Source organism: Methylobacterium oryzisoli, assembly GCF_046557895.1.
Taxonomy (GTDB): domain Bacteria; phylum Pseudomonadota; class Alphaproteobacteria; order Rhizobiales; family Beijerinckiaceae; genus Methylobacterium; species Methylobacterium oryzisoli.
This window is the reverse complement of the sequence record NZ_JBKIBX010000006.1, coordinates 82,139-193,239: the sequence shown is the minus strand read 5'-3', so window position 1 is coordinate 193,239 and position 111,101 is coordinate 82,139. Positions and strand designations below refer to the sequence as shown.

General features: G+C 72.1%; 101 protein-coding genes, 1 pseudogene and 1 riboswitch (2 of these 103 running past the window's edge). Of the genes and pseudogenes, 38 read left to right on the top strand and 64 right to left on the bottom strand.

Features of this window, described 5'->3' with window-relative positions; translation table 11 throughout:
* Positions 1-724, top strand: partial view of a GMC family oxidoreductase gene (locus tag ACKUB9_RS08760; protein ID WP_407520539.1) — the end only. It extends 929 nt beyond the left edge of the window; only the last 724 of its 1,653 coding nucleotides appear in the window; its start codon lies off the left edge, out of view; the stop codon is at positions 722-724.
* A 474-nt stretch (positions 725-1,198) separates the two neighbouring features.
* Here ACKUB9_RS08760 and ACKUB9_RS08755 read toward each other — a convergent pair whose 3' ends face one another.
* From ACKUB9_RS08755 to ACKUB9_RS08705, 11 genes are all read right to left on the bottom strand, one after another.
* The gene (locus ACKUB9_RS08755) at positions 1,199-1,852 is read right to left on the bottom strand and encodes a thiamine phosphate synthase (RefSeq protein WP_407520541.1); all 654 of its coding nucleotides are present in this window, start codon (positions 1,850-1,852) and stop codon (positions 1,199-1,201) included.
* Positions 1,853-1,890: 38 nt separating this feature from the next.
* Positions 1,891-2,691: a thiazole synthase gene (locus tag ACKUB9_RS08750; protein ID WP_407520543.1), complete on the bottom strand. Its 801-nt coding sequence runs from the start codon at positions 2,689-2,691 to the stop codon at positions 1,891-1,893.
* A 58-nt stretch (positions 2,692-2,749) separates the two neighbouring features.
* Positions 2,750-2,962 carry a sulfur carrier protein ThiS gene (thiS, locus tag ACKUB9_RS08745; RefSeq protein ID WP_407520545.1) on the bottom strand — a complete coding sequence of 71 codons (213 nt, stop codon included), beginning with the start codon at positions 2,960-2,962 and terminating at the stop codon, positions 2,750-2,752.
* A complete protein-coding gene (thiO, locus tag ACKUB9_RS08740) occupies positions 2,959-4,170 on the bottom strand; it encodes a glycine oxidase ThiO (protein ID WP_407520547.1) in 1,212 nt (403 codons plus the stop codon). Before thiO ends, thiS begins: the two co-directional genes overlap by 4 nt.
* Before the next feature lie 64 nt (positions 4,171-4,234).
* Positions 4,235-4,363, bottom strand: a riboswitch (TPP riboswitch).
* Positions 4,364-4,390: 27 nt separating this feature from the next.
* Positions 4,391-5,641, bottom strand: a complete 1,251-nt coding sequence (locus ACKUB9_RS08735) for an adenylate/guanylate cyclase domain-containing protein (RefSeq protein ID WP_407520877.1) — start codon at positions 5,639-5,641, stop codon at positions 4,391-4,393.
* Between the two features lie 100 nt (positions 5,642-5,741).
* Positions 5,742-6,263, bottom strand: coding sequence for a SitI3 family protein (locus ACKUB9_RS08730; protein ID WP_407520549.1), 522 nt, complete (start codon positions 6,261-6,263; stop codon positions 5,742-5,744).
* A gap of 4 nt (positions 6,264-6,267) precedes the next feature.
* Complete coding sequence (locus ACKUB9_RS08725; RefSeq protein WP_407520551.1) at positions 6,268-6,753, bottom strand: hypothetical protein; 486 nt, start codon at positions 6,751-6,753, stop codon at positions 6,268-6,270.
* Between the two features lie 37 nt (positions 6,754-6,790).
* Entirely contained in the window at positions 6,791-8,788 is a 1,998-nt protein-coding gene (gene rpoD / locus ACKUB9_RS08720) for an RNA polymerase sigma factor RpoD (protein ID WP_407520552.1), read from the bottom strand.
* 191 nt (positions 8,789-8,979) lie between these two features.
* Positions 8,980-10,881 (bottom strand): DNA primase, encoded by a 1,902-nt coding sequence (dnaG, locus tag ACKUB9_RS08715; protein WP_407520554.1) that lies wholly within the window; start codon positions 10,879-10,881, stop codon positions 8,980-8,982.
* Positions 10,882-10,938: 57 nt separating this feature from the next.
* Complete coding sequence (locus ACKUB9_RS08710) at positions 10,939-11,790, bottom strand: glutamine amidotransferase-related protein (protein WP_407520556.1); 852 nt, start codon at positions 11,788-11,790, stop codon at positions 10,939-10,941.
* Between the two features lie 101 nt (positions 11,791-11,891).
* A complete protein-coding gene (locus ACKUB9_RS08705; RefSeq protein ID WP_407520558.1) occupies positions 11,892-12,272 on the bottom strand; it encodes a VOC family protein in 381 nt (126 codons plus the stop codon).
* A gap of 210 nt (positions 12,273-12,482) precedes the next feature.
* Between ACKUB9_RS08705 and ACKUB9_RS08700 the strand changes: the two genes are divergently transcribed.
* A complete protein-coding gene (locus ACKUB9_RS08700) occupies positions 12,483-14,651 on the top strand; it encodes a transglycosylase domain-containing protein (protein WP_407520560.1) in 2,169 nt (722 codons plus the stop codon).
* 162 nt (positions 14,652-14,813) lie between these two features.
* Here ACKUB9_RS08700 and ACKUB9_RS08695 read toward each other — a convergent pair whose 3' ends face one another.
* The gene (locus ACKUB9_RS08695; protein WP_407520562.1) at positions 14,814-16,781 is read right to left on the bottom strand and encodes a methyl-accepting chemotaxis protein; all 1,968 of its coding nucleotides are present in this window, start codon (positions 16,779-16,781) and stop codon (positions 14,814-14,816) included.
* Positions 16,782-17,512: 731 nt separating this feature from the next.
* On the opposite strand from ACKUB9_RS08695, the gene ACKUB9_RS08690 reads away from it, so the two are divergent.
* From ACKUB9_RS08690 to ACKUB9_RS08680, 3 genes are all read left to right on the top strand, one after another.
* The gene (locus ACKUB9_RS08690) at positions 17,513-19,999 is read left to right on the top strand and encodes a TonB-dependent receptor (protein WP_407520564.1); all 2,487 of its coding nucleotides are present in this window, start codon (positions 17,513-17,515) and stop codon (positions 19,997-19,999) included.
* 95 nt (positions 20,000-20,094) lie between these two features.
* Entirely contained in the window at positions 20,095-21,534 is a 1,440-nt protein-coding gene (locus tag ACKUB9_RS08685) for an ATP-binding protein (RefSeq protein WP_407520566.1), read from the top strand.
* Entirely contained in the window at positions 21,531-22,163 is a 633-nt protein-coding gene (locus tag ACKUB9_RS08680) for a response regulator (RefSeq protein WP_407520568.1), read from the top strand. The genes ACKUB9_RS08685 and ACKUB9_RS08680 overlap by 4 nt, the downstream gene beginning before the upstream one ends.
* Before the next feature lie 274 nt (positions 22,164-22,437).
* Here ACKUB9_RS08680 and ACKUB9_RS08675 read toward each other — a convergent pair whose 3' ends face one another.
* A complete protein-coding gene (locus ACKUB9_RS08675; RefSeq protein ID WP_407520570.1) occupies positions 22,438-23,658 on the bottom strand; it encodes a PQQ-dependent sugar dehydrogenase in 1,221 nt (406 codons plus the stop codon).
* A gap of 95 nt (positions 23,659-23,753) precedes the next feature.
* Here ACKUB9_RS08675 and ACKUB9_RS08670 point away from each other — a divergent pair, with 95 nt between their 5' ends.
* The 6 genes from ACKUB9_RS08670 (at position 23,754) to kdsA (ending at position 30,188) form a co-directional block, all read left to right on the top strand.
* A complete protein-coding gene (locus ACKUB9_RS08670; RefSeq protein WP_407520572.1) occupies positions 23,754-24,449 on the top strand; it encodes an alpha/beta hydrolase in 696 nt (231 codons plus the stop codon).
* A gap of 243 nt (positions 24,450-24,692) precedes the next feature.
* A complete protein-coding gene (locus tag ACKUB9_RS08665) occupies positions 24,693-24,944 on the top strand; it encodes a hypothetical protein (protein ID WP_407520574.1) in 252 nt (83 codons plus the stop codon).
* Between the two features lie 9 nt (positions 24,945-24,953).
* Complete coding sequence (locus ACKUB9_RS08660) at positions 24,954-25,205, top strand: hypothetical protein (RefSeq protein WP_407520576.1); 252 nt, start codon at positions 24,954-24,956, stop codon at positions 25,203-25,205.
* Positions 25,206-25,257: 52 nt separating this feature from the next.
* Complete coding sequence (locus ACKUB9_RS08655) at positions 25,258-27,627, top strand: ATP-binding protein (protein ID WP_407520578.1); 2,370 nt, start codon at positions 25,258-25,260, stop codon at positions 27,625-27,627.
* Positions 27,624-29,219, top strand: coding sequence for an ABC transporter substrate-binding protein (locus tag ACKUB9_RS08650; RefSeq protein ID WP_407520580.1), 1,596 nt, complete (start codon positions 27,624-27,626; stop codon positions 29,217-29,219). The genes ACKUB9_RS08655 and ACKUB9_RS08650 overlap by 4 nt, the downstream gene beginning before the upstream one ends.
* 108 nt (positions 29,220-29,327) lie before the next feature.
* Positions 29,328-30,188 carry a 3-deoxy-8-phosphooctulonate synthase gene (gene kdsA / locus ACKUB9_RS08645; protein WP_407520582.1) on the top strand — a complete coding sequence of 287 codons (861 nt, stop codon included), beginning with the start codon at positions 29,328-29,330 and terminating at the stop codon, positions 30,186-30,188.
* Between the two features lie 15 nt (positions 30,189-30,203).
* Here the strand turns inward: kdsA and ACKUB9_RS08640 are convergent, their stop codons facing one another.
* Both ACKUB9_RS08640 and ACKUB9_RS08635 read right to left on the bottom strand, forming a co-directional pair.
* Positions 30,204-30,395: a DUF2256 domain-containing protein gene (locus ACKUB9_RS08640; RefSeq protein WP_407520584.1), complete on the bottom strand. Its 192-nt coding sequence runs from the start codon at positions 30,393-30,395 to the stop codon at positions 30,204-30,206.
* A 10-nt stretch (positions 30,396-30,405) separates the two neighbouring features.
* Positions 30,406-31,272, bottom strand: a complete 867-nt coding sequence (locus ACKUB9_RS08635; RefSeq protein WP_407520586.1) for a formyltransferase family protein — start codon at positions 31,270-31,272, stop codon at positions 30,406-30,408.
* 161 nt (positions 31,273-31,433) lie between these two features.
* Between ACKUB9_RS08635 and ACKUB9_RS08630 the strand changes: the two genes are divergently transcribed.
* A complete protein-coding gene (locus ACKUB9_RS08630; protein WP_407520588.1) occupies positions 31,434-32,168 on the top strand; it encodes an SDR family NAD(P)-dependent oxidoreductase in 735 nt (244 codons plus the stop codon).
* 13 nt (positions 32,169-32,181) lie between these two features.
* Positions 32,182-33,777 (top strand): cryptochrome/photolyase family protein, encoded by a 1,596-nt coding sequence (locus ACKUB9_RS08625; RefSeq protein ID WP_407520590.1) that lies wholly within the window; start codon positions 32,182-32,184, stop codon positions 33,775-33,777.
* Here ACKUB9_RS08625 and bcsS read toward each other — a convergent pair.
* Positions 33,700-34,446: a cellulose biosynthesis protein BcsS gene (gene bcsS, locus ACKUB9_RS08620; RefSeq protein WP_407520592.1), complete on the bottom strand. Its 747-nt coding sequence runs from the start codon at positions 34,444-34,446 to the stop codon at positions 33,700-33,702. The two genes, ACKUB9_RS08625 and bcsS, sit on opposite strands and share 78 nt — an antisense overlap.
* Positions 34,447-34,775: 329 nt before the next feature.
* Here bcsS and ACKUB9_RS08615 point away from each other — a divergent pair, with 329 nt between their 5' ends.
* The gene (locus ACKUB9_RS08615) at positions 34,776-35,045 is read left to right on the top strand and encodes an usg protein (RefSeq protein ID WP_407520594.1); all 270 of its coding nucleotides are present in this window, start codon (positions 34,776-34,778) and stop codon (positions 35,043-35,045) included.
* A gap of 242 nt (positions 35,046-35,287) precedes the next feature.
* On the top strand, positions 35,288-35,914 hold the full coding sequence (locus ACKUB9_RS08610) for an exopolysaccharide biosynthesis protein (protein ID WP_407520596.1): 627 nt from the start codon (positions 35,288-35,290) through the stop codon (positions 35,912-35,914).
* A 182-nt stretch (positions 35,915-36,096) separates the two neighbouring features.
* Here the strand turns inward: ACKUB9_RS08610 and ACKUB9_RS08605 are convergent, their stop codons facing one another.
* The 12 genes from ACKUB9_RS08605 to ACKUB9_RS08550 form a co-directional block, all read right to left on the bottom strand.
* Positions 36,097-36,702 (bottom strand): nucleotidyltransferase family protein, encoded by a 606-nt coding sequence (locus ACKUB9_RS08605; RefSeq protein ID WP_407520598.1) that lies wholly within the window; start codon positions 36,700-36,702, stop codon positions 36,097-36,099.
* Positions 36,699-37,721: a molybdopterin-binding protein gene (locus tag ACKUB9_RS08600; protein ID WP_407520600.1), complete on the bottom strand. Its 1,023-nt coding sequence runs from the start codon at positions 37,719-37,721 to the stop codon at positions 36,699-36,701. Before ACKUB9_RS08600 ends, ACKUB9_RS08605 begins: the two co-directional genes overlap by 4 nt.
* Positions 37,718-38,413, bottom strand: coding sequence for an XdhC family protein (locus ACKUB9_RS08595; RefSeq protein ID WP_407520602.1), 696 nt, complete (start codon positions 38,411-38,413; stop codon positions 37,718-37,720). The genes ACKUB9_RS08600 and ACKUB9_RS08595 overlap by 4 nt, the downstream gene beginning before the upstream one ends.
* 28 nt (positions 38,414-38,441) lie before the next feature.
* Entirely contained in the window at positions 38,442-38,765 is a 324-nt protein-coding gene (locus ACKUB9_RS08590) for an XdhC family protein (protein WP_407520605.1), read from the bottom strand.
* 47 nt (positions 38,766-38,812) lie between these two features.
* Entirely contained in the window at positions 38,813-40,000 is a 1,188-nt protein-coding gene (locus ACKUB9_RS08585) for a vWA domain-containing protein (protein ID WP_407520607.1), read from the bottom strand.
* The gene (locus ACKUB9_RS08580) at positions 39,997-40,899 is read right to left on the bottom strand and encodes an AAA family ATPase (protein ID WP_407520609.1); all 903 of its coding nucleotides are present in this window, start codon (positions 40,897-40,899) and stop codon (positions 39,997-39,999) included. The genes ACKUB9_RS08585 and ACKUB9_RS08580 overlap by 4 nt, the downstream gene beginning before the upstream one ends.
* Positions 40,896-41,237 (bottom strand): HigA family addiction module antitoxin, encoded by a 342-nt coding sequence (locus tag ACKUB9_RS08575; protein ID WP_407520611.1) that lies wholly within the window; start codon positions 41,235-41,237, stop codon positions 40,896-40,898. The genes ACKUB9_RS08580 and ACKUB9_RS08575 overlap by 4 nt, the downstream gene beginning before the upstream one ends.
* Positions 41,237-41,521, bottom strand: a complete 285-nt coding sequence (locus tag ACKUB9_RS08570) for a type II toxin-antitoxin system RelE/ParE family toxin (protein ID WP_407520613.1) — start codon at positions 41,519-41,521, stop codon at positions 41,237-41,239. Before ACKUB9_RS08570 ends, ACKUB9_RS08575 begins: the two co-directional genes overlap by 1 nt.
* A 103-nt stretch (positions 41,522-41,624) precedes the next feature.
* Positions 41,625-42,425, bottom strand: coding sequence for an FAD binding domain-containing protein (locus tag ACKUB9_RS08565; protein ID WP_407520615.1), 801 nt, complete (start codon positions 42,423-42,425; stop codon positions 41,625-41,627).
* A 16-nt stretch (positions 42,426-42,441) separates the two neighbouring features.
* Positions 42,442-44,811, bottom strand: coding sequence for a xanthine dehydrogenase family protein molybdopterin-binding subunit (locus ACKUB9_RS08560; RefSeq protein ID WP_407520617.1), 2,370 nt, complete (start codon positions 44,809-44,811; stop codon positions 42,442-42,444).
* 68 nt (positions 44,812-44,879) lie between these two features.
* Positions 44,880-45,374 carry a (2Fe-2S)-binding protein gene (locus tag ACKUB9_RS08555; protein WP_407520619.1) on the bottom strand — a complete coding sequence of 165 codons (495 nt, stop codon included), beginning with the start codon at positions 45,372-45,374 and terminating at the stop codon, positions 44,880-44,882.
* A gap of 294 nt (positions 45,375-45,668) precedes the next feature.
* Positions 45,669-47,069 (bottom strand): S1 family serine peptidase, encoded by a 1,401-nt coding sequence (locus tag ACKUB9_RS08550; protein WP_407520621.1) that lies wholly within the window; start codon positions 47,067-47,069, stop codon positions 45,669-45,671.
* A 147-nt stretch (positions 47,070-47,216) separates the two neighbouring features.
* Between ACKUB9_RS08550 and ACKUB9_RS08545 the strand changes: the two genes are divergently transcribed.
* Both ACKUB9_RS08545 and pbpC read left to right on the top strand, forming a co-directional pair.
* A complete protein-coding gene (locus tag ACKUB9_RS08545; protein ID WP_407520879.1) occupies positions 47,217-52,499 on the top strand; it encodes an alpha-2-macroglobulin family protein in 5,283 nt (1,760 codons plus the stop codon).
* Positions 52,500-52,802: 303 nt separating this feature from the next.
* On the top strand, positions 52,803-54,869 hold the full coding sequence (gene pbpC / locus ACKUB9_RS08540) for a penicillin-binding protein 1C (protein ID WP_407520624.1): 2,067 nt from the start codon (positions 52,803-52,805) through the stop codon (positions 54,867-54,869).
* Between the two features lie 79 nt (positions 54,870-54,948).
* Here the strand turns inward: pbpC and ACKUB9_RS08535 are convergent, their stop codons facing one another.
* From ACKUB9_RS08535 to ACKUB9_RS08520, 4 genes are all read right to left on the bottom strand, one after another.
* Positions 54,949-55,173: a hypothetical protein gene (locus ACKUB9_RS08535; protein WP_407520626.1), complete on the bottom strand. Its 225-nt coding sequence runs from the start codon at positions 55,171-55,173 to the stop codon at positions 54,949-54,951.
* 27 nt (positions 55,174-55,200) lie between these two features.
* A complete protein-coding gene (gene hemC, locus ACKUB9_RS08530) occupies positions 55,201-56,136 on the bottom strand; it encodes a hydroxymethylbilane synthase (RefSeq protein ID WP_407520628.1) in 936 nt (311 codons plus the stop codon).
* 77 nt (positions 56,137-56,213) lie between these two features.
* A complete protein-coding gene (locus ACKUB9_RS08525) occupies positions 56,214-56,393 on the bottom strand; it encodes a hypothetical protein (protein WP_407520630.1) in 180 nt (59 codons plus the stop codon).
* Between the two features lie 43 nt (positions 56,394-56,436).
* Positions 56,437-56,736, bottom strand: a complete 300-nt coding sequence (locus tag ACKUB9_RS08520) for an antibiotic biosynthesis monooxygenase family protein (RefSeq protein WP_407520632.1) — start codon at positions 56,734-56,736, stop codon at positions 56,437-56,439.
* 230 nt (positions 56,737-56,966) lie between these two features.
* Between ACKUB9_RS08520 and ACKUB9_RS08515 the strand changes: the two genes are divergently transcribed.
* Entirely contained in the window at positions 56,967-57,398 is a 432-nt protein-coding gene (locus tag ACKUB9_RS08515) for an RNA polymerase subunit sigma-70 (RefSeq protein ID WP_407520634.1), read from the top strand.
* 172 nt (positions 57,399-57,570) lie between these two features.
* Here ACKUB9_RS08515 and ACKUB9_RS08510 read toward each other — a convergent pair whose 3' ends face one another.
* Entirely contained in the window at positions 57,571-58,038 is a 468-nt protein-coding gene (locus ACKUB9_RS08510) for an Hsp20 family protein (RefSeq protein WP_407520636.1), read from the bottom strand.
* Between the two features lie 244 nt (positions 58,039-58,282).
* On the opposite strand from ACKUB9_RS08510, the gene ACKUB9_RS08505 reads away from it, so the two are divergent.
* Positions 58,283-59,278, top strand: coding sequence for an alpha/beta fold hydrolase (locus ACKUB9_RS08505; RefSeq protein WP_407520638.1), 996 nt, complete (start codon positions 58,283-58,285; stop codon positions 59,276-59,278).
* A gap of 30 nt (positions 59,279-59,308) precedes the next feature.
* Here ACKUB9_RS08505 and hisN read toward each other — a convergent pair whose 3' ends face one another.
* The gene (gene hisN / locus ACKUB9_RS08500) at positions 59,309-60,097 is read right to left on the bottom strand and encodes a histidinol-phosphatase (protein ID WP_407520640.1); all 789 of its coding nucleotides are present in this window, start codon (positions 60,095-60,097) and stop codon (positions 59,309-59,311) included.
* Between the two features lie 173 nt (positions 60,098-60,270).
* Here hisN and ACKUB9_RS08495 point away from each other — a divergent pair, with 173 nt between their 5' ends.
* Both ACKUB9_RS08495 and ACKUB9_RS08490 read left to right on the top strand, forming a co-directional pair.
* The gene (locus ACKUB9_RS08495) at positions 60,271-60,714 is read left to right on the top strand and encodes a DMT family transporter (RefSeq protein ID WP_407520642.1); all 444 of its coding nucleotides are present in this window, start codon (positions 60,271-60,273) and stop codon (positions 60,712-60,714) included.
* A 181-nt stretch (positions 60,715-60,895) separates the two neighbouring features.
* A complete protein-coding gene (locus tag ACKUB9_RS08490) occupies positions 60,896-61,174 on the top strand; it encodes a hypothetical protein (RefSeq protein ID WP_407520881.1) in 279 nt (92 codons plus the stop codon).
* 224 nt (positions 61,175-61,398) lie between these two features.
* Here the strand turns inward: ACKUB9_RS08490 and ACKUB9_RS08485 are convergent, their stop codons facing one another.
* Together ACKUB9_RS08485 and ACKUB9_RS08480 are read right to left on the bottom strand one after the other, a co-directional pair.
* Positions 61,399-61,719, bottom strand: coding sequence for a hypothetical protein (locus ACKUB9_RS08485; RefSeq protein WP_407520644.1), 321 nt, complete (start codon positions 61,717-61,719; stop codon positions 61,399-61,401).
* A gap of 89 nt (positions 61,720-61,808) precedes the next feature.
* Entirely contained in the window at positions 61,809-62,201 is a 393-nt protein-coding gene (locus tag ACKUB9_RS08480) for a hypothetical protein (protein WP_407520646.1), read from the bottom strand.
* A gap of 199 nt (positions 62,202-62,400) precedes the next feature.
* Between ACKUB9_RS08480 and pyk the strand changes: the two genes are divergently transcribed.
* Positions 62,401-63,825, top strand: a complete 1,425-nt coding sequence (gene pyk / locus ACKUB9_RS08475; RefSeq protein WP_407520648.1) for a pyruvate kinase — start codon at positions 62,401-62,403, stop codon at positions 63,823-63,825.
* Positions 63,826-63,951: 126 nt separating this feature from the next.
* Here pyk and ACKUB9_RS08470 read toward each other — a convergent pair whose 3' ends face one another.
* Positions 63,952-64,701, bottom strand: a complete 750-nt coding sequence (locus ACKUB9_RS08470; protein WP_407520650.1) for a cell wall hydrolase — start codon at positions 64,699-64,701, stop codon at positions 63,952-63,954.
* A 247-nt stretch (positions 64,702-64,948) separates the two neighbouring features.
* Entirely contained in the window at positions 64,949-65,839 is an 891-nt protein-coding gene (locus ACKUB9_RS08465) for a dihydrodipicolinate synthase family protein (protein ID WP_407520652.1), read from the bottom strand.
* A 396-nt stretch (positions 65,840-66,235) separates the two neighbouring features.
* Between ACKUB9_RS08465 and ACKUB9_RS08460 the strand changes: the two genes are divergently transcribed.
* Positions 66,236-67,573, top strand: coding sequence for an N-acetylmuramoyl-L-alanine amidase (locus ACKUB9_RS08460; RefSeq protein ID WP_407520654.1), 1,338 nt, complete (start codon positions 66,236-66,238; stop codon positions 67,571-67,573).
* A 468-nt stretch (positions 67,574-68,041) separates the two neighbouring features.
* On the opposite strand, the gene ACKUB9_RS08455 is transcribed toward ACKUB9_RS08460, so the two are convergent.
* The 4 genes from ACKUB9_RS08455 to apaG form a co-directional block, all read right to left on the bottom strand.
* Entirely contained in the window at positions 68,042-68,554 is a 513-nt protein-coding gene (locus tag ACKUB9_RS08455; protein WP_407520656.1) for a hypothetical protein, read from the bottom strand.
* 131 nt (positions 68,555-68,685) lie between these two features.
* The gene (locus ACKUB9_RS08450; protein ID WP_407520658.1) at positions 68,686-69,957 is read right to left on the bottom strand and encodes a glycosyltransferase family 4 protein; all 1,272 of its coding nucleotides are present in this window, start codon (positions 69,955-69,957) and stop codon (positions 68,686-68,688) included.
* 94 nt (positions 69,958-70,051) lie between these two features.
* Complete coding sequence (gene argE / locus ACKUB9_RS08445) at positions 70,052-71,236, bottom strand: acetylornithine deacetylase (RefSeq protein WP_407520660.1); 1,185 nt, start codon at positions 71,234-71,236, stop codon at positions 70,052-70,054.
* Positions 71,237-71,297: 61 nt separating this feature from the next.
* Positions 71,298-71,690, bottom strand: a complete 393-nt coding sequence (gene apaG / locus ACKUB9_RS08440) for a Co2+/Mg2+ efflux protein ApaG (protein WP_238234483.1) — start codon at positions 71,688-71,690, stop codon at positions 71,298-71,300.
* A gap of 176 nt (positions 71,691-71,866) precedes the next feature.
* On the opposite strand from apaG, the gene ACKUB9_RS08435 reads away from it, so the two are divergent.
* The 3 genes from ACKUB9_RS08435 to chrA all read left to right on the top strand — a co-directional run bounded on the left by ACKUB9_RS08435 (position 71,867) and on the right by chrA (position 75,308).
* Positions 71,867-72,952: a 2'-deoxycytidine 5'-triphosphate deaminase gene (locus ACKUB9_RS08435; protein ID WP_407520662.1), complete on the top strand. Its 1,086-nt coding sequence runs from the start codon at positions 71,867-71,869 to the stop codon at positions 72,950-72,952.
* Positions 72,953-73,077: 125 nt separating this feature from the next.
* Positions 73,078-73,902 carry a chromate resistance protein ChrB domain-containing protein gene (locus ACKUB9_RS08430; protein WP_407520664.1) on the top strand — a complete coding sequence of 275 codons (825 nt, stop codon included), beginning with the start codon at positions 73,078-73,080 and terminating at the stop codon, positions 73,900-73,902.
* Positions 73,903-73,904: 2 nt separating this feature from the next.
* The gene (gene chrA / locus ACKUB9_RS08425; protein WP_407520666.1) at positions 73,905-75,308 is read left to right on the top strand and encodes a chromate efflux transporter; all 1,404 of its coding nucleotides are present in this window, start codon (positions 73,905-73,907) and stop codon (positions 75,306-75,308) included.
* Positions 75,309-75,373: 65 nt separating this feature from the next.
* Here the strand turns inward: chrA and ACKUB9_RS08420 are convergent.
* The 6 genes and pseudogenes from ACKUB9_RS08420 to ACKUB9_RS08395 form a co-directional block, all read right to left on the bottom strand.
* Positions 75,374-76,490, bottom strand: a pseudogene (locus tag ACKUB9_RS08420) (ISAs1 family transposase).
* A gap of 345 nt (positions 76,491-76,835) precedes the next feature.
* Positions 76,836-77,558 carry a superoxide dismutase gene (locus ACKUB9_RS08415; protein ID WP_407520668.1) on the bottom strand — a complete coding sequence of 241 codons (723 nt, stop codon included), beginning with the start codon at positions 77,556-77,558 and terminating at the stop codon, positions 76,836-76,838.
* 64 nt (positions 77,559-77,622) lie between these two features.
* Entirely contained in the window at positions 77,623-78,345 is a 723-nt protein-coding gene (gene pgl, locus ACKUB9_RS08410; RefSeq protein ID WP_407520670.1) for a 6-phosphogluconolactonase, read from the bottom strand.
* 1 nt (position 78,346) lies between these two features.
* Positions 78,347-79,861, bottom strand: a complete 1,515-nt coding sequence (zwf, locus tag ACKUB9_RS08405; protein ID WP_407520672.1) for a glucose-6-phosphate dehydrogenase — start codon at positions 79,859-79,861, stop codon at positions 78,347-78,349.
* Between the two features lie 9 nt (positions 79,862-79,870).
* A complete protein-coding gene (gene gnd, locus ACKUB9_RS08400; RefSeq protein ID WP_407520674.1) occupies positions 79,871-80,845 on the bottom strand; it encodes a phosphogluconate dehydrogenase (NAD(+)-dependent, decarboxylating) in 975 nt (324 codons plus the stop codon).
* Between the two features lie 138 nt (positions 80,846-80,983).
* Positions 80,984-83,812 (bottom strand): bifunctional transaldolase/phosoglucose isomerase, encoded by a 2,829-nt coding sequence (locus ACKUB9_RS08395; protein ID WP_407520676.1) that lies wholly within the window; start codon positions 83,810-83,812, stop codon positions 80,984-80,986.
* 298 nt (positions 83,813-84,110) lie between these two features.
* Here ACKUB9_RS08395 and ACKUB9_RS08390 point away from each other — a divergent pair, with 298 nt between their 5' ends.
* From ACKUB9_RS08390 to ACKUB9_RS08380, 3 genes are all read left to right on the top strand, one after another.
* Positions 84,111-84,314, top strand: a complete 204-nt coding sequence (locus ACKUB9_RS08390) for a hypothetical protein (protein ID WP_407520678.1) — start codon at positions 84,111-84,113, stop codon at positions 84,312-84,314.
* Between the two features lie 686 nt (positions 84,315-85,000).
* On the top strand, positions 85,001-85,135 hold the full coding sequence (locus ACKUB9_RS08385; protein ID WP_407520680.1) for a hypothetical protein: 135 nt from the start codon (positions 85,001-85,003) through the stop codon (positions 85,133-85,135).
* A gap of 198 nt (positions 85,136-85,333) precedes the next feature.
* Positions 85,334-85,768 (top strand): GlcG/HbpS family heme-binding protein, encoded by a 435-nt coding sequence (locus tag ACKUB9_RS08380; RefSeq protein ID WP_407520682.1) that lies wholly within the window; start codon positions 85,334-85,336, stop codon positions 85,766-85,768.
* A 153-nt stretch (positions 85,769-85,921) separates the two neighbouring features.
* Here ACKUB9_RS08380 and ACKUB9_RS08375 read toward each other — a convergent pair whose 3' ends face one another.
* A complete protein-coding gene (locus ACKUB9_RS08375) occupies positions 85,922-86,338 on the bottom strand; it encodes a hypothetical protein (RefSeq protein WP_410823163.1) in 417 nt (138 codons plus the stop codon).
* A 220-nt stretch (positions 86,339-86,558) separates the two neighbouring features.
* On the opposite strand from ACKUB9_RS08375, the gene ACKUB9_RS08370 reads away from it, so the two are divergent.
* Positions 86,559-86,813, top strand: a complete 255-nt coding sequence (locus tag ACKUB9_RS08370; RefSeq protein WP_407520686.1) for a hypothetical protein — start codon at positions 86,559-86,561, stop codon at positions 86,811-86,813.
* Positions 86,814-86,903: 90 nt separating this feature from the next.
* On the opposite strand, the gene ACKUB9_RS08365 is transcribed toward ACKUB9_RS08370, so the two are convergent.
* Both ACKUB9_RS08365 and ACKUB9_RS08360 read right to left on the bottom strand, forming a co-directional pair.
* Positions 86,904-87,608, bottom strand: coding sequence for a hypothetical protein (locus ACKUB9_RS08365; protein WP_407520688.1), 705 nt, complete (start codon positions 87,606-87,608; stop codon positions 86,904-86,906).
* Positions 87,609-87,888: 280 nt separating this feature from the next.
* A complete protein-coding gene (locus ACKUB9_RS08360) occupies positions 87,889-88,101 on the bottom strand; it encodes a hypothetical protein (protein ID WP_407520690.1) in 213 nt (70 codons plus the stop codon).
* A gap of 433 nt (positions 88,102-88,534) precedes the next feature.
* On the opposite strand from ACKUB9_RS08360, the gene ACKUB9_RS08355 reads away from it, so the two are divergent.
* The 3 genes from ACKUB9_RS08355 to ACKUB9_RS08345 all read left to right on the top strand — a co-directional run bounded on the left by ACKUB9_RS08355 (position 88,535) and on the right by ACKUB9_RS08345 (position 90,660).
* A complete protein-coding gene (locus ACKUB9_RS08355; protein ID WP_407520692.1) occupies positions 88,535-89,233 on the top strand; it encodes a Crp/Fnr family transcriptional regulator in 699 nt (232 codons plus the stop codon).
* 206 nt (positions 89,234-89,439) lie between these two features.
* A complete protein-coding gene (locus ACKUB9_RS08350; protein ID WP_407520694.1) occupies positions 89,440-89,727 on the top strand; it encodes a hypothetical protein in 288 nt (95 codons plus the stop codon).
* A gap of 405 nt (positions 89,728-90,132) precedes the next feature.
* Positions 90,133-90,660 (top strand): DUF421 domain-containing protein, encoded by a 528-nt coding sequence (locus ACKUB9_RS08345; protein WP_407520696.1) that lies wholly within the window; start codon positions 90,133-90,135, stop codon positions 90,658-90,660.
* Between the two features lie 144 nt (positions 90,661-90,804).
* On the opposite strand, the gene ACKUB9_RS08340 is transcribed toward ACKUB9_RS08345, so the two are convergent.
* From ACKUB9_RS08340 to ACKUB9_RS08330, 3 genes are all read right to left on the bottom strand, one after another.
* A complete protein-coding gene (locus tag ACKUB9_RS08340; protein WP_407520698.1) occupies positions 90,805-92,001 on the bottom strand; it encodes a pyridoxal phosphate-dependent aminotransferase in 1,197 nt (398 codons plus the stop codon).
* A 147-nt stretch (positions 92,002-92,148) separates the two neighbouring features.
* The gene (locus ACKUB9_RS08335; protein ID WP_407520700.1) at positions 92,149-92,457 is read right to left on the bottom strand and encodes a putative quinol monooxygenase; all 309 of its coding nucleotides are present in this window, start codon (positions 92,455-92,457) and stop codon (positions 92,149-92,151) included.
* A 194-nt stretch (positions 92,458-92,651) separates the two neighbouring features.
* Positions 92,652-94,376, bottom strand: a complete 1,725-nt coding sequence (locus tag ACKUB9_RS08330; RefSeq protein ID WP_407520702.1) for a cytochrome c biogenesis protein DipZ — start codon at positions 94,374-94,376, stop codon at positions 92,652-92,654.
* Positions 94,377-94,621: 245 nt separating this feature from the next.
* Here ACKUB9_RS08330 and ACKUB9_RS08325 point away from each other — a divergent pair, with 245 nt between their 5' ends.
* Both ACKUB9_RS08325 and ACKUB9_RS08320 read left to right on the top strand, forming a co-directional pair.
* Complete coding sequence (locus tag ACKUB9_RS08325) at positions 94,622-95,365, top strand: response regulator (RefSeq protein ID WP_407520704.1); 744 nt, start codon at positions 94,622-94,624, stop codon at positions 95,363-95,365.
* Positions 95,362-96,663: an ATP-binding protein gene (locus ACKUB9_RS08320; RefSeq protein ID WP_407520706.1), complete on the top strand. Its 1,302-nt coding sequence runs from the start codon at positions 95,362-95,364 to the stop codon at positions 96,661-96,663. Before ACKUB9_RS08325 ends, ACKUB9_RS08320 begins: the two co-directional genes overlap by 4 nt.
* Here the strand turns inward: ACKUB9_RS08320 and ACKUB9_RS08315 are convergent.
* The 5 genes from ACKUB9_RS08315 to ACKUB9_RS08295 form a co-directional block, all read right to left on the bottom strand.
* Positions 96,650-98,272 carry an ATP-binding cassette domain-containing protein gene (locus ACKUB9_RS08315; RefSeq protein WP_407520708.1) on the bottom strand — a complete coding sequence of 541 codons (1,623 nt, stop codon included), beginning with the start codon at positions 98,270-98,272 and terminating at the stop codon, positions 96,650-96,652. The two genes, ACKUB9_RS08320 and ACKUB9_RS08315, sit on opposite strands and share 14 nt — an antisense overlap.
* Before the next feature lie 407 nt (positions 98,273-98,679).
* Positions 98,680-99,045, bottom strand: coding sequence for a PRC-barrel domain-containing protein (locus ACKUB9_RS08310; protein ID WP_407520710.1), 366 nt, complete (start codon positions 99,043-99,045; stop codon positions 98,680-98,682).
* A gap of 389 nt (positions 99,046-99,434) precedes the next feature.
* A complete protein-coding gene (locus tag ACKUB9_RS08305; protein WP_407520712.1) occupies positions 99,435-99,770 on the bottom strand; it encodes a hypothetical protein in 336 nt (111 codons plus the stop codon).
* Positions 99,771-99,876: 106 nt separating this feature from the next.
* The gene (locus ACKUB9_RS08300; RefSeq protein ID WP_407520714.1) at positions 99,877-101,580 is read right to left on the bottom strand and encodes a SulP family inorganic anion transporter; all 1,704 of its coding nucleotides are present in this window, start codon (positions 101,578-101,580) and stop codon (positions 99,877-99,879) included.
* A gap of 160 nt (positions 101,581-101,740) precedes the next feature.
* Positions 101,741-102,169 (bottom strand): potassium channel family protein, encoded by a 429-nt coding sequence (locus tag ACKUB9_RS08295; RefSeq protein ID WP_407520716.1) that lies wholly within the window; start codon positions 102,167-102,169, stop codon positions 101,741-101,743.
* 566 nt (positions 102,170-102,735) lie between these two features.
* Between ACKUB9_RS08295 and ACKUB9_RS08290 the strand changes: the two genes are divergently transcribed.
* From ACKUB9_RS08290 to ACKUB9_RS08280, 3 genes are all read left to right on the top strand, one after another.
* Positions 102,736-103,788, top strand: a complete 1,053-nt coding sequence (locus ACKUB9_RS08290) for an alpha/beta fold hydrolase (RefSeq protein ID WP_407520718.1) — start codon at positions 102,736-102,738, stop codon at positions 103,786-103,788.
* The gene (locus ACKUB9_RS08285) at positions 103,778-104,296 is read left to right on the top strand and encodes a cytochrome P460 family protein (protein ID WP_407520720.1); all 519 of its coding nucleotides are present in this window, start codon (positions 103,778-103,780) and stop codon (positions 104,294-104,296) included. The genes ACKUB9_RS08290 and ACKUB9_RS08285 overlap by 11 nt, the downstream gene beginning before the upstream one ends.
* A gap of 116 nt (positions 104,297-104,412) precedes the next feature.
* Positions 104,413-105,498, top strand: coding sequence for an adenylate/guanylate cyclase domain-containing protein (locus tag ACKUB9_RS08280; protein ID WP_407520722.1), 1,086 nt, complete (start codon positions 104,413-104,415; stop codon positions 105,496-105,498).
* Positions 105,499-105,539: 41 nt separating this feature from the next.
* On the opposite strand, the gene ACKUB9_RS08275 is transcribed toward ACKUB9_RS08280, so the two are convergent.
* From ACKUB9_RS08275 to ACKUB9_RS08255, 5 genes are all read right to left on the bottom strand, one after another.
* On the bottom strand, positions 105,540-106,505 hold the full coding sequence (locus ACKUB9_RS08275) for a LysR family transcriptional regulator (protein ID WP_407520724.1): 966 nt from the start codon (positions 106,503-106,505) through the stop codon (positions 105,540-105,542).
* Between the two features lie 143 nt (positions 106,506-106,648).
* Positions 106,649-107,554, bottom strand: coding sequence for an HpcH/HpaI aldolase/citrate lyase family protein (locus tag ACKUB9_RS08270; RefSeq protein WP_407520726.1), 906 nt, complete (start codon positions 107,552-107,554; stop codon positions 106,649-106,651).
* Positions 107,551-108,738, bottom strand: a complete 1,188-nt coding sequence (locus ACKUB9_RS08265; RefSeq protein ID WP_407520728.1) for a CaiB/BaiF CoA transferase family protein — start codon at positions 108,736-108,738, stop codon at positions 107,551-107,553. Before ACKUB9_RS08265 ends, ACKUB9_RS08270 begins: the two co-directional genes overlap by 4 nt.
* On the bottom strand, positions 108,735-109,898 hold the full coding sequence (locus ACKUB9_RS08260; RefSeq protein WP_407520730.1) for a zinc-binding dehydrogenase: 1,164 nt from the start codon (positions 109,896-109,898) through the stop codon (positions 108,735-108,737). Before ACKUB9_RS08260 ends, ACKUB9_RS08265 begins: the two co-directional genes overlap by 4 nt.
* A gap of 5 nt (positions 109,899-109,903) precedes the next feature.
* Positions 109,904-111,101, bottom strand: partial view of a TRAP transporter large permease gene (locus ACKUB9_RS08255; RefSeq protein ID WP_407520732.1) — the 3' portion only. The gene runs 98 nt beyond the window's last position; only the last 1,198 of its 1,296 coding nucleotides appear in the window; its start codon lies beyond the right edge, outside the window; it ends in the stop codon at positions 109,904-109,906.

Sequence of the window (111,101 nt, the reverse complement as noted above, 5' to 3'; positions counted from 1 at the left end):
CATCGACCATTACTGCACCCGCATGAACTGGCGGGTGCGCCAGCCGGTGACGCTCAACGAGGCGACCCGCGGCTACCGCCTCGCGCTCGCGGTGGCGCAGTACGCGGCGACGCGCCGGGGCATCCTGACGCTCGGCACCGGTCTCGCCCACGGCTTCGTGCGCACGCGGCCGGGCCTGGAGGGGCCGGACGTCCAGTACTTCTTCATGCACGCGAGCTACGCCAACGCGGCCGAGCGCAAGCTCGACGTCGCGCCCGGCATGACGGTGGGCGTGACGCAGCTGCGCCCGCAATCGCGCGGCAGCATCCACGCCGCCTCGCCCGACCCGCTCCGGCCGCCGGTGATCCGCCCGAACTTCCTCGCCACCGAGGAGGACCGGCGCGCGATGATCGAGGGCATGAAGATCGCCCGGCACATCGTCGCGCAGGCGCCGATGGACGCCTACCGGGCGCACGAACTCAACCCCGGCCCCGATTGCCGCACCGACGCCGACTGGCTCGACTTCGCCCGCCGCGACGGTCAGACGATCTACCACATCTGCGGCACCTGCCGGATGGGACGGGACCCTCTCGCGGTCACCGATCCGGAGCTGCGGGTGCGGGGCGTGCGGGGCCTGCGGGTGGCCGACGCCTCGATCATGCCGGACATCGTCTCGGGCAACACTCAGGCGGCAGTGTTCATGATCGCCGAGAAGGCGGCGGATCTGATCAGGGCGGCGGGGTGAGCGGGCGGTGACGCGGCGTTCGTCCTGACCGATCCCGATGAAGCGCTGGCAGCGCGAGGAATCCCTCTTCCGTGCGGGCTAGCATATTCAGACATCTCACCCGGATACCCCGGCTCGAAGCGTGATCCTGGCGAGTCGGCCGCTGATTTCATTGCGGTCTTCGCTGCGCTCAAGCTTGTGGCGCCGAAAATTGGCCGATCTGCTAATACCAACGGTCATTTCCAATGACCGTTGGTTCCGCTCTCGAATTTTCGTCAAGCCCTTGGCTTGATGTCGAAAATTCGAGATAATTCAACTGCCCGATGCGTCAGCATTCTGGGCCGTTGGTATAAGTCATTGTCACACTTTTATTCTTCGAGATGTGTAAATGCGCTGGCCCACTCGCGAGAGGGGTTCCCGCGCTCGGCGAGGGACGTCGCGTCGGCTCGGCACAAGCGTCTGTATCGGAATCGGTTCTCGCCTTCTGCGACTGCACTAACCCGGAGAGACGGGCTGCGCCCGGGCGTCCCGTTCCAAATCCAGCGCGTCGAGCAGGTCGCGCGCCGCTTCGTCCGGGCTCGCCGCCCGCATGAGGCCTCCCATGACGGCGACACCGGCGGCCCCGGCCTCCAGGCAGGCGCGGGCCGTTCCGGGCTCGATGCCGCCGAGCGCCATCACCGGCACGCCGAGAGGGACCGCCGCGCGCACTCCGTCGAGGCCGAGCGCCGGGCCGTAGCCCGGCTTGCTGGCGGTCGTGAAGATCGGGCTCAGGGTGACGTAGTCGGCACCCGCCTCGCGCGCGGCCGCGACGTCCGGCAGGGAATGGGCCGAGACGCCGATCAGCGCACCCGCGCCGAGCCGCGTCCGTGCTGAGGCCACGGCTGCGGCCTCGCCGAGATGCGCCCCGTCCGCGCCGACCCGCGCGGCGAGCGCGACGTCGCGCCCGATGGTCAGCCGGCCGCCGGCCGCCCGGATCGGCCCGATCAGGTCCGCCGCCAGGACGGCGCGCTCCTCCTCGGGCAGGTCGCGGTCGCGCAGCCAGACCCAGCGGGCGCCGCCCGCGAGCGCGGCGCCGACGCGCCGGGCGAGCGGCACCGCCGCCCCGTGCCGGTCCGTGACGACGAGGAGCCGCGAGGGCAGCGGGTTCATGCGCCGAGAGTCATGATGCAGGATTCATGATGCAGGCATCACGACCCGACGAGGCCGAGTTGCGGGCTCGACGGCTCGGCCCGGGCGCGCCGCGGGATGCGCCCGGCCCCATGGGCGAGGCGCCCGGCCTCGACGGCGTGGCGCATGGCGCGGGCCATCCGCACCGGGTCGTCGGCCTTGGCCACCGCGGTGTTGAGCAGCACCGCCGCCGCCCCGAGCTCCATCGCGATCACCGCGTCGGAGGCGGTGCCGATGCCGGCATCGACGATCACCGGCACCGGGGAGCGGCGGCAGATCAGTTCGAGGTTGGCGGGGTTCGCCACGCCCATGCCGGAGCCGATCAGCGATCCCATCGGCATCACGGCCGCCGCGCCGAGGTCGGCGAGCCGGCTGCACACCACCGGATCGTCGTTGCAGTAGGGCAGGACGACGAAGCCCGCATCGACCAGCTGGCGCGTCGCCTCGATCGTCTCGGCCACGTCCGGATACAGCGTTTCCCGGTCGCCGATGACTTCGACCTTGATCCAGTTGGTGCCGAGCGCCTCGCGGGCGAGTTCGGCGGTCGTCACGGCGTCGCGGGCGGTCTCGCAGCCGGCGGTGTTGGGCAGGAAGCGGAAGCCCCCGAGCATCGAGACCGTGTCGGAGCCGTGGCCCTTCAGCGACACGCGCCGGATCGACACCGTCGCCACCTCGGCGCCGCTCGCCCGCACCGCCTCGGCCATGATGGCCTGGGTGGGGTAGCCGGCGGTGCCGATGAGCAGGCGGGAGCGCAGCCGCGTGCCGGCGATCACCAGGGCGTCGTCGGTCTCGCGGGCGATGGGGGTGACGGTGTCGGTCATTGTCGCAACTCCGAAAACAGGCGCGCGGTGCGCGCGGTCGGGCCTGAGAGCGGGGGCCTCACCCGCCCTGCATCGCCCGCACGATCTCGACCCGGTCGCCTTCGGCGAGCCGGGTCTGCGCCCAGTCGCCCCGCCGCACCACGGCGCCGTTGAGCGCGATGGCGAAGCCCTGAGGACCGGGCAGGTCGAGGTCGGCCGTCTCCTGGCGCCAGAGGGCGTCGAGGGTCTCGGCCTCGCAGTCGCGGGGCTCGCCGTTGACGGTCAGCCTCATGAGTGACCCCGCAGGCGGTCGGCGGCGCGGAACCGCTCCGGCCCGAAGGGAGCGGCCACCGGCGGCAGCGCGCCGCGCAGGATCAGGTCGGCGATGGAGCCGGCGGTCACGGGTGCCAGCAGGTAGCCGTTGCGGTGGTGGCCCACCGCCAGGACGAGGCCCGGCAGCGCCTCGCCGAGGAGCGGCGCGTCGTCGTCGGAGGTCGGGCGGAAGCCGGTCCAGACCCCCTCGACCGGCATCTCCTCGATGCCCGGACAGGCGCGGCGCGCGCCCTCCAGCAGGGCGAACAGGCCGCCGGCCGTGAGCGTCGGATCGAAGCCGCATTCCTCGACGGTCGCGCCGACGATGAGGTGGCCGTCGCCCTTCGGCGCCATGTGGATCTGCTCGGTCCAGACCACGTGGTCGAGCCGCCCGCTGCGCGGCGTCATCCGCAGGGCCAGCGACTGGCCCTTGAGGGGCCGCACCGGCAGGGCGAGGTCGGGCAGCAGACTTCCCTCACCGGCCCAGGCGCCGGAGGCGAGCACCACGGTGCCGGCCCGCAGCAGGCCCGCCGCGGTGCGCAGGCCGACGACGCGCCCGCCCGCGCGCTCCAGCGCCTCGACCGGGCACTCTTCCACGAGGCGCCCGCCGGCGGCGCGCAGCGCGCGCCGGAGCGCCGTCATGACGCGGGCGGGATCGACCTGATGGTCGTCGGGGCAGAAGAGGCCGGCCGTGACGGTGGGGCGCAGGCCCGGCTCGCGGGCACGCACCTGCGGGCCGGACAGCCACTCGGCCGCGAGCCCAGCCCGGCGCTGCAGCTCGTGGCGGAAGCGCAGGCGCTCGACCTCGTCGCGGCCGAGCGCGATCACCAGGGTGCCCTCGCGCCGGTAATCGATGGTCTGGCCGGAGGCCGCTTCGAGCGCGTCGCGGAAGCCGGCCCAGAGGCGCTGGCTCTCCAGCGCCAGGGGCAGCAGCGCATCGCCGCCCGGCTCGTGCTCGGCCGCCGCGGCCAGCATGCCGGTGGCGGCCAGGCTCGCGCCGTCGCCCGCCCGGCCCCGCTCCAGCACGGCGACCGACAGGCCGGCCGCCGCGAGGCGCCACGCGACCGAGAGGCCGATCAGCCCGGCCCCGACCACCGCGACGTCGGCGCGTTCGGGCAGGCGGTCGTTCGCCGGGGCGGCCTCCTCGCCGCGGCGCCGGCCGATCGGGGATGCAGGGGAGGAACGCAACCAAGGTCTCCACGGTGGCCCGTAGAGAGTGAACGCTGCGCCCGTTCTTCGCTGAAGCGCTGGGTCTGCGGACCCCGTCCAATCCCTACGCCGGTATGAGCCGGATCAGGTTCGAAGGATTTCCGCGCCGAGCAGCCCGAAGGCGGCTCCAGCGGTGTCTCAGCCCCTTGCCGGGGATCTCCCTGGAACGGACGGAATGTGGGCGAGCCCCGGCCCGCCGTCAATGGCCGGACCGGGCCGGGCGGTAGATCGCGATCTCTTCCGGGATGCCATCGAGGGGATGGCTGCCCAGCGGCTCCGGGTCCCCCCAGAGAAAATCCACGAAGGGCTTCGACATCAGGAGCGGTTCGGCCAGCAGCTTGTTGAGCTTGGCGAGGCGGCTGGCGAGGTTCACGTCGCGGCCGATCACCGTGAAGTCGAGCCGCGCGCCCGAGCCGACATTGCCGTAGGCCGCCTCGCCGTGATGGAGGGCGATGCCGGCGCTGATGCGGGTGGGGAAGCGCGCGGCGGCGTTGGCCTCGTCCAGGCGCCGCAGCGCGGTCTGGGCGGCGGTGAGCGCGCTCTGGGCCGCGCCGCCGAGGCCGTCGCCGGTCTCGCGGAAGATCGCGAGCAGGCCGTCGCCCATGTATTTCAGCACCTCGCCGCCCTCGCTCTCGATCGGCGGCACGAGGCAGTCGAAATAGGTGTTCAGCAAGTCGACCGACGCCTCGGGCGTCAGGGCCTGCGTGAGGTGGGTGTAGCTGCGCATGTCGGCGAACAGGATCGCCGAGCGGATGCGCTCCACCTGCCCCCGCCGGATCGAGCCCGACAGGATCGCGTGGTGCGGCCCGTCGCCGACGTAGATGCGCAGCACCTGATCGAGGCGGGTGTTGAGGCCGCGCATCTCCATCACCGCCGAGAGCGTCGGCACGATGAAGCGCAGGACGGCGATCGACTCGGCCGAGAAACCCGCGGGCGAACGGGTCGCGAAGGTGACGCCGTTGTTGGTGCCGTTGGTGAAGAAGATCGGGATGGTGAGGTGGTGGCGATAGCCGGCGGCCTTCAGCTCCGCGACGATGCCGAAGCGGTCGTCGGGCGTCTTGTCGAGGTCGAGGAGCAGCCACTCGCCGGTGGCGTAGACGACCGCGAAGGGGCTCTCGGCGAGCGCCCGGTCGGAGGCCTCCCCGTGCGGGAAGAGCCGCAGGGTGACCCCGCCTTCCCGGGTCCAGAACCGGCCGACGCCGGTATATTCCGAATGCAGGGCGTCGATCGCCGTGGTGGCCCGGTCGACCGGGATGCCGAGATCGTTCAGGCGCTGGGCCAGCCCGGCCAGGAGATCGCCGGATTCTGGCATGCGCGCGCCCTCGCTGAGCAGCCAGTCCCGCAGGGCGACGCAGGCCCGAAACAGGCCGATCGGAATGGCACCGGCCTCCGAGCCGTCCGCCGCGGCCGTGGGGTGTTGGGCGGGAGCTGGGGGGGCGGCGCGGGGCATGAGCCGGAGATGGGTGGGCGCTACGGCCAAGGCAAGGCTTCGACGCCCCGCACGGATCGGCCGCTCGCGCCGTCCGGCGCGGCGACACCGGAGCGCGCCCTCACCACGGCCCGAGCGACTCCACGGCGTGGTCCAGGCGCACCATGGCGCGGTAGGGATGCGCGTCGGGATCCCAGAGGCCGCCGCCGTAGGCGAGGGCCTGCGCCAGGACGAGCCGGCCGTGCCGCCGCATCAGCGCGGGAATGTCGTGATGCACGACCAGGAAGGCATCGGCCGCCGGAAAGGCGGTCAGCAGGGCCACGACCCCTGACACGACCTCGATGCTGGCGGGCGACCAGCACTCCGTCGGCCGGCTTGGATCGGGCGTCGCGCCGAGGGCGAAGGCGACGCGCCAGTTCGGCGCGATCTCGGTTTCCCAGGGACAGACCAGCGGATCACGTGCGTGGATCCGCCGGATGCCGATGCGCAGAAGCGCGGTTTCGACCGTCACCTCCGTCCGCCCCTGCGCCACGCGGGGGCCGAGCGCCGCCAGGGGCGCCGCGATCTCCGGGGCGCTCTCGGCGAATTGGTCGAGGTACAGGACGTGGGACAGGCGTTCGTCCCATGGGAACCGCGCATCCATCGCACTACGTCCGGGCGACCGGCAGGATGGGGGCGGTTTCGGCGGCGATCCCGGCCGCGGCCAGGCGCGCCGGCAGTTCGACAGACCACGGGTGACCGCGCGAGCCGAGATCGGGGGAGATCACGGTGCGGCCCCCGCGCCGGAGCAGCCCCGGCAGGTCGGGGTTGAGGGTCAGGAGCGCGTCCCCGTGCACCGCGGACAGCAATGCGACACTGGCCGCCACCGTGCTGAGCTCGAAGGTCCAGCCCCCGCCCGGCGCACGACGGCTCCGAAAGGTGAGACTGCAGGTCGCCCGGCAGCCGAACATCGCGCCGAAACCCGTCTCGCCCGGAGCCTTCCCGCGGATCGACACTACCGTGCTGCCGCTCAGAACGTGGCGGATGTCGTGCCAGTCGCCTCCATCCACGTAGCGCCCGGTCCAGAGCAGCAGCGACCGGATGGCCTCGCCCGGGAGCGACGTATCGAGATCGAGGTGGTGCTCGATCGCCACGTCGCCCGCCCCCCGGCAGCCGCTCCGGTGCCCGCCCTCAATTGTCGAGGAAGCTCCGCAGCTTCCGCGACCGGCTCGGGTGCTTGAGCTTGCGCAGCGCCTTCGCCTCGATCTGGCGGATGCGCTCGCGGGTGACGCTGAACTGCTGGCCGACCTCTTCGAGGGTGTGGTCGGTGTTCATGCCGATGCCGAAGCGCATGCGCAGCACGCGCTCCTCGCGGGGCGTGAGCGAGGCGAGCACCCGGGTGGTGGTCTCGCGCAGGTTCGACTGGATCGCCGCGTCGATCGGCAGGACGACGTTCTTGTCCTCGATGAAGTCGCCGAGGTGGGAATCCTCCTCGTCGCCGATCGGGGTTTCGAGGGAGATCGGCTCCTTGGCGATCTTGAGGACTTTTCGGACCTTCTCCAGCGGCATGGCCAGCTTCTCGGCCAGCTCCTCCGGGGTCGGCTCGCGGCCGATCTCGTGCAGCATCTGACGCGAGGTGCGGACGATCTTGTTGATCGTCTCGATCATGTGCACGGGGATGCGGATCGTGCGGGCCTGGTCGGCGATCGAGCGGGTGATCGCCTGCCGGATCCACCACGTGGCGTAGGTCGAGAACTTGTAGCCGCGCCGGTACTCGAACTTGTCCACCGCCTTCATCAGGCCGATGTTGCCCTCCTGGATCAGGTCCAGGAACTGCAGGCCGCGGTTGGTGTACTTCTTGGCGATCGAGATCACGAGCCGGAGGTTCGCCTCGATCATCTCCTTCTTGGCCTGGCGGGCTTCGCGCTCGCCCTTCTGGACCATGTGGACGATCTTCCGGTACTCTTGGATCTCCAGGCCGGTCTCGGAGGCGAGCGAGGTGATCTGCTCGCGCAGGGTCTGGATGCCGTCGGCGCCGCGGTCGGTGAAGTTCTTCCAGCCCTTGCCGCCGAGCCTGCCCACGCGCTCGACCCAGTGCGGGTCGAGTTCGTAGCCCTGGTAGTGGCGCAGGAACTCGTCGCGTGACACGCCGTGGCTCTCGGCGAGCCGCATCAGGCGGCCCTCCTGCGAGATCAGGCGCTTGTTGATGTCGTAGAGCTGCTCGACCAGCGCCTCGATGCGGTTGGCGTTGAGCGACAGCGACTTCACGTCGATGACGATGCGGTTCTTCAGCTCCGCGTACTGGCGGCCCTGCTTCTCGCTCGCGTCGCCGCCCTGCAGGCGGGTCTCGGCCTGGTCGGCCTGGACCTTGCGCAGCTTGCGGTAATTGTCGGCGATGGCGTCGAAGGTTTCGAGCACGCGCGGCTTCAGCTCGGCTTCCATCGCCGAGAGCGAGACGTTGTTCTCGAGGTCGTCCTCGTCGCCGTCGGGCTCGGGGGCCGGCACGTCGCCGTCGGGCGCGTCGCCCTCGGGCTCCGCCTCGGCCTCGCCCTCTGCGGGTCCGCCGCGCCCGTCCGGGCCGGCATAGGTCGCTTCGAGGTCGATGATGTCGCGCAGCAGCACCCGGCCGTCGACGAGTTCGTCGCGCCAGATGATGATGGCCTGGAAGGTCAGCGGGCTCTCGCACAGGCCCGCGATCATCGCCTCGCGCCCGGCCTCGATGCGCTTGGCGATGGCGATCTCGCCCTCGCGCGAGAGCAGCTCCACCGAGCCCATCTCGCGCAGGTACATCCGCACGGGGTCGTCCGTGCGGTCGGTCGGCTCCTTGGTGGTCTCGGTGCGCAGCACCGCGGGCCGGGTCTGCGCGACCTCGGCGACCTCGGTGCCCTCGGCGGGCTCCTCGTCCTCGGTCGCCTCGCCGCCCTCGGCCTGGTTCTCGTCGGCCTCCTCGGCCTCGACCACGTTCACGCCGAGTTCGGAGAGCTGCCCGAGCACGTCCTCGATCTGCTCGGAGGTGAACTCCTCCTGAGGCAGAACCTCGTTGAGCTCGTCGTAGGTGACGTAGCCGCGCTTCTTGGCGAGCTTGATCATCCGTTTGACGGAGGCATCCGTCAGGTCGAGGAGCGGTCCATCGGTCTGCTGCTCGGGAGCCGCTTCGGTCTCTTCTCGTTCCGTTGCCTTCGTCGCCATGATCAGCCTATGGTTCCGGTGCCGGCCCGCCCGGAACGGGGGAGCCCCCCGCCTCGTCGGCACCGCGATGTACAGACGGGCAGCGGAGCCACCGGCCCTGCCGCCCTCGAATCTCCGTCGCAATCTGCAAGCGCTACGCTTGACTTATTCTTAACTATCCCGCCCCGGGCCCCGAAGTCACGCCTCGCGCGTCAGTGCGGATCGGAGCCCCCGTCCGGCACGTCCGTCTCCGCCTCGGCGGCGGTCACCAGTGCGAGCCGATCCTTCACATCGCACAGCCATGCGAAATTGGCCTCGGTGTGATCCTCGGCAAGGGCCCGCTCGGCCGCCCGGAGTTCGCTATGTAGAGATCCGGCGTTGCGGTGCAAGATCACGGCCTGCCGGAGCGCGTCTTCGAGCCGCAGCGGATCGGCGTGCGGATCGAGCGCCCAGCGGTCCCCCGGCCGCACCAGCGCGGCGATTCGCCCGGCCGCGGGAGGGAGCCCGGCGCGGGCGAGGCGCCCGTCGAGCAGGGCCGCGTCGGCCTCGCCCTCCGCCGCATGGTCGATCAGCACGTCGCGCAGCGCCTTGGCGTCGGGGCTCGTCAGGTCGAGATTGGCCAGATCCTCGGCGAGGTCGGCGGCCGCGCCCGAGAGCAGGCCCGGATGGACGAGCAGCACCGCGATGATCAGCGCCTCGCGCGACGAGGAGCCGCCGGAGAAGAGCGAGGAGCGCGCGAGCAGCGGGCTCGCCCGGGCAGTGAGGCGGGGCGAAGCGGCGCGCTCCGGCGCCCCGCGGGACCGGGCCACGAAACCGCCCGCCTCGCGGCGCGCCCGCGGCGCGGCTCCGGGGCCCAGCGTGCGCAGCCGCGCCTCGATCTCGTCGCGGTAGAAGCGCCGCAGGGTCTCGTCGCGGATCTGCCCCACCATCTCCCGCAGGCGCTGCGCGAGGCCGGCGCGGCGCTCAGGCGTGTCGACGGGGCTCATCTCGCTCTCGCGCGACCACAGCACGTCCACCAGGGGCCGGGCACCGCCGAGCACCCGGTCGATCGCGCCCGGGCCGCCCGAGCGCAGCAGGTCGTCGGGGTCCTGGCCCTCCGGCAGCAGGGCGAAGCGCAGGGACTTGCCGGGCGCGAGGCCGGGGAGCGCCACGTCGAGGGCGCGGTAGGCCGCCCGCCGCCCCGCCCCGTCGCCGTCGAAGCAGAGGATCGGCTCGTCGGCCATGCGCCAGAGGAGCGCGAGCTGCTCCTCGGTCAGCGCCGTGCCGAGCGGCGCCACCGCCTCGGGATGGCCGGCCAGCGTCATGGCGATCACGTCGACGTAGCCCTCGACGGCGATCACCCGGCCCGCATCGTGCGCGGCCCGGCGCGCGACGTGGTGGTTGTAGAGCACCGATCCCTTGTGGAAGAGCGGCGTCTCCGGGGAGTTGAGGTATTTGGGCTTGGCATCCGGAGCGAGCCCCCGGCCCCCGAAGGCGATCACCCGGCCGCGCAGGTCGCGGATCGGGAAGATCACCCGATCGCGAAAACGGTCGTACGGGACCGCGATGTCCTCGCCGCCGACGAGCAGGCCGAGCTCCACCATGGTCTCGGCGGCGACCCCGCGCGCGGCGAGGTGGTCGCGCAGGGCGTAGCGCTCGGGCGGCGCGTAGCCGAGCCCGAAATCCCGCACCACGGCGCCGTCGAGGGCGCGCCGCGCGAGGTAGTCGCGGGCCCGGGCGCCGGCGCGGCCCTGGAGCTGCTCGGCGAAGTAGGCGGCGGCGAGATCCATCACCTCCAGGGCGCCGCGCCGCCGCTCCTCGGTGTCGCGGCTCTCGCGGCTGGGCGCGGGCAGCGGCACGCCGGCCTCGCCCGCCAGCCGCTCCACCGCCTCCGGGAAGCTCAGGCCCTCGGTCTCCTGCAGGAACCGGAAGTGGTCGCCGTGCTTGCCCGACGAGAAGCAGTGGTAGAACTGCTTCTGGTCGTTCACGTAGAACGACGGGGTCTTCTCGGCGTTGAAGGGCGAGAGGCCCCGCCACTCGCGTCCGGCCTTCTTCAGGCGCACCTTGCGCCCGACCAGGTCCGAGAGCGGCAGCCGGGTCCGGATTTCGTCGAGAAGGTGGGGCGGGTAGCGCACGCGACGGTCCGGCGACTGAACGGACCGCCCTTATAGCGCGCCGGCCTCGGCAGAGTCCTAACGCCGCCGCGCCCGGGTGGGCCGCACCAGCGCGTCGAGGAAGCTGCGGATCTCCCTGCGGCGCAGCCCCGCCTCCAGCACCTCCGGGCCGAGACCGAATCGCCACGCGAGATCGGCGCGGCCGTCGGGATCCGCGTGGAGGTCGCGCAGCGCCTGCGCGTGGGCGGTCACCCCCGCCGCGTCGCCGCAGAATCCGGCCGCGACGATCTCGCCCGCGCTCAGCCGCAGCATCGCGGCGACCTCGTCGAGGTCGAGTTCGGGGTGGTACTGCGTGCCCCAGAAGGTGCCCGCCTCGTAATCGAGCGCGATGGCCTGCACGTCGAGGCGGCCGTTGGCAGCCAGCACGGTGCTGCCGGGCGGGGCCGCGATCACCGCGTCGCTGTGGATCGCGGGGGCGTCGTAGGCCGGCGGGCGCCCCGCGAGCAGCGGGTGCGCCCGGCCCGGCCCGGTCGGCGCGATGTTGCGGGCGAATCCGTATTCCGGCCCGCGCGGGTTCGCCCCCGCCGCGCCGCCCGCCAGCACGGCGGCGACCTGCACGCCCCAGCAGGAGCCGAAGACCGGCACGCCTTCCGTGAGGGCGGCGCGCATCAGCGCCACCTGCCGGGCCACCGCGGGGCCGCCCTCGGCCACCCGCAGGGAGGAGCCGGTGAAGACGAGGCCGTCATAGGCCGCGAGCCCCGCGGGCAGCGCCGCATCGCCGTCAGCGGGCGCCAGGAGGTCGCAGGCCGCGTCGGGGGCGAGCGCCCGCAGCACGCCCGCGTAGGTCTCAGCGGAGGTCTTGCCGCACACGCGGACGTGGCGCGCCCGGCCCGCGCGGTCGTTCCCGTCCGCCACGAGCAGACGCAGCATCGGTCCCCTTTCCCTGATCATAGCCAGGGCGCAACGTGGGGTGATCGGGGCTGTTCCTGGGCGCGAGCGTCGCAGGGGCGGTCAGGCCGGGGCCTGCGTGATCAGGCCGGGGCCTGCGTGAAGTACCAGGGATGCCCCTCGGGGTCGTGCGCGGTGTAGCTGCGGCCGTAGGGCAGGTCTGTCAGGGGCGAGACGATCTCGGCCCCGGCGGCCTGCGCCCGCGCGTGATGCGCGTCGATGCCGGTGAGGTAGATGAAGACGCCCTGGCTCGCGGGGCCGGCCGCGCCCGGCGGGCGAAGCCGCGGGTCCTCGCCCACCTGCCCCATCATGATCCGGGCGCCGTCGAGCGACATTTCGGCATGGATCCCGGAGGCCGTCGGCACGCGCAGGTCCTCGCGGAACCCGAAGGCGCGCGAGAGCCAGTCGAGGGCGGCGGGCACGTCGCGGTAGAACAGGTAGGGGATGATCTCGGGTCTCTGCACGGATCGCTCCGGGGCTTTCACCGCGACACCCGATCGCGGCGCTAAGGTTTTATGGAACATCGCTAATTTTTCGGTTAACGGCCCTTAAACCCGCCTCATTTAACGTCTCTCCAAGGACCCGCTCGAACCGACATCGCCGCTGCGGGCGGGGCTCTCCAGGCTCCTCTCGCGACGCGGGCCGGTTCACCCGGGATCACGAGGGTGCACGAGATGGCGAAGGGACGCGACGGTCGGGTCGAGCCAAGATTCGACGCGCCGGAGGGGCGCCCGGATCCGGCCGCGCTCGATCTGCGCCTGACGCGCGGAGACCGGGCGGGGGCGAGCGTGGCACGATCGAAGACGACGGGGGGCAAGGCGACGGGGGGACAACGCCCGCGCGCGCCGGCCCCCGCTCCGCGGCGCAGGCGCTCGTTCCTCGGGCGCGTCGCCTACGGCCTCGTGATCCTCGGGGTCTGGGGCGTGGTCGCGCTCGCGGGCCTCGTCGCCTACCACGCCTCGCAGCTGCCGCCGATCGACCAGCTCGCCGTGCCCAAGCGGCCCCCGAACATCGCCATCCTGGCGAGCGACGGCTCGCTGCTGGCCAACCGGGGCGAGACCGGCGGGCGCACGGTGGCGATCCGGGAACTCCCGCCCCACCTGCCGCGGGCCTTCGTGGCGATCGAGGACCGTCGCTTCTACGGCCATCTCGGCATCGACCCGATCGGCATCGCCCGGGCGCTGTTTCGCAACCTGACCTCGCGGGGCGTCGCTCAGGGCGGCTCGACCCTGACGCAGCAGCTCGCCAAGAACCTCTTCCTCACCCAGGAGCGCACCGCCTCGCGCAAGATCCAGGAGGCGATCCTGGCGCTGTGGCTGGAGCACCGCTACTCCAAGGACGAGATCCTCGAACTCTACCTCAACCGGGTCTATTTCGGCGCGGGCGCCTACGGGGTCGAGGCGGCGGCGCAGCGCTACTTCGCCAAGCCCGCCAAGGACGTGACGCTCGCGGAGGCCGCCATGCTGGGGGGCCTCGTGCAGGCGCCCTCGCGCCTCGCGCCCAACCGCAACCTTCCCGCCGCGCAGGCCCGGGCCGCCCAGGTGCTCGCCGCCATGCAGGATCTCGGCTTCGCCAAGCCCGCCGAGGTCAAGGCCGCGCTCGACAGGCCGGCCAAGCCCAACCGCGCCCCGGGCGGCGGCTCGGCCAACTACGTCGCCGACCTCGTGATGGACGTGCTCGACGACTACGTCGGCACCATCGAGTCCGACGTGACGGTCTCGACCACCGTCGATCCGGTGCTCCAGGCCGCCGCCGAGAAGGCGCTGGTGGACGAACTCACCCAGAAGGGCGCGCGCTTCAACGTCGGCCAGGGCGCGGTCGTGGCGATGCGCCCCGACGGGGCGATCCGCGCGCTCGTGGGCGGCCGCGACTACGCACAGAGCCAGTTCAACCGCGCCACCACCGCCAAGCGCCAGCCCGGCTCGGCCTTCAAGCCCTTCGTCTACCTCGCGGCGATCGAGCGCGGCCTCACCCCCGACACCGTGCGCGAGGACAGCCCCGTGACCGTGAAGGGCTGGAGCCCGGAGAACTACACCCGCAGCTACGCGGGATCGGTGACGCTGCGCGACGCGCTCGCCCACTCGCTCAACACGGTGGCGGTGAAGCTCGGGCTGGAGGTCGGGCCGAAGGCCGTGGTGCAGACCGCGCAGCGCCTCGGCATCACCTCGCCGCTCCAGGCCAATGCCTCGATCTCGCTCGGCACCTCGGAGGTGACGCCGCTCGAACTCGTCGGCGCCTACGCGGTGTTCGCCAACGGCGGCACCGGGGTGATCCCGTACGTGATCGCCAGCGTGAAGACGGTGGGCGGCAAGGTCGTCTACAAGCGCAGCCCCGCCGGCCTCGGGCGGGTGGTCGATCCCGCGGCGGTCGGCATGATGAACGCGATGCTGCACGAGGTCTTCGTCAGCGGCACCGCCAAGAAGGGCGACATCCCGGGCTACGACCTCGCCGGCAAGACCGGCACCAGCCAGGATTTTCGCGATGCCTGGGTGGTGGGCTACTCCAGCACGCTGGTGACCGGCGTGTGGCTCGGCAACGACGACGGCGAATCAACCAAGCGCGTCTCGGGCGGCAACCTGCCGGTGGAGATCTGGAACCGCTTCATGACGACGGCCCTGCGCGCCGACAAGGTCGCGGCGCTGCCCGGCGCGGGACGCTGGCGGCGGGGCGGCAACGCGATCGCGGCGGCGGGGTCCGACGGCGGCATCGGCGGCCTGATCGGGGGGCTGCTCGCCGAAGCCCCGGCGCCCGCCCCGCCCCGGCCGGTGTCCCAGCAGGGCCGCGGCGGCCCGAGCCGCGAGGACCGCAACTTCCTGGAGCGGCTGTTCGGCATCGGCGAGTGAGGCCGGGTGCCCTGCGCCTCATTCGGCGATGTCTGCATCCGCAAGCCCACTCGGGAGAGGGGAGAATCGCTTTCTCTTCGACTCGAACGGATCAGGCGTGAACCGTATGCGACGGCCCCGACCCGGGTCCGTCGGGAGAACATGGCGGCGCGGGCCGCCCGCTCAGGCCGCCCGCACCTGGGCGAGGAAGCGGGCGATCGTACCCGTCAGCCGCCGGGACTGGTCGGCCACGTCCTCGGCGGCGCGCGACAGGCCGCCGGCCACACCGGCCGCGTGGTCGGCATCGTCGCCCACGCCCGCGATGACGGCGGTGACGACCTGCGCGCCCTGCGCCGCCTCCGTGACGTGACCGGCGATCTCGCGCGTCACGGCCTGCTGCTGCTGCATCGTCGCGGCGATCGCCGCGGTGAGCACCCCCATCTCCTCGACCGTGCCGGCGATGCCCGACACCGCCTCCACGGCCTGCGCCGTCGCGCTCCGGATGCCCGCGATCCGCGCCCGGATGTCCTCGGTCGCCCGCGCGGTCTGTCCGGCCAGCTCCTTCACCTCGGTCGCCACCACGGCGAAGCCGCGGCCTGCCTCGCCGGCCCGGGCCGCCTCGATGGTCGCGTTGAGCGCGAGCAGGTTGGTCTGGTCCGCCACGGTCGCGATCAGGCCGACCACCGCGCCGATGTGGTGGACCGAGTCCGACAGGTCGTGGATCGTCGCGCGGGTGCGCTCGGCCTCGCCCGCGGCGCGGCGGGTGGTCCCGATCGCGCGGTCGACCTCGGCGGCGATGGTCCCGATCGAGGCGGTCAGGCTGTCGGCCGCCTCCGACACCGTCCGGACATTCGCGGAAGTCTGACCAGAGGCTGCCGCGACCGCGACGACCCGCTCGCGGGTCTGCCCGATGGCCCCGGCGACGGTCGCAGCCCCCTCCTCCATCCGGGCGGCGACCGCCGACAGGTCGGCGGCCGCGCCCCCCAGTTCGGCGTCGAGCCGGTCGGCCAGCGCCAGCACGGCGCCGTGCCGCTCCGCCTCGCTGCGCAACCGGGTGGCGAGTTGCTCGGCGACGAGGTCGCGGTTCTCCAGCATCTTGGCGTGGAACACCCCGAGGGCCGCCGCGATGGCGCCGAGCTCGTCGCGCCGCCGCAGGCGCGGCACGCTCGCGCCGAGGTCGCCACCGGCGATCCGCTCCATCGCCTGCGCCATCAGCGTGAGCGGCGAGGAGATGCGCTGCCTGACCCAGAGCGAGAGCAGGCCCGCGCAGAGCATGGTGAGCCCGATCGCCCACCACATGCGTTCCGTCGTCGCCGCGCGCGAGAGCGCGATCTCGCTCTGGCCGCGCTCGTAGACGGCCGAGACCGCCTGATGGATCTCCGCGATCAGGGCCTGGAGACGTGCGTAGATGCCCGCGAGGTCGGCGGCCTCCTCCTTCAGGGTGTCGGCGCCCACCGTGTAGCCGAGGAAGGTCTGCTCGTAGGTCCGGAGCAGGTCGGCCAGCTCGGCCTTGACCGAATCGGGGAGCGGCGAGGCCGCCAGCGCCGGCCCGAACGCGGCGGCCCGGTCGCGCAGCTCGTCGGCATATTTCTCCTCGCCCCGCAGCATGAAGTCCTTCTCGTGCCGGCGCATCATCAGCATCAGCACGGACAGGCGCGGCTGGTCGACCGCGGCGAGGCGTTTCTCGACTTGGTGCACGGCCTCGCGCAGCCGGCCCTGCAGGCCCTGGTTCGGGTCGATCCCGAGCGTCCGCTGCGCGGCCGCGACGTTCTGGAACCGGGTCGCGTAGAGGTTGAGGCCGGGCCGGACGGCGTCGATCCGGCGCAGCGGATCCTCGGCCGGCACCTCCGCGAGGGCGCGCTCGATCTCGCCGAGGCGCTCGCCGGCCCGGGCGATCAGCGCCTCGCGCTGGCCGATCAGCGCCTCCTGCCGCCGCAGGAGGAAGTCGGTCTCGATCTGCCGGGCCGCGACGAGGTCGCGGTCGACGGCGGTGATCGCCGCGTGCAGGCGCGCGCCCGCATCGGCGATCGCCTGGAAATGCGCCTGCGTGCGCGCGCCGCCCGTGTAGATCAGCCCGAGGAGCAGCACCCCGCCCATCCCCAGGGTGGCGATCTGCATCCGCAATCCGAGGCGGAGACGGGGAAGGCGCATGGCGGACTCGTCGGTCGAAGGCCCGTCAGGATGCGTCCGGCGCCTTAACGCAGCGTTATCCGACCGCTCTCGCCGACGCCTTGCGCCCTTCACTCCGCACCGATCTTCGCCACGATTGCCTAGCCGCGAGATCAGAGAGAAACCGGTCGCCCGGCCAAGGCACCGATATTTGCATCGATCATGCAATCGACATCGCCGCCCTTCCGCACTGCAATATTCGGCACGATGCGTGGGATTTGAGAATCAGCGCGAGTGATCGCGGCTGCATACGCCGCATCGATTCTCCTTGGGAGACCGAACGAGACCTCCGCGCGGCGCTCCATCATCGACCAGCCGCCACAGACAGGCGCCGATGCCGGCCGTACCTTGGGACGGGGCTCGTCCGCATGCCGCGAAGCGGGCGGGCCGGGACGCATCGGCCGCCGCTCGGCCTCCCTCGGGAACCGACTCTGCCCTGCGGAGCGACCCCGATTAGCTGCAATCGTTCACCGGGAAAACAAAGCAATTCGAATTGCCATATTATCCCAAAGCGGCTTCGGAATGGTGATCGAGGCTGTGGCAGAAAGATCACTGCACGTAACGGCCTTGGCTGCAGCATGCCTTATCATGGCTTTGTCGTGCAACCCGTCTGATGGCGGGATTGCGGCAGAAGCGTGAAACTGGCTAATTCCGACGGAACGGCGCTCCGGCGCCGAAATACGAGAAGTACTCCGGGGTCTGGAGGGGGTTCGATGTCTGCGTTGCGCCGTGGTCTGCTGCTCACGACGATCCTGGTGCCGTGCGCGCTCACGAGCCTGGCGGACCGCGCCGCGGCGCAGGGCACCACGATCGCGCTCGACGCCATCGACGTCGTGCCGGTCACGCCGGTGGGCGGGGCGGGCGGCATCGGCCGCTCGGAGGGCGGTGTCCGGGTGCCGACGGGAGGCACCCAGACGCTGAGCCGGGTTCCCTTCACCGTGGAGACCGTGACGGCGCGCCAGTTCGAGCAGGACCGCGCGACGCTCGACCCGACCTTCACCCTCCAGCGCACGGTTCCGGGCGTCAATCTCTCGGACGGCCAGGGCAACAGCTTCCGCCAGACCCTGACCTACCGCGGCTTCGACGCCTCGCCGCTCCAGGGCGCCCCCCAGGGGCTCGCCGTCTACCAGAACGGCACGCGCATCAACGAGGCGTTCGGCGACGTGGTGAACTGGGACCTGATCCCGCAGGTCGCCATCAACCGCATCGACATCGTCACCGGCAACCCGATCTTCGGCCTCAACGCGCTCGGCGGCGCGGTCAACATCGAGATGAAGAACGGCTTCACGTGGCAGGGCAAGGAGGTGTCGGTGATGGGCGGCTCCGACGGCCGCATCCTCGGCACCCTGCAGTACGGCGAGGTGATCGGGCCCTGGAGCTTCTACTTCGCGGGCGAGGGCCTGCGCGACCGCGGCTGGCGCTTCGAGTCGCCCTCCGAGATCGGCCGGGTCTACGCCGATATCGGCCACCGCACGCTCGATTCGGAGTTCCACCTCATCGCCTCGGGCGCCAAGACCTTCTTCGGTGCCGCCGCCGCCTCGCCGGTCGACTTCACCCGCCTCAACGAGCGCGCGATCTTCACCTCGCCGCAGACCATCGACACCGAGGTCGGCCAGATCCAGGTCACCGGCAAGGTCAACCTCTCGCCGACCTGGGACATGTCGGGCGTGGCCTATGTCCGCCGCTTCAGCCAGTTCGTGGTCGACGGGAACGACGGCAACTTCGAGAATTGCAGCACGCAATCGTCCTTCCGCGGCTCCCTGTGCTTCGAGGATGACGGCTTCGAGCGCGCGCCCGGCCAGTCGGCCCAGGCGTTCCGAAACCAGTTCCTGATCCTGGGGCCGCAGAACCAGCGCATCCCGTTCCGGGCCGGCATCCCGTACGGCACCCTCGACACGGTGCGCACCGAGGCGACGAGCTACGGCGGAACGCTCCAGGCGACGAACCGCGACCGGATCTTCGACCGGCCCAACACCTTCATCGTCGGCGGCAGCATCGACGCGGCCTATTACAGCTTCAAGTCGGGCAGCACGCTGGGGGTGATCAATCCGGATCTCACCGTCACGACGGACCCGAACAACCCGGTCTACGGCAACATCCCGGGCCTCGGCGTCGGACCGATCCGCACGGCGGCGGCGCTCGGCATCGCCCCGAGCCAAGTGTTCGGCTCGAACCTCTACATGGGCCTCTACGCCCTCGACACCCTCGACGTGACCGACCAGCTGTCGCTGACGGCCGGCGCGCGCCTGAACTTCGCGCGCATCACCACGCAGGACCAGACCGGCTTCTCGCCCGACGTGACGGGCACCCACTACTTCGCCCGCATCAACCCGGCGGCGGGCCTCACCTACCGGTTCTTCCCCTGGCTCACCCTCTACGGCGGCTACTCGGAGTCGAACCGGGCGCCGACGCCGCTCGAACTCGCCTGCGCGAATCCCGACCGGCCCTGCCTGCTGCCGAACTCCCTCGTCGCCGACCCGCCGCTCAAGCAGGTCGAGGCGCGCACCTACGAGGCGGGCTTCCGCGGCACGGTGGCGGACGTCTACGAGGGCGGGCTCGTCAACTACAAGCTCGGCTTCTTCCGCACCGACCTCTCCAACGACATCCTGCAGGTCGCGGTGCCGGGCAACGCCGCCCGCGGCTACTTCGTGAACGTGCCGGCGACCCAGCGCCAGGGCATCGAGGTGGCGGCCGAGTACGTGGGCGAGCGGCTGCGCCTCTACGCCAACTACGCGCTGATCGACGCGACCTTCCAGTTCCGCGGCGACCTCTCCTCGCCCAACAACCCGCTGGCGGATGACGGCCTCATCACCATCCGGCCGGGCAACAAGCTGCCGCTGATCCCCGAGCACCAGATCAAGGCCGGGTTCGACTACGCGATCACGCCCCAGTGGCGCGTGGGTTTCAACGTGGCGGCCTTCTCCTCCTCATACTTCCGCGGCGACGAGTCGAACCTCAACCGCAAGCTGCCCGCCTACGCGCTAGCCAACCTCAACACCAGCTTCCTCATCACGAAGAACGTCGAGGTGTTCGGGCTGGTGACGAACCTGTTCAACACCCGGGTGCCCAATTTCGGCACCTTCCTGGAGCGGACGGAACCCGGCGAGCTGTTTGCCAACCGCTACGCGCTCAACGATCCGCGCACCACCACGCTGATCCAGCCGCTCTCGGTCTACGGGGGCGTGCGGGTGACGTGGTGACGGGGCGCGGGCGGGATTTGACAAGCCGCGCCCGCCTCCGCTTCTGGTGACGAGCCGGGCCGCGCCGCGGCCCGGCGCAGCTGGTTGAATACCCCATGATCGTCGAGGCCGGATTGCACGACAGCCCTCCCGCCCCGCGCGGGAGCGGGTGGCCTGCCCTGTGGTCCGGCCGTCCGATGCGGGCGCGCCTGATGGTGGTGGTGGTCGTCATCAACGCCGTGGCGGCCCTCGTCTCGGGTGCGGTGATCATCCTCAAGGCCCGCACGGCGACGCAGGTCGAGACGGCCGCGTCCCTCGCCGTCGCCGAACCGCTGGTCGCCGAGACCCTGCAGGTGCTGCAGGACGCGCCGGTCTCCGGCCTATTTCCGATCCTCGACCTGCGCTTCCGCTCCGTGCGGCACGTGCGCGTCTCGCTCCTCGACGCGGCGGGCGCGCCGGTCGTCACGGGCGACGAGGCCCGGCGGCACTCGGGCGAGGCCAAGCGGCGGGCCCCCGCGTGGTTCGCCCGCCTGATCGCCTCGCCGGTGCAGCGGCACGAGGTGCCCCTGGTGCTGCGCGGCACGCGGATCGGCACCGCCCTGGTCACCACCGAGCCGTGGGACGAGATCGACGAGGTCTGGGGCTACGCGGTCGCGCTCGGCCTCACCGGCGCGGCGCTCAGCCTCGCCATGCTGGCGACGCTCTACTTCGCCTTCGGGCGGCTGCTCAGCCCGCTCGCCCGACTGGCCGAAGGCCTGACGCGGCTGGAGCAGCAGGATTACAGCCCGCGCCTGGAGCGGCCCGACACCCGCGAACTCGCGGTGATCGCCGCGCGGTTCAACCGCCTGGCTGAGGCGCTGGAGTCCGCCCGCGCGGCCAACCGGCACCTCAACCGCCAACTCCTGACCGCCCAGGACGACGAGCGCCGCCGGACCGCGCTCGAACTCCACGACGAGTTCGGCCCCTGCCTGTTCGCTCTCGAAGCCAATTCCTCCTCGATCGCCCGAATCGCCGCGACCCTCGACGATCCGGCCCGCGGGCGGCTGCGTCAGCGCACCGACGACGTCGCGGCGATCGTCAAGCGCGTGCAGGTGATCAACCGGGGGCTGCTCAGCCGGCTGCGCCCCGCCGGCCTCGGCCAGGCGCCGCTGGCGCAGTGCCTCGACCTGCTGCTGCGCGACTTCATCCGGCACAATCCCGGCATGTCGATCGAGGGCCGCTTCGCGCCCCTGCGCCGGAGCTACGGCGACATCGTGGACCTCACCGTGTACCGCTGCGTGCAAGAGGGCATCACCAACGCCCTGCGGCATGCGCGGGCGACGGGCATCCGGGTCTCGGTGGCGGAGCAGGCGGAGGGCGGCCTGCTCGCTCTCTCGGTCGCCGACGACGGCATTGGGCTCGCGCCCGAGCCGGCCCTGGGCCACGGGCTGCCGGGCATGCGCGAGCGCGTCGCCGCGCTGGGCGGGCGCCTCGCCTTCGCGGGCGCGGCGGCCGGCACCGTGCTGTCGGTGTCGATCCCGGTCGAGCCGCCGGGCGCGGGAGAGGAGGCCGCGTGAGCGCGATCCTGCTCGTCGACGACCACCCGATCGTCCTGCAGGGCTGCCGCACCCTGCTGGAGGCGACGGGCGCCGCCGTGCTGACCGCCGCGACCCTGCCGGCCGGCTACCGGATCGCCCTGCGCCACCACCCCGCCGTGGCGGTGATCGACCTCGCCTTTCCGGGGCGCGACCTCGCGGGACTCGCGCTGCTGCGCCGCCTCCAGGCGCGCGCGCCGCGCACGCGCTGCCTCGTGTTCAGCATGCACGCCGATCCCGGCATCGTCGCGCGCGCCCTCGAAGCCGGGGCGCTCGGCTACGTGCTCAAGGACGCGCCGGCCTCGGACCTGATCCAGGCCGTGGAGCGGGTGCGGGCCGGGCGTCCCTACCTCGACGGCACGCTGGCGGCCGAGGTGGCGCTGCTGAGGAGCGACCCGCGCCGCCAGGTGCTGGGCCGGATGAGCCCGCGCGAGCGGCGCATCCTCGTGCTGCTGGCCGAGGGGCGCAGCTACACGGCGATCGCGGGCGACCTGTCGGTGAGCTACAAGACCGTGACCAACGCCTGCGCGGCCCTGCGCCAGCGCCTCGGGCTCGGCACGCTCACCGAACTCACGCATTTCGCGGTCCAGCACGCGCGCGACCTCGCCTGAGCGGCGGGCGCGATTCCGTTGCGTCAATCCGGTCTTTCCGCCATGACAATCCGGTCAGGTGCATCCGCCTGACGGCTGAAAGGAGGTGAGTCGCTTGAAACGTCCGAGGCTGGTCCTGGAGATCAAGATTCTGGGTTGGCACCTACTCTTGATCGTCAGGTAAGGCTAGGGAGCCGGGGTTCACACCCCGGCTCCCGCGGATGGGAAGAGCGGCTCACCTCCGTTAGGGAAGATAGCACGAGCGCCGCCCCGGTCAAAGCACGGGGCACCGCCCTCACCGTCCCGGGGTGAGGCGCAGGATGCGGCCGTCGCTGCGCCCGTCGGTGGCGACGTAGACGGCGCCGTCCGGTCCCACCTTCACGTCGCGGATGCGCGCGTCGAGGGGCACGCGCTCCTCGCTCACCACCTTGTCGCCGTCGAGCCTGAGCACGACGAGGCCCTTCGACACGAGGCCGCCCACCAGCATCGCCTCGCGCCAGCCCTCGAACAGGGCGCCGTCGTAGCGCGCCATGCCGGAGGGGCCGATGACCGGGTCCCAGTAGTAGATCGGCTGCACGGTGCCCGCGCGCTGGGTGATGCCCTGGCCGACCTTCGCGCCGCTGTACTCAATGCCGTAGGTCACCTCCGGCCAGCCATGGTTCAGGCTGGGCTGCGGACGGTTCAACTCGTCGCCCCCGCGCGGCCCATGCTCCACCGTCCAGAGGCGCCCCTGCGCGTCGAGGGCGGCCGACTGGATGTTGCGATGCCCGTAGGACCAGATCTGGGGCACCACCTTGTCCTTGCCAACGAAGGGGTTGTCGCTCGGCGCCTGCCCGTCGGTCTTCATGCGGAAGACCTTGCCCAGGCCGCTCGACAGGTCCTGCGCCTGCCCGCGGGTCTGCGTGTCGGAGCGCTCGCCCACCGTCACGTAGAGGGTGCCGTCGCCCGCGAAGACGAGCCGCGAGCCGTAATGCTTGTCGCCGTTGTAGGTCGGCATCTGGCGAAAGATCACCTCGAGCCCGTCGAGCCGGGCCCGGCCGCCCTCCTCCACCAGCTTGGCCCGCGCCACGGTGGTGCCGTTGCCGCCCTGGCGCGGCTCGCTGTAGCTGAAATAGATCGTCTGGTCGGACGGGAAGGACGGGCTCAGCGCCACGCCGAGCAGCCCCCCCTGCCCGCGCGCATCGACCTTCGGCACGCCCGTCACCTCGACGCCGGCCCCGCCCTCCGGCGAGACCAGCCGCATCCGGCCCTCCTTCTCGGTGACGAGCAGGCGGCCGCCGGGCAGGAACTCGAAGGCCCAGATGCCCTTCAGCCCCTGGACCACCGGCGTGACCGTGACGGGCGTCGCCCGCTCCGGCTGCGGCGCCCGCGTCTGGCCGGGCAGGGCCGGCTTCTGGTCGGGCGCGTTCGGCGCCTGGGTCTCGGCTGGAGGCCGCGCGCCTTGCGCCGCGGCGCCGTGCACCAGGGCGCCCTGAACCAGGGCGGCGGACAGCGTCAGGAGGGCGGCGAGGCGCATGACAGGTCTCCGAAGGCAAACGCCCACGAGATAGATGGCGCGCGGCGCGCGGCAACGGCGCCGGATCCCCGCCCGCCTGCGGTCCGTTGTCCGCCATGACGCTGGATCTCTCCGCGCTGCCGCCCCGCCGTGGGCGCCTCGCCGCCCGTCCGCCGGCCGTACCGCCCGGGCCGCCCGGCGCACCCGGGCTCCGCCGGCTCGGCCTCGATCCGGAACGCGACGGGCTCGTCCTCCTGCCCGACGGCCCCGGCCCCTTCCCGCTCGTCGTGATGCTGCACGGAGCGGGAGGCGTCGCGGACGGCGCCGTGCGGCTCATCGCGGCCGCGGCCGAGCGGCACGGCGCGGCGATCCTCGCGCCCGAATCCCGCGATCCGCGCAGCTGGGACCTCGTGCGCGGCGGGCGCTGCGGCCCCGACGTCGCCTTCCTCGACCGCGCGCTCGCCGCGACCTTCGCGTGGCTGCCGGTGCGGGCCGAGCGCATCGCGCTCGCGGGATTCTCGGACGGCGGCTCCTACGCCCTCTCGCTCGGCCTCGCCAACGGCGACCTGTTCGCGGCGGTGCTGGCCTTCTCGCCGGGCTTCGTGGCGCCGCCGGACTATGTCGGCAGCCCGCTGGTGGTGGTCACGCACGGCAGCGAGGACGCGGTGCTGCCCGTGACCTCCTGCGGCCGGCGCGTGGCCGCGAGCCTCGATCACGCGGGCTACCGCCTCGCCTACCACGAGTTCGCGGGCGGCCACGTGGTGCCGCCGGACCTCGCCGACGCGGCGCTCGCGGCCTTCCTGGCGGATTAGAGCATTGTCCGACGAAGTGGATGCCGGTTCGTCGCAGACAATGCGGCACAATCAAAAACCTAGAGCAGGCTTCACGGTTCAACCTGATCGAAGCCTGCTCTAGCGGCCCGCCATGTTGCGTCCCGGCCTCCGGACGCAACATATCGGCGCCCGATCGGCCTGCGCGACGCAAAACGCCGGACATCCGCCGCCCCTATACCCTCGCCGCACGACAAGCCCCGCACGGGGGCGGGGGAGGCGGACATGGGTACGGCGCGACTGATCCTGATGGGGGCGATGCTGGCGGCAGCCGCCGTGGCGGCGGCGGACGGGCGGCTCGCGCCCGATCCGGTCCTGCGCCCGGCCGTGCAGGCGCCCGCCCCGGCCGATCCCTGCGCCGAGGCCGCGTGGCCCTACCGGCCGCAGGGCTGCGCCGCGGGCCTGGAGCGCCGGCCCGTCCGGGTGATCGGCGGCGCCCCGCGCGTCCACACCGCCGCATACTCGGCCGAGCGCTGAGACCCGCCCATGCCCCATTTCAGCGCCGAGATCCTCGATGACGACCTGGAGGGGGCGCTGCTGCTGCGCGACGTGCTCGGCCCCGCGGAGCCCGCACGCGGCCGCGCCGGCCTGCTCCCTTCGCTCAAGCCGGCCGACCCGGCCGAGGCTCCGCTCCCCCACCGGCGGGGCGGACGCGCCGGCGTTCCCCGGCCGGTCCGGCCCCTGTCGGCTGCGGCCGCGACGTCGATCCGCCGCGCCGCTTCTTGCCCCCGCTCCTGATCGGGCTCTACTCTGCCGTGCGGATCCGCTCGGGTCCTGGGTCGGGGCGAGGATGCGGGTCGGCCAAAAGATCGTTCTGGTCGGTGGTCTGCCCATCGCGATCGCCGCCCTCATCGCGCTCGCCGGCTGGCTCCTCCTCGCGGAGGCGGAGCGCGCCCGCGGCGGCGCCGTCATGGCCGGCACGATCTACCGCACGCTCACAACCGCCACGACGGTGCGCGACGAGTTCCTCGCCGCGCGGGCGGACGAGCGCACCGACCATGCCGAGCGCTTCGCCCGTCTCACCGCGGAGGCGAGCCGCCAGCTCGACGAGCTGAACCGCCTCGCCCGCACACCCGATCAGGATGCCCGCATCGAATCGGCCCGCACGGCGCTGACCGATTCGATCGACCGCATGCAGGGTCTCGTGCGGATCACGCGCGAGAACGACGGCCTCATCGCCGAGATGGCGACCCGGGCCGACACCCTGGTGCGCCTCGCCGATCAGGCGCGCGAGCGCCAGCGGGCGGCGAATCTCGACCTCGTCGCCTCCCTCACCGACAAGGCGAACCGCCTGCGCCAGGTGCGCGACGTCGTCGGCGCGGTGAACGCGCTGCGCACCGTGGTGGCGGCGCAGGAGATGGAGGTGCTCCGCCACGGCGCGGCGCGCGGCGCGCCCCTGACGACGCAGGTGCGCAACGCCGCCCGCGACCTCGCCGAGGCGCTGCGGGCGGACGGGCGCGCCCGCGACGCGGAAGAGATCCTGATCCTGGCCGCCGCCTACGAGGGCTCGCGCGCGGGCGAGGAGCCGCAGACGCTCGCGGCGACCGGCGTCCCGGCCCCGGCGATCTCGCCCGCGGGTGTGCTCGCCGAGTGGTGCGACCGGGTGCTCAAGATCGACGGCTCCGCCCAGCGCTCGCTCCACGACGAGGTGTCCCAGCTCCTCGCCTACGCGGTGCGCGCCAACGAGACCGAGCAGGCGACCCAGAACATCGCGCTGTCGACCCTCAAGCTCGCGCAGCGCACGGCCGAGGCCCTGCGGCGGCGCGATCCCGGCACCGCCGCCGCGGCCCTGGACGAGGGCGCCACGCTGTCGGAGACCGCGGCGGCGCTGCCGATCTCGCCCCTGATCCAGGGCGAGATGCTCGACGCGATCGACGGCTGGCGGGCGCGGCTCGGCACCACCATCGAGGGGCTGCGGCGCCAGAACGCCGGCATCGCGGAGATGGACCGGCTCGCCGCCGCCATCGGCGAGAGCGCGCGCAGCCTCAACCAGATCTTCATCGACGACGCGGACCGCTTCGGCCGCTCGATCCGGCACCTCCTGCTGGTGGGCGCCACGGCGGGTCTGATCTTCGGCTCGGCGGCGGCGCTCGGGGTGGCGCGCTCGATCACCGCGCCCCTGCGCCGCCTCCAGCGCGGCATGCTGGCGCTGGCGGCCGACCCGTCCCGGCACGATGTCGGCGATGCCGACCGCCGGGACGAGCTCGGCGACATGGCGCGGGCCACCAACGTGTTCGTGGGCGAGATCGGCCGGCGCGAGCGTGCGCTCCGCCGCGCCAAGGAGGAGGCCGACCGCACCCTGAGCGAGCTGCGCCAGACCCAGGCCGACCTGATCCAGGCCGAGAAACTCGCCTCACTGGGCCAGCTCGTCGCGGGCGTCGCCCACGAGATCAACACGCCGCTCGGCATCGCGCTGACCACCGCCACGCTGGTGCGCGACGAGGCGCGCGAGTTCCGGGCGGTCGCCACCGGCGGCCAGCTCTCGCGCTCGAAGCTCCTGGGCTTCGTCGACCGGGTCCAGGAGGGCGCGCACCTCCTGACGGCCAATCTCGGCCGCGCGGCCGACCTCGTGCACAGCTTCAAGCAGGTGGCGGTGGACCGGGTGAGCGACGACAGCCGCCGGATCCCCGTGCGCGGCTGGCTCGGCGAACTCCTGCACAGCCTGGGGCCGCTCCTGCGCAAGGGCGGCCATCGCATCGACCTCGTCTGCCCGGAAGAATTCGAGATCGAGACCTATCCGGGGGCGCTCGCGCAGGTCGTCACCAACCTCGTGAAGAACGCGGTGGTGCACGCCTTCCCGGAGGGCCAGCCGGGGCACATCGCCGTGACGCTCGTGCGCGAGGGCGGCTTCGTGCGCCTCGACGTCGCCGATGACGGCCGGGGCATCGCCGGCCCCGACCGCGAGCGGATCTTCGACCCCTTCTTCACCACCGCCCGGCACCGGGGCAGTTCGGGTTTGGGCATGCACATCGTCTACAATCTCGTCACCGGCCGCCTCCAGGGCCGGATCGCCGTGGAGAGCCGGGAGGGCCAGGGCACGCGGGTGCGGGTCGAGTTCCCGGCCACCCTGGCGGCGGAGGCCGCAGGCGCGGGCCGCGAGGTCCGCGCCGGCACCGCCGAAGGACCCCGCGAAGGCGCCCGCGAAGGAGCCCGGACGTGATCCGCCGGCGCGGCCTCGCCGCCCTCCTCGCCGTCGCGCTCGCCGGGCCGGCGAGCGCCAGGACCCTGGTCTTCTGCTCGGAGGGCAATCCCGAATCGCTCAACCCGCAGCTCGTCACCACCACGACGGGCATGGACGCCACGTGGCCGGTCTACAACACGCTGGTCGAGTTCGCGCCCGGCACCACCACGATCCAGCCCGCGCTCGCCGAAGCCTGGACCGTGTCCGAGGATGGGCGGACCTACCTCTTCCGCCTGCGCCCGAACGTGGCGTTCCACACCGCCCCCCGCTTCCGGCCGAGCCGGCCGCTGTCGGCCGACGACGTGGTGTTTTCCTTCGAGCGCCAGTGGAAGCCGGACCACCCCTTCCACCGCGTCTCGGGGGGCGGTTATTCCTACTTCCGCGACCTCGGCCTGCCCGACCTCCTCGACGCCGTCGAGGCGGTTGACCCGCTCACCGTGCGCATCCGCCTCAAGCAGCCGGACGCCACCTTCCTGGCCAATCTGGCGATGGCGCTGGGCGGCATCCTCTCGGCCGAGTACGCCGCGGTGCTGCAGGCGGCCGGCGACCCGGAGCGGATCGACCGCGAGCCGATCGGCACCGGCCCGTTCGCCTTCGCGGGATTCCAGCCCGACGTCGTCCTGCGCTACCGCACCTTCCCAGGCTACTGGGGCGGGCGCCAGCCGGTAGACAGCCTCGTCTTCTCGATCACGCCGAACGCCGCGGTGCGCCTCGCCAAGGTCCGGGCCGGGGAGTGCCACCTGACGGCCTTCCCGAATCCGGGCGACCTCGACGCCATCGCGGCCGATCCCGCCCTGGTGCTGATGCGCCAGGAGGAACTCAACATCGGCTACCTCGCGCTCAACACGCGCACGCCGCCCCTCGACGACGTGCGGGTGCGGCGCGCCATCAACATGGCGATCGACAAGGAGGCGATCGTGCAGGGCGTCTACGGCCCGGGGGGCACCGCCGCCCGGACCCCGATCCCGCCGAACCTCTGGTCGCACGATCCGGCGATCCGCGACGAGCCGCTCGACCGGGAGGCGGCCCTGCGCCTGCTCGCGGAGGCCGGGCTGCCGCAGGGCTTCGAGGCCGAGCTGTGGTACCCGCCGGTGAGCCGGCCCTACAACCCGAACGGCCGCCGGGTCGCCGACCTGATCCAGGCCGACCTCGCCCGCATCAACATCCGGGTGCGGCCGATGACCGAGGAATGGAGCACCTACCGGGGCCGGATGCTGGCCGGCGAGACGGCTCTGGCCCTGTTCGGCTGGACCGCCGACAACGGCGATCCCGACAACTTTTTGGGCGTGCTGCTCGGCTGCACGGCGGCGCGCCCGGGCGGCAGCAACATCGCGCGCTGGTGCGAGCCCCGCTTCGACGCCCTCGTCACCGAGGCGCGGCGCACCGGCGACCAGGCACACCGCGCCGCGCTCTACCGCCAGGCGCAAGGCATCTTCAAGCGGGAATCACCCTGGGTGCCGATCGCGCATTCCGCCGTCTTCGTCGTGGCGCGCCGGGAGGTGACGGGCTACCGGATGGACCCGCTCGGCCGCCACCTCTTCCGCGGCGTCGGCCTCTCCGGCACGCCCTGAGGGGCGGCCCGCAGCGGGCGCGCCAGCGCGCGAGGCCGGATTTCCGACACGGTTGTGCGTCAGCGAGCGAGCTTGCGATCAGCCCAACCCCGTTTCCCGGACGCGTCCATGCCGCTCGACCCCGCCTCTCCGCCGACCGTGGTCCCGGTCGGACCGGTCCGCTTCGGCAACCACCTGCCGCTCAGCCTGATCGCCGGGCCCTGCGCCCTGGAGAGCCGCGCCCACGCGCTGGAGGTGGCGGCCGCGCTGAAGGAGATGGTCGCGCCGCTGGGCCTCGGCCTCGTGTTCAAGTCCTCCTTCGACAAGGCCAACCGCACCTCGGCCGGCTCGGCACGCGGGCTCGGCCTGCACGAGGCGCTGCCGATCTTTGCGGAGATCCGCGAGCGCCTGGGGCTGCCGGTGCTCACCGACGTCCACGCGGCCGAGCAATGCGCCCCCGCCGCCGAGGCGGTGGACGTGCTGCAGATCCCGGCCTTCCTCTGCCGCCAGACCGACCTCCTCCTCGCCGCCGCCGCCACCGGGCGGGCCGTCAACGTCAAGAAGGGCCAGTTCCTGGCGCCCTGGGACATGGCGCACGTGGCCGCCAAGGTGACGGGCGCCGGCAACCCGAACGTGATCGTCACCGAGCGCGGCGCCTCGTTCGGCTACAACACCCTGGTCTCAGACATGCGCTCCCTGCCGATCATGGCGCGGGTGACCGGGGGCGCCCCGGTGGTGTTCGACGCCACGCACTCGGTGCAGCAGCCCGGCGGGCAGGGCGCGACCTCGGGCGGTCAGCGCGAGTTCGTGCCGGTCCTCGCCCGGGCGGCGGTGGCGGTGGGCGTGGCGGGCGTGTTCATCGAGACTCACCCCGACCCCGACCGGGCCCCCTCGGACGGCCCGAACATGGTGCCGTTGCGCGCGATGCCGGACCTCCTCGCCACCCTCGTGGCCTTCGACAGGCTCGCGAAGGACCGGCCGGCCGCGTGAGTGCCGCGGGGGGCATCAAGCGCGGGAACCCCTCTCCCGTGCTTTGCCCTTGGCCCGCGTGCCGCCCTTGGCCTCCGCGCGGCAGCGGTCGGAGCAGTAGCGCACCTCGTCCCAGACCCGCTCCCACTTGCGACGCCACGCGAAGGGCCGGCCGCACTGGGCGCAGGTCTTGTGCGGCAGGTCGCCCTTGCGGCGCATGCGCGGCACGGCGCTGACCTCAACGGCCGGTCTGGGCCGCGTCCGCGAGCGACAGGGTGCTCCAGCGCGTGATCTGCACGAAGCCGTCGCGCGCCGCCACCACCACGTGGCGGCGGTGGCGGTGGACGATGCTGCCGGGGGCGTACCGATGGGCCTCGATCCAGCCCCGGGCCTCCGAGACGTAGACCCGCGCCTCGCCGAGCCGCGCCACCGTCTCGATCGCCCCGAAGGCCCGGACCCGGCGCAGCACGTCGCCGACCCCCTGCCGGAAATCGAGGGTGCGCTCGGCATCGGTGATCCGCGGCCAGTAGGCGCCGTCCCCCTGCGGCTCGGCCGCCCGCCAGCGGGCCGGGAGGTCGCGGGCGATCGGCCCGGCGGCGAGGCGCATCGCCGCCATCTGGCAGCGGGCGAGCAGGGTCTCGTGGCTCTCGTCGGGCGAGAGCCCGAAGACCTCCTGGGCCAGGATGTCGCCGGTGTCGAACCCGTCCTCGGCGAGCACGTGCGCGGTGACGCCCCAGCTCTCGTACGAATCGAGGATCGCCTTGAACAGCGGATAGGGCCCGCGCCCGTTGGGCAGGGGCGAGGGATGCAGGTTGAGGGCGTAGCGCACCCGGCCCGGCCAGCCGGTGATCAGCCAGGGATAGCCCGCGACGACGAGTGCCCAGTCGCGGCCGTGCTCGGCGGCGAGCGCGTCGAGGTCGCTGGCGCGCAGGCGCGAGAGCTGGATCGGGATCCGGTGGCGGCGGGCCTGCGCCACCACGGTCTCGTTGTGGTCGTAGAGGCCGTCGCACGGCCGCGTGAACAGCTTGATAGGCCGCCAGCCCGCGCCCGTCAGGGCCTCGAAGACGCCGCCGAGAAAGTCGATCCCCGCGAAGGCGAACTTCATCCCGTCTCCCCTCCGGCCGCCGGGCGGTCGCTCCCCCCTGCGGCGGTTGAGCCCGGCTGTCGCGGGCCGCCTGCGCCATACCTAGGCACCATCGCGCGCGCTGTCCCGTACAAACCGGGCCGAGCGCTGCGCGATCACGTGACGCGGGCGGGGGAGACGGCATGGCGCGGGTCCTGATCTACGGCGGCACCGGCGGCATCGGGCTCGCCACCGCCCGCGCCCTGCGGGCGCGCGACATCCCGCTCCACCTCGTCGCCCGCGACGCCGCGAGCCTGGAACAGGCGGCGGCCGACCTCGGCGAGACGACCATCACGGCCGGGGACGTCACCGACCCGTCCCTGTTCGCGCAGGTGGCCGAGGCGGCGGGCGGCGAACTGGCGGGCCTCGTCTTCGCGGTGGGCAGCATCACCCTCAGGCCGATCGGGCGCCTGACGCCGCAGGACATCGAGGCCGATTTCCGCCTCAACGCACTCGGCGCCTTCCTGGCCGTGCAGGCGGCCGCCCCGGCCCTCAAGGCGGGGGCGGGCGAGGGCACGAGCGGCGTCGTGCTGTTCTCGACGGTGGCGGCAGCGCAGGGGTTTTCGGCGCACGCCTCGGTGGCGATGGCCAAGGGCGCGGTCGAGGGCCTCGCCCTCTCGCTCGCCGCCGAACTCGCCCCGAGCGTGCGAGTGAACGTCATCGCCCCCTCCCTCACCCGCACCACCCTCGCCCGGCCGCTCACCGCCAACGAGACCGTGGCGAACGGCATCGCGGCCATGCACGCGGTGCCCCGGCTCGGAACGCCGGAGGATGCGGGCACGCTCGCGGCCTTCCTGGTCTCGGACGATGCGGGCTGGATCACCGGCCAGGTGATCGGCGTCGACGGCGGGCGCTCGACCGTGCGCACCAAGGGCTGAGGTGCAGAGGCCGATGGGCAGCCTCCGCCTCGTCCTCGGCGACCAGTTGCACCCGCGCCTCGCGGCCCTGACGGATCTCGATCCGCGGACCGACACGGTGCTGATGGTCGAGGTCGCCGAGGAGACCACCTACGTCCGCCACCACAAGCAGAAGATCGCCCTCGTCCTCTCCGCCATGCGCCACTTCGCGCAGGAGCTGCGCGCGCGCGGCGTCGCGGTCGATTACGTGGGGCTGGAGGACGAGGGCAACACCGGCTCGTTCACGGGGGAACTCGTCCGTGCGGTCGCCCGTCACCGGCCCGGCCGCGTGGTCGTCACCGAGCCCGGCGAGTGGCGCGTCTGGACCATGATGCAGGGCTGGCGCGAGGACCTCGGCGTGCCGGTGGAGATCCGGGCCGACACCCGCTTCCTGTGCCCCCGCGACGCCTTCGCGCGCTGGGCGGAGGGGCGCGAGAGCCTGCGCATGGAGACCTTCTACCGCGCCATGCGCCGCCGCACCGGCCTGCTCATGCGGGACGGCGAGCCGGTGGGCGGGCGCTGGAACTTCGACCACGACAACCGCCGCCGCCTGCCCGCCGACCACCGGCTGCCGGAGCGGCTGCGCTTCCCGCCCGACGCCGTCACGCGCGAGGTGATCGCGCTGGTGGCGCGGCGCTTCCCCGACCATTTCGGCGATCTCGACGCCTTCGGCTGGCCGGTGACGCGCCGCGAGGCGCTGCGGGCGCTCGCCCACTTCCTCGACGCGTGCCTGCCCGCCTTCGGCGACTACCAGGACGCCATGCGGGCGGACGCGCCGTTCCTCTACCACGCGCTCATCGCGCCCGCCCTCAACCTCGGGCTTCTCGACGCCGAGGAGGTCTGCCGGGGCGCCGAGCGGGCCTACGAGGAGGGGCACGCGCCGCTCAACGCGGCCGAGGGCTTCATCCGCCAGATCCTCGGCTGGCGCGAATACGTGCGCGGGCTCTACTGGGCGCGGATGCCGGACTACGCCGCCACCAACGCGCTCGGCGCGGAGCGCGACCTGCCCTGGTTCTACTGGTCGGGGGAGACGGCGATGCGCTGCCTCGCCGACAGCGTGCGGGCGACCCGGGTCCACGCCCATGCCCACCACATCCAGCGCCTGATGGTGCTCGGCAACTTCGCGCTGCTCGCCGGCGTGCAGCCCGCCGCGCTGGAGGAGTGGTTCCTCGCCGTCTACGCGGACGCCTACGAGTGGGTGGAACTGCCCAACGTGCACGGCATGGCCCTGTGGGCGGATGGCGGCGTGCTGGGCTCCAAACCCTACGCGGCGTCGGGCGCCTACATCGACCGGATGTCGGATTACTGCCGCGGCTGCGCCTTCGACGTGCGCCTGAAGGAAGGCCCGGCCGCCTGCCCGTTCAACGCGCTCTACTGGAACTTCCTCATCGCCCACGCGGACCGGCTCCGGTCCAACCCGCGCCTCGCCATGCCCTACCGCACCCTGGACCGGATGAGCGAGGCCCGCCGCCGCGCCATCGAACGCGACGCGGCGCGGTTCCTGGCCGCCCTGTCAGAGGGGTCTCCAGAGCGTGAGCGCCACGTAGAGACCCGGACGCCGGATCTGTTCCTCGAGCAGCCAGCCGGCTGACAGCCGCGCCCGTAGGCCCGCGAGGCCGGCATCGGTGGCGTGGAGGCCGAGGCTCCACTTCCGGTAGCCGGTGCGGTCGGCGTAGAGCGAGGCCTCCGGCCCGAGATAGGCGCCGAACGCCTGCCAGCCCCAGGACACCCGGCCCCAGACATCCGCACGCGCGCTGCCCGCGATCAGCGTCGCGGTCGCGAGCGTTCCGGCCACCGGATGCGCCCAGATCTCGCCGTGCACGCGCAGGCCGACCCGCAGCGGCCGTCCCGGCCCGGCGCCGCCCACGATCTCGGTCCCCGCCTCGGGTCCGGCGAACAGGGCCGTCATCCCCCAATCGTGCACCCATTGCCACCCCGCCACGGCGTAGCCGGCGGCCGTATGACGCATCACCCGCGGCGGGCGCGAGGACGCGTCCGGCTGCGAGCGGTCGCGTTCGGTCCGCGCCCCGTAGCCGAGGCCGGCGAGAAGCGTGAAGCCGCTCGCCGTCAGCCCGGCCGGGCCGTGCTTGAGGCCGGTCTGGACGAAGGCAGAGCGGCCTGCATCGAGGCTGCCGAACAGGATCGTGCGGGCCTCATTCCGCTCGTCGGCCTGGACGGGCAGCGGCGCGCACGCACCCGCCGCGGCCCAGGCCAGGGCCGCGCCGAGCGAAGGGGAGCGGGACGAAGCCCAGATCGGCACGCCGACACCGCAAGCAGGAAGCGAAGATCGGAAAACTGTATTCCATCTCTCCTTGCGTCAACACATCCCATTCACAGAAAATTAACGTGTGCGGGCGACGCAACGGTCGCCTTGCCGTCCGCCTTGCCGGGATCGCAGGCAGGAGCTATTCGGCGGGCGCCACGGCTGCGCACCGTGCTAGCAGTCCATCGCAAGTGCTGCCAAAGCCTTGTCATTGAACAGAAAAGCTGAAATTCACGCTTGAGGTTAACCGATCGTTCATTCCATCATCGGAGCCTGTTCCTGCTCATGGCGGCAACCGTCCTGAACTGGGCGGGAAAGGAGGTCCGATGGTCTCGAAGGAGTTCGTGCGTCAGATCGAAGGTTACGGGCTGACCACGGCCCAGATCATCTATCGGATCCCCGATCATCCGGGCGTGCTGCAGACCTACGTCTGGCAGGAATACGACCTCGCGCCGCGCTTTCCCGTCCTGCACGACTTTCTGGCGTTCTGGGAGCGCGAGCTGGACGGACCGCTCCACTCCGTGCGCGTGTCGCATTCGTGCCTGATCAAGCCCGCCGAGTTCCGCGCCGTGAACGGAGTTCTGACGCTGCACTGAACCGCCTCGTTTACGCCCGTTTGCTCAGCTTGAATGCCGCCATCGCCCCGCGCGGGGCAGCGGACGGCATCGGGATGACGATCAGGCGAGCAAGGATGGAGACGCCCGGCAGCGTCCGGATGATGCCGGCGCAGCGCGACACGCCGTCCGCGGGTCGGAGCTCGGTCCGTCTCGGCTTGGCCCCAGAGGCAGATCAGGATAGAGCGGACGCCGCCCCCGAGGCAGCGGACGGCCGGAACCCCTTGAACTCGACTGCACGAACCTCTGAAGTGCTGACCGTACTGGCCGCGCAGGACACGGAACGGCTGACCGTGCGCGACATCGTGGCGGTGCTGCGCGACCGGGCCTTCGCCCTCTTGGTGGTGCTGCTCGGGCTGCCGAACTGCCTGCCGATGCCGCCGCCGATCCCGCTGATCTGCGGCCTGCTGCTCGCCCTGGTGGCGGCGCAGATCGCCGCCGGGATGTCGGCGCCCTGGCTGCCGCGCGCACTCCTCAGCCGCTCGATCGCCCGGGCCGACCTGCAGCGGGCGGTGGCCCGCGCGGTCCCGCTCCTGCGCCGACTGGAGCGCTGGTCGCGCCCGCGCATGCGGGTGTTCGAGAACGACCTCGGCATGCGGGCGATGGGGCTGCTGCTCCTCGCGCTCGCCCTGGTGCTGATCGTGGCCGCGCCGATCGTCGGCCAGATCCCGCTCGGGCTCGCCGTGTCGCTCGTCGGCCTCGGCCTCGTCGAGCGCGACGGCGTGGTGGTCATGGCCGGCCTCGCCGTCGGCGTGCTCGGGGTGCTGCTCAATCTCGGCTTCGTCTACGCGGTGTTCAGCGCCGTCGCCGGGCTGCTCAACCTCGGCGCCGCCTCGACCAGCCTGTTCTGATACCAACGGCCCAGGATGCTGACGCATCGATCTCGATCCCGGGCAGGCCCGGGATCGACGGGGCCGTTGAGTTATCTCGAATTTTCGACATCAAGCCCAGAAGTCCGGGATCCTGGGCTTGACGAAAATTCGAGAGCGGAACCAACGGTCATTGGAAATGACCGTTGGTATGACGGGCCGGCTCAGGGCTTGGCGCCCAGGGCGGCCAGCATCTCCGGCGTGTCGACGTCCACGAGGGCGCCGGAGCCGTCCGCCGGCCAGTCGAGCACGTCCGGGCGCCCCGCGAGGATCGGTCCCGCGCCCCGGTCGCCGCTCAGTCGCGCGAGGTCCTCCGCCAGGATCCGGCGGTTGAGGAGCACCGGATTGCCCCGCCGCCCCTCCCAGACCGGGACGATCGCGGCGGGCTTCGGCGCGGCGGCCCGGAAGGCGTCGGCGAGGCCCCGGATCAGGCCGGGGGAGACGCACGGCATGTCGCCGAGCAGGATGATTGCGCCGGCCGCCGCGTCCGGCAGGGCCGCGAGCCCGGCCTGCAGCGAGGTCGCCATCCCGTCCGCGTAGCAGGGATTCTCGACGAGTTGCAGATCGAGGCCGGCCAGCGCCGCCCGCACCCGCGCCTGCGCGTGGCCGAGGACGGCCACGACCGGACCGGCGGCGGCCGCGAGCGCCGCCTCCGCCGCGTGGCGCACCAGCGGCTTGCCGTCGAGATCGGCGAGCAGCTTCGGGGCGGCCCCGAACCGCGTGCCGCGCCCGGCCGCCAGCAGCACGAGGCCGACCGGCTCCTCGGTCACTCCCCCTCCTCCGGCGCGCCGCCGGAGCGCGGCTGCGGCCGGGAAACGATCTCCATCAGCAGGCCGCCGACCCCCAGGCGCACGATGTCGGCGCGCCCGACCGGCAGATCGGCCAGCAGGCGGTGGAGCACCCAGTCGAAGCCGTTCTCCTTGGGCGAGCGGGCGCAGCCGGGCGCGCCGATCACCGGCCTCCCGTCGAGGTCGCCGATCAGCAGCAGGTTGCCCGGATCGACCGGCATGCCGAAATGCGCGACGCGGCCCCCCGCCCCCTCGATCCCTGCCGGGATCACGTCGCGCCGGTCGGCGATGGCGGAGGCGCCGAACACCACCGCGAGATCCGCGCCGCTCTCCGATACCGCCCCGCGCAGGGCCGCGGCCACCGCCTCGGCCGCGTGCGGCACGCGCGTCTCGCCGACGATCCCGGCCCCGGTCGGCGCGAGGCGCTCGGCGAAGACCCGCAGGGTCTTGTCCACCACGCTCGGCTTGAGGCCGGGCAGCAGGGTCGAGATCACGGCGACGCGCCGGCGCCGGTAGGGGGCCACGGCGAGCGCCGGGCGCGGCACCGCGGCGAGCGCCCGGTGCAGGGTCTCGCCCGGCACCGCGTACGGGATGATCTTGACGGTCGCCACCATCTCGCCGGGCACGACCGGCTTGAAGGGCGCCAGCGTCGCGAGGGTCACGGCCTCGTCGATGGCGTTGACGGCGTCGATCGCGCCGACGTCGAGGCACAGCACGCCCGCCTGCGCCGCGTGCAGGTTGGCGCGGCCGGTGAAGGGGGCGGCGACCTCCAGCCCCTCCCCCGCGACCGCCTGCGCGATCGCCCGCGCCGCCTCGTCCTCGCCGACATCCTCGGCGTCGAGGGCGACCGCGATCACCTGCTCGACGCCCGCCGCGGCGAGCCGCGCGGCCTCCTGCTCGCCGATGCGGCTGCCCTTGCGCAGCACGACGTCGCCCGCCCGCACCGAATGGGCCGAGACGAGCCCGACCGAGGCCGCGACCGGGACCGGGCCGAACCTCATGGGGTGTCCTTGCGCAGGGCCGCGATGATCTCGGCCAGCACCGAGACCGCGATCTCGGCCGGGCTCACGGCGCCGATGTCGAGTCCGATCGGCGCGCGCAGGCGGCCGATCGCCGCCGCGCCGAGCCCGGCCTCGGCCAGCCGCTCGACCCGCTTGGCGTGGGTCTTCCGGGAGCCGAGGGCGCCGACGTAGAAGCACTCCGCCCGCAGGGCCGCGGCCAGGGCCGGGTCGTCGATCTTGGGGTCGTGGGTCAGGGCCGCCACCGCCGTGTAGCGGTCGAGGGGCGGCAGCGCGGAAAGCGCCTCCTCGGGCCACTGGGCGAGGAGCGGCACGTCGGGGAAGCGCTCGGGCGTCGCGAAGGCCGTGCGCGGGTCGATGATGGTCACGTCGAGATCGGTGAGCGCCGCCATCGGGGCGAGCGCCTGGCTGATGTGCACGGCCCCGATCACGATCAGGCGCGGCGGCGGCACGTGGACGGTGAGGAAGACCTCGCCGCCTTCGGCAGGATCCCTTTGCGCGAGCCCGCTCTTGCCCGAGCGCAGGCGCGCCGCGAGGTCGGCCGCCAGGGGATCGGCGGCGATCTCCGCCTCGTGCACGAGGCGCTGCGCGCTGCCGTCGAGAGCCGTGACCAGGATCGCGGCGCGGCGCGCGGCGCGCGCGGCGTTGAGGGCCTGGAGGAGGTCCAATCTCATCGCGTGCCTCCCGCGCGCCGGCCGGCCATCACGCCACCCGCTCGACGAGGACCCGGATACGCCCGCCGCAGGAGAGCCCGACGCGCCACGCCGTCTCGTCCGCGACGCCGAATTCGAGCACGCGGGGGCGCCCGTCCTCGATCACTTCCACGGCCTCGGTGATGACCGCGCCCTCGACGCAGCCGCCCGAGACCGAGCCGAGGAAGTTGCCCTCTTGGTCGATGGCGAGGTGGCTGCCCACCGGGCGCGGGGCCGAGCCCCAGGTCTCGATCACGGTGGCGAGCGCCACGCCGCGCCCGGCCTCGCGCCAGCCCTGGGCGGCCGTGAGGATGTCGGTGTCGGTGGTGAGCATCGAAGGTCTCCCGCGCCCCCGCGAGGATGATCAGCACAAGGTAGGTGTCAGCCCACGCGGCGCAACCAAGCGCGCGGGTCGTCCGTGCGGGTCGGCCCTGCGCCGATCGCACGGCAGAGATCCTCCATCGCCGCGAGGCTGTGGATCGGCCGGAAGTCGTGGACGTGCGGCAGCATCGCCCGGATGCCGCCGGCCCGGGCCTCGAAGCGGTCGAAGCGCAGGAGCGGGTTGAGCCAGACCAGCCGGCGGCAGGAGCGCTTGAGCCGGTCCATCTCGAAGGTGAGGTCGGGCGTCACCTCCCGCTCCAGCCCGTCGGTGAACAGCAGCACCACCGCGCCGCCGCCCAGCACCCGGCGCGACCAGTGCCGGTTGAAGCCGTGCAGCGCCTCGGCGATGCGGGTGCCGCCCTCCCAGTCCCGCGCCCGGGCGCTCGCCCGCGCCAGCGCCTCGTCGGGGTCGCGGCGGGCGAGTTCGCGGGTGATGTTGGTCAGCCGCGTCGCGAAGACGAAGCTGTGCACGCGCCGTCGCTCGCTCAGGGCGTGCAGGAAATGCAGGAAGAGGCGGGAATACTCGGCCATCGAGCCCGAGATGTCGGCGAGCGCCACGACCGGGGGCGGGCGCTCCCGGGGGGCGCGGAACGCGAGGTCGATGCCGCCATAGGCCCGGATCGTGCGCTGGAAGGTGCGCCGCGGGTCGATGCGCCCGCGCGCCCGCGCCTCGAAGCGCCGGGTGCGGGCCGCGTCGTCGGGCAGCCGCAGGGCGGCGATCAGCCGGCGGGCCTCGGCCACCTCCTGGGCGCTCATCTGGGCGAAGTCCTTCGCCTTCAGCACCTCGCGCTCGGAGACCGAGAGGGTCGCGCGCACGACCGTCTCGTCGCGCTGGACCTTGGGCTTGGGCGCCTGTTTCGGGCTCAGCGCCTCGCGCACGCGCAGCGCCCCGGCCTTCGGCGGCTCGGGGCCGCGCTCGGGGGCCACGGGCGACATCTGGGCGATCAGCTTCTCGATCAGGTCGCGCCGCCGCCAGAAGAGGCGAAAGGCCTCGTCGAACAGGATCGTGTGCTCGTGCTTGCGCACCAGCACCGCGTGAAGGGTCCAGTAAAAATCCTCGCGCGTGCCGAGGCCGGCCGCCTGCACGGCCTCGACCGCGTCGATGACGTCGCCGGGTCCCACGGGCAGGCCCGCGGCCCGCAGCGCCCGGGCGAAATAGGCGATGTTGTCCGGCAGCCGCCCGGTCATCGCGCGCCCGCGCGCACCTCGTCGAGCAGCGCCTTCGCCCGTCCGCCCTGCATCGCCTGGATGTCGTCCTGGTACTTCAGCAGCACGCCGAGGGTGTCCGAGACGAGCGCGGGATCGAGGGCGACCGCGTCGAGTTCGACGAGGGCGGTCGCCCAGTCGAGCGTCTCGGCGACGCCGGGCGCCTTGAACAGGTCCTCCTTGCGGATCGCCTGCACGAAGGCGACGACGTCGCGGGCGAGGGCGGCCGGCGCCCCGGGCACGCGCCGCGTCAGGATGGCGAGTTCGCGCTCCGCGTCCGGGTAGTCGACCCAGTGGTAGAGGCAGCGGCGCTTGAGGGCGTCGTGGATCTCGCGGGTGCGGTTCGAGGTCAGCACCACCACCGGCGGCTCGGGCGCGCGGATCGTGCCGAGTTCGGGGATCGTGACCTGGAAGTCCGAGAGCACTTCGAGCAGGAAGGCCTCGAACGCCTCGTCGGTGCGGTCGAGTTCGTCCACGAGCAGCACCGGCGCCCCGCCCTCCCCCGGCTCCAGCGCGCGCAGGAGCGGGCGGCGGATCAGGTAGCGCTCCGAAAAGAGGTCGGATTCGAGCCGATCGCGGTCGACGGTGCCGCCGGCCTCGGCGAGGCGGATCGCCATCATCTGCCCGGCATAGTTCCACTCGTAGACGGCGGCCGCGACGTCCAGGCCCTCGTAGCATTGCAGCCGGATCAGCGGGCGCCCGAGCCCGGCGGCCAGCACCTTGGCGATCTCGGTCTTGCCGACGCCCGCCTCCCCTTCGAGGAAGAGCGGGCGGCGCAGCTTCAGGGACAGGAAGACGACGGTGGCGAGCGCCCGGTCGGCCACGTAGCCGGCGGAGGCGAGGAGCGCGAGAGTCGCGTCGATGGAAGCGGGCAGGGTCATGCCGGCACCGCGCCGGTATCCGGTCCAGGCCCCGAAGCCGGCTCGTACCGCTTCACCACGATGCTGTCGGCCCGCTCGCGCATCGCATGCGCATCGAACCAAGCCTGCATGTGCAGGAGCGTGTCCATGCTCACGCCGAACGCCTTCTCGACGCGGAGCGCCATTTCGGGCGAGAGGCCGGCCTTGCCGTTGAGAAGGTCGGAGAGCGTCGCGCGGCGCACGTCGAGGATCTCCGCCGCCTTGCCGACCGACAGATCGAGGGGCTCGATCACTTCGGCGCGGATGAACTCGCCGGGGTGTGCCGGTTTCATTCCGATCGGGATCGGCGATCCAGCCATCAATGGTAATCCTCCAGATCCAGGTTCGCGATCTCGCCCTCCTCAATATCGAAGGTGATCCGCCAATTGCCAGAGACCGAGATCGACCACGTGCCGCTGCGGTCACCGGTGAGCTGATGGATGCGCCACCCTGGCGGGCCGCGAAGGCCCTCGATGTCCGCAGCGGCGATCAGCGCGGTCAGCACGTTGCGAACGCGCGCGACGAGGTCGGGCCTGAGCCCGCTCCTGTCGTCGCTCCCGATGAACCGCCGAAGGCCCCGGTGCCTGATGCTGCGCAGCTTCATGCCCGCACATCTGTACGGTTTTACCGTACAACATTCAACCGGGACGCATGGCCATCGCCCGACCATGCGTGCCCGTCATGCCGGACACGGGACCGCCGTGCTCCTACCGGTCGGTCGCCGCCTGCACGGCCCGGCGCGCCATCACGCCGATCAGGTGCGCGCGGTACTCCGCATCCGCGTGCAGGTCGCTGATCAGGTCGTCCGCCGGGGCCTTGAGGCCGTCGAGGGACTTCGCCGAGAAACGCTTGGCGAGGGCGTCCTCGGCCTGCATCCAGCGGAAGACGCCGTTCGAGCCCGCCCCCGTCACGGCGACGCGGATGTCGCTCGGACGCTTGGCCACGAAGACGCCGACGAGGGCGTAGCGCGAGGCCGGGTTGCGGAACTTCTCGTAGGCCGCCTTGTGCGGGATCGGGAACGAGACCCCGGTGACGATCTCGCCCTCTTCCAGCGCCGTCTCGAACAGCCCGCGAAAATACTCCTCGGCCGGGATGCGGCGCTTGCTGGTGATGATCGTGGCGCCGAGCGCGAGGCAGGCGGCGGGATAATCCGCCGAGGGGTCGTTGTTGGCCACCGAGCCGCCGATCGTGCCGCGGTGGCGCACCGCCGGGTCGCCGATCAAGGCGGCGAGTTCGGCCAGGGCGGGAATCGCCCCCTTCACGTCGGCCGACTCCGCCACCGCCCCGTGGGTCGTCATGGCGCCGATGGTGACGGCGCGCGGCGTGCGCTCGATCCCGACGAGGTCGGGGATGCGCCCGAGATCGATCAGGTGGCCGGGCGCCGCGAGGCGCTGCTTCATGGTCGGGATCAGGGTGTGCCCCCCGGCCACGATCTTGGCATCCTCCTTGGCGACGAGGCTGAGCGCCTCCTTGAGGGTGGCGGGGCGGTGATAGTCGAAGGCGTACATCGCGGGTCCTCCCCGTTCACTCGGCGGCGATGGGCTGCGGCTGGCGCGCGCTCTGGGCGGCGCGCCAGACGGCAAGGGGTGTCGCCGGCATCGCGATATTTTCGTGGCCGAGCGCGTCGGTGAGTGCGTTCATCACGGCGGCGGGCGCCGCGATGGCGCCGGCCTCGCCGCAGCCCTTGATGCCGAGCGGGTTCGACGGGCAGGGCGTGACCGTCATGCCCACCTCGAAGGACGGCAGGTCGGCGGCGCGCGGCATGCGGTAATCCATGAAGCTCGCCGTCACGAGCTGGCCCTCCGCGTCGTAGACCGCGCCCTCGAACAGGGCCTGCCCCACGCCCTGCGCGATGCCGCCATGGACCTGCCCCTCGACGATCATCGGGTTGATGATGGTGCCGAAATCGTCCACGGCGGTGAACCGCTCGATGGTGACGTGGCCGGTGTCGGGATCGACCTCCAGCTCGCAGACGTGCATGCCGGCCGGGAAGGTGAAGTTGGTGGGATCGTAGAACGCCCCCTCCTTCAGCCCCGGCTCCAGCTCGGCGCCCGTGAACTTGTGGGCGATGTAGGCCTGGAGGGCGACCTCCCCGAAGGCGAGCGAGCGGTCGGTGCCGGCCACCGAGAAGCGGCCGTCCTTGAACTCGATGTCGCCCTCGCCCGCTTCGAGGGCGTAGGCCGCGACCTTGCGGCCCTTGGCGATCACCTTGTCGAGCGCCTTGGCGATGGCCGACATGCCGACCGCGCCCGAGCGCGAGCCGTAGGTGCCCATGCCGAACTGCACCTTGTCGGTGTCGCCGTGCACGATGTTCACGCTCTCGATCGGCACGCCGAGGCGGCCGGCGACGAGCTGCGCGAAGGTGGTCTCGTGGCCCTGGCCGTGGCTGTGGGAGCCGGTCAGCACCTCGATGGAGCCGGTCGGGTTGACGCGCACCTCGGCCGATTCCCACAGGCCGACGCCCGCGCCGAGCGCGCCCACCGCCTGCGAGGGGGCGATGCCGCAGGCCTCGATGTAGGACGAGAAGCCGATGCCCCGCAGCTTCCCGCGCCGCGCGCTCTCGCGGCGCCGCTTGGGGAAGTGCTTGTAGTCGGCCGCCTCCAGCGCCTTGTCGAGGGAGGCTCCGTAATCGCCGACGTCGTAGTTCATGATGACCGGCGTCTGGTGCGGGAAGGTCTTGATGTAGTTGCGCCGCCGGAACCGGGTCGGGTCCTGCCCGATTTGGCGCGCCGCCACCTCCACCATCCGCTCGATCACGAAGGTCGCCTCGGGGCGGCCGGCGCCGCGATAGGCGTCCACCGGGGCGGTGTTGGTGTAGACGCCGTCGACCTCGCAGTAGATCGCCGGGATGTTGTACTGCCCCGAGAGCAGGGGCGCGTAGAGATAGGTCGGCACCGAGGAGGCGAAGGTCGAGAGATACGCCCCGAGATTGGCCACCGTGTGCACGCGCAGGCCCAGGATGCGGCCGTTCTCGTCCAGCGCCATCTCGGCGTGAGTGACGTGGTCGCGCCCGTGCGCGTCGGCGAGAAAGGCCTCGGTGCGGTCGCTCGTCCACTTCACCGGCCGGCCGACCTTCCTGGCCGCCCAGACGCAGACCGTCTCCTCGGCGTAGATGAAGATCTTGGAGCCGAAGCCGCCGCCCACGTCGGGCGCCACCACCCGGAGCTTGTTCTCCGGCGCGATGCCGATGAAGGCCGAGAGCACGAGGCGGGCGACGTGCGGGTTCTGGCTCGTGGTGTAGAGGGTGAACTGCTCCTCGGCCTCGTCGTACTCGCCGATCGCCGCGCGCGGCTCGATCGGGTTCGGCACGAGGCGGTTGTTGACGATGTCGAGGCTGGTGACGTGCTTGGCCCGCGCGAAGGCCGCATCCACCGCGCCCTTGTCGCCGAGGTGCCAGTTGAACACCACGTTGTCGGGCGCGACCTCGTGCACGGCGGTGGCGGCGCCCTGCGCCTTGCCGGTCTCGACCACGGCGGGGAGCGGGTCGTACTCGACCGTGATCGCCTCGGCCGCGTCGCGCGCCTTGGCAAGGCTCTCGGCCACCACCACGGCGACGTGGTCGCCGACGTAGCGCACCTTGCCCTGGGCCAAGGCCGGATGCGGTCCGGCCTTCATCGGGCTGCCGTCCTTGGAGTGGATCATCCAGCCGCAGATGAGGTTGCCGACCTTGTCGGCCGCCAGATCCTCGCCCGTGAACACGCCGAGCACGCCCGGCATGCCGCGGGCGGCCGAAGCGTCGATGCTCCGGATGGTTGCATGCGCGTGCGGCGAGCGCAGGAAGTAGGCGTGGGCCTGGCCCGGCCGGTTGAAGTCGTCGACGTACCGGCCCTTGCCGGTGATGAAGCGCTGGTCCTCCTTGCGGCGCACGGGGGCGCCGATGCCGCTCGCGGTCATGTTCCTCTCCCGTCACTCGTCGATTCAGGCATCGCTCCGGCCTCTGGCGGGCCGGTGGGGGCTCGGCGCTATTCGGCCGCCTGCCGGGTGGGCTCCTGGCCCATGGCGGTGGCCCCGGCGGCGATGGCCTTCACGATGTTGTGGTACCCGGTGCAGCGGCAGAGATTGCCCTCCAGCTCGTGCCGGATGGTGGTCTCGTCGAGGGCGTGGCCCTTGCGGCGCACGAGGTCGACCGCGGTCATGATCATGCCCGGCGTGCAGTAGCCGCATTGCAGGCCGTGATGCTCGCGGAAGGCCGCCTGCATCGGGTGGAGGTCGCCGCCCGCGGCCAGCCCCTCGATGGTGGTCACCTGCCGGCCGTCCGCCTGCACGGCGAGCAAGGTGCAGGCCTTCACGGCCTCCCCGTCGAGATGCACCACGCAGGCGCCGCACTGGCTGGTGTCGCAGCCGACATGCGTGCCGGTGAGGCGCAGGTGGTCCCGAAGGAAATGCACGAGCAGCGTGCGCGGCTCGATCTCGGCGGTCACGGCCTTGCCGTTCACCGTCAGGCTGACGGAGCTCATGGATGCTTCCTCCTCTCGCCGGCCCCCTGGACCCGTGGGGACGGGTCCCGTTCTGGCGCGTTCGGGGCGGGCGCCCGCTTCGTTGAGAATTGGACCAAATCGAGTGTCAACCGGCCGCGCCGGCCGGTCAAGACGCTTGCGGCTGGACCTTTGGCCGCCGATGCGCGCGGTTTCGCGCCCGCGAAGGAAGCAATCCGATCGCGCGCCGCCCGGATCGCGCGAGCAGCCTGAACGGGAACCGAGGAGGAAATACGACTTGTAGCTGCGCTCCCGCCGCGAGCGGTTCGCAGACGGTCAGGGCCGGCAGGTCACCGGCAGGACCAGAGCGGCGACCGGGCCCGCCGCCGCCCCCACGCTCCGCGGCGCGGCCTCCTGCCCCTGGCCGAGCCCGGCGCCCTCCGCGCCCAGGAGGCCGCGCAGGGCGTCGAGGCCGGCGACCGGGTGGGTCATCGGCGGCATCACGCCCGCCACGAGCCGCGGCTGCGCCGGCATGCGGGCGACGAGACCGACGAGCCGCCCGGCCCGGTCGAGCACGGGCGCGCCGGCAGCGCCCGGCTGGAGCGGGGCGGCGAGCCCACCCGGACCGGCCGTGCCGGTCGTGACCGAGGCCCCGCCCTCCCGGGACGCCGCGACCACCACGACCTCGCCCTCCGGGGCTCCGGGCGCGGCGGCGAGCGATCCCGCCCGTACGGCGGCCCCGGCGTCGAGCAGCGCGAGCCCCGCCTCCTGGCGAAGCAGACGGGCCGGGGCGCCGCCCACGAGCGGGGTCGCGCAGGCGCCGAGCGCGGAGGCGGCGGTGACCGCTCGCCGCGGGGCGACCACGAGCGCCGTCGCGGCGACCGTCGTGGCGGCGACCGCGGCTGCAGTCGGGGTCGCGGCCGGGGGAGCATCGGCCGGGCGGGGACCTGCGGCCACCGGCGCGTCGGCCGGGAAGGGCGCGAAGCTGTTCGCCACGGCGATCATCAGGCGGTCGACCTCCCGCGCCAGCGCCTTGTCGTAGGCGAGGGTGAAGCCGCGGACGCCCTGGCTCGCGGCGGCGTAGCGGATGTAGAATTTTCCGGCCGCCGTCTCGCCCGTCACCACCACGAAGTCGGGCTTCTTGAGCTTGTAGGTCACCTTGCGCTCGGGCGTGACCGCGGCGGCCCGCTCGAACAGGGCATCGAGGTCGCTCTCGCCGGGGGCATACGCCTTGGTGTCGAGGGTGACGCGTCCATCCGCGCTCTGCCAGCGCGTTCCGTTCGGGATGCGCGACCGCCGCGAGAGCAGCCGCTCCGGCACGCCGAGCACGATGCCGGTATTGGCATCCGTCTCCACCGAAAACTTCGCCGCCTGCCGGGCGGCCTGTCCGGCGGCCAGCAGCCGCGCCCGCGCCCGGTCGTCGAGCTGGCCGGTCGGCTCGGCACCGGTCTGCGTCTGCCACCCGGTGATCCCCTCGAAGGTGCGCCGGCCGAAGGCACCGCTCGTCACGCTGTTGTAGTCGCTGACCCAGACCAGGGCGTCCTGCACCGCCTTGCGCTCGGCCTCCGGCCGCGCCTCGAAGGCGGCGCGGGCCGCCTCGAACACCGGATCGACCGCGGCGGGCGGGCGCGGCGGCGCGGCGGGCCGCGGCGCGGGCGCTTGTGGCACCTGGGCCGACGCCGCCGCGCCCGCGAGCAGGACGGCGCAGGCCGGAAGCAGGCGGACGAGGCGCGGCATCGGGGGGGATCTCCGGGGGCGGACCGTGGTCGCGGCACCCAGCTTGGCAGAGGCCGGGGCCAACATCCAGCGGCAGGGCACGCGGAGCGTTGCGGCGGCGCGCCCGAGTGATACCTTCCGGCCAGGGAGAACAGCGCGGGGCCGATGATGTCGACAGCCACCCGGACGGGGCGCCTCGCGGCCGCCCTCGCTTTGGTGCTCAGCCTCGCGGTGCCGGCGGCCGGGCAGGCGCCTGCCTCGCCCCGCGCCGCGGCGCCCTCGGCGCTCGCCCCGGCGCAGAAGGGCTTCGTGCGCCAGAACCTCGCCAGCGAGGCGGTGCGGCTGGAGGCCCAGATCAAGGGCGAGACCGCCCCGAACGTGCAGAAGCCCGCCGCGCAGTGGCGGCGCGAGGCCGAGGCCCTGTCGAAGGACGACGACAACGACGGCGCGCTCGCCGCCTACGCGGGCGCGGTCGCGGCCGAGCCGGGCGACTGGCGCAACTGGTACGCGCTGGCGCAGACGGCGAACGGCGTCGAGAACGACGATTACGACGAGAACCAGAAGCTGCGCCTGCGCGCCCGCGCCGCCGCCTACATGGCCTATCAGCGCGCCGCCGCGCGGGCCGACGAGGCCAAGGCGCTGGCGCTCCTGGGCCAAGTGCTGGCCGAGCAGGAAACCTGGCGCCCCGCGCTCGACGCCTACCGGGCGAGCCTCGCGCTCGCCGACACCGCCGAGACCCGCAAGACCTACGAGGATCTGCGCGAGAAGCACGGCTTCCGCATCACCGGCTACACCGTGGATTCGGACGCGGCCGCGCCGCGGGCCTGCTTCACGCTCTCGGAGCCGCTCTCGGCCAAGACGGACCTCACGCCCTACGTCGCGGTCTCGGGCGCGGCCAACGCCGCCGTGACGGCGCAGGACCAGCAGGTCTGCGTCGACGGCCTCCGGCACGGCGAGCGCTACGCCGTGGTGCTGCGCCAGGGCCTGCCCTCCGCGACGCCCGGCGAGAGCCTGCTGAAATCCGCCGACTACGAGATCTACGTCCGCGACCGCCAGCCCCAGGTGCGCTTCACCGGGCGCAACTACGTGCTGCCCCGCACCGGGCAGGCGGGCGTGCCGCTCGTCTCCATCAACGCCCCGAAGCTCGACGTCGAGGTGCTGCGCATCGGCGACCGCGGCCTCCTGCCGACGCTGCGCTCCGAAGAGTTCCTGTCGCAGCTCACCGGCGCCACCGCCCGCACCATCGCCCGCGAGAAGGGCGTGCAGGTCTGGAAGGGCACGCTCGACACCGTCAAGGCCGAGCCCAACCAGGAGGCGGTGACGGCCTTCCCGGTCCTCCAGGCGGTCGGCAAGGTGGAGCCGGGTCTTTACGTGATGCTGGCGCGGCCGAGCGAGACCACGGCGCTCGCCGACGAGGAGGGCGGCTACGACACCCAGGCGACGCAGTGGTTCGTGGTCTCGGATCTCGGGCTCACCGCCTTCAAGGGGCGCGACGGCATCCACGTCTTCGCCCGCTCGCTCGCCTCGGCCGCCACGGTGCCGAACGCCGAGATCCGCCTCGTGGCGCGCAACAACGAGGTGCTGGGCACGAAGACGACCGACCGCCAGGGCCACGTCGCCTTCGATCCGGGCCTCGCCCGGGCCGAGGGCGGGCTCGCCCCCGGCCTCGTCGTGGCGCGGCTCGGCGACGATTACGGCTTCCTCGACCTCTCGCTCAGCGCCTTCGACCTCGCCGACCGGGGCGTGAAGGGACGGCCCGCCGCGGGCGCGGCGGAGGCCTACGTCTTCCCCGAGCGCGGCGTCTACCGCTCGGGCGAGACGGTGCAGATCACCGCGCTCCTGCGCGACGCCAAGGGCGTGGCGATCACCGGGCTGCCGCTGACGCTCGTCGCCAAGCGGCCGGACGGCGTGGAGTACCGCCGGGCACTGGTGGCCGATGCGGGGCTGGGCGGACGCGCCTTCTCCCTGCCGCTGCTGCCGGGCGCCCAGGCCGGCACGTGGCGGGTCGCCGCCTATACCGACCCGAAGGCCGCACCGGTCGGCGAGACGAGCTTCCTCGTCGAGGATTACGTGCCCGAGCGGCTGGAGGTGACGCTGGCCCCGCAGGGCGCGGCGCTGCGGCCCGGCCAGCCGGCCGTGATCGACGTGGCGGCGCGCTACCTCTACGGCGCCCCCGGCGCGAACCTGCAGGTCGGCGGCAGCGTGGCGGTGCAGGCCGCGGCCGCGAGCGGCATCGCGGGCCTCGACGGCTACGCCATCGGCCTCGACGACGAGAGCGTGGTGCCGACGAGCGCCGAACTGGACGAGCGGGCGACCACCGATGCGCAAGGCAAGGCCGTGGTGCGCGCACCCGTCCCGGCCCTGTCGGCGCCCCGCCCGCTCGAAGCCCGGATCTCGCTGCAGGTGGGCGAGCCGGGCGGCCGGGCCGTGCAGCGCAGCGTCACCCTGCCGATCCTGCCCGCCGGCCCCGTGGTGGCGGTCCGCAAGACCTTCGGCGACCTGCGCGAGGGGGCGACCGCGACCTTCGATATCGTCGCGGTCACGCCGGACGGCGCGCGCCTGCCGGCCGGGGCCGCGTCGTGGAGCCTCGTGCGGGTGGAACGAAATTACCAGTGGTACCGCGCGGACGGGCGCTGGTCCTACGAGCCGGTGAAGACGACGCGCCGGATGGCGAACGGCACCGTCGAGCTCTCGCCGGCCGCGCCCGCGCGCGTCGCCGCGCCGGTCGATCTCGGCACCTACCGGCTGGAGGTGCAGGCCGCGGGCGCGGCCAGCGCCGCCGTGACCTTCAGCGTCGGCTGGAGCGGTACTGAGAGCGCCGACGCGCCCGACCTCCTCGACCTCACCCTCGACAAGGCGGCCTACGCCGCGGGCGAGACCCTGCGGGCGCGGCTGAGCCCGCGCTTTTCCGGCACCGCCACCGTGGCGGTGGTGAGCGACCGGGTGCACGAGATCCGCACCCTCGACGTGGCGGCGGGCGGCGCGGCGGTGGAGATCCCGGTCAAGGCGGAGTGGGGCGCGGGGGCCTACCTCGTCGCCACCGCCTACCGTCCCCTCGACCAAGCGGCCAAGCGGCTGCCGGGCCGGGCGCTCGGCCTCGCGTGGTTCTCGGTGGACCGCGCGGCGCGCGGCCTCGACGTCGCCGTGGAGGCGCCCGCCAAGGTCCGCCCGCGGGGCGAGCTGCGCCTGCCGATCCGGCTCGCGAACCTCAAGCCCGGCGAGGAGGCGCGGGTGACGGTGGCGGCGGTCGATGTCGGCATCCTCAACCTCACGCGCTACGCCAATCCCGACCCGTTCGGCTTCTTCTTCGGGCAGAAGGCGCTCTCGGCCGAGATCCGCGACCTCTACGGCTACCTCATCGACGGGATGCAGGGCACGCTCGGCGCCATCCGCTCGGGCGGCGACGGCGGCTCGGCGAACCTCGCCGACGCGCCGCCGACCCAGGAACCGCTGGTGCGTTTCTCCGGCGTCGTCACGGTGGGGCCGGACGGGCGGGCGGAGGTGAGTTTTCCGCTGCCGGCCTTCAACGGCACCGCCCGCGTCATGGTGACGGCCTGGACGGGCAACCGGGTGGGCGCGGCCTCCGCCGACGTGCTGGTGCGCGACGCGGTGGTGGTCACCGGCACGCTGCCGCGCTTCCTCAACGTCGGCGATCGCTCGCGCCTGCACGTCGCCCTCGACAACGTCGAGGGGCCGGCGGGGGACTACGCGGTCGATCTCGACCTCGCCGGGCCGGTGGTGGTCGCGGCCGACGCGCTCGGCCGCACGCTGCGCCTCGCCCCGGGCCAGAAGGGCGCGATCGAGATTCCCGTGACGGCAGCGGGCCCCGGCCTCGCCCGGATCGACCTGCGGCTGACGGGGCCGGGCCTCGACGCGCCCGCGGGCCAGAACTTCGCGCTGCGCATCCAGCCGGGCACCGGGGCGCTGGTGCGCCGCACGGTGCGCCCGCTCGATCCGGGGGCGAGCCTCACCGTCTCGGGCGACCTCTTCGCCGAGATCCTGCCGGGCACCGGCTCCCTCGCGGTCTCGGCATCCCCGCTCTCGGGCCTCGACGTGCCGGCCCTGCTCCAGGCCCTCGACCGCTACCCCTACGGCTGCACCGAGCAGATCGTCAGCCGCGCGATGCCGCTCCTCTCGGCCAACCGGCTCTCGGCGATCGAGCGGCTCGCCCTCGACGAAACGATCGACGAGCGGGTGCGGGGCGCGATCGAGCGGGTGCTCGCGCGCCAGGATTCGGGCGGCAATTTCGGCCTCTGGTCGGCCAGCGGCGCGGAGGACATCTGGCTCAACGCCTACGTGGCCGACTTCCTCACCCGGGCGCGCGAGCGCGGTTTCTCGGTGCCGCAAACCGCCTTCACCCTGGCGCTGGACCGGCTGCGCAACGCCGTGGCCAACACCAGCGAGGTGAACGGCGGGGGCATGGACCTCGCCTACGCGGCCTACGTGCTGGCGCGCAACGGCCGGCCGGTGATGGGCGACCTGCGCTACCTCGCCGACACGAAGCTCTCCGAGTTCGCGACGCCGCTGGCGCGGGGCCAGATCGCGGCGGCGCTGGCGCTGCTCGGCGACCGGGGCCGGGCCGCGAAGGCGTTCGACTCCGCCGTCTCGGCGCTCCGGACCGAGCGCGACAAGTCCGAGTACCGGGCCGATTACGGCTCGCGCCTGCGCGACGGGGCGGGCCTGATCGCGCTTGCGGCCGAGACGGGGCTGGCCCGCGACAGCATCGCACCGCTCGGCGCCATCGTCGGCGAGGAGCGGGGCGCGAACCGCATCACCAGCACGCAGGAGAACGCCTGGATGGTGCTGGCCGCCGCGGGCCTGGCCAAGGAGGCCGAGACGATGGCCTTCGCGGTGGACGGCGAGACCCGCACCGGGCCGCTCTACCGCAGCTTCAAAGCGGCGGTCCTCGACGCCAAGCCGGTGACGATCACCAACCGCGGCACCGCGACCGCGCAGGTGGTGCTCGGCATCTCGGGCAGCCCGATCGCCCCAGAGCCGGCGGAAGCCCGCGGCTTCACGCTGGAGCGCAGCTACCACCGGCTCGACGGCTCCCCGGTCGACCTCGCTCAGGTCCGCCAGAACGACCGGCTCGTCGTGGTGCTGAAGGTGACGGAGGCGCAGGCCCGCGCCGGCCGCCTCCTCCTCGTCGACCGCCTGCCCGCCGGCCTGGAGATCGACAACCCGAAGCTCCTCGACGCCGACGCGGTCTCGGCGCTGGCCTGGGTGAAGTCGGAGGTGCAGCCGACCCACACCGAGTTCCGCGACGACCGCTTCGTCGCGGCCTACGAGCGCGATCCCAACCAGTCGGCCTTCTTCACGATCGCCTACACGGTGCGGGCCGTGACGCCCGGCCGCTACGTCCACCCGGCCGCCAGCATCGAGGACATGTACCGCCCCGAACGCTACGGCCGCACCGCCTTCGGCGCCCTGGAGGTGGGGGCGAGCCGGTGAGTGCGGGGTCGGTGCGGTTCACGGTTCCATCGTCGTGGAACCGCGGGATCCCCTCTCCCGTGCGGGAGAGGGGTAGGGGTGAGGGTCCCGGGAGGGATCAGCAAGAAGACGCGACGCTGCCGCTACCAGCACGACGCTTCGTGCTTGAGCCTGACCCGTTCCGCTCCCCTCACGACGGTTTCCGCTTCACTGCGGCTCCACCTGGACCCTCACCCCTGCCCCTCTCCCGCACGGGAGAGGGGTTCCCCGCGCACATCAGGAAGGGCTCTGGGAGGCTTCCCCGCGCGCCGCGGAACCATGCCGATGCGCTGGCGGGCTAGCCTCCTCGCCGCCGCGCTTCTCGGCCTCGTCCTCGCAGCCATCGGGATCGTGGCCGCGCGTCCCCCACCCCTCGACCTCACCGCCGCCGAGATCCGCTCGCCGGTGGTGCTCGACCGCAGCGGCACGCTTCTGCGTCCCTTCGCCACCGCGGACGGGCGCTGGCGGCTGCCGCTCGCGCCGCAGGCCGTGGATCCGCGCTACGTGGCGATGCTGCTGGCCTACGAGGACCGGCGTTTTCGCGATCATCCGGGCATCGATCCGCCCGCCCTGCTGCGCGCGGCCGGGCAGTGGCTCGCCGCCGGGCGGATCGTGTCGGGCGGCTCGACGCTCTCCATGCAGGTCGCCCGCCTCGTCGAGCCGCGGGCCGAGCGGTCGCTGGCCGCGAAGCTGCGCCAGATGGCGCGCGCCGTGGAGCTGGAGCGGCGCCTCGGCAAGGACGGGATCCTGCGCCTCTACCTCGCGCTCGCGCCCTACGGCGGTCCGGTGGAGGGGGTGCGGGCCGCGAGCCTCGCGTATTTCGGGCACGAGCCGGGGCGGCTCTCGCTGGCCGAGGCCGCCCTCCTCGTCGCCCTGCCGCAATCGCCCGAGGCGCGCCGGCCCGACCGCTTCCCCGAGGCGGCGCGGCGCGCGCGCGACCGCGTGCTCGACCGGGTGGCGGAGCGCGGGGTGGTGCGCCGCGACGAGGCCGAGGCCGCGAAGGCGGAGCCCGTGCCGCGCCAGCGCCGCCCCTTTCCGATGCTCGCCGCGCACGCCGCCGAGGCGGCGCTGGCGCAGCGGCCGGCGCAAGCCGTCCACCGCCTCGCCATCGACGCCAAGCTCCAGGCGAGCCTGGAGGCACTGGTGGCTGAGCGCGTCGGCGCGCTCGGCCCCGACCTGTCCGCGGCGATCCTGGTCATCGACAACCCGACCGGTCAGGTGCGCGCCCATGTGGGCAGCACCGGCTACCTCGACGCCTCCCGCGCGGGCGCCATCGACATGGCGGCGGCCCTGCGCTCCCCCGGCTCGGCGCTCAAACCCTTCGTCTACGCGCTCGCCTTCGAGAGCGGGCTCGCCCACCCGGAGACGCTGCTCGACGACCGGCCGTCGCGCTTCGGCGCCGCCTACGCGCCGGAAAACTTCGACCAGACCTTCCAGGGCACCGTGACGGCGCGGCGCGCGCTGCAGCAATCGCTCAACGTGCCGGCGGTGGACTTGCTGGAGGCGGTCGGCCCGGCCCGCTTCATCGCCCGGCTGCGGGCCGGCGGGGCCGCCATCGCGCTGCCCCGGGACGCGGCCCCCGGCCTCCCCGTGGCGCTCGGCGGGCTCGGCATCACGCTCGCCGACCTCGCGCGGCTCTACGCGGGGCTCGCCCGCGGCGGGATCGTGCCGGACCTCGTGCGGCGCCTCGACGGCGCGCCGGCCCCTCCCCGCGACCTGCCCCGCATCGCCGAGCCGGTGGCGGCCTGGTACGTCGCCGATACCCTGCGCGGCACGCCGCCGCCCGAGAACGCCCTGCCGAACCGCCTCGCCTACAAGACCGGCACCTCCTACGGCTACCGCGACGCCTGGGCGGTCGGGTTCGACCGGCGCGTCACGGTGGCGGTCTGGGTCGGGCGGCCGGACGGCGCAGGCGTGCCGGGCCTCGTCGGGCGCCTCGCCGCCGCGCCGATCCTGTTCGACGCCCTCGCCCGGATCGGCGGCGAGCCGGAGCCGGTGCCGATGGCGCGCGACGCCCTCGTCACCACCACGGCCGGCCTGCCCCCGCCCCTGCGCCACATCCGCCGCGACGCCCCGAAGGTGGCCGGCGAGGCGGCCGGCGCGGCGCTGCGCATCGCCTATCCGCCGGACGGCGCACGGGTCGATCTCGGCCTCGCGGAGGGAGCCGGCAGCGGCCTCGCCCTGAAGGCGCTCGGCGGCACCCTGCCCCTCACCTGGATGGTCAACAGCCTGCCGCTGCCCGAGGCCGCGCGCCGGCAGGCCGAGTGGCAGCCGGACGGGGCCGGCTTCGTCCGCATCTCGGTGATGGATGCGACCGGCGCGAGCGACAGCGTGGTGGTGCGGCTGGAGTGAATTCTTGATTTCGCTGCTGGCGCAGGCCCGCGCGAAGCTGGGCGCCGCGCGCCCTGTCACGCGAACCGTCGGGCGGCCCTCAGCTCTCGGGCCGCTTCGTGATCTCGGCCTTCGGCCGGCCGCCGCGGCCGATCAAGGCCGCGTAGAGCGTCGGCGGCAGAACTTCACGGGCCGGCCGCATCTGACCCAGTTCCGCGTCGGTGGCCTCGGGATTGTCGGGATCCTGGGCGATCCGAGCCTGCAAGCGGGCCTCCTCCTCGTCGGTGAGGAAGCGGACCGGGCGGCGATCGATCGTCGGCGTCATAGGGACCTGCGAGCCGTGCGACGAGCGCTACTGCAGATGCCGGCGGTAGGTCTCGCCCGCCTGCGCCTTCAGATCCGCCCCGGCCTCCCGGCCGATCGCGGCAGCGTCCGCGGCCGCGCCGGTGCGGGTGGTGGCCCAGTGGGCGCTGCCGTCCGGCAGGAAGAGGAGGCCGTTGAGCGTCAGGCGCTCGCCGTCGATCTCGGCGAGCGCGGCGATCGGCGTGCGGCAGGAGCCGTCGAGCTCGGCGAGCAGCCCCCGTTCGGCGGCGAGCGCCGTCGTGGTGCGCGGGCAGGCCACCGCCTGGAGGAGGTCGATGATCGCGCGGTCGGCCTCCCGGCACTCGATGCCGAGCGCGCCCTGCGCCACCGCCGGCAGCATCTCGTCCACCGACAGCACGTCCTGCGCCAGATGCGCGAGGCCGAGGCGCTCCAGGCCGGCGATGGCGAGCAGCGTCGCGTCGCAGGCCCCCTCCTCCAGCTTGCGGATGCGGGTGTTGGCGTTGCCGCGCAGGGGCACGATCTGCAGGTCCGGCCGGCGCATCAGCACCTGGGCGCCGCGGCGCAGCGACGAGGTGCCGACGCGGCTGCCCGCCGGCAGGTCGGCGAGGCGCTGCGCCTTCAGCGACAGGAAGGCGTCGCGCGGATCGTCGCGCTCCAGGATCGCCGCGATGACGAGGCCGTCCGGCAGCCACGTCTCGACGTCCTTCATCGAGTGGACCGCGACGTCGATCTGGTCGGCGAACAGGGCTTGTTCGAGTTCCTTGGTGAACAGCCCCTTGCCGCCGATGGCCGAGAGCGGCCGGTCGAGCACGCGGTCCGCCACCGTGTTGACGACGACGAGCTCCATCGCGCCGGGTTCGGCGAGGTGGGGATGGGCGGCGGCGATGCGGTCGCGGACCATGCCGGTCTGGGCGAGCGCCATCGGGCTGCCGCGGGTGCCGATGCGCAGGGGGCGGTGGGCCATGACGCGTGCTTCGCCGGTGAGAACGGTTCGTCCCTCGGCGAGTAGCCGCTCTGCCGCAGCCTGTCACCTGCCGCCGGCTAATCCTTGGGGATCTGCTCGTTGGCGACGGGCTTCCCCTGCGGCGTTCCGGTGGAGGGCCGCCGGTCCTCGTCGGGGGACGGCCGCGCGCCGGCGGGCCGGCGGCTGGTGCCGACGCTGGCGTCGGCCAAACCCTCGGGCGAGTCGGGCGGTTCGGGTGTGGTGCGGTCCGTGGTCATGGTGGCGCCTCCGGCCGGGTCAACGGCCGGGGGCGTGGGTGGTTCAGAACCCGGTGAGAGCCACCGCCGTGTGCTCGACCTCGGGCGGGGCCGCGAAGTGGTCGGCCACGCAGGAGCGCCATTCCTGAAAATCCGGCGACTGGCGGAAATCGACCGTGTGGTTCTCCAGCGTGTCCCACTTCACCATCAGCCGGTAGCGGGTCGGGCGCTCGATCGAGCGGTGCAATTCCAGGCCGCGGCAGCCCTTGGCGCGCCGGAAGACTGCCGTCGCCTTGCCGACGCCCTCCTCGAACGCGGCCTCGTGGCCGGGCTTCACCTCGATCTGCGCGATTTCCAGGATCATGCCTGTCCTCCCTGACGGGTCACGCATGCGCGATCGCGCGGGCGAAGTCCACGCCAAGGTCCGTGCCAAGCGACAACGCCAGGAGACATTGCCGAGACCGGTGGATGACGTCCGCGCGCGGTTGCATCCCTGCGGCGCGGCGCGCACAAACCGTGAATAGATCCCGTGCGGCGGGAAACCTGCGTCAAGCGGGACCGTTGCCTCGGGAGCGAGGTGTGAGGACTGCGCCGATGACGACGCTGAAGGAATTCGAGGAGGCGCTGCGCGAGCACGGCATGCTCATGGCGCTCGCGATCCTGGAACGCCTGCGCGAACGCGACCGCGCCAACCGCACGGTGAAGCCCGGCCGGCGCATCGTCGGCAAGAAGATGACGCCGGATCTCGCCCGCGCCATCCTGGACCTGCACGGCTCGACGGAGATGACCCAGCAGGAGATCGCCTTCAAGCTCGGGGTCAACCAGGGCCGGGTGAACGAGGTGATCAAGCGCGGCAAGTGGCTCTCGGGCGACCAGAGCGCGCCCGAGGCGGTGGCCCGCGACAAGGGCAAGGCGCGCATCCGCGGCGTCGAGACGAAGCGTCCGCCCCGCAAGGCCAAGGATGCCAAGACGGCGGCGCGCCGGCCCGTGAAGGCCCAGGCGCAGCTCGCCTTCGGGGATCTCTGATACGAGATCCGGACGATCAGTTCGGATCTCGTATCAGCGAGCCTGCGGGGCGCCTGAGCGAAGCCGAAATCCGCATCGCGAAGCGATCAATCGGATTTCGTATGACGCGAGACATGAAAACGCCCCGGCCGGACGGCCGGGGCGCTCCTCTGACGGGATCGGGTGAGGCCGGTTACGCGGCCTGCTGCACGCTGCCCTCGATCGACCGCGGGGCGTCGCCCGTGGCGATCTGGATCTGGCGGGGCTTCTTCGCCTCCGGGATCTCGCGGACGAGATCGACGTGGAGGAGGCCGTTCTCCAGGGCGGCACCCGTCACCTGGACGTGGTCCGCGAGCTGGAACCGACGCTCGAAGCTGCGCGCCGCGATGCCCTGATGCAGGAACTCGCCCTTCCGGGTCTCCGCCGCCTTGCGCTCGCCCTTGATCGTCAGCGCGTTCTCACGGACCTCGATCGACAGATCCTGGTCGGTGAAGCCGGCGACCGCCACGGTGATCCGGTAGGCGGTCTCGCCGGTGCGCTCGATGTTGTAGGGCGGGTAGGTCGGAGCCGACTCGGCGCTCACGAACTGGTCGAGAGCCGAGAACAGACGATCGAAGCCGACGGTCGAACGGTACAGGGGGGCAAGGTCGAACTGACGCATGACATATTCTCCGTGCGAAGCAATATGTGGTCTTCGGATCCGCCGCGATGGGCCGGATCCTGCCGGGATGCGCCGCCTGATGGCCGGCGCTTCCTGAATATCGGGGGCGCCCCGGCACCGTTCAAGACCCTGCCGGGAGGCTGCCGACGACTCTGCAAAACGGGCACAACGCGGCCGGGCGCTTGATTTTGCGGGCCGGGCTTGGTGCTCTCGAACCGTCGCCGTTCTCGCCCCGGGGCCGCCCTTGACCGTTCCGCTGCTCGCCACCCCGGACAACCCCATTCCGCCCGGCGCGCGCATCCTCGCGGTGGCGACCGCGGACGGGCTGACGCTGCGGGCGGCCACCTGGGCGGCCACCACGCGCACCACCCGCGGCACGGTCTGCCTGATCCAGGGGCGGGCCGAGTTCATCGAAAAATACTTCGAGACGATCCGGGACCTGCGCGGGCGCGGCTTCGCGGTGGTGGCCTTCGACTGGCGCGGCCAGGGCGGCTCGGACCGCACGGTCGAGGACCCCTACAAGGGCCATGTGGGTGATTTCGACGAGTACCGGCTCGACCTCCAGGCGATCCGGAGCCAGGTCCTCGTGCCGCTGATGCCGGGCCCCGTCTTCGGCCTCGCGCATTCGATGGGCGGGGCGGTCTGCCTGATCGCCGCCAAGGAGGGCTGGCTGCCTTTCGAGCGCCTCGTGACCATCGCGCCGATGCTCGGCATCGCGATGATCCGCCATCCGCGCGCGGCCATGCGGCTCGCCGCCCTGCTCGACCGCCTCGGCTTCGGCCGCCATTTCGTGCCCGGCGGGACGCCGGTGTCGATCGCCACCAAGCCCTTCCCGGGCAACCGCCTGACCACCGACCCGGTGCGCTACGCCCGCAACGCCGCCGCCGCCCTCGCGGTCGGAGCCGGGGCGGTCGGGGATCCGACCGTGTCCTGGCTCGCCGCCGCCTTCCGGGCGATGCGCCGGCTGGCGGATCCGCGCTACCCCCTCGACATCCGCGTGCCGATCCTCGTCCTCGCCGCGGGCGACGATCCGGTCTGCAGCACGCCCGCGATCCAGCGCTTCGCCGCGCGCCTCAAGGCCGGCCACACCATCACGCTGCGCGGGGCGCGGCACGAGATCCTGATGGAGCGGGACGCGATCCGCGAGCAGTTCTGGGCCGCTTTCGACGCGTTCGTTCCCGGCACGCCGACCCCCAGCCCCGGCGACGACGTGACAGCGCTGGAGCGGGTGCGGTTCTGATCCGCGCCCGAAGACGCGCGCCGGGATCCGTCAGACGTTGAGGAGGGCGAGCGCCGCCTCGTGCAGGCGCCGGTCGCCGGCCGCCAGGATGGTGCCGCCCTCGGCCGCGGGGCCGCCGTCCCAGCTGGTGACCACGCCGCCCGCGCCCTCGATGACCGGGATCAGGGCGACGATGTCGTAGGGCTTGAGCCCGGCCTCGATCACGAGGTCGATCTGGCCGGCCGCCAGCATGCAGTAGGCGTAGCAATCGGTGCCGAAGCGGGTGAGGCGCGTGGCGGCCTCGATGCGCCCGTAGCCCTCGCGCTCGCGCCCCTCGCCGAACAGGCGCGGATCGGTGGTGGCGACGATCGCCTCCGACAGGGCCGAGCGGCGCCGGGTCAGCAGGCGGCGGGTGCCGTGCGGGCCGCGGTACTGCGCGGTCCGGCCGTCGCCCGAGAAACGCTCGCCGAGGAAGGGCTGGTGCATCAGACCGTAGCAGGGCACCCGGTCGCGCGTGAGCCCGATGAGGGTGCCCCAGAGCGGCAGCCCGGCGATGAAGCCGCGGGTGCCGTCGATGGGATCGAGCACCCAGACGTACTCGGCGTCCTCCTGCTCGCTGCCGAATTCCTCGCCCAGGATGCCGTGGCTCGGGAAGGTGCGGCGGATCAGCTGCCGCATCGCCGCCTCGCCCGCCCGATCCGCCTCCGTGACGGGGTCGAACGGCGCTTGGCCGGTGGATTTGTCCTCGGTCGTGAAGGCGGCGCGGAAGAAGGGCAGGATCGCCTGCCCGGACAGCGCGGCCAACTCGTCCACGAACCGCGCGAAATCCACGACGCTCATCGGCCATCCCCCATGGTCACGTCCAACCCCGGCGCGCGGCTGGCCCGAGCCGGATCGAAAGAACGCCGGCCGGCCTGCGTCAAGCCCTCCGCACCATCCGCGCGAAGCGGCGCGCCGTGCAACCTGTGGGGTGAGAAGGCCGTTGGGGCACCCCGCAGCCAACCGAGGCGACCATGTGGCTCCTGTACGCCCTCACGCTCCTGGCCGGCATCGCCAACGCGGTGCAGCCCGGCCCGAACGCGACCCTCGCCAAGACGCTCGGGCAGCCCTTCGCGGCCGGCCTCGTGGTGGTCACGGTGAGCGGCACCACGCTGCTGACCCTGGGCCTGCTCTCGGGACGCCTGAGCCTGCCGAGCCCGGAGGAGGCGGCGCAGGTGCCGTGGTGGGCGTGGTGCGGGGGCCTTCTCGGCGCCCTGCTGGTCCTGTCGCAGCTCTTCGTGGCCCGGCAGATCGGGGCCGCGCCCTTCCTCGGCCTCCTCGTCACCGCCGGCGTGATCACCTCGATCGCTCTCGATCATTTCGGCTGGGTCGGGTTCAAGGAGCACCCGGCCGGGATCGGACGGATCGCCGGCGGCGTGCTGATGGTGCTGGGCGTGAGTCTCGTGGCCCTGTTCTGAGTTGATCGGCGCAGGTTCCCGTCCTGACCGGTGCGAAATACCCCCTCGAGAAGACGACGAACGTCGAGGCTCATCCCGAACCCGTCGTCTCTCCGGATTCATTTCGTTCGGATCACGGGCGAACTCCCGGCGCTCCGCAACGTTGGGGCTCAGACCATCCCTTGAGGAGACCACGATGCGATTGAGCACCACGATTCTGGCAGCCGCCTTTTCCCTGACCTTCGCGGGCTTCGCCCAGGCGCAGGCTCCGGCCGGTCAGGTCCCGCCCGCCCCGGGGACCCCCGGCCCCGCCGCCACCGGCACGGTCGCCCCCGCGCCGAACACCACCGGCAACAGCCCCAACGTCACGGTCGCGCCCGGCCCGACCGGCGCCTCGACGATCCAGACGGATTCGGCTGCCGGCAGCAATGCCGGCCAGCCGTCGCGGGCGGTGCCACAGGGCAGCGGCGGCTCGCGCTGAGGCCAGCGGGGTGCGGCGCCGCCATCGGGCGCCGCACCCGAACCATCGCGGGCGAGTCTGGGGCGGAGGCGAGCTCCGCATGATCGCTCGCCCGCCAGCCGCGAGCGCTCCGAAGCCGCATCCGATCGCGCCGCAACCGGTTGAAGCTCTCAGCTCGACGCTCTCGACTCTGGGAGGCCCGCGCTCTCCTGCGCCACACGGAAGCCGTGTTGGGGCAGAGCGCGCTAATTGTCCCGGCGGCCCTCGGTCATCCGGTCCTTGCAGCGATACCCCAGGAAGCACTGCCCGACATCGGCGGAGGGGCCGAAATACGGCTCCGTGGTCTGCTCGATGGTGCAGAACCCCACGTCGCGCACGAGGCGCTCGTAGGTGTAGGGGCCGGTGCCGACGAGCGCCGCACCGCGCTGGTTCACCGCGGCGAGGGTCTGGCCGCAGGGGAGGGCCGGCGCCGGGATACGGTCCCCGACCACCTGTGCGCTCGCGACCTGCGCGAGGGTCGCGACGGAGAGGAGAGCGGCGGTCAGCGCGCGCGCGAGCGTGGACATGGGGCGATCGGGTCCGCGGGATGGGCCGCAAGCGGCAGCGAGGGTGGCGTTGTACCCACCGGGCGCTCGATCCGGAAGCCTCGCCGCCCTCAGGCCGCCATGCCCTCGGCAACCTTCTCCTGCCGGTCGCGCGGCTTCGGCACCGGGCGCAGCGACGTCGCAGGGTCCTGCAGCGCCGTCTCGGCCTCGCGCCGCGACGAGGTGGTCTGGACGAGGCGCGACCAGCGCATGGGAATCTCGTAGGCGGCGACGAGGCAGCCATCCGCATCGTAGCGGCGCCAGCCGCAGCGCGCGCGGCCGGTCTCGTCGGTCTCGTCATAGGTTTCGTAGCGGGCGACCGGCTCGCCCCGCACGTCGTACTCCGTATGGAACCAGCATACGCCGTCCGCCGGCCCACCGCGGCTGCGTGAGCCTTCGATCATCAGCCGATGCGTGACCGGGATACGAAAGATCGTCTCGAATACCGGGGGCTGAAACAGCATGGCGATGGGATCCCCTCCTGCGATCTCCTGGTGGAAGACCGTCGGAACCGATGACGACGATGACGATGTTGCGACGCAACAGAGTCGTCGTCAAGCGAGCGCGAGGGCCGCGGCGCGCGCGATCCACGGGCAGGAGGGTGCCGTTCGGTGAGGATATGGACTAACGTCTAGGACGATCAGGACGATTCGGAGCTTCGCCATGCGGCGCCACCGCCATGCCAAGATCGTTGCCACCGTCGGACCCGCGAGTGCCTCACCCGAACGCCTGAAGGCCCTGTTCCTCGCAGGCGTCGACACGTTCCGCCTGAATTTTTCGCACGGGCTGCACCAGGACCACGCCCGCGTCCACGCGGCCATCCGCGATCTCGAGCGCGAGACCGGCCGGCCGATCGGCATCCTGCAGGACCTGCAAGGCCCCAAGATCCGCATCGGCACGGTGGCGGGGGGCAAGCTCGACCTCGCGGCGGGTGACCGCGTGCGCTTCGTGCCGGAAGGCCGCGAGGGCGACGTGCGCGCGATCCCCCTCCCCCACCCGGAGATCTTCGCCTCGGTGGCACCGGGGCAGGACCTGCTCATCGACGACGGCCGGGTGCGGGTGCGGGTCACGGGCGTGCAGGACGACGCGCTCGATGCCGAGGTGGTGACGGGCGGCGTCATCTCCGACCGCAAGGGCGTGAACCTGCCCGGCACCGTGCTGGCGCTCTCGCCGCTCACCGAGAAGGACCGGGCCGACCTCGCCTTCGGGCTGGAGCTGGGCGTCGACTGGGTGGCGCTCTCCTTCGTGCAGACGCCCTCCGACGTGATCGAGGCGCGCGGCCTCATCGGTGGCCGGGCGGGGCTGATGACCAAGATCGAAAAACCCTCGGCGCTGGAGCACATCGAGGACATCGTGCGCCTGTCGGACGCCGTCATGGTGGCCCGCGGCGATCTCGGCGTCGAGCTGCCGCCCGAGGACGTGCCGGGGCGGCAGAAGGAGCTGGTGCGCGCCTGCCGCCGGGCGGTGAAGCCCGTGATCGTCGCGACGCAGATGCTCGAGACGATGGTGTCGGCCCCGAGCCCGACCCGGGCCGAGGCGTCGGACGTGGCGACCGCGGTCTACGACGGGGCCGATGCGGTGATGCTCTCGGCCGAATCGGCGGTCGGCCAGTACCCGGTCGAGGCGGTGACGATGATGGACCGCATCATCCGCCGCACCGAGACCCACCGGCTCTACCGCTCGCTGGTGGCGGCGACCGAGCCCGAGGTCGAGGACAGCCCGCCCCACGCGGTGGCGGCCGCCGCCGCAGGCCTCGCGGATTCGATCCAGGCCGCGGCGATCGTCGCCTTCACGCTGAGCGGCACCACGGCGGCCCGCATCGCCCGCAAGCGCCCGAACGTGCCGATCCTGGCGGCCACGCCGGATCCGGGCGTCTCGCGCCGGCTCAGCCTGTACTGGGGGGCGCACAGCGTGCTGTCGGAGGACATCGCCTCCTACGAGGCGATGGTCGGCAAGGCGGCCGAGATCGCCCAGAGCGAGGGCTTCGCGCAGAGCCCGGACCTCGTCGTGGTGGTGGCCGGCGTTCCCTTCGGCACGCCGGGGACGACCAACAACCTGCGGGTCATCGAACTCGGGCGCGGCATCTGAGGCCCGTGGTCCGGGGCGCGTGAGCCTCGGAGCTCCCGCCCGATCGCGGCCGGATCGGGGGTCCGGACGCGACGATGCAGGCGCGGGACCGGGAGGGGTTGCCCGCGCCCCCGGTGCGATCCGGCCTCAGCCCGGCGAGCGGCCCGTCTCGGCGGCGGCGACCCGGCAGATGTTGCGGGCCGGCCCGAGTTCCGCGAGCGGGGTCGGGCCCGCCTGCGCCACGCGGACGGCCTGGGCCGGGCGGCGGTGCTGGGCGGTGTGGATCTGGGCCGGATGGGATTGGGCGAGACGGACCGGCTGCGCGGCCGAGCGCGTCTCGGCGACGAAGACCGGGATCGCGGCCGGCACCGTCTCGCGCTCGTGGCGGGGACGCTTCTCGTAGAAGGCGTTGCCGCCGGCCAGCGCCACGTAGTGCATGTTGGTGTAGGGGAAGCGCAGGCCCGCGGTGTGGAAGAACTTGGCACCGCCCACGCGCTCGTGGCGCTCGCCGGCCAGGATCGCATCGGCGATCTGCACGGCCTTCTCGCGCTCCTTGTCCCGCATCGGCTTGTGCAGCACGCCGGTGGCGAATTGCCGATGCTGGCCGACCACGCCGCAGATCGAGTCCGGATAGTTCGGCGCTTCGAGCCGGTTCATCACCACCGTGCCGACCGCGAGGAGCCCCTCCTCGCTCGACCGGTTGGACTCGAAGTACATGGCCCGGGCCAGGCAGTCGCGGTCGGCCGTCGTCACGGCGGCGATCGGCTTGCGGCCCGCGATCGAGCCGGTGGACGCCGTATCGAAGCCGGGCTGGACGATCCCGCAGCCGCCGAGCTGCGGGGCGCAGGCGAGGACGGCCAGTCCGGCGGCGATGGAAACCCGACGCGTATGCTGCATGCAACCCCCGAAGCTTGCGGTCACGCTTTCCGTCTAGCTCGACCGCAAATGTGGCAGCGGCGGGGCAAGCACCGATCAGGTCGTCATTCTTTCGCCTTGACGAGAACACAGAAGATTTGAGTGGTACATGAATACAACGCTCTGTTTTGCATTGCGAAACAGATCTGTGCGTTGCGTCAGATTCGTCGCCGGTGCGGACAGTCGAGGCCGGTCACGGGCGTGCAGCCCGCAAGACGGCTCGGCCGAGTCAGGCGGCGGGCAGGGCGCCGACCGCGGCGAGGATCCTGCGGAGATCCGCCCGCGCGGCGTCGTCCAGGGGCGCCTGCGGCGGAAGCGGATCTCCGACCGCGAAACCCTGGAGGGCGAGCCCGGCCTTGACGCAGGCGGCGAGCTGATAGCGGGCGAAGGCCTGGTTCACGGCCCAGAGGTCGCGCTGCAGCGCCATCGCGCCGGCCCAGTCCCCCGCCTGCGCCCGCTCGTAGAGGGCGACGCTCCGGCGCGGCACAAGGCAGGCCGGCCCCGCCATCCAGCCGACGCCGCCGATCAGCATGACGCAGGCCGGGATGTGCGAGGAGGCGGCGAAGACCTGCATCCGTCCCTCGGTCTCGGTCAGGATCGAGAGCAGGCGTCCGGTGTTGGTCGAGGCGTCCTTGATGTAGCGGATGTTCGGCACGTGCGAGAGGCGCCGGATCAGCGGCAGCGACAGGTCGGCGCGCTGGAAGTTCGGATTGGTGTAGAGCACCACCGGCCCGTCCACCGCCTCGGCGACGGCCGTGAAATAGGCGGCGATGCCGTCGTCCGGCACCGGGAAATAGGCTTCCAGGGTCGCCATCACCCCGTCGGCGCCGAGCGCCATGACGCTGCGCGCCAGCGCCACCGCCTCGGCCGTGGTGGTGGCGGCCACGCCCGCGATCACCGGCACGCGGCCGGCCGCCGCCTCGACGACGGTCTCCACCACCGCGAGCTTCTGGGCGGTCGTGAGATAGGCGAACTCCCCCGTCGAGCCGAGCGGGGTGAGCCCGTGCACGCCCTCGGCGATCAGATGATCCACCAGCCGCGCGAGCACCAGGCGCAGCACGCGCCCGTCCGCGTCGAGCGGCGAGACGAGATAGGGAAAGACGCCGTGGAGCGCGCGCATCGAAACCTCACGCCAAGTCGAGCATCCAGCGGGCGCCGAGCCTCACGGTGCGTCGCGCCGCCCGATCCACGTCGCGGGCGCGGGGGTGGATCCTGCCGCTGATCTAGCGCGAGGCTGGACGAAGAGGATACCGGCTCGTCGCGGAAAATGCGGTGGATTCAAAGATTTAAGGCAGCAGCCGTTCCACCGCAGACCGCTGCCGGCCCGGGCGCAAGCCACCTGCCGCGCATCCCAAGTCCCCGGCCGCATCCCAGGCTTGTCGCCTATCCCGCTCGATGGACCGCCAGGACGCAATCATCAGGCAATGAGCCGGGATATGATAAGATGTCACGGAACGAGCCGACAGGGTATCGCGCCCGGGTGCGGCACCGGCGGTACAGAGCGGGGAGGAAAACCATGGCGACGATCGTCCTTGATCCCGGTCATGGCGGAAAGCACAAGATCGGAGGGTCGAGCCCAAACAACGCCACCGGACCGAACGGGTTGAAGGAGAAGAAGGTTACGCTGAAAGTCGGCATCGCGGCGAAGAAGGCGCTGGACGGTTCCGGCCATACGGTGATCCTGACGCGCGATGAGGACGAAAATCTTGGGATCGTCGAGCGCGCGAAGGTCGCCAAGGACAACGACGCGGCGGTCTTCATCTCGATCCATTTCAATGCACCGGGCGGCAGCACGCCCGCCCAGGGGACCGAGACTTGGATCGGTACCGGGCACACGGCGATGTCCCGGGGCCTCGCGGACGCGGTGCAGCGCCGCGTCCTCGCCGTGACGGGCTACCGGGACCGCAAGGTGAAGGTCGGCAACGTCTCGGGCGTGATCAAGCCCGAGAACCACGATCCTGACACGGCGAACTGTCTCGTGGAGATCAGCTTCTTGTCGCTGCAGGCGAGCGAGGAGGCGCGGCTCGGGCAGCAGAGCTACATCGACGCGCTGGGCCAAGCCATCGCGGACGCGGCGCTGGAGCACCTCGGGCAACGGGGCCTCGGCGTCGCGCCGGCCGCCCTCGCGCAGTTGGCCGTGGAGGAACCCGAGGACGGAGCCTCGGCCCGCCGCCTGGGATTTGTGCGCGATGACGACGACGAGGCCGGGGTGGTCGCGGTGGATGCCGACGCGTTCCGGGTTCCCTTCGCGGATCTGGACGCGTTCGAGCGCATGACCGAATCGGCGCCCGATGCCGATCTGGGTCCCGCCGCGCGGGCGGCCGGTTTCGACGCGGCACTCGCCGAGAGCGCGCCGGCGGTCACGATCGATTTCGGCCCGAACGCGAAGGCGGCGGACGTCACGGCCTTCTCGCGCCAAGTGCTCGGCGAGGTGATGCAGCGGGCCGGCCTCAGCCGGGTGATCATCTCCAGCACCTCGCGCAGTCCGGCCGATCAGGCTCGGGTGATGTTCAACAACCTGGAACGGTTCGGCATCGCCCACCAGCGGGCGCTGTACGGCCCGGCCGGGGACCTCGTCATCGGCGTCTATCAGGCGCGGAAGGCGGCTGGCGCGGGCGCCTCGGCGATCAAGGCGGCGATGGAGCAGGAGATCATCCGCATCGGCCCGACTCGGGTGTCGCGGCACGCCTCCGATCCCAAGGTGCTGAACGTCTTCGACGTGGCGCCGAGTTCGGTGACCCGCAAGGCGGAGTTCGAGCGGGAGGTCACCCGCGACGCGCGCATCTCGAAGTTCATCACGCCGCCGAACGATCCCGGCTACCACCTCGAGATCCCGCAGCCCGGCGCCCCGTGAGGGCGCCGCACTGGGAAACGACACGGAAAAGGCCCGCCGACGTCAGCCGGCGAGCCTCATGGGCAGGGTCCACGTTCCAGGGTACGGGGTCATGAGGTGGCGCGGCTCAATTGCCGTCTCGGCACCGCGCCAGGCTGGTCCGCCCTGGAGCCACTATCCCTGTCGGTAAAGGCCCGGCGGCGCGTCCTCGCCCCCGTCATCGGTGCACGTCGCGTGGGTTGGGCAACCTCTGGAAATCATGGCTGACCTCCTTGGCATCAACGTCGACCGGGGCATGCTGCGCCCGTTCGGGGGCGGTGGTCAAGCGGTCTTAAGCCGGCTTTTGAGGTAACCATTTGGGGGGTGCCCTAACGTCATACCTGCTCTGCGGGAGCCGCATCCGCGACCTCGGCTCGCGCCGGATTCCGGCCGCGGAGCACCGTGCCTCCCGGCGGCGGGACCGTTGCCGAAGGAGTCCGCGCCGCGGCGTCAGACCACGTGCAGGATCGCGTCCTTCACCACGCGGGCCACGACCTCGCAGGTGAGTTCGCTGGCCGCGCAATGCGTCACCTGCCGATCCGCGAGGTCGTGGTCGAGGGCCGGGTCGCAGGCGCTGGCGAGGAAGTAGCCGGTGTCGGTGATGCTCATGACGTAGACCGGCGAGGCGCGGCCCGAATGCCGGTTGATGAGCATGAACTGGGTGTAGGCCTGCTCGAAATCCGGGCGGCCCTTCAGCGGTGGGCCGGTCTCGACCAGGACCCCGTGCGGCCCGAGCTGCGCGGCGGCGGTGGTCAGCACCTCCGCGGCGATCCCCTTGAGGAGCGCGACCCGGCGCAGATCTTCGGGCGTCAGCGGCTCGGCCGGGCCTTCCTCGGCCGGATCGTCCACGGCCTGCCGCTTGCGACTCTGCTCCTCGAAGAACTGGCCGAAATCCGCCAGCACCACCTCCGAGCACCGCGGAGGCGGCGGGGCAGGATCGACGGCGGCTTCCATCTCGACCATCACGGCGCTCCACCAACCCCCGTCCCTGAAACGGCGAACAGCTTAAGTCGGACGCCGCCTGCGGCAAGGCACCGCGGCCCGCGTGGCGGGCGGGGCGCCGGCCATCGGCAGGCAGGCGCCGGTCCTTCGCGTCAGGACAGGGCGGCGCGGGCCAGGGCCGGGGCGAGCGCGCCGCTGCCGGCGCGGGCGGCGTGGTCGGCCTGCACCGCGGCGTAGACCGCGGTGAGCCGGTCGAGGTGCCGTTCCAGGCTCAGCGGGGCGGCCCAGTAGCGGGCATGGGCCGCCGCGCTCATCCGCCGGGCGACGGCGTCGTCGCTCAGGGTGCGCAGATGGGCGGCGAGGGCCGCCGCGTCGCCTGAGGGAAACCACAGGCCGGTCTCGCCGTCCGCCACCGCCTCGCGGCCCGCGCAGGCGTCGCTCACGATGACCGGCGTACCCGTCGCCAGCGCCTCGTAGACCGTGAGCGGCTGCCCCTCGTACCAGACCGACGGGAAGACCAGCGCGCGCGCCTGGCGCATCAGACCGGCCACCTCGGCCGCCGGCTTCCAGCCGAGGAAGACGGCCTCGGGGTAGCGGGCGCGCAGCATCTCGCCGCTCGGCCCGTCGCCGACGAAGACCGGCCGCACCCCCGCCTGCCGGGCGGCCTCCGCGAAGTGCGGCGCGCCCTTCTCCGGCGAGAGCCGGCCCACGAACAGGAAATGCTCGCCCGGGGCCGGCTTCGGCCCGTGATCCACGGCCGGGATCGGGTTGTCCACGCGGTGGAAGACCGTGCCGGGGGGCATGTGCGGGGCGACTACGCGCTCCTGCAGCGCGCTGATGGTGATGACGTGCGGCAGGAGCGTGCGCATCCCGCTCACCCGGTCGAGGGCGAGGTGGCGCACGAGGCGCAGGCCCTTGTGGGCATAGCTGCGCGAATCGCAGTTCGTCGCGATGCAGGCGCCCGACAGCGGGGTGCGGTGGCAGATCTCGTGCCGGCGGTAATCGTAGAACCCGCCGTTCGGGCAGACGAGGAAGAACTCGTGCATCGTGTAGGTCACGGGCAGCCCGCAGCGGGCGAGAACCCGGCCGATGGACGGCGAGAGCGCCTTCGCCCAGCCGTGGACATGCACCAGCGCGCGCGCGGGGTCGCAGGCGGCGAGCCGCGCCGCGAGCGCCCGGGCCGCCGGCGCGTTCCACACCACCTGCGCCGCGAAGGCGAGCTTGCTGGCGGCCGATTGCAGGTCGTCCTGGCCCAGGCACACCACCTCGACGCCGGCCGCCTTCAGGCGTGGATCCACCGGTCCGACCGCCGCGAACAGCGTGACGTCGTGCCCCCGCGCGCGCAGGCCGACCGCTGAGTCGATGGCGACCTTGGCCTGCCCGCCATTGACGTGGGCATGGTCGAGGACGAGGACGATGTGCATCGCGGACGGCGCTCCGAGGGAGACCGGAGGCTGTCACGCGCGGCTTGCAGCGGGGTAAACGCCCGGGCGGGCCGGCCGCAGTGAACCGCGCCGGTCAGCCCGGCACCCAGCCGGCGGCGCATTCGCGGATCAGGCCGCGCAGGAAGGCCTCGCCCGCCTCGAAATCCGCCAGCGTGATGAACTCGTCGGGCTGGTGGGCCTGATCGATCGAGCCCGGGCCGCAGACCACGGTCGGCAGGCCGGCGCGCTGGAAGCGCCCGGCCTCGGTGGCGTAGGGCACCGTGATGGTGCGGTTGCGGCCGGCGAGCCGCAGGGCGAGGCGCTCGGCGGGGGAGCCCGGCGCGGGGCCGAGCCCCGGCACGGCGGCATCCTCCACGGTCTCGATGCGGCCGTAGGGACCGAAGCGGTTCAGGCGCTCCCGGGTCACGCCGTCCGCGAGGGTTGCGAAGCGGGCCGGGATCTCCTGCAGGTCGAGGTCCGGCAGGCCGCGGAACTCCCACTCGACCGTGCAGGATTTCGGCAGGATGTTGCGCGCGGTGCCGCCGCGGATCGTGCCGGCGTGCACGGTGGTGTAGGGCGGATCGAACCGGCCGCTCGCGTCGCCCCGCGCCACCATCTCGTCGGCGATGCGGTTGAGGCCGGCCACGAGGTCGGCCGCCGCCATCACGGCGTTGGCGCCGAGCATCGGCTTGGCGGAGTGCGCCTCGTGGCCGTGCACCGTGGTGACGTAGGTGACGACGCTCTTGTGAGCATCCGCCACGTCGAGGCCGGTGGGCTCGCCCACGATCACGGCGCCCGGCCGCGGCAGGTCCGCCCCGAACCGGGCGATGGCGTCCACGACGCCGAGGCAGGTCGTCTCCTCGTCGTAGGACAGGAGGATATGGATCGGGGTGGCGAGGTCGGCCGCCAGCATGTCGGGGACGAGCGCGAGACAGAGCGCGCAGAACCCCTTCATGTCCACGGCCCCGCGGCCGTAGAGCCGGCCGTCGGCGACCCGCAGCCGGAAGGGATCGCCGGTCCAGTCCTGCCCGGCCACCGGCACCACGTCGGTGTGGCCCGAGAGCACGACGCCCCCGTCGCGCATCGGCCCGACCGTGGCGAACAGCGCGGCCTTGTCCCCCTGGCGGTTGGGCAGGCGCACGAAGGGCACGCCCCAGGCGTCGAGGTAGCCGGCCACGAAGTCGATCAGCGCGAGGTTGGATTTCTGGCTCTCGGTGTCGAAGGCGACGAGCCGCTCCAGCATGGCGAGCGGCGTCAGGCGGGGTGCGGTGTCCGTCATCGGAGCCTTCGGCTGAAGGGGAGCGCCACGGGCGGACCGCTCCGGGCCGCCGCACGATCCGTCAATGCATGACCCGGCGGCTGTGGGGCACGTCGAGGGAGAAGGCGGGGATCGCCGCCTCGAAGCTCTCGCCGTCCGCGGTCGCCATCGTGTAGGTGCCCTCCATCGTGCCGTTCGGCGTCGGCAGCGGGCAGCCGCTGGTGTAGCTGAAGGACTCGCCCGGGCCGAGCACCGGCTGCTTGCCGACGACGCCGGCCCCGCGCACCTCCTGGAGGGCGCCCCGGCCGTCCACGATGCGCCAGTGCCGCGAGCGCAGCTGCACCCGGTCGAGGCCGTTGTTGGTGATCTCGACCGTGTAGGCGAAGAAGTAGCGGCTCTCGTCCGGCGCGGATTCCTCCTCCACGAACCGGGGGGTGACCACCACGCTGATGCCGCGGGTCTCGGCCTTGTACATCAGGGAGCCTCCGGGGACGCGGCCGGCTCTCCGAGCGGTGCGGCCGCACAGCCGCGCCGTGGTACGGTCCGTCTCGGCGGTCGTCAATCGTGGCCGGGCGCGGTCAGCATTCCCCCGCGTCGGCTTCACGCATCCGCAACCCAAGTCGCGGAGATTGCGGCAGGCGAGGACGGGTCATGGTGCGCTTGCGGAACGGGATTCAATCGGCGGAGAGCATCGCGGCGCTGCATGCGGCTGGCGTGATCCGCACGGACGCGCCCTTCGCGGACGATCAGGTGCAGCCGGCGAGCCTCGACCTGCGGCTCGGCCAGCGGGCCTACCGGGTGCGCGCGAGCTTCCTGCCGGGGCGCACGCGCGACGTGCAGGCCTGCCTCGGCAAGCTCAAGCTGCACGAGATCGACCTGCGCCAGGGGGCCGTGCTGGAGACGGGCTGCGTCTACATCGCCGAGTTGCAGGAGGGCCTGGCCCTGCCGCCGACCCTCGCGGCGAGCGCCAACCCGAAGAGCTCGACCGGCCGCATCGACGTCTTCACCCGCGTGATCACCGACCAGGCGCGCGAGTTCGACATGGTGGAGCCGGGCTATGCCGGCCCGCTCTTCGCCGAGATCTCGCCGCGCACCTTCCCGGTGCTGGTGCGCACCGGGTCGCGCCTGTCGCAGATCCGCTTCCGCCAGGGCGCCGTGCGGCTCGACGATGCGGCGCTGGCCGAGCTCCACGCCGAGGCGCCGCTGGTGGACGCGGCCGAGCCCTCGTTCCAGGGCGGCGTCGCGGTCTCGGTGGACCTCGCGGGCTTTGAGGGCCTCATCGGCTACCGCGCCAAGCGCCACACCGGCCTCGTCGACGTCGACCGCCCGCGCAGCTACCCGGCGGCGGATTTCTGGGAGCCGCTGCGCGCCGACGGCTCGGGCACCCTGATCCTCGATCCGGGCCAGTTCTACATCCTGGCCTCGAAGGAGGCCGTGCAGGTGCCGCCGGACTTCGCCGCCGAGATGGTGCCGTTCGACCCCCTGGTGGGGGAGTTCCGGGTCCATTACGCGGGCTTCTTCGATCCCGGCTTCGGCCACGCGGCGGCGGGCGGCGCGGGCGCGCGGGCGGTGCTGGAGGTGCGCTCCCGCGACGTGCCCTTCATGCTGGAGGACGGCCAGATCGTCGGCCGCCTCATCTACGAGCGGATGGCCGAGCGCCCGGCCGCCCTCTACGGCGCGCAGGCCGGCTCGAACTACCAGGCGCAGGGGCTGAAGCTCTCGAAGCACTTCGTGTGAGGCGCGCGCCGCCCGCTTGACAGGCGGGCGGGGCCGCCTACCCTCGACCGCATGGGGATCGCGATCTCCTCACGAGGCTCCGGCTCAAGCATCGCGTCCAACCTGCTTCACCGCACGGACGCGCCATGCCCAGCTCCATCTCCCCCGACAAGCTCGCCCGCTTGATCGGCACCCCCGGGTGCCCTCCCCTCCTCGACGTCCGCACGCACGAGGACGCCGCCGACGATCCGCATCTGATCCCCGGCGCCGTGCGGCGTCCCTGGGCCGACGTGCCGGCCTGGGCCGGCGCGCTGGCCGGCCGGTCCGCGATCGTGATCTGCCGGCGCGGCCAGAAACTCAGCCACGGCGTGGCCGCGTGGCTGCGCCACGCGGGCGTGCCGGCCGAGAGCCTGGAGGGCGGCACGGAGGCGTGGCGCGCCGCGGGCCTGCCGATGGTGCCCGAAGCCAAGCTGCCCGGGCGGGACGGCCAGGGCCGCACGATCTGGGTCACGCGGGCGCGGCCGAAGATCGACCGCATCGCCTGCCCCTGGCTGATCCGCCGCTTCGCCGACCCCGCCGCCGTGTTCCTGTTCGTGCCTCCGGCCGAGGTCGAGGCCGTGGCCGAGCGGTTCGGCGCCACGCCCTTCGACATCGACAGCCCGGAGGTGTTCTGGAGCCACCGCGGCCCCCTCTGCACCTTCGACGTGATGCTGGAGGAGCTGAACCTCGGCACCGAGCCCCTGCGCCGGCTGGCCGCCATCGTGCGCGGGGCTGACACGGCGCGCCTCGATCTCGCGCCCGAGGCGCCCGGCCTGCTCGCCGCCTCGCTCGGCCTGTCGCGGATCTATGCCGACGACCTCGCCCAGCTCGATGCCGGCATGCTCCTCTACGACGCCTTCTACCGCTGGTGCCGCGACGCCACCGACGAGACCCACAACTGGCCGACCAACCGGCCGAAGCCGGGGGCCTGACGATGTCATCCGCCGTGAGCACCGCACCGGGCGCCGGGCCGGACGCGGCCGTCCCCGGGCCGGTCGGCCTCGCCGAGGCCCTGCCGGTCTGGGGGCGCATCGCCGCGCTCTCCTTCGGCGGCCCGGCCGGGCAGATCGCCGTGATGCACCGCATCCTCGTCGAGGAGAAGCGCTGGATCTCCGAGAACCGCTTCCTGCACGCCCTGAATTTTTGCACGCTGCTGCCCGGCCCGGAGGCCCAGCAGCTCGCCACCTACGTGGGCTGGCTGATGCACGGGGTGCGCGGGGGGCTCGTGGCCGGCGGCCTGTTCGTGCTGCCGGGCCTCGTGGCCATCATGGCGCTCAGCTGGGTCTACGCGCTGTACGGGCAGACCGGCCTCGTCGCCGGCCTCTTCTTCGGGCTCAAGGCGGCCGTGCTGGCGATCGTGGTCCAGGCGGTGCTGCGCATCGGCCGGCGCGCCCTGAAGGGGCGGGTCATGGTGGCGCTTGCCGCCGCGGCCTTCGTGGCGATCTTCTTCCTCGACGTGCCGTTCCCGCTCATCGTCCTGGCGGCCGGCGTGATCGGCTACCTCGGCGGGCGCGCCGGCCGGCCGGAGTTCCGGGCCGGCGGCGGACACGGGAGCGGCGGCAAGGCCGCGGACGGCCCGTTCCTGCTCGGCGACGACGCCCTCCCGCAGGAGCGCGCCGCCTCCGGGCACACGCTGCGGGTGCTGGTGACCTGGGGCGCGATCTGGCTGGTGCCCGTCGCCGTCCTCCTGCTCATCCTCGGGCCGGACGACGTCTTCAGCCGCATCGCGGTGTTCTTCTCGAAGATGGCCATGGTGACGTTCGGGGGTGCTTACGCGGTGCTGGCCTACGTCGCCCAGCAGGCGGTGGAGCATTACGGCTGGCTCAGGCCCGGCGAGATGCTCGACGGGCTCGGCATGGCCGAGACGACGCCCGGTCCGCTGATCATGGTCACGCAGTTCGTGGGCTTCATGGCGGCGTTCCGGGCGCCGGGCGCCCTGCCGCCGCTCCTGGCCGGGACGCTGGGCGGGCTGCTGACCACCTGGGTGACGTTCGCACCCTGCTTCCTCTGGATCTTCGTCGGGGCCCCTTACGTCGAGCGCCTGCGCGGCAACGCGGCGCTGGCCGGCGCGCTCTCGGCGATCACCGCCGCGGTGGTCGGGGTGATCCTCAACCTCGCGGTCTGGTTCGCCCTCCACACCCTCTTCGGGCAGGTGCGGAGTGTCGCGGCCGGGCCGCTGCGGTTCGACATGCCGGTTCTCGCCAGCGTCGATCCCTTCGCGCTCGCGCTGGCGCTTGCGGCGGCCGTCGCGGTCTTCCGCTTCGGGGCCGGCATGCTCCCCACGCTCGCGGCCTGCGCGGCCGCCGGCATGGCGCTGCATGGGGCGGGGTTCGTGTGACCCGGTTCCGCGTGCTCCAGTCGAGTCAAGAAGAGGCGCCTCTCCCCTCTCCCGTGTGGGCAGGGCTATCGCATATGGCTGAGAAGGGCGAACAGGTAGGCGTCCTGCCATCCGGCGCGCTTGATCTTGCTGCGCAGGGAGGTCGGGCGCGGATCGGCGCGCAGCAGGTTGAGCACCAGCCTGCGCAGGCGAGCCAGGTTCTCGGCGGCGTGGTCGGCGCGGGCGCGGCTGCGATCCTCGTCCAAGAGCACGTCGAGGGCCCAGTGCTGGCCGTTCTCGATGGTCCAGTGCGCCCGGATGATGCGCAGGGCCTCCTGCGGGGCCATCGGCCGGGAGAGCACGTAGAAGCGGATCTGGCGCTCCTCCCGCCCGCCCTGGCGGCGGCGCGCCTCGATGCGCACGCCCGTGCTCAGGTCGGCAAAGCCGAAGCGCTGCGGCCAGTCGGGCGGCACCGGCAGCGTCCAGGCCCGCCGCTCCTCGTAGCGCCCGTGGGCGACCTCGATGGTGGCGGCTGCCGCGTCCGGATCCGGCGCGCTCAGCAGATCCTGCAAGGCGCGGTGCAGTGGGCCGCGGTTGCCCTTGATCGCCAGCGCGTAGTGCCCCCCCCCGCGCCCGGATGGCCCGGCTCATGGCCCGCGTGCCGTGCAGGGCATCGGCCGTGACGACGCAGCCGAGCAGGTCGAGGGTCGCGACCAGATCGAGGGCGGCCTGGGTCTCACGGCGGCCCGGGGCGCGCTGCACCGCCAGCGCCAGGCGCTGCTCGGCGGCCCAGGCCGTGACCAGATGCACGGGCGTGGCCCGGGCGCCGGCCTCGGCCGCGCAGGCCAGGGACTTGCCGTCGAGCGCGACGATGCCGTCGTCCCCTGCGCGCAGTGCGCCCCGCTCGGCCAGGCGGTGGCGGAAGCCGGCGGCGAAGCGGCGAAACAGATCCTCGAAGGCGTCGGGATCGAGCAGCCGGAACACCCGGCTGAAGGTGTCGTGGCTGGGCGGGCCATGGCGCAGCGGCAGGATCTGACGCAGCGTCGCCAGCTTGGCCTGGGCGAACTCGGCCATGTCGCTGCACGCCTGCGCGCCGCACAGGCTAGCCGCCAGGGCGATCAACAGCACGTCGGTCAGCTTGTGGCGGACGTTGCTGGCGCGCGGATCGGGCAGCACCGCAAACAGGGTGGCGAAGTCCGACATCGGCAGGTCTCCGGAGGTGAACCGGAAACCTTCCAGAGCTCAGGCTACTCCGCCAGGCCATCCACCAACCCATATGCGATTGCCCTGCCCGTGTGGGAGAGGGGCTGGGGGTGAGGGTGCGGGAGGGTGCCGCAAGAAGGCGGAACGCTGCCGCTGCCAGCACCACGGTCAGTGTTTGAAGCTGACCCGTTCTGCTTCCCTCACTACATTCCGTGTCTTACTGCGGCCCCACCTGGACCCTCACGCGGGATCTTCGATCCCCTACCCCTTTCCCACACAGGAGAGGGGATCCCGCGCTTTGGCAAAGGCTCCCGCCGCAGCCTGCCGCGGCGGGGGCGTCCGTCGTCAGATCGTCAGGGTGCCGGCCTTGGCGGCGGCGTAGCGCTGGCCGACCTTGCCCCAGTCGACCACGTTCCACCACGCCTTCAGGTAGTCCGGCCGGCGATTCCGGTACTTGAGGTAATAGGCGTGCTCCCAGACGTCGTTGCCCATCAGCACGCGCTGCCCGTCCATCAGCGGCGTGTCCTGGTTGGGGCGCGAGGTGAGCGCGAGCTTGCCGTCCTTCGCCACCGTGACGAAGACCCAGCCCGAGCCGAAGACGCGCCCGCCCGCGGCGTTGAAGTCTTCCTGCAGCTTGGCGAGGCCGCCGAGGTCGCGGTCGATGGCGGCCTTCAGATCGCCCGTGGGCTCGCCGCCCGAGCCGCCCATGATCTGCCAGAACATGGTGTGGTTGGCGTGGCCGCCGCCGTTGTTGCGCACGGCCGTTCGCACGTCCTCCGGCACGGCGCTCAGGTTCGCCAGGAGGTCCGGCAGCGGCTTCTTGGCGAGGTCGCCGTGCTTGGCGACCGCCGCGTTGAGGTTCGTGACGTAGGCCTGATGGTGCTTGCCGTGATGCAGCTCCATCGTCTCGGCGTCGATGTGCGGCTCGTTCTTGGCCGCCGGATAGGGCAGCGGGTCGAGGGTGAACGGGCCGGCGGGCGCCTGCTGCGCGAGGCCGGGTCGGGACTGGAGCGCTGTCGCGGCGCCCGCGAGGGTCGCGAGCAGCGCGCGGCGGTGGAGCTGTACCATCTCTCGGATCCGGTTGGGACGCGTCTACGCCGCAAGGTAGGGCGGTGCCGGATCGAAAGAAGGATCAGCCCACCGCTTCCCGGTCGAGCAGCCACGCCACGTCGCCCTGCGGTTGCACCCGGCCGGCCGGCAGGTCCTCGCCCGCGGCGAGGCGGGCGAGCGGGTCCCGCTTGCCCGCACCGGTGACAAGGAACAGGAGCGCGCGCGCGGAGCCGAGCGCCGGCAGGGTGAGGCTCACCCGCGGCACGAAGGGCGCGAGGCCCGCCTCCGGCACGCCCACCACCCAGCGCCCGGTCTCCGCCACCGCCGGCTTGCCGGGAAACAGCGAGGCGGTGTGGCCGTCCTCGCCGAGGCCGAGCAGGACGAGGTCGAACAGTGGCCGGGCCGGATCGAGGCGGTCGGCGCCGTACCACGCGCGCAGGGCGGCCTCGTAGGCCGCCGCGCCCGCGTCGGGGCCGCTTTCGGTCGGGATCGGGTGCAGGTGGCCCGCTGGCACCGGCGAATCCGGACCGAAGGCCGCCTCGACCATCCGCCGGTTGCTGCCGGCCTCGGGGCCGTCGCCGACGCGCTCGTCGCCGAAGAACCAGTGCAGGCGCTCCCAGGGCACCCGGGCGCGGAAATCCGGCCCGGCGAGCAGCCCGTAGAGGCGCTTGGGCGTCGAGCCGCCCGAGAGGCAGATCGCGGCGCGCGCGGTCGCGGCGGCGACCGTCAGCAGCCGCTCGGCCGCCTCGCGCGCGACGGCATCCGCGTCCGGCAGGACGATCGCACAGGGAGGCAGCCCCGCCACGTCAGGCCCCGTGGAGCGGACGCCACGCCCGGCCCTCGCGGGCCAGGAGGGCGTCGGCCTCGGCCGGGCCGGTGCTGCCGGCCGCGTAGAAGGCGGGCTCGCTTCCCTCGGCATCGAGGACCGGCTGCACCACGCGCCAGCCCTCCTCGATCATGTCGGCCCGTTGAAACAGCGTCGAATCACCGGTCATCGCGTCGTAGATCAGCGTCTCGTAGCCCGTGCTCGGCTCGATCTTGAAGTAATCCTTGTAGCAGAAGCGCATGTCGACGGCGTCGAGGCGCACCGTCTGGCCCGGGACCTTGGCGCCGAACTGCAGCGAGATGCCCTCGTCGGGCTGCAATTGCAGCACGAGCCAGTTCTCGATCGGGGCCTCGACGCCGGTGCCGCGAAACAGCGCCAGCGGCGCGGGCTTGAAGCGGATCGCGATCTCGGTGTCGCGCCGCGTCATCGCCTTGCCGGTGCGCAGGTAGAACGGCACGCCGGCCCAGCGCCAGTTGTCCACCGCGAGGCGCAGCGCCACGAAGGTCTCGGTGCGGCTGTCGCCCGCCACGTCGGGCTCGTGCCGGTAATCCTTCACCGGCCGCCCCTGCACGTCGCCGGCCGTGTACTGGCCGCGCACGGCGGCCTCCGGCGAGGCCGAGGGCGCGGCGAGCAGCACCTCCTGCTTCTTGTCGCGCACGGCCTCCGCCGCGAAGGAGACCGGCGGCTCCATCGCCACCAGCGTGAAGAGCTGGAAGAGGTGGTTCGGCACCATGTCGCGCAGCGCGCCGGTGGTCTCGTAGAAGCGCCCGCGGCCCTCGACGCCCACGGTCTCCGACACGGTGATCTGCACGTGGTCGATGTGGTCGCGGTTCCAGAGCGGCTCGAACAGGCCGTTCCCGAACCGGAACGCCATGATGTTCTGCACCGTCTCCTTGCCGAGGAAGTGGTCGATGCGGAAGATCTGCTCCTCCGAGAGGCAACCCAGGATCTCGCGGTTCAGGGCGCGGGCCGAGGCGAGGTCGTGCCCGAACGGCTTCTCGATGATGACGCGCCGCCACGCCCCCTCCGGCTCCTGCAGCAGCCCGGCCTCGCCGAGCCGGCGCACGGTCGGTCCGAACAGGTTTGCCGCCACCGCGAGGTAAAAGAGCACGCTGCCGCCCCCGGGGGCCTCCGCGAGCCTCTCCTTCACGCTCGCGAAGGTCTTCGGATCGGCGAGATCACCCGCCATGTAGCTGATCCGGTCGGCGAGGCCGGCCCATACGGCGTCATCGAAGGTCCCGCCCCCGGCCTCGCCCCCCTTCTGGGTGATGAAGCCGCGCACCCGCTCGGTGAGGTCCGCCCGGTAATCCTGCGAGGACATCTCGGTGCGGCTCACCCCCAGGATCGCGAAGTGCGTGGGCAGGAGCTTCCAGCGGGCGAGGTTGTAGAGGGCCGGCATCAGGAGCCGGTGGGTGAGGTCGCCGGTGGCCCCGAAGATCACCAGGGTGCAGTCGGGAGCTGGCGCAGCGTCGGTGCGGGCGATCCGGTCGGACATCGGCGGCCCCTACTTCGGTTCCTGGTGGCCGCCGAAGCCCTTGCGCATGGCGGAGAGCATCTTGTCGGCGAAGGAGGCGTGCTCGCGGGAGCGGAAGCGCGCGTAGAGCGCGGCGGCCAGCACGTTGGCGGGCACCGCCTCCTCGATGGCGGCGTTGAGGGTCCAGCGCCCCTCCCCCGAATCGGCCACGAAGCCCGAGAAGGCGTCGAGGTGCTCGTCGCGCGCCAGCGCCGCGGCCGTGAGGTCGAGGAGCCAGGACGAGACCACGCTGCCGCGCCGCCACACCTCCGCGATGTCGCCGAGATCGAGGTCGAAGCGCTGCGCCGCCGGCAGTTCCTCGGAATTGGCGTGGCGCAGGATGTCGAACCCCTCCGCGTAGGCCTGCATCAGGCCGTACTCGATGCCGTTGTGGATCATCTTGACGAAGTGGCCGGCGCCGCTCGGGCCGGCATGGATGTAGCCCTGCTCGGCGCGCGGATCGCGGCTCTCGCGACCGGGCGTGCGCGAAACATCGCCGATCCCCGGCGCCAGGGTGGCGAAGATCGGATCGAGCCGGTCCACCGCCGTCTTGTCGCCGCCGATCATCATGCAGTAGCCGCGCTCCAGCCCCCAGACCCCGCCCGAGGTGCCGACATCGACGTAGTGCAACCCGTGCTCGCGCAGGGCGGCGGCGCGCCGGATGTCGTCCTTGTAGAAGGAGTTGCCGCCGTCGATGATCGTGTCGTCCCGCTGCATCAGCGGGGCGAGCCGGTTCACGGTGTCTTCGGTGGCCGCACCCGCCGGCAGCATCACCCAGGCGGCGCGCGGGACGTCGAGCTTGGCGACGAGATCCTCCAGGCTGGCCGCGCCCGTGGCGCCCGCCTCGACGAGCGCCGCCACCGCCTCGGGGCTGCGGTCGTAGACGACGGCCGTGTGTCCGGCGCGGAGCAGGCGCCGCACGATGTTGCCGCCCATTCGCCCCAGGCCGATCATGCCGAGTTGCATCGGGACCTCCGAGTCACGGTGTGCAGAGGGTGGCGCCCTCATGCCGGGGTGCAGGGGCGGCGCCCTTTGGGGCGCAGAGCCCCTTCGGGGCGCTGAACCCCTGCGGTGTCAAGCAGGGCGACCTGCTCTTTCCCTGAGTTAGGCCAGGATCTCGCAGAGGCGATCGAGCCCCGCCTGCAGGTCACCCTTGATGTGGACGCGCAGCGCCCGGCGCCCGCGCTCCGACAGCACCCCGAAATCGCCCCGCGCCTGCGCGGCGATGACGGTGCCGAAGCTGACAGAGCGGCCCGGGATCGGCAGGTCGGGATTCGGATCGGCGGTGATCTGCAGGAAGACGCCGCTGTCCGGGCCGCCCTTGTAGGCCTGCCCGGTCGAGTGCAGGAAGCGCGGCCCGAACTCGACGCAGGTCGCGACCCGCCTGCCGTCCCGCAGGCGCACCCGCGCGGCCTGCAACGGGGCGAGATGCGCGGGCTTGCGCTCGACATAGGCGAGCAGGGCGACGTAATCCCCCGCCCCGGCCCGGCCGATCTGCGCGCGCACCCAGTTTTCGGGATCGTCTCCCGCCCCCGCCCCGCGCAGGGCCTCGGCGTTGCCCGCGTCGGTGTAGAGGGCGAAGCGGGCATTTTCCGCCACCGGCGCCTCAGCCGGCAGCGCGCCGTCGCGCTCCGCCGCGTCGGTCAACTCCCGCGTCTTGATCTTGCTCGCCTCGACGTCGGGCTGGTCGAACGGGTCGATCCCGAGCACCGCACCCGCCACCGCCGTGGCGATCTCGAAGCGGAAGAATTCTTGCGGCAGCCCCTCGCGCGAGGCCAGCGCGAGGCGCGCCACCGGATGACCGGCCGCCTCCAGGGCGGCGATCGCGGCGTCCTGTCCCGCATCCGCCCCGTCATCGAGGCGCAGATACACGAAGACGCGGTCGGACCCGTAGACCTCCGGCGCCCCCAGCGGCTCGCCGTCGATCGGGATCAGGCCCTTGCCCTGCTTGCCGGTGGATTCGGCGATGAGCTGTTCGGCCCAGGCGCCGAAGGTCTCGACGCCCTTCGAGGCCACGAGCGTGACCTTGTCGCGGCCCTGGAGGGTGGCCGCGTGGCCGAGCGCGAGGCCGAGCATCACGCCGGGGTTGAGCGGCGGCGGCACGTCCGGCCCGCAGGAGCGCACCATCCGCAGGGCGCTGTCGAGGAAGGCCGCCACGTCGATGCCGCTCGCGGCCGCCGGCACCAGCCCGAAGGCCGAGAGCACCGAGTAGCGCCCGCCGATCTCCGGCACGCCGTAAAAGATCCGCCGGAAGCCGTCCCGCTGCGCGGCCTTCTCCATCGCCGAGCCCGGATCGGTCACGGCGACGAAGTGGCGGCCCGCCGCCTCGCCGACCTCCTCGCGCATGCGGGCGAGGAAGTAGTCGCGAAAGACGTTCGGTTCGAGCGTCGAGCCGGATTTCGAGGCGACGATGAACAGGGTGTGCTTGAGGTCCACGGCCCGCTCGACCGCCCGCACCTCCGCGGGGTCGGTGGAGTCGAGGATGCGCAGCCGCGGGAAGCCGGACCGCCTGCCGTAGGTCTCGGCCAGCACCTCCGGCCCAAGGCTGGAGCCGCCCATGCCGAGCACCACCGCATCGGTGAAGCCCTCGGCCCGGACTTCTTCGGCGAAGGCGGCGTAGTCGCGGGCCTGGGCGGCCTGCGCCTCGACGATGTCGAGCCAGCCGAGCCAGCGCGCCTCGTCGCCGCCGGTCCAGACGCTCGCGTCGCGCTGCCAGAGGCGGCGCACCAGCCCCTCGGCCCGCCAGCGTTCGGCGGCCTTCTCCACCGGCTCGGCGAGCGCGCCGAGGGCGAGATCCTGCCGGTCCAGGCCCGCTCCCAGGAAGCGGGCGCGCTTGCCCGCCACGGCGCCGAGCAGCTTGTCGGCGGCGTCCACGAAGAGCTGCACGCCCTCGCGCACGAGGTCGCGCGCGACCTCGTCGAGGTCGATCCCGGCCCGCGCCAGCTGCGCGAGGACGCGCTCGGCCTCGCCGACATCCTCCTCCAGGCTCGGGCGGACGCGGCCGTGATCGCGAAAGGCGTCCATGGTGGCCGGGGGCATGGTGTTGACGGTGTCGGGGCCGATCAGCTCCTCGACGTAGAGGACGTCGGAATAGGCCTTGTTCTTGGTGCCGGTGGAGGCCCAGAGCAGGCGCTGCGGCTGGGCGCCCTTGGCGGCGAGCGCCTCCCAGCGGGGGCCGGCGAAGAGCCGCTTGTAGCGCTGATAGGCGAGCTTGGCGTTCGCCACCGCGACCTTGCCCTTCAGGGCCTCCAGCGCCGGCCCGTCGCCGGCACCGGCCTTCGCGATCAGCGCGTCGAGCTTCGCATCGACCGTCGCGTCGATGCGGCTGACGAAGAAGCTCGCGACGCTCGCCACCCGCCCGACCGGGCCGCCCTTGGCCGCCAGCTCCTCCAGTCCCGCGATGTAGGCGTTCGCCACCTCCTCGTAGACGTCCTGCGAGAAGAGGAGCGTGATGTTGACGTTGATGCCCTCGGCGATGAGCGCCCGGATGGCGGGCAGGCCCTCGGGCGTCGCCGGGACCTTGATCATCAGGTTGTCGCGGCCGACCGCCGCCCACAGGCGGCGCGCCTCGGCCAGGGTCTCGTCCGTGCGCAACGCGAGGTAGGGCGAGACTTCGAGGCTGACGAAGCCGTCCTGGCCGCCGCTCGCGTCGTAGACCGGCCGCAGCACGTCGGCGGCGGCCTGGATGTCCGCGATGGCGAGCCCCTCGTAGAGATCGATCACCCGGCGGTCGCCGGCCTGCCGCAGCGCGTCGTCGTACTCGTCCGAGTGGCCGATCGCCTTCTCGAAGATCGCCGGGTTCGAGGTCACGCCGCGCAGGCCGTCCGCCTCGACGAGTTGCTTCAACTCGCCCTTGGCGACGAAGCCGCGCGCGACGAAGTCGAGCCACACGGCCTGCCCCTGTTCCGCGTGCAACGCCTTGAGCGGGTTCATGCCGACCTCCTTCACGCCTGCCCCGCCGGAATGTGGCGGCGCGCGGCCCGGTGTCCAGGGGAGATCGGGGCCGGACGTGTCGGAAGACCACCTCGCGCGCCGGCACCGGCAGGCACGTCAGCGGCAGATGGCCCTGCCGAGGGGGGAAACAACTCACTCCCCCTCCCCTTTCCGGGCCCGTTCGGACCTGCACGAGAGCAGCGAAGCGGAAGGAGATCCGGGAAAGGGGAACATGCAAGAGCCTGCCAAGCCCCACGACATGTCCAGCGTACTCACGCTCACGAGGACGTCATCCTAGATGAACTCGATCTCCGCCACTCCGAGGCGCTGCGAGACGACCTCCGACATCCAATTCACACCGCCCGGCCTGAGCCTCAAGCAGATGGAGTTCGGCAAGCGGGTGCCTGCGGGCACGATGATCCTGGCGCCGTGCGCGCTGATTTCAAGCATCGTGCAAGTCAATGCATCAATCTCTTCGGCAGATGAGACCTGTATTGTGTGAGCGACCAAGACGCCGGCCGCGGATCGATTGCTCATCATGTGCCTCGGATAGGCGGAGGGCGCCTCGTTCATCCGATAACTGATTACGTTGCGCCAAAATCAATTGCGCAAGAAGAGCTAGGCCATTCGGCATGGCGCGCCGCCGATCGGCACGGCCGGCGAATTTGGGCGTGCGGGCGTGACGGCCGCCCGGCCGGGTTAAGACCCGTTATGCAGTAACCGTTAGATGGTTCTCACGCGGCGAGCGCCTTGCCACAAGATCTCTGCTTCAGTTGTTCTGAAGCCCCCATCACTGAGCCCGCCGGCAACGCTGTGCGGGCTCATTTCTTATGGGATGGCCGTGCCGCGCAGGACCTCCGGCATGGCCGGGCTCGTCGCGACGCGGGCCGCGGATCGACGCGAGAGACCGGAGGCGCCCCGATCCATGGGTCGAATGCGGCGCGATCCGGCCGAACGACCCCGTCGCTGCCGTGCCTTCGCACCCCGCCATGGCCGGAGATCTTTATCTTCCCTTGGGTCAAACGGTGAAACCGGGACGTGGCTGGAGTGTTGAGCACTCAGACGGAACGGCCCGATGCCCAGTGGTCTCGAGGCCGTCGCGCGCTCGGTTCGATCCGCCCGTGGTGACGGGCCGCCGACCGGACCGGCGCGACCGATGTCGGGCGAGGAACGCGAGCGGAGGCCGCCATGGACAAGCAGTGGAAGACGATCCAGGAGATCGCACGGGATCGCGGCATCACCGTCGATGAGGCGCAAAGGCTCGTTCAGCGCGAGCATTGCCCGGCCACGTTCCACGCCTCGGTGACGCTGTACTTGGTGTGAGCGCCCCTTCGATCGGGGCGCCGGCCTCGGGCGCGACAGGGCCGGCCGCTCTCGGCTGATTGGAGCGGTGCACACCGGCGCAGCCGCCCCCCCCCGCATACCGCCCAAAAGCATGCGTCGCGCACGGGCGGGCCTTGCCTATAGTCGGCCGCGGCGTCGCCAAACGTGGCGGGGCCGTCATGGCAAGGGAGCGCGCCGATGCACGTCACGATCAAGGAAGCACAGGCGGCCATCGAGGCCGCGCGCGCCAAGGCCGTGGAGATCGGCACGCAGATGTGCATCGCCATCGTGGATTCCGGCGGCAACCTGAAAGCCTTCTACCGCATGGACGATGCCTGGGTCGGCTCGATCGACATCTCCCAGAAGAAGGCGAAGACCGCCCTCTACTTCGGAATGACGACGGGCCAGATCGGCAAGCTGTCGCAGCCGGGTGGCCCGCTCTACGGGATCGAGCATTCGAACGACGGGCTGATCACCTTTCCGGGCGGCATTCCGATCGTCGACAAGGACGGCGTGATGTCCGGCGCGATCGGCGTCAGCGGCTCGACCGTGGAGAACGATCACACGGTGGCCGAGGCCGGGGCCCGCGCCATCGGCCGAACCGAATTGCCCGATCACCCCTGGCGGACCTGATCCCACGCCGGAGCATCGGCGGCCCGGCCCGGGGCCGAACGATGCGCCGGCCCTGATCGGCCTATGTCGACGCGGTGGCGCCGCCACCGTGCCGGCGCGGCATCGTCCGATCGCCTCAGCGCCCCTCGGTTGAATGCGGCGTGGCAGGGCGGATCAGCAGCCGAGGCAGATCGAGCCGAGGGTGCGCCGCATCCGCTCGTCCCAGAGGCGGTCGCGCTTCTCGACCTCCTTCTGCCGCGCGATGCGCTGCCGCTCGGCCTCGCGGGCCTCGGCGCGCACCTTGGCCTGGGCTGCCGCCTCCGCCCGGGCCTTCCGGGCGGTCTCCGCCTTGGCGGCCGCGGCCCCCCGGCGCTCCTTCGTGCGCGCGTCGGCTTCCGCGCGCGCGGCGGCTTGCGTCTTGGCCTTTTGCGCCGTGTCGCCCGGCTTCTCCGGGATCTCGGCGGGCGCCTGCGTGCGCGTCTCCGCGGGCGCTTGGACGGCCTGAGGAGCCGCCGGAGACGACGGGGCCTCCGGTGCGGCCAGGGCCGGTAACGCGGCCAGAGACAGGACGAGGATCAATCCGAGGCGCATGGCGTGTCCCATTCACAAGGCTACCCCAACGGCAGCGGCGCGGAGCGGTTCCTCTCGCGGATCGTCACACCCCGCGTCCCGCCGAGCCCCGGCCGCGCCACCGGATCCGCGTCCGGCGACGCAACTCCTGGTCGCGGGAGTCGCCGATACGGCATCGCATTTACGGTCAAGCTTTGTATGCTGACCCGATTCGGTCACACCGACCGGAAGGAGGCAGCCCATGACCACGACGACGCTCTGCGCCGGCCTCGGACTTCTCGCGCTCACGCTATCGGCCCCGGCGCTCGCCCAGGGAACGCCAGCGCAGCAACAGGCCTGCACACCGGACGCGATGAGCCTGTGCGGCGAACACATTCCGGACGGCGCGCGGGTGAAGGCCTGCCTCAAGAGCAAGCGGAGCAGCCTGAGCCCCGCCTGCCGAGCCGCCATCGCCTCGGAAGACCCCCAGCCCCGCAGGCAGCGCGGCCAATCCTGACGCGGCGCCGCGGCTTCGGCCCGCTCCGCCAGGGGGAGCGCGGGACACGACGGGGAGTGACGGTGTCCCGCGTGCCACGCGGTCAGGACATCAGGGGTAGATGACCCGCATGGCCGTCGTCTCCGGCCGGATCTCGGCAGGATCGGGCCCGGTCGGCGCCGCCCGCTTCAGCCGGGCCATCGCCCGGCGGGCCTCGTTGGCCGGCAAGGCCCCGGCCGGAGCGACCATGGCGGCGAGCCGGGCCCGGGTCTTGCGGTCGACCAGCGCGGACCGGCTCACCTCCTCGAAATCGCGCAGGGCATGCCGCTTGCCGGCCGTCCCCTTGAACACGTGCGCCCCGCCGGGCAGGACCACGATGTCGCCGGGCCGCAGGGTCGGATCCTTCAGCAGCGCAGCCGTGGGGCCTGCCGTCATGTCGAGGGGGCGCTGCCGGTCCGAAGCGGGCTCGAGGCCGGCCGCACGGCCCTTCTGCAGGGCGCGCGGCGCGACCGGGTCCGGCTTCGGCAAGGCGGCGTACCGCACCTTTGCCCGCACGGGCACGCCGTCGGCCCGCCGGGCGTGCCGGCGTCCAAAGACGCGGTAGGGCGACTGCGCCTGCGGTGCGGCGGCGGCCGGCGCGGGGCTGGGGACGGGCTCGGGCGCAGGAACCGCCTGCGGAGAGCCGAAGAGGGACTGGAAGAACCCGAGGCCGCCCTCATCGCCGGCCTGAACCGAGACGGCCGTGCTCACGACCGCACCGATGGACAGAACGACCGCGAGCACGCGGCGGCGGCGGAGAGGCACGGCATTCGGCATGAGAACTCCAGGTTGCGCGTGCGCTTGGGGTCGAACAGCGGCCTCTCAACGGGAGTTGATCAGAACAGTTCCGATCTGATCGCATCTTCTGGGGAGGTAATCTGGTCCAGCCGCTTATCGGATGCACCTTGAGCCGCCCGAATGCTGCTCCAGCCGATCGCCGTCCGCATCCCGGCCGCTGGAGCAGGATCCGATCGCGCTGCGGCCGGATCCTGCTCTCAGCTTCTGACCGTGTCGCGTTTTCTGCGACGAACCGGTGACCACTTCGTCGGAGAACGCTCTAACGCTGGTGCCCGAAGGCGGCCCGGCCCGCCTCGTTGATGCGGATCGCAGCGCTCGCCACGTCGTGGTCCACCCAGCCGAGCGCGACGAGGCTCGGCACGAACAGGTCGTCGTGCGGGTAGAGGTACGGGTCTTGGTCCAACTCGGCGATCGCGGTCCATCCCCCGACTTCGTTCAGCAGGATCAGGAGCCGGCATTGCTCCAGTCTCATGACTCGCCTCGCTGGTCGCGCTCGATGACCTCAGCCGGACAACATCGATCGCGCCTTCCGGTTCTCGGACCCGCCGGGTCTCCGGCACGCGCCGACGCTGCCGCCCCCTTGGCCCCCGGCGGTGCCGCTGCGACCTGGCCGGGGGCCGCGGACAGGGCGACGGCCGAGGCCTCGGGACGGCAGCGACCGTCACGCGCCCAGGCTCCGACAGCGACGGCTTGGCGCCACAACGCATTTTCGCTGCAGAAGTCACGACGGCAATGGATCCGTAGGAGCTACGGGTCGAGGATGCGGCTTCATTCGACTCATTATACAATTGCCCGGGCAACGAATCCCTTGTGCATTTTGCGTTTTCGGCCTGGACTGGTATTGGCTATCTTGTCGATAGTGCCCAGCGTGAGCGTGTCTCGCTGCGCTTCTGAGGAGGAGCTTCATGCCGAACGCATTCGTTCGTAAGCTCCAGAGAGGCGTGGAACTCACTGCAATCGACAGGAGCCGATTGATCGAAGCGACGTCTCGCACGCAGGTCGTCGCCCCCTATACGAATCTGCTCCGCGAAGGAGACGTGCAAGACAACGCCTACGTCATACTGAGCGGCTTCGCCTATTGCTTCAAGCTTCTGACCAATGGCGAACGGCAGATCGTCGCTTATCTCGTACCCGGCGACGCGGATGGGCTCTACGGCGTCACCACGGAGAATGCCGACTATTCAGTCGTCACATTGACGCCGTGCACCGTGGCCTTCATCTCGCGCGATACGATCGACGATCTTCTCGCACACAATCCCCGCATCGCCCGGGCCCTGTGGTGGTCTCTCCTGCTGGAGAAGAGTTCTCTCTGCGCCTCCCTGACCAATGTCGGACAACGGCCGGCTCCCCAGCGCTTGGCATACTTGCTCTGCGATCTCCTCTCTCGTCTTCAGGCGGTAGGGCTCGCCAGGAACGGCAGCTTCGAGATCCCGCTCAAGCAGCAAGATTTCGCAGACATCCTGGGCATTACGAGCGTCCACACCTGCAGAATTCTGAAATATCTGCAGAAGATCGATCTGTTGCTTCACGATTATAGAACAATCACGATCGTAGATTTCGATCGTCTGAAGAACTACGCGGATTTCAGTCCGACAGCATATTGAGCAGATGTAGACACAATTAGACGATTTCTCGCCTGCCCGCGTCTTTCTGCATTCGCCCATCCCCATGCGGAACCCTATGTCAGGTTTGCCGTTGCCAAGCTGTGCCTGCTTAGCTGAGCCATTGCCTCTCACGGCTACGCTTTGCACCAAAAGCCGGTCTACATTTCGGCGCTGCGCCAGCTAGGTGCTCGTAGCGCAAGGAGCCCATGGTGACTTCGATGGAAGTAAGCGCATGCTCACAGCCTGTCGTCGTGAATACGGGAGCCGGAGGCCAGGACGGCCTGCTCGTGTTCGTCAACCAGCAGCTCGTCGCAGTGCTCGTCCTGATGAACTCAAATCATGACCTGGACACGACGCTCGACGGCAAATGGTTCCTCGAGGCTGGTTTCGGCCCGTGCCAGGATTGGAACAAGGGACAGATCTTCGCCACCCAGGACGAAGCCATGACGTGGGTTCGCACGCAGATCGTGAGGGACAACATGGAGGCCTACTAGACCAACGCAGCACTCGTCGGCGCTCGGCGCGCCCGCGCCACGGCCGGTGAAGCGGCGGGCACCTGCGACGCTGATCCCAGCCGGATTCGGCCCGGCGACGGCGAATACCTGATCGATTGACATCGCCTCCGTCGCGGTACTTCGTTCGACGGCCGGATGCATCTCGTGGACTTTGCGCGGGAGCCCGCATCACCGGGACGAGGTGCCGCTCGTCACCCCTCCGCAGACGACTTCCACGGCGAATGACCGCCACGCCTGCTGCCCCGCGGCCTTCTCGGGCAGGATTCCGACCGCCGCAGCGGATAAGCTGACACGCGGCGAGGGCCGTCGTCGCTGCCGGCCTGCGCTGATGGGTGTCCAGCGAAACGGTCGCGGCCCCGCCCGCGGCGCTGTGAGGAGGATCGTATGCCGGACTGGCGAGCGTTGTTCGTGCCGGAGCATTCGCTGCTGGAGATCGCGTTCCGCGGCTCCGTCATGTACCTCGCCCTCTTCGTCATCATGCGCTTCGTCATGCAGCGCCAGGCCGGTGCCGTCAGCTTGGCCGACCTGCTGGTGATCGTGCTGATCGCCGACGTGTCGCAGAACGCCTTCTCCAACGAGTACAAGTCGCTCACCGAGGGCGTGCTGCTCGTCCTGACGATCGTGGGCTGGAACTACGGCATCGACTGGCTCGGCTTCCGCTTCCCGGCCTTCGAGCGCTTCATCACCCCGAAGCGGCTGCCGCTGGTCGTGGACGGGGCGATCCGCTGGCGGAACATGCGGCGGGAGATGATCACGCACGCGGAGCTGATGAGCCAGCTCCGGCAGCAGGGCATCGACGATCCGGCCCTGGTCAGGATGGCGTCGATCGAGCCCGACGGCAGCATCAGCGTCATCCGGCACGACGACGACCGGACGGGCAGCGGCGAGGACGAGCGCAAGGGTTACGGCTGAGCCCGGGCCTGATCGCCTGCGGCGACGGCGCCGCGAGGCGCGGTCAGAGCAGCGCCCGGTCGCGCTGCGACTTGGCGCTGCTCTAAGTCTTTGATTTGTCGAATTTTCTGCGACGAACCGGCATCCACTTCGTCGGACAATGCTCTAGCCGCCCAGGGCGGCGGACAGGCGCGCCACCGCCTCGCGGGCGAGGGCCGGGCTGATCGCGAAGCACAGGCGGATGAAGCCCTCGCCCTCCGGGCCGAACGCCGTGCCCGGCGCGACGCCGACCTTGGCTTCGCGCAGCAGCCGGAACGCCAGATCGAGGCTCGGCTCGCCGCCGCCCGCGCGGGCCATGAGGTAGAAGGCGCCGTCCGGCGTCGCGACCGTGACGCCGGGCAGGCGCGACAGGCCCGAGACCAGGATCTCCCGGCTCTCGGCGCAGCGGCCGACCATCGTGCGGATGAAGGCGTCGCCCTCGTCGAGGGCGGCCACCGCGGCGTGCTGGACGAAGGTCGGGATCGAGGTCGTGTTGTACTGGCCGAGCTTGGCGAAGGTCGGCCCCAGGCCGCGCGGAAAGACCAGCCATCCGGCGCGCCAGCCGGTCATCGCCCAGTTCTTGGAGAAGGTGTTGGCGACGATCAGGCGGTCGTGCTCGGTGCAGATCTGCAGGAAGGACGGCGCGATGGCATGGCCGTAGGTGAAATGCGCGTAGACCTCGTCCGAGAGGATCCAGAGGCCGTGCGTGCGGGCGAGGTCGCGCAGCGCCGTCATCTCCGCGAGCGGCATGATCCAGCCGGTCGGGTTCGAGGGCGAGTTCACCACCAGCACCCGGGTGCGCGGGGTCAGGGCCGCCGCGATGTCGGCCAGCGGCAGGCTGAAGCGCCCGTCGGGCTGCACCCGGTAGGGCACCGTGACGGGCACGCCGCCCGCGATGCGCACCGCCTCCGCGAGGTTCGGCCAAGCCGGCGAGGGAATCACGATCTCGTCGCCCGGTTCGAGGAGCGCCTGGGCGGCCTGCATGATCGCGTTCATGCCGCCCGCCGTGACGGCGAACCGGTCCGGGGCCACCTCCACCTGCCAGTGGCGGGCGTGGTAGGCGCTGAGCGCCTCGCGCAGGCGCGGCAGGCCGAGCGACGTGGCGTAGCGCGTGTGCCCGGCCTGCATGGCCCGGTGCGCCGCCTCGACGATGAAGGGCGGCGTCGGCAGGTCGCCCTCCCCGATCCACAGCTTCACCACCGCGGGATCGTCCCGGCCGCGGTCGGCCACGAGGCCGATCTGGCTCGTGCCGATGCCCTGGATGCGCGGAGAGAGGCCGGCGGCGAGATCGGCCGGCGGCGCGGAGGGGAGCGCATCGGTCATGCGTGGATCGGGCTCATGGTCGTGGCGGCGGCGGGAGGGTGCGTCGGGTCGTCGTCATAGCATCCTCGCCGCCGCGCGGGTTACCGCGGGCGCATGGGGGATGCGCGCCGAAGGGCCTCCCGACCCCGCCGGACGGCCGCCCGATGGTCAGGCCGGCAAGAGCACGTGGATCACCCGCCCGGCGATGAGATCCTTCGTCTTCGCTGCGTAGGCCGCCATGTGGGGGGCGGCCGCATGCGCCCGCAGGGCGTCGAGGCTGGCCCATTTCTCGACCACGACGAAGCTGTCCGGCCCCAGCGGAGCCTGCAAGGGGCCGGCGCCCTCTGCATCGACCGCCGCGCCGTACTCGATGCAGCCCTCCTCGGCGAGAACGGCCGGCAGGTTCGCCCGGTAGGCGTCCAGAACCGCCTCCCGCTGGCCGGGCTTGGTCGTGATGATGGCGAGGACGTGGATCACGGTGAACTCCTTCGGTCCGAGGCCGACCGGACCAAGATAGTCCAGCCCGGCGTCCGGACGCAGCCTCGCCGCGAAGGCGTCCAGGATCGACCGGAGACGCCCCCACCGGGGTGACGGCGGCGCAGGAGGCCGATCCGGCGTGAGGATCGTTCGGCGCTCCTCGCCGCTCCGTGGCGACGGTCCACCGATCACCGTCACCCGAAGGTGAACGCATAGGCGCGGACGCCCGGATCCTCGAAGCGGATCTCGAACGTGCGCTCGGCGGCCTTTTCGGACTGGCGGACCAGCTGGTAGAGGCGCGTCTCCGCCACGATGCCGTGGCCGTCCGGTGCGCTGTCGGCGCCGTGGTCGGCGCCGGGCGGCGCCCCGTCGAGCGTCACCCGGAAGCGAACCGGCTTGGTGCCGGGGCCGAGAACGAGATGCAGGTCGCGCGCCCGGAAGCGGTAGGTGATGGCGCCGTCCGCGCGGTCGAGCCGGACGTGCTCCGGTCCGATCTCCCAGGTGCCGGACAGGGACCATTGGTTGAGCCGCGGCGCGGCGGGCGAATAGGTCTGCGTCCCAGGCGAAAGGCCCTCCGGCGAGACGAAGTTCTCCGCCTTGTCCGACCCCAGATAGGCCTCCGCGGAGCGCAGCTGCGGGAGGTCGGGCGCCGTCTCGGCACCGTCGGCCCGCGGGGTGGTGACCTCTCGGTCCGCGGTACGCCGGCCCGCGGCCTCGGCGAGGAGATCCTGGATGACGGACTCGGATTGGGCATAGCCGCCCTCGCCGAACTGGTGGTGCCGGATGCGCCCCTCCGCGTCGATGATGTAGAGGGCGGGCCAGTAGGAGTTGCGGAGCGCGCGCCAGATCCGGAAGTCGTTGTCGATCGCGATCGGGTACGGGAGCGCGAACCGGCGGACGGCGCGGGCCACGTTGTCGATGTCGCGCTCGAAGGCGAATTCGGGCGCGTGGACGCCGATCACGCGCAGGCCCTGGTCCCGGTAGCGCGCCTCCCAGGCCCGGATGTACGGCAGCGTGCGGATGCAGTTGATGCAGGAATAGGTCCAGACGTGGATGAGCCGCACCGTGCCGCGGCGCGGCGCGGCGGCCTCCGGCCCCCCGTTGAGCCAGTGCGACGCGCCCTCGAGGCTCGGCAGGCGTCCCTCCACCGGAAGGCGGCTGCGGTACGGGCCGGGCGCGGTCTCGGCGCGGGCGGGCGAGAGGCGCAGCGCCGCGGCGAGTTTTTCCTCGGCCGCCGTGACGGGGGCCGTGGCGAGCGGCGCCAGGACCTGCGCGTCGAGCCCGAGGGCGATGGCGGCTACCGCCGCGAGCATCACCGCCCCGGCGATCCGGCGCAGCTCCTCGCCCAGGCCGAGGCGGCGGCGCAGGGCCGCGGTGAGCGCTCCGCCCACCCGGACGGCCAGCGCCAGGGCGGTGGCGGCGCCGGCCGCGTAGGCCGCGAGCAGGGCCGTCGTCTCCGCGCCGGGGCCGTTCAGGGCCGCCCCCGTCAGGACGAGGCCGAGGATCGGTCCGGCGCAGGGCGTCCACAGCAGCCCGGTCGCGGCCCCGAGCGCCAGCCCGCCGGCGATGCCGGCGGAGGCTCCGCCCCCGGCGAACCGCGCGACGGCCTCGCCGAGCCGCACCAGCGGCGCCGAGAGCCACGTCGCGGCGCGGCGCGACAGCAGCGTGACGGCGAAGAGGCCGAGCAGGCCGAGGGCCGCGAGACGCCCGGTCTCGCTCGCCCGCACGACCCACCCGCCGCCGATCGCGGCGAGCGTCGCGGCGGCCGCGAAAGCCGCGACCAGCCCGGCCAGGACGGGCAGCGTGCCCGCCGCGAAGGGCCGGTTGGCCCGCGCGAACACGAAGGGCAGAACCGGCAGGATGCACGGCGAGGCGATGGTCAGCACGCCGGCGAGGTAGGCGGCGAGGTAGAGAATCATGGCGGCTCCCCGGTGCCCTGGTGGCCCGCCCTGCTTCACCAGCCGAATGCCTCCCGCCTGTGTGCGGATTTGCCGATTCCGTATCGGCGTGTAGGGCCCCGCGCCGGTGGGCCGGCGCCTCCGCCCCGGAGAATCGGGTGGACGACCCCCCACCCAAGGCTCGCCGTCGCTACAGTACGGTACGAAGATCGGCTCGCCGCGCGGCCGGCAGGGCGCTATCCGACGAGACACGCGAGGGACCGTCTGTGGATCACATCGATCACGTGCTGATCGTCGACGACGACCGCGAGATCCGCGAATTGCTGTCGAGCTACCTCAAGAAGAACGGGCTGCGGGTCACGGTGGCGGCGGACGGGCGGCAGATGCGGGCCTTCCTCGACGCCGACCGGGTCGATCTCGTCGTGCTCGACATCATGATGCCGGGGGATGACGGCCTCGTCCTGTGCCGGGAGCTGCGCGCCGGCAGGCACAAGGCGGTTCCGGTGCTGATGCTGACCGCGCGCAGCGACGAGACGGACCGCATCGTCGGCCTGGAGATGGGCGCGGACGACTACGTGGTGAAGCCGTTCGCGGCCCGCGAACTGCTGGCCCGGATCAAGGCTGTTTTGCGCCGCACCCGGATGCTGCCGCCCAACCTCCAGGTGACGGAAGTGAGCCGCCTCCTCGCCTTCGGCGCGTGGCAGCTCGACACCACGACCCGCCAGCTGATCGACGAGGCCGGCACCGTCGTCCCGCTGAGCGGCGCGGAGTACCGGCTGCTGCGCGTCCTGCTCGATCATCCCCAGCGGGTCCTGTCGCGCGACCAGTTGCTGAACCTGACGCAGGGGCGCGAGGCCGACCTGTTCGACCGCTCGATCGACCTGCTCGTCAGCCGCCTGCGGCAGCGGCTCAAGGACGACGCCCGCGAGCCGGCCTACATCAAGACGGTGCGCAGCGAAGGCTACGTCTTCGCCATGCCGATCACCATCGCGCAGGCGCGCGAGGGATGAGGGCCGGCCGCCCGGGCCTGCCGCGCAGCCTCGGCAACCGGCTGTTTCTGATCCTGTTCGCGGGGCTCGTCTGCGCGCAGGTGCTGTCCTTCGCGGTCATGCTGCTCGAACGGGACCAGTCGGCGCGGGCCATGATGCTGACGACGCTGCAGCGCGACGTCGCCGTGGCGGTCGCGCTGCTCGACCGCCTGCCGCCCGCCGAGCGGCCCGCCTGGCTCCCGCTCCTCGATCGGCCGACCTACCGCTTCGCACTGGATGCCGGCGCGTCCGGAGAGGCGGCGCTCACCGCCCGCCAGCAGGTGATCGCGGATGAGATCCGCACGGCGCTCGCCCCGCACTTCGCGGTCCGGTTCGATGCCGTGCCCGGCGGGCCCGAGCGGCTGCAGGGCCACGTCGTCCTGTCGGACGGCGCGGCCCTGACCATCGTGGTGCGGCCGGCGGCGCGCCCCGTGGCGTCGTGGCTCCCCGTCGCGCTGGCGGTGCAGCTGCTCGTGCTGCTCGGCTGCGTCTGGCTGGCGGTGCGGCTGGCGGTGCGACCGCTGACGCGGTTCGCCGACGCGGCCGACGGGCTGGAGCCCGGCCGGCCGGCGCGCCGCTTCGCGGAGGCCGGGCCGGACGAGGTCGCGCGGGCCGCCCGGGCCTTCAACGCGATGCAGGAGCGCATCGCCCGCCACCTCGACGAGCGCGTCCGCATCCTCGCGGCGATTTCTCACGATCTCCAGACCCCAATCACCCGCATGCGGCTGCGGGTGGAGACGGGCGTCGAGGGGCCCGAGCAGGAGCGGCTCCTCGGCGACCTCGACGGGATCGAGGCCCTCGTCCGCGAGGGGATCGCCTATGCCCGCAGCGTGCACGGCGACGTGGAGCCGCCGACCCGCCTCGACCTGCGGGCCTTCATCGAGAGCCTCGCCTTCGACTACCAGGATACCGGACGCGACGTGGCGGTCTCGGCACTGCCGGACGTCACGACGGCGACGCGCCCGCAGGCCCTGCGGCGGATCCTGACCAACCTGATCGACAACGCGCTGCGGTATGCCGGCCGGGCGGAGCTTCGCGTCGAGGCCGGTGAGGGCCGGATCGCCGTCTCGGTGCTGGATCGCGGCCCCGGCATCCCGGCGGACAAGCTCGATGCCGTGCGGCTTCCCTTCGTCCGGCTGGAGGAATCGCGCAGCCGCGACACCGGCGGCACGGGTCTGGGCCTCGCCATCGCCGATCAGCTCGCCTCCGCGATCGGCGGGCGGCTCACCCTGAGCAACCGCGCGGGTGGCGGTCTCGACGCCACGATCACCCTGAGGTGAGGCCGCGCCGCCCGGCCGCATCCGCCCGATCGTCGAGGGAGAGCCACCGCGTGATCCGCAGCGCGCGCAGGAAATCCTCGTCGTGGCTGACCACCAGGAGCGCGCCGTCATAGGCCGCGAGTCCCTCTTCGAGGGCGGCGACGGCCTCCAGATCGAGGTGGTTGGTCGGCTCGTCGAGGATCAGGAGCTGCGGCGGCGCCGCGTTGCCGAGGATGCAGGCCAGCGCGGCCCGCACCTGCTGGCCGCCGCTCAGCGCCGCCACCGGCTGGTCCGCGGCGGCGGCCCGGAACTGGAACCGTGCGAGGGCCGCCCGGCAGCCGTTGGCGTCCTCCCCCGGGTTGAGCCGGGAAAAGTTCTCCACCACCGGCCGGTCGTGGTCGAGGAGGTCGAGGCGCTGGTCGAGGAGCGCCGAGCGCACGGCGACCGAGACCTGCCCCGCCCAGGGCCGGAGCCGGCCCGCGACGAGGTTCAGCAGCGTGGACTTGCCCGATCCGTTGCGCCCCGCGAGCGCCACGCGCTCCGGACCGGTGAGCGTGAGCGAGACGTCGCGCAGCACCGGCGCGCCCGGGCGGTAGCCGACCGTCACGCCCTCGACCGCGAGCACGCGCGTCGTGCGCGGCAGCCCGGTCGGCGAGACAGCGAGCGCCGCCGTCCGGACCACCTCGATCCGGCTCCGCGCCGCCGCGAGATCCTGTTGGGCCTCGGCGCGCTGCCGCTCCGCCGCCTGGGCGTTGCCGCCGGCATTCCGCTCCGCATCGTCCTGGCGGGCGCCGATCAGGATCCGGGGCAGGTCGCCGCGTTGGCCCCGGCGACGCCCGGCCGCGTCGCGGCGCTGCTGGCGCTCCGCGGCGGCCTGCGTCCGGCGGGCGAGGTCGGCCGTCCTGCGCTCGGCCACCGCGAGGTCGTGCTCGGCCGCGGCGATCTCGGCGGCCTTGGCCTGCCGGTAGGCCGCGAAGTCGCCCGGGTAGCGGCTCGCCCCCCGGGGCGTCAGCTCCACGATGGCGTCCATCTCGTCCAGCACCGCGCGGTCGTGGCTGACCACGACCGCGCCCGCGCGCCAGTCCCGCAGGACGGCGCGGACCGCGCGCCGGCCGTCGCGGTCGAGGTCGTTGGTCGGCTCGTCGAACAGCAGGAAATCCGGCGCCGCGAACAGCGCCGCCGCGAGGGCCGCGCGGGCACGCTGCCCGCCCGACAGGCGATGCAGGGGCGTCTCGGGGCCGGCCTCCAGCCCCATCCGGGCGAGCGCCCCGGTCAGGCGTTCGGCCAGGGTCCAGTCGGCCTCAGCGAGGTCGTCGGCCGTCGCGTCCCCGGTCTCGGCCCGCCGCAGCCGGGCGAGGCCGGCCGTCGCGCCGAAGAGGTCGGCCACCGTCTCGTCGGGCGAAACCCGTCCGACCTGCCGCAGCAGCGCGACGGTGCCGCACGCGGTGACGCTGCCGCCCGCCGGCCGCAGCCGGCCCGCCAGGAGGTTCAGGAGCGTGCTCTTGCCGACGCCGTTGCGGCCGACGAGACCGGTCCGCTCCCGGGCGAAACCGACGCTGAGATCGGAGAGGACGGCGCGTCCGTCAGACGCGGACCACGCGAGGTTCAGAACGGCGAGGTGAGCTGACATGCAGTGAGACATCCCTGGCGGCAAGGCGGTTCGGCATTGCGGTCAGGGTCAGTCTCATCGGCGTCACGGCTCCGCTGGGCCGGCGCTCGTACTCCCGGGCGGGGGCGAGCGCAAGGTGTTGGGGGCGAGCATTTCGGAATCCGGCCGGTCGTCGGCGTGGCGAGGCCCGCGGGCATCGGCCCGGAGGTCGCGCGCGACGCCGCCGTTCGGGGTTTGACGCCGACACGGGATGGCGGATGTCCTGTTCGCCGCCTCGGTATCCGCGTCGCGGGGCGGGGCCGGGGCGGCTCAGCCTCGGCCAGGGATGCGTCGGTCGCCTCGAGAACAGGTCGACTCAGCCGCCTTGCCCTCCAGCCGCGCGCTTTCCTGCCGAGGAACGGCGCAAGCGGAGGCGGCCGAAACGACCGCTACAAGGGACCCGCATAATATTCAGCAAGCAATTCCCAATCTCTCCCGGACAGCAAGTAGTCATCACGCCGGGAGAATTCAGGCGCATTACGTAGTTGATCTTCCGTGATAGTCGTGCGATAGCCTTGCAGTTTCAGATCGTAATGCAGATAGTCCCATGGAATGGCGTGCGTCTCCGAACCTGCGCCAAGGAATGCGCGGAACGAGGTGACGGCATAAGCGATGTTGCCACTGACCTTCTCGATCACAAGCCGCTTGATGGTTCCGATCTGCTTCCCGTTGACGTCGTACACAACAGTGCCTTCGACACGATCACTCTCGATGAGCGGGTGGGTTGGAGCTGATGCCGAATGCGTCTCCGTCATCGCTCATCTCCTTTGGGCTCGGATCAATTCAGACGGTCAACGCGCATCCTACCTCCGCGTGCCGCCCGGAGGCGTAATCGCGGGGTTAATGGCAGACTAGCAGCTGCTCATTCGTTCATGCCGACAGCCGCTGAGCTTGGTGAATACATTGCGCGCTGTCCTGGATCTGAGGTCCATGGTCCACCCTAATGGACTGGACAGCCTGAGACCGTGCACAGGCCTTGGATCACGAATCGGAGCGGGACCGCGCCGAAGCGATATCAACGACGACGGGGGACGTGCCGACAGTCGACGCCCGCTGCGCATCCTCCGGCAGCGAGAATCCGGAATGGTGACGGCCTGCACCGTGATGGCGGATCCCGGGTCTCGGAGGGGCCATGCGGCTCCGATTACATGGTCAGGCGCGTGACCTCGACCAGAACGTCCTCGAGGTAGGCTTTGATGCGACCGACGGCGGCTGTACCCGGTCCCACGATGCTGAAGGCGATCAATTCGCCGCGTGCGTGTACCTTCCGGATCAGAGTCTCTGCCTTCGTGGCCATCTCGCGCTCCGTCGGCGCGCGCAGAATGCTGCCCGTCTCGGTCGTCGTGACCCTGATTTCGAAAATGGGCGACTCAGGCTCCATGACGAGGATGCGGCAATCCCTTTGCGGCGAAAGCGTGTCCGTATGACGAAGGACTGACTTCTCCCGCCCGATGCTTCGGAGTTGCAGAGCCGTGCGCATTCCACGACATCGATCCGTGCTGGAAACGCCAGCCGTTGCGCCGCAAGCGCCCGCAGTACTTGTCATCATGGCCCACGGGTGCGCCGGCGAGGGCCGCGGGGGCCCGTCAAGGAGGTGTGTCTTCGGAGGACCCCTTGCGGGCCGCAGGCGTTGAGGGCGTCGGAAGGTGCCTGTAGCGCTCGATGGCCATTCGAGCGTTGAACAACAGGCGGTCCGGACCGAGCTCCCGATCGAAGCCTGCGCGCCGCACCATGTCGAGCACATCCGGGTTGCAGTCCACGAGCCAAAAGGTCACGCTGCTCCGCCGTGCACCCTCTTGAAGCATTTGCAGTGCCGAATACTCGATGTCGGGCACGCGGCTGAAGTCAAGGACGACGACGCGCGGGTTGTGCTCGGCGATGAGCGCCCGGATCCGATCACCCACGTTCTGAGCATTGGCGAAGTACAAGCGCCCTTCGGGGCGGAGGATGAGGAGCCCCTCGAGGGTTTCGTCCTCGGGATGGTCCGGCGACAGCGGACGCAGAACGTCGGCCCCGGGCTTGCGGGCGATGACCGAGACACGCGGATGAGCGGTCTGCAGGGCGAGGCCGATGAGGGAGAGGACGATGGCCACGACGATGCCCTGGAGCGTGCCGAACATCAGCACGCCCAGGGTCGCAACGACCGCCCAGCGGAACTCCATCCGCCGAACCTTGTAGATGGCCCGGAACTCCGCCGGCTGGATGAGGCTGGCCGAGTAGACGATGACGACCGCGGCCAGGGTCGCCTGCGGCAGGACGCCGAGGATCGGAGCCAGGAGCAGCATCGTGGCGAGGGCGGTCGCGGCTGTCACGAGCGAGGCCACCTGCGTCCGGCCGCCGGCCGCCCGCACGACCCCGGTCTGCGAGGTCCCGCCGCCGGCCGGCATGGCCCCGAGCAGGGCTCCCCCGAGGTTCGCGCAGCCCGTGGCGACCAGTTCGCGGTTGGCGTTGATGGCCGGGTCGCCCGGGCCCACGAAAGCCCGCCCCGCGGCAATGCTCTCCGTGAAGCTCATCAGGGCGATGCCCATGGCCCCCGGAAGAAGCGCCTGGATCAGGGTCGGATCCGGCAGCGTCAGGGAGGGGAGACCCTGCGGGATCGTCCCGACGGTCGAGACGCCCATCGCGCTCAAGCCGAGCAGCCAGGACATCGCGATCGCACCGGCGACCGTGACCAGCGGGGCGGGCGAGTGCGGCTTCAACCGTTCCATGCCCACCAGTGCGGCCAGCGTGATTCCCGCAACGGCCAGGGTCGGGAGCGATGTCTCGGGGAGATGACGGACGAGATTGACCAGATCCGGAAAGAACGATTGCTTCGGGATGTGGAGCCCGAGGAGCTTCGGCGCTTGATCCAACAGGATCACGAGACCGATGCCGGCTTTGAACCCCGTCAGGACCGGCACGGAGATGAAGCTGGCAACGAAGCCGAGCTTCACCAGGCGCGCCGCCAGAAGCAAGGCGCCGACAAGCGCCGTCAGCGTTGCCGTGGCGGCGAGAAGCCTGGCCGGATCGCCGTCGGGCACCACGTGGCCGAGTTCGGCGCCCGTCAGGATGGCCAGCGTCGTCGTCGAGGTCACGCTGAGGACGCGCGACGAGCCCAGCAGGCCGTAGATGATCAAGGGGACGAAGGCGGTGTAGAGGCCCACCGCCACCGGCAGGCCGGCCACCGTGGCATAGGCCATCGCCTTGGGCAGGACGACGGAAGCGGCGGTCAGGCCCGCAACGACGTCGAAACGAAACGCTGTCGGCTCGCCTTTCCAAGAGGCCCACGTCTCCGATCCGAGACCTCTCATCCGCGCTCCTCCGCGCTCAGCGTGGGCCCTGCGCCGATCCTACCATCGCTTCGATGAGGACCGCAGAGGGCGACGAGCGGCTTGGCTCTGGCCCGGTTGCATGCCGAGCGGGCCTCTCGGAGAACGGAGGGCCGGGCCAGCGGCCTCGCTGCCGATGAACTCAGTGCGCGCCTTCCTCCATGAGGATCAGGGTGCGCCGGAGGATCTCGAAGATGACGGCCGTCGACCAGCCGAACAGCAGGATCCCGTTCATGGCGGCGGCAGGACCGAGGAGACGCCAGCGCTCAGACGGAAGGATATCGCCATATCCCAGCGTCGTGTAGTTCACGAAGGCAAAGTACAGAAAATCAGACCCGGCCGGGGCGATGTCGACAGCTCTGTATATGATCGCCCAGATCATGATCTCCAGGGTGTGCGCCATCATGAGGACGCAGACCGCAGATGTCATGATCCCGGCCAGCGCAACACTGCTGTACCCGCGGAGGATGCGATGAGCGCGGGCCACCTTCAGAACGAGGGCCATCATGAACGAGTGGATTGTGATGCTGCAGACGCTTGCAACGGCACCAACCATCAACTGAGCCAGCATCTCCGATCTCCACCGGCATTCGCACATGAGCACCGTCGCAGCATGCAGCAGATGATCTGGGTCCGATGCACGATCCTCGTCTTTCCGAAACCGGCAGGAACGTGGCCGCACGTCCGTGATGGGTGTTCACGGCCTTGAAGGGCTCGGCAGCTGAACGGTTGAATGATTTGACCACCTCGGCTGCGGAGCATGACGGCCAGAGGGAGCAGATATTGCAGCCGCCGCCTCCGCCGCTCTTGTGCCGCTGAGGGCAGCCTGTCTTGCTATGGCTGATTCAAGCTCCGTCCTGTTTGCGGATTCATGACCGAGGCGGCGTGCTCGACGGGATGGCTGCCACACGCTGCAAGGCCGCGTCGGCACGGCCCGGCCTGGAGCCCCGCAGCCGATGGGCGCATCATGGTGCGCGAGCGCCGCCTGCCCCCAACCGGCCGGCCCCCGACTTTGTAAGCGTCTGTAGCTTGGCGGGCTCGGGCGTACAGGCGATCACACCCAGGCGGCGGGACCACACACGCGGGACAAGCGCAGCCGGCATCCGTCGCGCCATCGGCATCGCGGAGAACCGAACCATGAGTGAGACGAACGAGGCATCGCGCAGGGACTGGCTCAAGGCCGCCGGCGCGCTCCTGGCCGCCGGAACCATCGGACCCGCCGGGGCGGCCTGGGCGCAGCCGATCGGCGCCGCCTCCGGCAAGCTGCCGGCCGTGGCGGCGGGCGCCCACACGTCGTTCGGCCCCCTGCGGCGGGTCCGCGCGGGCGACCTCGACGTCTCCTACGCGGAGATCGGTCCCGCCACGGGCAAGCCCGTCCTGCTCCTGCACGGCTGGCCCTACGACATCCACAGCTACCTCGACGTCGCCCCGGCGCTGGCCGCCGCGGGCTACCGCGTGCTGATCCCGTCCCTGCGCGGCTACGGCGAGACGCGCTTCCTGTCGGAGACGACGCCGCGCAACGGCCAGCAGGCGGCGCTGGCGGCCGATGCCCTGGCCTTCCTGGATGCGCTGACGATCGAGACCGCGCTCGTCGCAGGGTACGATTGGGGCGCGCGCACCGCCTGCATCCTCGCCGCGCTCTGGCCCGAGCGCTGCACCGGCCTCGTCTCGGTCAGCGGCTACCTGATCGGCAGCCAGCAGGCCAACGCGATGCCGCTGCCGCCGAAGGCCGAGCTGCAATGGTGGTACCAGTTCTACTTCGCCACGGAGCGGGGGCGCGAGGGATACGCGCGCTACACGCGCGACTTCACCCGGCTGATCTGGCAACTCGCCTCGCCGCAGTGGCGGTTCGACGAGGCCACCTTCGCCCGCTCGGCCGCGTCCTTCGAGAACCCCGACCACGTCGCCATCTCGATCCACAACTATCGCTGGCGGCTCAACCTTGCGGAGGGCGAGCCGCGGTTCGACGCGATCGAGCGCAAGCTCGCGGGTTTTCCCACCATCGCGGTGCCGACGATCACGCTGGAGGGCGACGCGAACGGGGCGCCCCATCCGGATCCCGCCGCCTACGCCAAAAAATTCACCGGCCGCTACGCGCACCGCCTGATCACCGGCGGCATCGGCCACAACCTGCCGCAAGAGGCACCGCAGGCGTTCGCGCAGGCGGTGGTCGACGTCGATGGCGCCTGAACCCCGCCGCTCCTGGCTGCTCCCGGCCGCCGCCCTCGTCCCGATCCTGGCCTTCGCGGCGGCTGCTCTCGCGCAGCCGGAAGCGGGCAAGCCGGCCTCGCCGATCTACGGCGTCACGGTGCCGGACGGCTACCGGGCGTGGCCGCTGATCGCGCCGGCCCTCGAAGGGGCGCCGCTCAACGAGCTGCGCGCCGTGCTGGGCAACGACGTCGCGGTGAAGGCCTACGCGCGCGGCACCCTGCCGTTCCCGGACGGAACGATCTTGGTGAAGCTCGCCTGGCAGCACGTGCCCTCGCCCGACTTCGAGCCGGCCACCGTGCCGGGCCGGGCGACCACCGTGCAGGTGATGGTGAAGGACGCCCAGCGCTACCCGGCGACGGGCGGGTGGGGTTTCGGGCGCTTCATCGACGGCCAACCGGTGGACGAGGCGCAGCACGAGACCTGCTTCGCCTGCCACGAAGCCCGCGTGAAGGACCGTGATTTCGTCTTCACGCGCTACGCCCGCTGACGTCCCGGCCGCTCCAAGTCTTTGATTTGCCGCATTTTCTGCGACGAACCGGAATCCACTTCGTCGGAAAATGCTCTAGGCATGCAATGCCGGGCGGCCTGGGATACCATGGCGCCATGCCTCCGTTCCAAGCCGGTTTCTGGATCGTGGCGCCTGCCGTGGGGGTGCTGGCGGGCCTGGTCTACGGTCTTCTGTTCAACGTCGAGTTGCTGGTCTCGGCCACCCGCGGTGCGTTCATCGGCGCGCCCATCCTGCTCTACGAGCGCAGCCTGCTGCTGCGCGGCTGGCGCGACCTGATCCGCCGGGCCGCGACCCCGCTCTTCGCCGTGGCGACGTTCGCCACCTACGTGGCGATGATCGTCGTGGGCAATGCGGGCGCCGGGACGGTGCTGCACCACGGCTTCGGCTACATGCCGAATGCGCGCGCCGCGATGATGATCTCGGAGACCGGCTTCGTCTACGCGCTCGGCTTTTCCGCCGTCGCCGCCTTCGTCTTCCGCGTCCGAGACCTGATCGGCCCGCGCGTGTTCGCGAACCTGCTGATCGGCCGCTACCACCGACCGATCAGCGAGGAGCGCATCTTCCTCTTCCTGGACGTCACCGGCTCGACGCGGTTCGCCGAAGAGCACGGCGACCTGATGGCCCAGCGCTACCTGGGGGCGATCTTCGGCGCGCTGGCCCGGCCGGTCCACCGCTCGCGCGGCTCGATCGACGACTACGTGGGCGACATGGCGCTCGTGAGCTGGACGATGGAGCGGGGCACGCGGGACGCGGCCTGCCTGCGCTGCGTGTTCGATATCGCCCGGACGATCGCCGCGGAGTCCGACCGCTGGGTGGCGCAGTTCGGCCAGGTGCCGGGCTTTCGCGCCGCGCTGCATTGCGGCTCGGTCGTCACGGCCGAGATCGGGCTCGAACGCCACAAGATCGCGTATTTCGGCGACACGCTGAACACGACGAGCCGGCTCGAAGCGGTCGCCAAGGAGCTCGACGTCCCGATCCTCGTGTCGGGCGATCTCCTCGACCGGCTCGGCCCGCTGCCCGACGACATCGTCGCCGAGGATCTCGGGCTGCGCCGCGTGCGCGGTCGCAACGAGCCGCTCCGGATCGCGGCGATCCGCCACGACTCGATCCCGGGGGCCTCGCCGGCGCCTCGCTCCGCACCGGACCGCCCGGCGCCGCGCGCCCGGCAGCACGGCGCCTGACCGGCACGCCGGTCGCCACGGCGGGCCTCGCGTCGCGGGCGCTAGCGGCGGGCCAGCGGCTTGGCCTGCCACAGGTCGGATTGCGCGAAGTCGAGCATCATGCGCTCGGACAGGTTGGTCACCGCCAGGGTCGCGCGCGACGAGGGCCGGTTCAGCGGCATGGCGAGGTAGATCTTCCGAGTGAAGCCCGGCGACACGACGCGGAAGGTGTGGATGCGCTCGGCCGCCAGCGAGGCCGGCAGCGTGCTCTGATGAAGGGCGGCGAGCGAACAGATGGTCGCGGCGGAGAGGCGGTGGATGACCTCGAAGATCTGCGTCGTCGCGTCGATCTCGATCGTCACCCGCAGCACGTGACCGAAGCTTTTGGCGGTCGCCTCGGCCAGGATGCGCAACCCGTGCTGGAGCCCCGGCATGACGAGATCGAGCCGCGCCACGTTCGCCATCGGGATGCAGCCGCTCTCGTCCAGGAAGGGCTGCACCAAGTCCGGCCTGTAGGTGGCGACGTAGAGCTCCTCCTCGGCCACGGCGCGCAGCGAGGCGGAGCGGTGGTCGGCCGCGCCGCCGCCGAACACGACGGCCGCGTCCAGGGTGCCCTCCCGGAGCCAGTCGGCGATGTAGCCCGACATGCTCTCCACGACCTTGAGCCGGACCTGGGGCAGTTCGCGCACGCAGCGCTCGATCAAGGGCCCGGTCAGCAGCCCGATGAGCGATCCCGGGATGCCGAACCGCACCGCGCCGACCACCGGGCTGTCACGGCCACTCAGGCTCGCCTTCGCCTCCTCGGCCTGCTTGAGGATGGCGTAGGCGTGGGCCAGGAAGGTGCGGCCGTCCTCCGTCAGCACGAGCCCGCGCGCGCGGCGGTGGAAGAGCTGGGTGCGAAGCTCCTCCTCCAGGCCCTTCAGCCTCGCGCTGAGCGAGGGCGGGCCGACGTGCAGGACCTCGGCCGCCCCCACCAGCGAGCCCGTCTCGGCGATGGCGACGAATACCCGGAGATCGCGCAGGTCCATCGCACCATTTCACCGGATCGGCCGGCGCTGTCCATGCCCGGCCGGCCTCCCGACGGGTTTCGCGGTTCGGCGACGGCGATCGGCGCCGTTCCACCCGTCCAGGCGGACGGCGCGGTGGGGGCCGGCGCCGGTCGGCCCGGAGGTCAGCCGGGGCCGGCGTTGCTGTCGAGCGCGTCGGCCTGCGCCAGGACGTTGCGGGCGCGCTCGGCCACGGGCCGGTCGATCATCGCGCCGTCGTAGGTCGCCGCGCCGCGGCCCTCGCGGTGGGCGGCATCCAAGGCCGCGAGCACGCCGCGCGCCCACGCGATCTCCGCCGGGGACGGCGCGAAGCCCGCGTTGAGGATCGGCACCTGCTTCGGGTGGATGCAGAAGCCGCCGGTGAAGCCCATGTCGCGCGCCTGCGCGATCTTGGCCGCGAAGGCCGCCTCGTCGGCGAAATCCGCCACGGTGCCGACGTAGCCGATGGGCTGGATGCCGGCATTGCGCGCCGCCACGACGGCCTGCGCGTTGGGGACGAAGAGCGTGTCGAAGGTGGGACGCGCGCCGAGCGCCACCGCCAGATCCTCGGCGCCCACCGTCATCCCGCACAGGCGCGGATGGGCGGCGGCGATGGCCGGCATGGCGAGCAGGCCGTCGCAGGTCTCGATCATCGCGACGAGGCGGGTATGCCCGCGCGGCAGGCCGCGCTCGGCCTCGACCTCGTCGAGGATCTCGGCGATGGCCCGCACGTGTCCCGGATCCGGAACCTTGGGCAGGGTCAGGCAGCACACGTGCGGCCCCACCGCGGCCTCGATGTCGGCGATGGCCTGGCGCCAGGGCCGGTTGATCCGCACCACCACGTCGAGGTTCTGCGCGGCGAGGCGCTGCGCCGCAGCGGCGACGCTCTGCCGGGCCGGCTCCTTCAGCTCCTCGGGGATCGCATCCTCGAGGTCGATCTGGATCGCGTCCGCGCCCCGCTCCGCCGCCTTGGCGAGGAAGCGCTCGTTGAGGGCGGGGATGAACAGCATTGAGCGCCATGCGCCCGTCCGTGTGCCGGTCCTCGCGGTCATCGCGGGTCTCCTTCCGTGAGGCCGAGTTCGCGCCGGATCTCGTCCGTGTGCTCGCCGAGCCGGGGGGCGGGCCGGCGGAAGGGCTGGGGCATGCCGGAGAAGCGTGGGATGACGTTCGGCATCGGCACGCGCGTCATCTCCGCGTCGGGCGCCGCGACCAGCGCCTCGCGGCCGTGGACGAAGGGATGGTCGATCAGGTCGGCGACCGAGCAGACCGGGCCGACCGTGACGCCCGCGGCCTCGAACAGGGCGAGGTTCTCCGCCTGGCTGCGCTCGGCGACGAAGGCGGCGATGATGGTGTCGAGGGCGTCCCGGTTGCGCACCCGCGCGGCGTTGTCGACGAAGCGCGGATCGCTCTTGAGGTCGGACCGCCCGATCGTCTCCAGGATGCGCTCGGCCATCGACTGCATGGAGCCCGACATGGCGACGTAGGCTCCGTCCGCGCAGGCATAGACGTTGCGCGGGGCCGTGTGCGACGACTGGTTGCCGGCCCGCATCGTGGGCTCGCCGGTGAGCGCGAGGTGGGCGGCCTCCGCACCGATCATCGCGTGGATCGGCTCGAACAGCGACAGGTCGAGCACCTGCCCGGCGCCGCCCCGCTCGACCGCCCGCAGGGCGGCGAGCGTCGCGGCGGCGCCGTAGAGGCCGGCGATCATGTCCGCCAGGGCGAGCGGCGGCAGGGTCGGCGGCTTGTCGGCATGGCCGTTCATGAAGGCCCAGCCCGACATCGCCTCCACGAGGGTCCCGAAGCCGGGCTTGAGCCGCCAGGGGCCGGTCTGGCCCCAGCCCGAGACGCGCAGCATCACGAGGCCGGGATTGCGCCGGTGCAGATCCTGCGGGCCCAGGCCCCAGCGCTCCATCGTGCCGGGCACGAAGTTCTCGACCAGGACCTGCGCGCTGTCGATGAGGCGCAGCAGCGTCTCGCGGTCGTCCGGCTGGTGGATGTCGAGCACGATGCTGCGCTTGTTCCGGGCGTAGACCTTCCAGAAGGTCTCGATGCCCTCCACGCGCCAGTTGCGCAGGTCGTCGCCCTTGCCGGGGCGCTCCACCTTGATGACGTCGGCGCCGTAATCGGCCAGCACGTGCGTCGTCATGTTGCCGGCCACCAGCCGCGACATGTCCACCACGCGGACGCCGTCCAGCAGGCCCTTCGCGTCCGGCGCGTAGCTGATCGTCTTCATCATGCCTGCGCGCGCTCCTCGACCACGATCAGGGGCTTGATCTCCTGCAGGGCGTGCATCCGCTCCAGGGCGAGATTGACCTCGTCGAGCGCGTACCGGCCGGTGATCATCCTGCCGAAGGGGATCCGGTCGATATGGGCCGAGGCGAATTGCAGCGCCTTCCAGTAGGACTTCACGTCGCCCGAGAAGGACCCGATGACGCGGATGTTCTTCTTCACGATCAGGGAGGGGCTGAAGGTCGTCTCGCCCGCGCCGAGCTGGCCGACCGTGAGATAGCGCCCGCCCTTGCGCACGAGGTCGAGCCCCTGGCCGAAGGCGTCCGGAAACCCGGTGAATTCCAGCACCATGTCGGGCCCGCGCCCGTCCGTGAGCGCGCGCAACGCGGTCGCCCGCTCCTCGTGGGTCGTGCCCTCGATCGAGAAGACGTGCGTCGCGCCGAACTCCCGCGCCAGTTCGAGCCGCGCGGCGGGGGCGCCGATCACGCTGACGGTGCGGGCGCCCGCCACCCGGGCCACCGCCGCGGCGAGCACGCCGAGCGGGCCCGCTCCCTGGATCGCGACGTGCTCGGACGGGTCGATCGGGCCGAGATTGTCGAAGGCGTTCATCACCGAGCGGAAGGCGCAGGAGCACAGGCTCGCCACCGCATCGTCGAGGTTGTCGGGCACCCGCACGCGGCCCGATTCCGGCAGGACGTAGCCGTACTCCGAGAATCCGCCGAGCAGGTAGGGCGGCGTCTCGATGTTCTCGTACATGTAGGCGCGCCGGTTCTCGCACAGCGTGGGCTGGCGGGCGACCGTGCAGTAGAAGCAATGGCCGCAGGCCGTGTGCGTCCACAGGATGCGGTCGCCGATCGCGAGTTGTTGCCCGACGTTGTCGCGGTCCGCGCCCTCGCCGATCGCCACCACCCGACCGACCATCTCGTGGCCCAGGATCACCGGCAGGTTGACCTGCAGCGAGAGGTTGCCGCGCGACAGGTGGACGTCCGTGCCGCAGATCGAACAGGCCGTCGTCTTGACGATGAGCGCGCCCGGCTCGGGGCCGGAGGGCACCGGCACGCACTCGATCTTTACGGGTTCGCCGAACCGGCGCAGCACCGCCGCGCGCGAGGTGGGCGGCAGCGAGGGCGCGGGCGGGCGCGGCGCGGCCGGGGGCGTGTCAGACATCTCGATCACCTAAAGAAGCGGAACCACAGGGTCACGGCTGGGACGAAGGTCAGGACGAGCTGGCCGACGATGGCGACGAGGAAGAACCACCCGAGATAGGGAAGCATGTCGCCCATCCGGCAGCGGGCCGCGCGCGCCGCGACGTAGAGGTTGGCGGCCATCGGGGGCGTCAGCAGGCCGATCTCGAGGTTGGTCGCCAGCACGATGCCGAAATGGACCGGATCGATGCCGAACCGCTGGGCGGCCGGCGCCAGCAGCGGCCCCATCAGCAGGATCGAGGCGTTCGTCTCCATGAACGTCCCGACGAGCAGCAGGACGAGGTTCACCATCAGCAGGAAGATGATCGGGCTGTCGATGAAGGTCGCCACCCAGGCGGCGATGTCCTGCGGCACTTGGTTGAGCACCATCGCCCGGTTGAACACCCCGGTCATCGCGATGATGATGAGGATGCCGGCCCCCGTGACCACGGCGCTGCGGAAGGACTGGGCCAGCATGTCGAGCTTGAGCAGGCGGCGCGTCAGCGCAGCGCCGATCGCGTAGAGGCAGCCGACCGCGGCGGCCTCGGAGGGCGTGAAGACCCCGCCGTAGATGCCGCCCAGGATCAGCACCGGCAGCATCAGCGCCGAGGTGGCGCGGGCGACGACGACGCGGCGCGGCAGCGGCGGACCCGCCGTGAGCTTGGACGCTTCGCCCGCCCGCAGCTCCACGCCGTTCCGCAGCAGCCGCCGGGACAGCTGCCGGTGGACGACGAGAAAGAGCGCGCTGAAGAGCAGGGCCGCCGGGAGCGTGGCCAGAAACAGGTCGGAGACCGAGACGCCGACCGTCGCGCCGTAGAGGATCAGGGGAATGGACGGCGGGACCAGCACGCCGAGCAGGCCCGCCGAGGCGGTGAGCGCGGCGGTGTAGCCGTTCGGGTAGCCTCGGCGGAGCATCTCGGGGCTGACGACGCCGCCGACCGCGGCCACGGTGGCGACGGAGGAGCCGGTGATGGCCCCCATCATCGCCGAGGCCGCGACCGTGATGTAGCCGAAGGCCGCGCGCACCCGGTGCAGCACGAGGTCGGACAGCGCGATCAGCTCCCCCGCCATGCCGGAGCGGTTCATCAGGTCGCCGGTCAGCATGAAGAGCGGGATCGCCACCAGCGCGTGGTTCGACACCTCCTCGTAGGGAATGCCGCTGAGGCCCGTCGTGGTCAGGCCGTAG

Bases quoted from the DNA above. Each gene is read 5' to 3' on its own strand.
- ACKUB9_RS08295 (WP_407520716.1), bottom strand. From the start codon at position 102,169: ATGCTGGCTCAGTTGATGGTTGGTGCCGTTGCAAGCGTCTGCAGCATC.
- ACKUB9_RS08275 (WP_407520724.1), bottom strand. From the start codon at position 106,505: ATGGACCTGCGCGATCTCCGGGTATTCGTCGCCATCGCCGAGACGGGC.
- zwf (WP_407520672.1), bottom strand. From the start codon at position 79,861: ATGTCCGACCGGATCGCCCGCACCGACGCTGCGCCAGCTCCCGACTGC.
- ACKUB9_RS08470 (WP_407520650.1), bottom strand. From the start codon at position 64,701: ATGCAGCATACGCGTCGGGTTTCCATCGCCGCCGGACTGGCCGTCCTC.
- ACKUB9_RS08305 (WP_407520712.1), bottom strand. From the start codon at position 99,770: ATGCGCACGGCTCTGCAACTCCGAAGCATCGGGCGGGAGAAGTCAGTC.
- ACKUB9_RS08615 (WP_407520594.1), top strand. From the start codon at position 34,776: ATGGTCTCGAAGGAGTTCGTGCGTCAGATCGAAGGTTACGGGCTGACC.
- ACKUB9_RS08575 (WP_407520611.1), bottom strand. From the start codon at position 41,237: ATGGCTGGATCGCCGATCCCGATCGGAATGAAACCGGCACACCCCGGC.
- ACKUB9_RS08630 (WP_407520588.1), top strand. From the start codon at position 31,434: ATGGCGCGGGTCCTGATCTACGGCGGCACCGGCGGCATCGGGCTCGCC.
- ACKUB9_RS08590 (WP_407520605.1), bottom strand. From the start codon at position 38,765: ATGCTCACCACCGACACCGACATCCTCACGGCCGCCCAGGGCTGGCGC.
- ACKUB9_RS08355 (WP_407520692.1), top strand. From the start codon at position 88,535: ATGCCGAACGCATTCGTTCGTAAGCTCCAGAGAGGCGTGGAACTCACT.
- ACKUB9_RS08550 (WP_407520621.1), bottom strand. From the start codon at position 47,069: ATGCCGCGCCTCGTCCGCCTGCTTCCGGCCTGCGCCGTCCTGCTCGCG.
- ACKUB9_RS08380 (WP_407520682.1), top strand. From the start codon at position 85,334: ATGCACGTCACGATCAAGGAAGCACAGGCGGCCATCGAGGCCGCGCGC.
- ACKUB9_RS08345 (WP_407520696.1), top strand. From the start codon at position 90,133: ATGCCGGACTGGCGAGCGTTGTTCGTGCCGGAGCATTCGCTGCTGGAG.
- ACKUB9_RS08730 (WP_407520549.1), bottom strand. From the start codon at position 6,263: ATGGATGCGCGGTTCCCATGGGACGAACGCCTGTCCCACGTCCTGTAC.
- pbpC (WP_407520624.1), top strand. From the start codon at position 52,803: ATGCGCTGGCGGGCTAGCCTCCTCGCCGCCGCGCTTCTCGGCCTCGTC.
- hemC (WP_407520628.1), bottom strand. From the start codon at position 56,136: ATGGCCCACCGCCCCCTGCGCATCGGCACCCGCGGCAGCCCGATGGCG.
- ACKUB9_RS08450 (WP_407520658.1), bottom strand. From the start codon at position 69,957: ATGCACATCGTCCTCGTCCTCGACCATGCCCACGTCAATGGCGGGCAG.
- ACKUB9_RS08330 (WP_407520702.1), bottom strand. From the start codon at position 94,376: ATGATTCTCTACCTCGCCGCCTACCTCGCCGGCGTGCTGACCATCGCC.
- ACKUB9_RS08545 (WP_407520879.1), top strand. From the start codon at position 47,217: ATGTCGACAGCCACCCGGACGGGGCGCCTCGCGGCCGCCCTCGCTTTG.
- ACKUB9_RS08370 (WP_407520686.1), top strand. From the start codon at position 86,559: ATGACCACGACGACGCTCTGCGCCGGCCTCGGACTTCTCGCGCTCACG.
- ACKUB9_RS08455 (WP_407520656.1), bottom strand. From the start codon at position 68,554: ATGGTCGAGATGGAAGCCGCCGTCGATCCTGCCCCGCCGCCTCCGCGG.
- ACKUB9_RS08525 (WP_407520630.1), bottom strand. From the start codon at position 56,393: ATGACCACGGACCGCACCACACCCGAACCGCCCGACTCGCCCGAGGGT.
- ACKUB9_RS08435 (WP_407520662.1), top strand. From the start codon at position 71,867: ATGGTGCGCTTGCGGAACGGGATTCAATCGGCGGAGAGCATCGCGGCG.
- ACKUB9_RS08520 (WP_407520632.1), bottom strand. From the start codon at position 56,736: ATGATCCTGGAAATCGCGCAGATCGAGGTGAAGCCCGGCCACGAGGCC.
- ACKUB9_RS08660 (WP_407520576.1), top strand. From the start codon at position 24,954: ATGCCCCATTTCAGCGCCGAGATCCTCGATGACGACCTGGAGGGGGCG.
- ACKUB9_RS08755 (WP_407520541.1), bottom strand. From the start codon at position 1,852: ATGAACCCGCTGCCCTCGCGGCTCCTCGTCGTCACGGACCGGCACGGG.
- ACKUB9_RS08670 (WP_407520572.1), top strand. From the start codon at position 23,754: ATGACGCTGGATCTCTCCGCGCTGCCGCCCCGCCGTGGGCGCCTCGCC.
- ACKUB9_RS08695 (WP_407520562.1), bottom strand. From the start codon at position 16,781: ATGCGCCTTCCCCGTCTCCGCCTCGGATTGCGGATGCAGATCGCCACC.
- ACKUB9_RS08340 (WP_407520698.1), bottom strand. From the start codon at position 92,001: ATGACCGATGCGCTCCCCTCCGCGCCGCCGGCCGATCTCGCCGCCGGC.
- ACKUB9_RS08560 (WP_407520617.1), bottom strand. From the start codon at position 44,811: ATGACCGCGAGCGGCATCGGCGCCCCCGTGCGCCGCAAGGAGGACCAG.
- ACKUB9_RS08535 (WP_407520626.1), bottom strand. From the start codon at position 55,173: ATGACGCCGACGATCGATCGCCGCCCGGTCCGCTTCCTCACCGACGAG.
- ACKUB9_RS08465 (WP_407520652.1), bottom strand. From the start codon at position 65,839: ATGCGCGCGCTCCACGGCGTCTTTCCCTATCTCGTCTCGCCGCTCGAC.
- ACKUB9_RS08485 (WP_407520644.1), bottom strand. From the start codon at position 61,719: ATGTCCACGCTCGCGCGCGCGCTGACCGCCGCTCTCCTCTCCGTCGCG.
- ACKUB9_RS08595 (WP_407520602.1), bottom strand. From the start codon at position 38,413: ATGAGATTGGACCTCCTCCAGGCCCTCAACGCCGCGCGCGCCGCGCGC.
- ACKUB9_RS08365 (WP_407520688.1), bottom strand. From the start codon at position 87,608: ATGCCGAATGCCGTGCCTCTCCGCCGCCGCCGCGTGCTCGCGGTCGTT.
- ACKUB9_RS08360 (WP_407520690.1), bottom strand. From the start codon at position 88,101: ATGAGACTGGAGCAATGCCGGCTCCTGATCCTGCTGAACGAAGTCGGG.
- apaG (WP_238234483.1), bottom strand. From the start codon at position 71,690: ATGTACAAGGCCGAGACCCGCGGCATCAGCGTGGTGGTCACCCCCCGG.
- rpoD (WP_407520552.1), bottom strand. From the start codon at position 8,788: ATGGCGACGAAGGCAACGGAACGAGAAGAGACCGAAGCGGCTCCCGAG.
- ACKUB9_RS08320 (WP_407520706.1), top strand. From the start codon at position 95,362: ATGAGGGCCGGCCGCCCGGGCCTGCCGCGCAGCCTCGGCAACCGGCTG.
- ACKUB9_RS08495 (WP_407520642.1), top strand. From the start codon at position 60,271: ATGTGGCTCCTGTACGCCCTCACGCTCCTGGCCGGCATCGCCAACGCG.
- ACKUB9_RS08260 (WP_407520730.1), bottom strand. From the start codon at position 109,898: ATGTCTGACACGCCCCCGGCCGCGCCGCGCCCGCCCGCGCCCTCGCTG.
- ACKUB9_RS08655 (WP_407520578.1), top strand. From the start codon at position 25,258: ATGCGGGTCGGCCAAAAGATCGTTCTGGTCGGTGGTCTGCCCATCGCG.
- ACKUB9_RS08430 (WP_407520664.1), top strand. From the start codon at position 73,078: ATGCCCAGCTCCATCTCCCCCGACAAGCTCGCCCGCTTGATCGGCACC.
- ACKUB9_RS08390 (WP_407520678.1), top strand. From the start codon at position 84,111: ATGAACTCGATCTCCGCCACTCCGAGGCGCTGCGAGACGACCTCCGAC.
- ACKUB9_RS08700 (WP_407520560.1), top strand. From the start codon at position 12,483: ATGGCGAAGGGACGCGACGGTCGGGTCGAGCCAAGATTCGACGCGCCG.
- ACKUB9_RS08685 (WP_407520566.1), top strand. From the start codon at position 20,095: ATGATCGTCGAGGCCGGATTGCACGACAGCCCTCCCGCCCCGCGCGGG.
- ACKUB9_RS08415 (WP_407520668.1), bottom strand. From the start codon at position 77,558: ATGGTACAGCTCCACCGCCGCGCGCTGCTCGCGACCCTCGCGGGCGCC.
- ACKUB9_RS08510 (WP_407520636.1), bottom strand. From the start codon at position 58,038: ATGCGTCAGTTCGACCTTGCCCCCCTGTACCGTTCGACCGTCGGCTTC.
- ACKUB9_RS08555 (WP_407520619.1), bottom strand. From the start codon at position 45,374: ATGAGCTCCGTCAGCCTGACGGTGAACGGCAAGGCCGTGACCGCCGAG.
- kdsA (WP_407520582.1), top strand. From the start codon at position 29,328: ATGCCGCTCGACCCCGCCTCTCCGCCGACCGTGGTCCCGGTCGGACCG.
- ACKUB9_RS08635 (WP_407520586.1), bottom strand. From the start codon at position 31,272: ATGAAGTTCGCCTTCGCGGGGATCGACTTTCTCGGCGGCGTCTTCGAG.
- ACKUB9_RS08735 (WP_407520877.1), bottom strand. From the start codon at position 5,641: ATGCCCCGCGCCGCCCCCCCAGCTCCCGCCCAACACCCCACGGCCGCG.
- ACKUB9_RS08310 (WP_407520710.1), bottom strand. From the start codon at position 99,045: ATGACGGAGACGCATTCGGCATCAGCTCCAACCCACCCGCTCATCGAG.
- ACKUB9_RS08300 (WP_407520714.1), bottom strand. From the start codon at position 101,580: ATGAGAGGTCTCGGATCGGAGACGTGGGCCTCTTGGAAAGGCGAGCCG.
- ACKUB9_RS08585 (WP_407520607.1), bottom strand. From the start codon at position 40,000: ATGACCGGGCGGCTGCCGGACAACATCGCCTATTTCGCCCGGGCGCTG.
- ACKUB9_RS08600 (WP_407520600.1), bottom strand. From the start codon at position 37,721: ATGAGGTTCGGCCCGGTCCCGGTCGCGGCCTCGGTCGGGCTCGTCTCG.
- hisN (WP_407520640.1), bottom strand. From the start codon at position 60,097: ATGAGCGTCGTGGATTTCGCGCGGTTCGTGGACGAGTTGGCCGCGCTG.
- chrA (WP_407520666.1), top strand. From the start codon at position 73,905: ATGTCATCCGCCGTGAGCACCGCACCGGGCGCCGGGCCGGACGCGGCC.
- ACKUB9_RS08375 (WP_410823163.1), bottom strand. From the start codon at position 86,338: ATGCGCCTCGGATTGATCCTCGTCCTGTCTCTGGCCGCGTTACCGGCC.
- ACKUB9_RS08285 (WP_407520720.1), top strand. From the start codon at position 103,778: ATGGCGCCTGAACCCCGCCGCTCCTGGCTGCTCCCGGCCGCCGCCCTC.
- ACKUB9_RS08675 (WP_407520570.1), bottom strand. From the start codon at position 23,658: ATGCGCCTCGCCGCCCTCCTGACGCTGTCCGCCGCCCTGGTTCAGGGC.
- gnd (WP_407520674.1), bottom strand. From the start codon at position 80,845: ATGCAACTCGGCATGATCGGCCTGGGGCGAATGGGCGGCAACATCGTG.
- ACKUB9_RS08570 (WP_407520613.1), bottom strand. From the start codon at position 41,521: ATGAAGCTGCGCAGCATCAGGCACCGGGGCCTTCGGCGGTTCATCGGG.
- ACKUB9_RS08750 (WP_407520543.1), bottom strand. From the start codon at position 2,691: ATGACCGACACCGTCACCCCCATCGCCCGCGAGACCGACGACGCCCTG.
- thiS (WP_407520545.1), bottom strand. From the start codon at position 2,962: ATGAGGCTGACCGTCAACGGCGAGCCCCGCGACTGCGAGGCCGAGACC.
- ACKUB9_RS08350 (WP_407520694.1), top strand. From the start codon at position 89,440: ATGGTGACTTCGATGGAAGTAAGCGCATGCTCACAGCCTGTCGTCGTG.
- ACKUB9_RS08665 (WP_407520574.1), top strand. From the start codon at position 24,693: ATGGGTACGGCGCGACTGATCCTGATGGGGGCGATGCTGGCGGCAGCC.
- ACKUB9_RS08565 (WP_407520615.1), bottom strand. From the start codon at position 42,425: ATGTACGCCTTCGACTATCACCGCCCCGCCACCCTCAAGGAGGCGCTC.
- ACKUB9_RS08280 (WP_407520722.1), top strand. From the start codon at position 104,413: ATGCCTCCGTTCCAAGCCGGTTTCTGGATCGTGGCGCCTGCCGTGGGG.
- ACKUB9_RS08270 (WP_407520726.1), bottom strand. From the start codon at position 107,554: ATGACCGCGAGGACCGGCACACGGACGGGCGCATGGCGCTCAATGCTG.
- ACKUB9_RS08625 (WP_407520590.1), top strand. From the start codon at position 32,182: ATGGGCAGCCTCCGCCTCGTCCTCGGCGACCAGTTGCACCCGCGCCTC.
- ACKUB9_RS08315 (WP_407520708.1), bottom strand. From the start codon at position 98,272: ATGTCAGCTCACCTCGCCGTTCTGAACCTCGCGTGGTCCGCGTCTGAC.
- ACKUB9_RS08460 (WP_407520654.1), top strand. From the start codon at position 66,236: ATGGCGACGATCGTCCTTGATCCCGGTCATGGCGGAAAGCACAAGATC.
- ACKUB9_RS08690 (WP_407520564.1), top strand. From the start codon at position 17,513: ATGTCTGCGTTGCGCCGTGGTCTGCTGCTCACGACGATCCTGGTGCCG.
- ACKUB9_RS08580 (WP_407520609.1), bottom strand. From the start codon at position 40,899: ATGACCCTGCCCGCTTCCATCGACGCGACTCTCGCGCTCCTCGCCTCC.
- ACKUB9_RS08710 (WP_407520556.1), bottom strand. From the start codon at position 11,790: ATGCTGCGTCTGCTCGTGGCGGACGGGAACGACCGCGCGGGCCGGGCG.
- ACKUB9_RS08265 (WP_407520728.1), bottom strand. From the start codon at position 108,738: ATGATGAAGACGATCAGCTACGCGCCGGACGCGAAGGGCCTGCTGGAC.
- ACKUB9_RS08395 (WP_407520676.1), bottom strand. From the start codon at position 83,812: ATGAACCCGCTCAAGGCGTTGCACGCGGAACAGGGGCAGGCCGTGTGG.
- ACKUB9_RS08515 (WP_407520634.1), top strand. From the start codon at position 56,967: ATGACGACGCTGAAGGAATTCGAGGAGGCGCTGCGCGAGCACGGCATG.
- ACKUB9_RS08290 (WP_407520718.1), top strand. From the start codon at position 102,736: ATGAGTGAGACGAACGAGGCATCGCGCAGGGACTGGCTCAAGGCCGCC.
- ACKUB9_RS08480 (WP_407520646.1), bottom strand. From the start codon at position 62,201: ATGCTGTTTCAGCCCCCGGTATTCGAGACGATCTTTCGTATCCCGGTC.
- ACKUB9_RS08385 (WP_407520680.1), top strand. From the start codon at position 85,001: ATGGACAAGCAGTGGAAGACGATCCAGGAGATCGCACGGGATCGCGGC.
- pyk (WP_407520648.1), top strand. From the start codon at position 62,401: ATGCGGCGCCACCGCCATGCCAAGATCGTTGCCACCGTCGGACCCGCG.
- argE (WP_407520660.1), bottom strand. From the start codon at position 71,236: ATGACGGACACCGCACCCCGCCTGACGCCGCTCGCCATGCTGGAGCGG.